This is a genomic window from Bradyrhizobium sp. (genome assembly GCF_030654605.1).
Classification (GTDB): domain Bacteria; phylum Pseudomonadota; class Alphaproteobacteria; order Rhizobiales; family Xanthobacteraceae; genus Bradyrhizobium.
Genome location: NZ_JAURXB010000072.1, coordinates 22,501 through 135,749 on the forward strand (window position 1 = coordinate 22,501; position 113,249 = coordinate 135,749).

The 113,249-nt window shown below is 64.2% G+C and carries 103 protein-coding genes, 3 tRNA genes, 2 rRNA genes, 2 pseudogenes and 1 riboswitch (2 of these 111 only partly in view); of the genes and pseudogenes, 49 read left to right on the top strand and 61 right to left on the bottom strand.

The genetic code is table 11. The annotated features are described in order from the left end of the window. The 4 genes from Q7U29_RS07020 to Q7U29_RS07035 form a co-directional block, all read right to left on the bottom strand. Positions 1–964, bottom strand: a 23S ribosomal RNA gene (locus Q7U29_RS07020); it reaches 1,888 nt to the left of the window's first position. A 398-nt stretch (positions 965–1,362) separates the two neighbouring features. After that, positions 1,363–1,438: transfer RNA gene (locus tag Q7U29_RS07025), tRNA-Ala, on the bottom strand. A gap of 65 nt (positions 1,439–1,503) precedes the next feature. Further along, positions 1,504–1,580, bottom strand: a tRNA-Ile gene (locus Q7U29_RS07030). A gap of 203 nt (positions 1,581–1,783) precedes the next feature. Next, a 16S ribosomal RNA gene (locus tag Q7U29_RS07035) occupies positions 1,784–3,274 on the bottom strand. The 16S and 23S rRNA genes sit together here with 2 tRNA genes alongside, the layout of an rRNA operon. An 848-nt stretch (positions 3,275–4,122) precedes the next feature. On the opposite strand from Q7U29_RS07035, the gene Q7U29_RS07040 reads away from it, so the two are divergent. After that, the gene (locus Q7U29_RS07040; protein ID WP_304739865.1) at positions 4,123–6,195 is read left to right on the top strand and encodes a M23 family metallopeptidase; all 2,073 of its coding nucleotides are present in this window, start codon (positions 4,123–4,125) and stop codon (positions 6,193–6,195) included. Between the two features lie 167 nt (positions 6,196–6,362). On the opposite strand, the gene clpB is transcribed toward Q7U29_RS07040, so the two are convergent. Then, complete coding sequence (gene clpB, locus Q7U29_RS07045) at positions 6,363–9,002, bottom strand: ATP-dependent chaperone ClpB (protein ID WP_304739866.1); 2,640 nt, start codon at positions 9,000–9,002, stop codon at positions 6,363–6,365. A 225-nt stretch (positions 9,003–9,227) separates the two neighbouring features. On the opposite strand from clpB, the gene Q7U29_RS07050 reads away from it, so the two are divergent. Beyond that, positions 9,228–10,013 (top strand): MOSC domain-containing protein, encoded by a 786-nt coding sequence (locus Q7U29_RS07050; protein ID WP_304739867.1) that lies wholly within the window; start codon positions 9,228–9,230, stop codon positions 10,011–10,013. A 110-nt stretch (positions 10,014–10,123) separates the two neighbouring features. Here Q7U29_RS07050 and Q7U29_RS07055 read toward each other — a convergent pair. Beyond that, positions 10,124–10,270: pseudogene (locus Q7U29_RS07055) on the bottom strand (TIGR02594 family protein); the annotation flags it as partial. Between the two features lie 167 nt (positions 10,271–10,437). Between Q7U29_RS07055 and Q7U29_RS07060 the strand changes: the two are divergent. After that, positions 10,438–11,298: an alpha/beta fold hydrolase gene (locus Q7U29_RS07060; RefSeq protein WP_304739868.1), complete on the top strand. Its 861-nt coding sequence runs from the start codon at positions 10,438–10,440 to the stop codon at positions 11,296–11,298. 94 nt (positions 11,299–11,392) lie between these two features. Here the strand turns inward: Q7U29_RS07060 and metW are convergent, their stop codons facing one another. Both metW and Q7U29_RS07070 read right to left on the bottom strand, forming a co-directional pair. Next, positions 11,393–12,061: a methionine biosynthesis protein MetW gene (metW, locus tag Q7U29_RS07065; RefSeq protein ID WP_304739869.1), complete on the bottom strand. Its 669-nt coding sequence runs from the start codon at positions 12,059–12,061 to the stop codon at positions 11,393–11,395. Beyond that, positions 12,058–13,260: a homoserine O-acetyltransferase gene (locus Q7U29_RS07070; RefSeq protein WP_304740055.1), complete on the bottom strand. Its 1,203-nt coding sequence runs from the start codon at positions 13,258–13,260 to the stop codon at positions 12,058–12,060. The genes metW and Q7U29_RS07070 overlap by 4 nt, the downstream gene beginning before the upstream one ends. Before the next feature lie 82 nt (positions 13,261–13,342). Continuing rightward, positions 13,343–13,422, bottom strand: a riboswitch (SAM riboswitch). A 216-nt stretch (positions 13,423–13,638) separates the two neighbouring features. Here Q7U29_RS07070 and Q7U29_RS07075 point away from each other — a divergent pair. The 3 genes from Q7U29_RS07075 to Q7U29_RS07085 are packed head-to-tail and all read left to right on the top strand — an operon-like array spanning position 13,639 to position 16,562. Next, positions 13,639–14,490, top strand: a complete 852-nt coding sequence (locus Q7U29_RS07075) for a chorismate mutase (RefSeq protein ID WP_304739870.1) — start codon at positions 13,639–13,641, stop codon at positions 14,488–14,490. 36 nt (positions 14,491–14,526) lie between these two features. Next, positions 14,527–15,624 carry a histidinol-phosphate transaminase gene (locus tag Q7U29_RS07080; protein WP_304739872.1) on the top strand — a complete coding sequence of 366 codons (1,098 nt, stop codon included), beginning with the start codon at positions 14,527–14,529 and terminating at the stop codon, positions 15,622–15,624. Further along, a complete protein-coding gene (locus Q7U29_RS07085; RefSeq protein WP_304739873.1) occupies positions 15,621–16,562 on the top strand; it encodes a prephenate/arogenate dehydrogenase family protein in 942 nt (313 codons plus the stop codon). Before Q7U29_RS07080 ends, Q7U29_RS07085 begins: the two co-directional genes overlap by 4 nt. A gap of 822 nt (positions 16,563–17,384) precedes the next feature. On the opposite strand, the gene Q7U29_RS07090 is transcribed toward Q7U29_RS07085, so the two are convergent. Beyond that, positions 17,385–18,581 (bottom strand): DUF2125 domain-containing protein, encoded by a 1,197-nt coding sequence (locus Q7U29_RS07090; RefSeq protein WP_304739874.1) that lies wholly within the window; start codon positions 18,579–18,581, stop codon positions 17,385–17,387. Between the two features lie 139 nt (positions 18,582–18,720). Here Q7U29_RS07090 and Q7U29_RS07095 point away from each other — a divergent pair, with 139 nt between their 5' ends. Then, complete coding sequence (locus Q7U29_RS07095) at positions 18,721–19,329, top strand: gamma-glutamylcyclotransferase (protein ID WP_304739876.1); 609 nt, start codon at positions 18,721–18,723, stop codon at positions 19,327–19,329. A gap of 83 nt (positions 19,330–19,412) precedes the next feature. Here Q7U29_RS07095 and Q7U29_RS07100 read toward each other — a convergent pair whose 3' ends face one another. The 4 genes from Q7U29_RS07100 to ftsE form a co-directional block, all read right to left on the bottom strand. After that, positions 19,413–20,186, bottom strand: a complete 774-nt coding sequence (locus Q7U29_RS07100; protein ID WP_304739878.1) for a 1-acyl-sn-glycerol-3-phosphate acyltransferase — start codon at positions 20,184–20,186, stop codon at positions 19,413–19,415. Between the two features lie 13 nt (positions 20,187–20,199). Then, positions 20,200–20,916 (bottom strand): YdcF family protein, encoded by a 717-nt coding sequence (locus tag Q7U29_RS07105; protein ID WP_304739880.1) that lies wholly within the window; start codon positions 20,914–20,916, stop codon positions 20,200–20,202. Positions 20,917–21,028: 112 nt separating this feature from the next. Beyond that, a complete protein-coding gene (locus tag Q7U29_RS07110) occupies positions 21,029–22,000 on the bottom strand; it encodes an ABC transporter permease (protein ID WP_304739882.1) in 972 nt (323 codons plus the stop codon). Then, a complete protein-coding gene (gene ftsE, locus Q7U29_RS07115; RefSeq protein ID WP_304739883.1) occupies positions 21,993–22,652 on the bottom strand; it encodes a cell division ATP-binding protein FtsE in 660 nt (219 codons plus the stop codon). The genes Q7U29_RS07110 and ftsE overlap by 8 nt, the downstream gene beginning before the upstream one ends. A 182-nt stretch (positions 22,653–22,834) precedes the next feature. Here ftsE and Q7U29_RS07120 point away from each other — a divergent pair, with 182 nt between their 5' ends. Then, positions 22,835–23,701: an MJ0042-type zinc finger domain-containing protein gene (locus Q7U29_RS07120; RefSeq protein WP_304739885.1), complete on the top strand. Its 867-nt coding sequence runs from the start codon at positions 22,835–22,837 to the stop codon at positions 23,699–23,701. A 31-nt stretch (positions 23,702–23,732) separates the two neighbouring features. Then, positions 23,733–24,110: a response regulator gene (locus Q7U29_RS07125; RefSeq protein WP_304739887.1), complete on the top strand. Its 378-nt coding sequence runs from the start codon at positions 23,733–23,735 to the stop codon at positions 24,108–24,110. Between the two features lie 168 nt (positions 24,111–24,278). Here the strand turns inward: Q7U29_RS07125 and Q7U29_RS07130 are convergent, their stop codons facing one another. Then, entirely contained in the window at positions 24,279–26,891 is a 2,613-nt protein-coding gene (locus Q7U29_RS07130) for a TIGR02302 family protein (RefSeq protein WP_304739889.1), read from the bottom strand. Positions 26,892–27,061: 170 nt separating this feature from the next. On the opposite strand from Q7U29_RS07130, the gene Q7U29_RS07135 reads away from it, so the two are divergent. Beyond that, positions 27,062–27,442, top strand: a complete 381-nt coding sequence (locus Q7U29_RS07135; RefSeq protein WP_304739891.1) for a carboxymuconolactone decarboxylase family protein — start codon at positions 27,062–27,064, stop codon at positions 27,440–27,442. A gap of 122 nt (positions 27,443–27,564) precedes the next feature. After that, the gene (locus Q7U29_RS07140) at positions 27,565–28,470 is read left to right on the top strand and encodes an NAD(P)-dependent oxidoreductase (RefSeq protein WP_304739892.1); all 906 of its coding nucleotides are present in this window, start codon (positions 27,565–27,567) and stop codon (positions 28,468–28,470) included. A 384-nt stretch (positions 28,471–28,854) separates the two neighbouring features. On the opposite strand, the gene lysA is transcribed toward Q7U29_RS07140, so the two are convergent. From lysA to argH, 3 genes are all read right to left on the bottom strand, one after another. Then, complete coding sequence (gene lysA, locus Q7U29_RS07145; RefSeq protein ID WP_304739894.1) at positions 28,855–30,120, bottom strand: diaminopimelate decarboxylase; 1,266 nt, start codon at positions 30,118–30,120, stop codon at positions 28,855–28,857. Positions 30,121–30,127: 7 nt separating this feature from the next. Further along, positions 30,128–30,409 carry a lipoprotein gene (locus Q7U29_RS07150; protein ID WP_304739896.1) on the bottom strand — a complete coding sequence of 94 codons (282 nt, stop codon included), beginning with the start codon at positions 30,407–30,409 and terminating at the stop codon, positions 30,128–30,130. A gap of 91 nt (positions 30,410–30,500) precedes the next feature. Beyond that, positions 30,501–31,898 (bottom strand): argininosuccinate lyase, encoded by a 1,398-nt coding sequence (gene argH, locus Q7U29_RS07155; protein ID WP_304739898.1) that lies wholly within the window; start codon positions 31,896–31,898, stop codon positions 30,501–30,503. A 133-nt stretch (positions 31,899–32,031) separates the two neighbouring features. On the opposite strand from argH, the gene Q7U29_RS07160 reads away from it, so the two are divergent. Next, positions 32,032–32,727 (top strand): TlpA disulfide reductase family protein, encoded by a 696-nt coding sequence (locus Q7U29_RS07160; protein WP_304739900.1) that lies wholly within the window; start codon positions 32,032–32,034, stop codon positions 32,725–32,727. A gap of 10 nt (positions 32,728–32,737) precedes the next feature. Here Q7U29_RS07160 and Q7U29_RS07165 read toward each other — a convergent pair whose 3' ends face one another. The 3 genes from Q7U29_RS07165 to Q7U29_RS07175 form a co-directional block, all read right to left on the bottom strand. Beyond that, positions 32,738–32,923, bottom strand: a complete 186-nt coding sequence (locus tag Q7U29_RS07165) for a hypothetical protein (protein WP_304739902.1) — start codon at positions 32,921–32,923, stop codon at positions 32,738–32,740. Between the two features lie 255 nt (positions 32,924–33,178). Next, positions 33,179–33,394 carry a helix-turn-helix transcriptional regulator gene (locus Q7U29_RS07170; protein ID WP_304739904.1) on the bottom strand — a complete coding sequence of 72 codons (216 nt, stop codon included), beginning with the start codon at positions 33,392–33,394 and terminating at the stop codon, positions 33,179–33,181. Positions 33,395–33,402: 8 nt separating this feature from the next. Next, positions 33,403–33,981: a DUF2975 domain-containing protein gene (locus Q7U29_RS07175; protein ID WP_304739906.1), complete on the bottom strand. Its 579-nt coding sequence runs from the start codon at positions 33,979–33,981 to the stop codon at positions 33,403–33,405. Positions 33,982–34,001: 20 nt separating this feature from the next. On the opposite strand from Q7U29_RS07175, the gene Q7U29_RS07180 reads away from it, so the two are divergent. Continuing rightward, positions 34,002–34,478, top strand: a complete 477-nt coding sequence (locus tag Q7U29_RS07180; protein WP_304739908.1) for a chlorophyllide reductase — start codon at positions 34,002–34,004, stop codon at positions 34,476–34,478. 21 nt (positions 34,479–34,499) lie between these two features. On the opposite strand, the gene Q7U29_RS07185 is transcribed toward Q7U29_RS07180, so the two are convergent. The 5 genes from Q7U29_RS07185 to Q7U29_RS07205 form a co-directional block, all read right to left on the bottom strand. Further along, a complete protein-coding gene (locus Q7U29_RS07185; protein WP_304739910.1) occupies positions 34,500–35,381 on the bottom strand; it encodes a 3-hydroxybutyryl-CoA dehydrogenase in 882 nt (293 codons plus the stop codon). A gap of 100 nt (positions 35,382–35,481) precedes the next feature. Beyond that, positions 35,482–36,432 carry an electron transfer flavoprotein subunit alpha/FixB family protein gene (locus tag Q7U29_RS07190; RefSeq protein ID WP_304739912.1) on the bottom strand — a complete coding sequence of 317 codons (951 nt, stop codon included), beginning with the start codon at positions 36,430–36,432 and terminating at the stop codon, positions 35,482–35,484. Continuing rightward, positions 36,432–37,181 carry an electron transfer flavoprotein subunit beta/FixA family protein gene (locus Q7U29_RS07195; protein ID WP_304739914.1) on the bottom strand — a complete coding sequence of 250 codons (750 nt, stop codon included), beginning with the start codon at positions 37,179–37,181 and terminating at the stop codon, positions 36,432–36,434. Before Q7U29_RS07195 ends, Q7U29_RS07190 begins: the two co-directional genes overlap by 1 nt. A gap of 158 nt (positions 37,182–37,339) precedes the next feature. After that, entirely contained in the window at positions 37,340–37,912 is a 573-nt protein-coding gene (locus Q7U29_RS07200; protein WP_304739915.1) for a cob(I)yrinic acid a,c-diamide adenosyltransferase, read from the bottom strand. A gap of 10 nt (positions 37,913–37,922) precedes the next feature. Next, positions 37,923–38,117: a twin transmembrane helix small protein gene (locus tag Q7U29_RS07205; protein ID WP_304739917.1), complete on the bottom strand. Its 195-nt coding sequence runs from the start codon at positions 38,115–38,117 to the stop codon at positions 37,923–37,925. A 361-nt stretch (positions 38,118–38,478) separates the two neighbouring features. On the opposite strand from Q7U29_RS07205, the gene Q7U29_RS07210 reads away from it, so the two are divergent. Then, positions 38,479–39,339, top strand: coding sequence for a YihY/virulence factor BrkB family protein (locus Q7U29_RS07210; RefSeq protein WP_370691711.1), 861 nt, complete (start codon positions 38,479–38,481; stop codon positions 39,337–39,339). Here the strand turns inward: Q7U29_RS07210 and Q7U29_RS07215 are convergent. Both Q7U29_RS07215 and gluQRS read right to left on the bottom strand, forming a co-directional pair. Next, complete coding sequence (locus Q7U29_RS07215; RefSeq protein ID WP_304739921.1) at positions 39,266–40,519, bottom strand: ATP-binding protein; 1,254 nt, start codon at positions 40,517–40,519, stop codon at positions 39,266–39,268. The genes Q7U29_RS07210 and Q7U29_RS07215 overlap by 74 nt on opposite strands. Positions 40,520–40,631: 112 nt before the next feature. After that, a complete protein-coding gene (gene gluQRS / locus Q7U29_RS07220; protein WP_304739923.1) occupies positions 40,632–41,504 on the bottom strand; it encodes a tRNA glutamyl-Q(34) synthetase GluQRS in 873 nt (290 codons plus the stop codon). Between the two features lie 153 nt (positions 41,505–41,657). On the opposite strand from gluQRS, the gene Q7U29_RS07225 reads away from it, so the two are divergent. Then, the gene (locus tag Q7U29_RS07225; RefSeq protein ID WP_304739925.1) at positions 41,658–42,305 is read left to right on the top strand and encodes a DNA-3-methyladenine glycosylase; all 648 of its coding nucleotides are present in this window, start codon (positions 41,658–41,660) and stop codon (positions 42,303–42,305) included. A gap of 39 nt (positions 42,306–42,344) precedes the next feature. Here Q7U29_RS07225 and Q7U29_RS07230 read toward each other — a convergent pair whose 3' ends face one another. Further along, entirely contained in the window at positions 42,345–43,232 is an 888-nt protein-coding gene (locus tag Q7U29_RS07230; RefSeq protein WP_304739927.1) for a LysR family transcriptional regulator, read from the bottom strand. Between the two features lie 198 nt (positions 43,233–43,430). Between Q7U29_RS07230 and Q7U29_RS07235 the strand changes: the two genes are divergently transcribed. The 5 genes from Q7U29_RS07235 (at position 43,431) to Q7U29_RS07255 (ending at position 50,453) form a co-directional block, all read left to right on the top strand. Continuing rightward, positions 43,431–44,405 (top strand): nitronate monooxygenase family protein, encoded by a 975-nt coding sequence (locus tag Q7U29_RS07235; RefSeq protein WP_304739929.1) that lies wholly within the window; start codon positions 43,431–43,433, stop codon positions 44,403–44,405. A 48-nt stretch (positions 44,406–44,453) separates the two neighbouring features. Next, positions 44,454–45,638, top strand: coding sequence for an ABC transporter substrate-binding protein (locus Q7U29_RS07240; protein WP_304739931.1), 1,185 nt, complete (start codon positions 44,454–44,456; stop codon positions 45,636–45,638). Between the two features lie 130 nt (positions 45,639–45,768). Then, positions 45,769–47,403 carry an acyl-CoA synthetase gene (locus Q7U29_RS07245; protein WP_304740057.1) on the top strand — a complete coding sequence of 545 codons (1,635 nt, stop codon included), beginning with the start codon at positions 45,769–45,771 and terminating at the stop codon, positions 47,401–47,403. A 100-nt stretch (positions 47,404–47,503) separates the two neighbouring features. Then, positions 47,504–48,595 (top strand): DUF2855 family protein, encoded by a 1,092-nt coding sequence (locus Q7U29_RS07250; protein ID WP_304739933.1) that lies wholly within the window; start codon positions 47,504–47,506, stop codon positions 48,593–48,595. 97 nt (positions 48,596–48,692) lie between these two features. Beyond that, a complete protein-coding gene (locus tag Q7U29_RS07255; protein ID WP_304739935.1) occupies positions 48,693–50,453 on the top strand; it encodes an NAD(P)/FAD-dependent oxidoreductase in 1,761 nt (586 codons plus the stop codon). 15 nt (positions 50,454–50,468) lie between these two features. Here Q7U29_RS07255 and Q7U29_RS07260 read toward each other — a convergent pair whose 3' ends face one another. Beyond that, positions 50,469–50,714 (bottom strand): DUF2380 domain-containing protein, encoded by a 246-nt coding sequence (locus Q7U29_RS07260; protein WP_304739937.1) that lies wholly within the window; start codon positions 50,712–50,714, stop codon positions 50,469–50,471. Beyond that, positions 50,698–50,988 carry a hypothetical protein gene (locus tag Q7U29_RS07265; protein WP_304739939.1) on the bottom strand — a complete coding sequence of 97 codons (291 nt, stop codon included), beginning with the start codon at positions 50,986–50,988 and terminating at the stop codon, positions 50,698–50,700. The genes Q7U29_RS07260 and Q7U29_RS07265 overlap by 17 nt, the downstream gene beginning before the upstream one ends. 228 nt (positions 50,989–51,216) lie before the next feature. Here Q7U29_RS07265 and Q7U29_RS07270 point away from each other — a divergent pair, with 228 nt between their 5' ends. After that, the gene (locus Q7U29_RS07270; RefSeq protein WP_304739941.1) at positions 51,217–52,191 is read left to right on the top strand and encodes a peptidyl-alpha-hydroxyglycine alpha-amidating lyase family protein; all 975 of its coding nucleotides are present in this window, start codon (positions 51,217–51,219) and stop codon (positions 52,189–52,191) included. 7 nt (positions 52,192–52,198) lie between these two features. Here the strand turns inward: Q7U29_RS07270 and Q7U29_RS07275 are convergent, their stop codons facing one another. Next, entirely contained in the window at positions 52,199–53,332 is a 1,134-nt protein-coding gene (locus tag Q7U29_RS07275; RefSeq protein WP_304739943.1) for a hypothetical protein, read from the bottom strand. 171 nt (positions 53,333–53,503) lie between these two features. Further along, positions 53,504–53,638 carry a hypothetical protein gene (locus tag Q7U29_RS07280; protein WP_304739945.1) on the bottom strand — a complete coding sequence of 45 codons (135 nt, stop codon included), beginning with the start codon at positions 53,636–53,638 and terminating at the stop codon, positions 53,504–53,506. A 342-nt stretch (positions 53,639–53,980) separates the two neighbouring features. On the opposite strand from Q7U29_RS07280, the gene Q7U29_RS07285 reads away from it, so the two are divergent. After that, positions 53,981–54,538, top strand: coding sequence for an HNH endonuclease (locus Q7U29_RS07285; protein ID WP_304739947.1), 558 nt, complete (start codon positions 53,981–53,983; stop codon positions 54,536–54,538). Between the two features lie 67 nt (positions 54,539–54,605). Here the strand turns inward: Q7U29_RS07285 and Q7U29_RS07290 are convergent, their stop codons facing one another. Beyond that, positions 54,606–54,920 (bottom strand): cytochrome c, encoded by a 315-nt coding sequence (locus tag Q7U29_RS07290; protein WP_370691712.1) that lies wholly within the window; start codon positions 54,918–54,920, stop codon positions 54,606–54,608. Positions 54,921–55,259: 339 nt separating this feature from the next. Here Q7U29_RS07290 and Q7U29_RS07295 point away from each other — a divergent pair, with 339 nt between their 5' ends. From Q7U29_RS07295 to Q7U29_RS07310, 4 genes are all read left to right on the top strand, one after another. After that, entirely contained in the window at positions 55,260–56,768 is a 1,509-nt protein-coding gene (locus Q7U29_RS07295; protein WP_304739949.1) for an AMP-binding protein, read from the top strand. 104 nt (positions 56,769–56,872) lie between these two features. Then, complete coding sequence (locus Q7U29_RS07300; protein WP_304739951.1) at positions 56,873–57,925, top strand: DUF2252 family protein; 1,053 nt, start codon at positions 56,873–56,875, stop codon at positions 57,923–57,925. Positions 57,926–58,115: 190 nt separating this feature from the next. Further along, entirely contained in the window at positions 58,116–59,087 is a 972-nt protein-coding gene (locus tag Q7U29_RS07305) for a S1C family serine protease (protein WP_304739952.1), read from the top strand. Between the two features lie 17 nt (positions 59,088–59,104). Beyond that, positions 59,105–60,175 carry a phospholipase gene (locus Q7U29_RS07310; protein ID WP_304739954.1) on the top strand — a complete coding sequence of 357 codons (1,071 nt, stop codon included), beginning with the start codon at positions 59,105–59,107 and terminating at the stop codon, positions 60,173–60,175. A gap of 51 nt (positions 60,176–60,226) precedes the next feature. Here Q7U29_RS07310 and Q7U29_RS07315 read toward each other — a convergent pair whose 3' ends face one another. Further along, the gene (locus Q7U29_RS07315; RefSeq protein WP_304739956.1) at positions 60,227–60,628 is read right to left on the bottom strand and encodes a hypothetical protein; all 402 of its coding nucleotides are present in this window, start codon (positions 60,626–60,628) and stop codon (positions 60,227–60,229) included. A 53-nt stretch (positions 60,629–60,681) separates the two neighbouring features. On the opposite strand from Q7U29_RS07315, the gene Q7U29_RS07320 reads away from it, so the two are divergent. Further along, positions 60,682–60,888: a hypothetical protein gene (locus Q7U29_RS07320; RefSeq protein WP_304739957.1), complete on the top strand. Its 207-nt coding sequence runs from the start codon at positions 60,682–60,684 to the stop codon at positions 60,886–60,888. An 80-nt stretch (positions 60,889–60,968) separates the two neighbouring features. On the opposite strand, the gene Q7U29_RS07325 is transcribed toward Q7U29_RS07320, so the two are convergent. The 4 genes from Q7U29_RS07325 to Q7U29_RS07340 all read right to left on the bottom strand — a co-directional run bounded on the left by Q7U29_RS07325 (position 60,969) and on the right by Q7U29_RS07340 (position 63,219). Then, complete coding sequence (locus Q7U29_RS07325) at positions 60,969–61,643, bottom strand: DsbA family protein (protein ID WP_304739959.1); 675 nt, start codon at positions 61,641–61,643, stop codon at positions 60,969–60,971. 50 nt (positions 61,644–61,693) lie between these two features. After that, positions 61,694–62,473, bottom strand: a complete 780-nt coding sequence (locus Q7U29_RS07330) for a sulfite exporter TauE/SafE family protein (protein ID WP_304739961.1) — start codon at positions 62,471–62,473, stop codon at positions 61,694–61,696. 87 nt (positions 62,474–62,560) lie between these two features. After that, positions 62,561–62,755, bottom strand: a complete 195-nt coding sequence (locus tag Q7U29_RS07335; RefSeq protein ID WP_304739963.1) for a hypothetical protein — start codon at positions 62,753–62,755, stop codon at positions 62,561–62,563. After that, a complete protein-coding gene (locus tag Q7U29_RS07340; RefSeq protein ID WP_304739965.1) occupies positions 62,731–63,219 on the bottom strand; it encodes a hypothetical protein in 489 nt (162 codons plus the stop codon). The genes Q7U29_RS07335 and Q7U29_RS07340 overlap by 25 nt, the downstream gene beginning before the upstream one ends. A 232-nt stretch (positions 63,220–63,451) precedes the next feature. Here Q7U29_RS07340 and Q7U29_RS07345 point away from each other — a divergent pair, with 232 nt between their 5' ends. Then, positions 63,452–64,516, top strand: a complete 1,065-nt coding sequence (locus Q7U29_RS07345) for an AbrB family transcriptional regulator (RefSeq protein WP_304740061.1) — start codon at positions 63,452–63,454, stop codon at positions 64,514–64,516. Positions 64,517–64,590: 74 nt separating this feature from the next. On the opposite strand, the gene xerD is transcribed toward Q7U29_RS07345, so the two are convergent. Together xerD and Q7U29_RS07355 are read right to left on the bottom strand one after the other, a co-directional pair. Continuing rightward, entirely contained in the window at positions 64,591–65,547 is a 957-nt protein-coding gene (gene xerD / locus Q7U29_RS07350) for a site-specific tyrosine recombinase XerD (protein ID WP_304739967.1), read from the bottom strand. Between the two features lie 16 nt (positions 65,548–65,563). Beyond that, the gene (locus Q7U29_RS07355) at positions 65,564–65,710 is read right to left on the bottom strand and encodes a histidine kinase (protein WP_304739969.1); all 147 of its coding nucleotides are present in this window, start codon (positions 65,708–65,710) and stop codon (positions 65,564–65,566) included. Positions 65,711–65,866: 156 nt separating this feature from the next. On the opposite strand from Q7U29_RS07355, the gene Q7U29_RS07360 reads away from it, so the two are divergent. From Q7U29_RS07360 to Q7U29_RS07370, 3 genes are read left to right on the top strand one after another with little or no spacing between them, the layout of a single operon-like run. Continuing rightward, positions 65,867–66,493: a shikimate kinase gene (locus tag Q7U29_RS07360; protein ID WP_304739971.1), complete on the top strand. Its 627-nt coding sequence runs from the start codon at positions 65,867–65,869 to the stop codon at positions 66,491–66,493. Further along, positions 66,490–67,638 (top strand): 3-dehydroquinate synthase, encoded by a 1,149-nt coding sequence (aroB, locus tag Q7U29_RS07365; RefSeq protein ID WP_304739973.1) that lies wholly within the window; start codon positions 66,490–66,492, stop codon positions 67,636–67,638. The genes Q7U29_RS07360 and aroB overlap by 4 nt, the downstream gene beginning before the upstream one ends. 56 nt (positions 67,639–67,694) lie before the next feature. Continuing rightward, a complete protein-coding gene (locus Q7U29_RS07370; RefSeq protein WP_304739975.1) occupies positions 67,695–69,047 on the top strand; it encodes an HlyC/CorC family transporter in 1,353 nt (450 codons plus the stop codon). Between the two features lie 20 nt (positions 69,048–69,067). Here Q7U29_RS07370 and Q7U29_RS07375 read toward each other — a convergent pair whose 3' ends face one another. Next, positions 69,068–69,343, bottom strand: coding sequence for a BolA family transcriptional regulator (locus tag Q7U29_RS07375; RefSeq protein ID WP_304739977.1), 276 nt, complete (start codon positions 69,341–69,343; stop codon positions 69,068–69,070). Between the two features lie 109 nt (positions 69,344–69,452). Between Q7U29_RS07375 and Q7U29_RS07380 the strand changes: the two genes are divergently transcribed. Next, a complete protein-coding gene (locus Q7U29_RS07380) occupies positions 69,453–70,109 on the top strand; it encodes a J domain-containing protein (protein WP_304739979.1) in 657 nt (218 codons plus the stop codon). A 211-nt stretch (positions 70,110–70,320) separates the two neighbouring features. Here Q7U29_RS07380 and Q7U29_RS07385 read toward each other — a convergent pair whose 3' ends face one another. Further along, positions 70,321–71,412: a citrate synthase/methylcitrate synthase gene (locus Q7U29_RS07385; RefSeq protein ID WP_304739981.1), complete on the bottom strand. Its 1,092-nt coding sequence runs from the start codon at positions 71,410–71,412 to the stop codon at positions 70,321–70,323. Positions 71,413–71,485: 73 nt separating this feature from the next. Here Q7U29_RS07385 and Q7U29_RS07390 point away from each other — a divergent pair, with 73 nt between their 5' ends. After that, the gene (locus tag Q7U29_RS07390; protein WP_304739983.1) at positions 71,486–72,709 is read left to right on the top strand and encodes a citrate synthase family protein; all 1,224 of its coding nucleotides are present in this window, start codon (positions 71,486–71,488) and stop codon (positions 72,707–72,709) included. Here Q7U29_RS07390 and Q7U29_RS07395 read toward each other — a convergent pair. Then, positions 72,704–73,351: a DedA family protein gene (locus tag Q7U29_RS07395; protein ID WP_304739985.1), complete on the bottom strand. Its 648-nt coding sequence runs from the start codon at positions 73,349–73,351 to the stop codon at positions 72,704–72,706. The two genes, Q7U29_RS07390 and Q7U29_RS07395, sit on opposite strands and share 6 nt — an antisense overlap. Before the next feature lie 298 nt (positions 73,352–73,649). Here Q7U29_RS07395 and cobS point away from each other — a divergent pair, with 298 nt between their 5' ends. The 3 genes from cobS (at position 73,650) to Q7U29_RS07410 (ending at position 77,912) form a co-directional block, all read left to right on the top strand. Then, positions 73,650–74,648 carry a cobaltochelatase subunit CobS gene (cobS, locus tag Q7U29_RS07400; protein WP_370691708.1) on the top strand — a complete coding sequence of 333 codons (999 nt, stop codon included), beginning with the start codon at positions 73,650–73,652 and terminating at the stop codon, positions 74,646–74,648. Positions 74,649–74,801: 153 nt separating this feature from the next. Then, a complete protein-coding gene (gene cobT, locus Q7U29_RS07405; RefSeq protein WP_304739987.1) occupies positions 74,802–76,700 on the top strand; it encodes a cobaltochelatase subunit CobT in 1,899 nt (632 codons plus the stop codon). 156 nt (positions 76,701–76,856) lie between these two features. After that, positions 76,857–77,912 (top strand): esterase-like activity of phytase family protein, encoded by a 1,056-nt coding sequence (locus Q7U29_RS07410; RefSeq protein WP_304739989.1) that lies wholly within the window; start codon positions 76,857–76,859, stop codon positions 77,910–77,912. Positions 77,913–78,618: 706 nt separating this feature from the next. Here the strand turns inward: Q7U29_RS07410 and Q7U29_RS07415 are convergent. Then, positions 78,619–79,155: a disulfide bond formation protein B gene (locus tag Q7U29_RS07415; RefSeq protein ID WP_304739991.1), complete on the bottom strand. Its 537-nt coding sequence runs from the start codon at positions 79,153–79,155 to the stop codon at positions 78,619–78,621. A gap of 226 nt (positions 79,156–79,381) precedes the next feature. On the opposite strand from Q7U29_RS07415, the gene Q7U29_RS07420 reads away from it, so the two are divergent. Both Q7U29_RS07420 and Q7U29_RS07425 read left to right on the top strand, forming a co-directional pair. Then, positions 79,382–79,466: transfer RNA gene (locus tag Q7U29_RS07420), tRNA-Leu, on the top strand. 573 nt (positions 79,467–80,039) lie between these two features. Continuing rightward, entirely contained in the window at positions 80,040–80,393 is a 354-nt protein-coding gene (locus Q7U29_RS07425; RefSeq protein ID WP_304739993.1) for a hypothetical protein, read from the top strand. Between the two features lie 84 nt (positions 80,394–80,477). On the opposite strand, the gene Q7U29_RS07430 is transcribed toward Q7U29_RS07425, so the two are convergent. Beyond that, the gene (locus Q7U29_RS07430; protein ID WP_304739995.1) at positions 80,478–81,215 is read right to left on the bottom strand and encodes a hypothetical protein; all 738 of its coding nucleotides are present in this window, start codon (positions 81,213–81,215) and stop codon (positions 80,478–80,480) included. 196 nt (positions 81,216–81,411) lie between these two features. Between Q7U29_RS07430 and Q7U29_RS07435 the strand changes: the two genes are divergently transcribed. The 3 genes from Q7U29_RS07435 to Q7U29_RS07445 all read left to right on the top strand — a co-directional run bounded on the left by Q7U29_RS07435 (position 81,412) and on the right by Q7U29_RS07445 (position 86,510). Further along, positions 81,412–83,331, top strand: coding sequence for a FecR family protein (locus Q7U29_RS07435; RefSeq protein WP_304739997.1), 1,920 nt, complete (start codon positions 81,412–81,414; stop codon positions 83,329–83,331). A 753-nt stretch (positions 83,332–84,084) separates the two neighbouring features. Further along, positions 84,085–84,321 carry a hypothetical protein gene (locus Q7U29_RS07440; RefSeq protein ID WP_304739999.1) on the top strand — a complete coding sequence of 79 codons (237 nt, stop codon included), beginning with the start codon at positions 84,085–84,087 and terminating at the stop codon, positions 84,319–84,321. A 299-nt stretch (positions 84,322–84,620) separates the two neighbouring features. After that, on the top strand, positions 84,621–86,510 hold the full coding sequence (locus tag Q7U29_RS07445; protein WP_304740001.1) for an adenylate/guanylate cyclase domain-containing protein: 1,890 nt from the start codon (positions 84,621–84,623) through the stop codon (positions 86,508–86,510). Between the two features lie 185 nt (positions 86,511–86,695). Here Q7U29_RS07445 and Q7U29_RS07450 read toward each other — a convergent pair whose 3' ends face one another. The 7 genes from Q7U29_RS07450 to Q7U29_RS07480 all read right to left on the bottom strand — a co-directional run bounded on the left by Q7U29_RS07450 (position 86,696) and on the right by Q7U29_RS07480 (position 92,601). Further along, entirely contained in the window at positions 86,696–87,139 is a 444-nt protein-coding gene (locus Q7U29_RS07450; RefSeq protein WP_304740003.1) for a DUF2892 domain-containing protein, read from the bottom strand. 62 nt (positions 87,140–87,201) lie between these two features. Beyond that, positions 87,202–88,083 carry a LysR family transcriptional regulator gene (locus tag Q7U29_RS07455; RefSeq protein WP_304740005.1) on the bottom strand — a complete coding sequence of 294 codons (882 nt, stop codon included), beginning with the start codon at positions 88,081–88,083 and terminating at the stop codon, positions 87,202–87,204. 1 nt (position 88,084) lies between these two features. Then, entirely contained in the window at positions 88,085–89,095 is a 1,011-nt protein-coding gene (locus tag Q7U29_RS07460; protein WP_304740007.1) for a phosphonate dehydrogenase, read from the bottom strand. Between the two features lie 10 nt (positions 89,096–89,105). Continuing rightward, positions 89,106–89,912, bottom strand: coding sequence for a phosphonate ABC transporter, permease protein PhnE (phnE, locus tag Q7U29_RS07465; protein ID WP_304740009.1), 807 nt, complete (start codon positions 89,910–89,912; stop codon positions 89,106–89,108). Between the two features lie 177 nt (positions 89,913–90,089). After that, positions 90,090–90,959, bottom strand: coding sequence for a phosphate/phosphite/phosphonate ABC transporter substrate-binding protein (gene phnD / locus Q7U29_RS07470; RefSeq protein ID WP_304740011.1), 870 nt, complete (start codon positions 90,957–90,959; stop codon positions 90,090–90,092). Between the two features lie 30 nt (positions 90,960–90,989). Further along, a complete protein-coding gene (gene phnC, locus Q7U29_RS07475) occupies positions 90,990–91,748 on the bottom strand; it encodes a phosphonate ABC transporter ATP-binding protein (protein WP_370691709.1) in 759 nt (252 codons plus the stop codon). A gap of 388 nt (positions 91,749–92,136) precedes the next feature. After that, positions 92,137–92,601 carry an Lrp/AsnC family transcriptional regulator gene (locus Q7U29_RS07480; RefSeq protein WP_304740013.1) on the bottom strand — a complete coding sequence of 155 codons (465 nt, stop codon included), beginning with the start codon at positions 92,599–92,601 and terminating at the stop codon, positions 92,137–92,139. Positions 92,602–92,763: 162 nt separating this feature from the next. On the opposite strand from Q7U29_RS07480, the gene Q7U29_RS07485 reads away from it, so the two are divergent. Next, positions 92,764–93,777 carry a 1-aminocyclopropane-1-carboxylate deaminase gene (locus Q7U29_RS07485; protein ID WP_304740015.1) on the top strand — a complete coding sequence of 338 codons (1,014 nt, stop codon included), beginning with the start codon at positions 92,764–92,766 and terminating at the stop codon, positions 93,775–93,777. An 85-nt stretch (positions 93,778–93,862) separates the two neighbouring features. On the opposite strand, the pseudogene Q7U29_RS07490 reads toward Q7U29_RS07485, so the two are convergent. Then, positions 93,863–94,006: pseudogene (locus tag Q7U29_RS07490) on the bottom strand (phosphonate ABC transporter ATP-binding protein); the annotation flags it as partial. A 260-nt stretch (positions 94,007–94,266) separates the two neighbouring features. On the opposite strand from Q7U29_RS07490, the gene Q7U29_RS07495 reads away from it, so the two are divergent. From Q7U29_RS07495 to murC, 4 genes are all read left to right on the top strand, one after another. Beyond that, complete coding sequence (locus tag Q7U29_RS07495) at positions 94,267–96,564, top strand: TonB-dependent siderophore receptor (RefSeq protein ID WP_304740017.1); 2,298 nt, start codon at positions 94,267–94,269, stop codon at positions 96,562–96,564. Positions 96,565–96,600: 36 nt separating this feature from the next. After that, entirely contained in the window at positions 96,601–97,893 is a 1,293-nt protein-coding gene (locus tag Q7U29_RS07500) for a PepSY domain-containing protein (protein ID WP_304740019.1), read from the top strand. A gap of 157 nt (positions 97,894–98,050) precedes the next feature. Next, positions 98,051–98,836, top strand: coding sequence for a 2-keto-4-pentenoate hydratase (locus tag Q7U29_RS07505; protein WP_304740021.1), 786 nt, complete (start codon positions 98,051–98,053; stop codon positions 98,834–98,836). Positions 98,837–98,884: 48 nt separating this feature from the next. After that, positions 98,885–100,300 carry a UDP-N-acetylmuramate--L-alanine ligase gene (gene murC / locus Q7U29_RS07510; RefSeq protein ID WP_304740023.1) on the top strand — a complete coding sequence of 472 codons (1,416 nt, stop codon included), beginning with the start codon at positions 98,885–98,887 and terminating at the stop codon, positions 100,298–100,300. 228 nt (positions 100,301–100,528) lie between these two features. Here murC and Q7U29_RS07515 read toward each other — a convergent pair whose 3' ends face one another. From Q7U29_RS07515 to Q7U29_RS07540, 6 genes are all read right to left on the bottom strand, one after another. After that, positions 100,529–102,559 (bottom strand): response regulator, encoded by a 2,031-nt coding sequence (locus Q7U29_RS07515; RefSeq protein WP_304740024.1) that lies wholly within the window; start codon positions 102,557–102,559, stop codon positions 100,529–100,531. Continuing rightward, positions 102,556–102,933, bottom strand: coding sequence for a response regulator (locus Q7U29_RS07520; protein ID WP_304740026.1), 378 nt, complete (start codon positions 102,931–102,933; stop codon positions 102,556–102,558). Before Q7U29_RS07520 ends, Q7U29_RS07515 begins: the two co-directional genes overlap by 4 nt. A 5-nt stretch (positions 102,934–102,938) precedes the next feature. Next, a complete protein-coding gene (locus tag Q7U29_RS07525; RefSeq protein ID WP_304740028.1) occupies positions 102,939–105,404 on the bottom strand; it encodes a PAS domain S-box protein in 2,466 nt (821 codons plus the stop codon). 251 nt (positions 105,405–105,655) lie between these two features. Next, complete coding sequence (locus Q7U29_RS07530) at positions 105,656–107,392, bottom strand: bifunctional protein-serine/threonine kinase/phosphatase (protein WP_304740029.1); 1,737 nt, start codon at positions 107,390–107,392, stop codon at positions 105,656–105,658. Positions 107,393–107,546: 154 nt separating this feature from the next. Next, positions 107,547–108,359 (bottom strand): formate/nitrite transporter family protein, encoded by an 813-nt coding sequence (locus tag Q7U29_RS07535; RefSeq protein WP_304740031.1) that lies wholly within the window; start codon positions 108,357–108,359, stop codon positions 107,547–107,549. Positions 108,360–108,743: 384 nt separating this feature from the next. After that, positions 108,744–109,340, bottom strand: a complete 597-nt coding sequence (locus Q7U29_RS07540; RefSeq protein WP_304740033.1) for a hypothetical protein — start codon at positions 109,338–109,340, stop codon at positions 108,744–108,746. Between the two features lie 190 nt (positions 109,341–109,530). On the opposite strand from Q7U29_RS07540, the gene Q7U29_RS07545 reads away from it, so the two are divergent. Together Q7U29_RS07545 and Q7U29_RS07550 are read left to right on the top strand one after the other, a co-directional pair. Then, positions 109,531–110,208 carry a response regulator gene (locus tag Q7U29_RS07545; protein WP_370691710.1) on the top strand — a complete coding sequence of 226 codons (678 nt, stop codon included), beginning with the start codon at positions 109,531–109,533 and terminating at the stop codon, positions 110,206–110,208. Beyond that, positions 110,205–112,148, top strand: coding sequence for an ATP-binding protein (locus Q7U29_RS07550; RefSeq protein WP_304740035.1), 1,944 nt, complete (start codon positions 110,205–110,207; stop codon positions 112,146–112,148). Before Q7U29_RS07545 ends, Q7U29_RS07550 begins: the two co-directional genes overlap by 4 nt. An 11-nt stretch (positions 112,149–112,159) precedes the next feature. Here Q7U29_RS07550 and Q7U29_RS07555 read toward each other — a convergent pair whose 3' ends face one another. After that, positions 112,160–112,459, bottom strand: a complete 300-nt coding sequence (locus Q7U29_RS07555) for a hypothetical protein (RefSeq protein ID WP_304740037.1) — start codon at positions 112,457–112,459, stop codon at positions 112,160–112,162. A gap of 283 nt (positions 112,460–112,742) precedes the next feature. On the opposite strand from Q7U29_RS07555, the gene Q7U29_RS07560 reads away from it, so the two are divergent. After that, positions 112,743–112,970 carry a cysteine rich repeat-containing protein gene (locus Q7U29_RS07560; RefSeq protein WP_304740039.1) on the top strand — a complete coding sequence of 76 codons (228 nt, stop codon included), beginning with the start codon at positions 112,743–112,745 and terminating at the stop codon, positions 112,968–112,970. 231 nt (positions 112,971–113,201) lie between these two features. Here Q7U29_RS07560 and Q7U29_RS07565 read toward each other — a convergent pair whose 3' ends face one another. Further along, positions 113,202–113,249, bottom strand: the end of a protein-coding gene (locus Q7U29_RS07565; RefSeq protein WP_304740041.1) for a hypothetical protein. It continues 618 nt past the right edge of the window; only the last 48 of its 666 coding nucleotides appear in the window; its start codon lies beyond the right edge, outside the window — the gene reads right to left on this strand; its stop codon occupies positions 113,202–113,204.

Genomic DNA, 113,249 nt, shown 5'->3' on the forward strand with positions numbered 1-113,249 from the left:
CCCCTAGCCCATCCAGTGCTCTACCCCCCGAAGTATTCACGCGAGGCGATACCTAAATATCTTTCGCGGAGAACCAGCTATTTCCCAGTTTGATTGGCCTTTCACCCCTAACCACAAGTCATCGGAGTCTTTTTCAACAGACACCCGTTCGGTCCTCCAGTGAGTGTTACCTCACCTTCAACCTGCTCATGGCTAGATCACTAGGTTTCGGGTCTAATACAACGAACTTGGCGCCCTATTCAGACTCGCTTTCGCTGCGCATACACCTATCGGCTTAAGCTTGCTCGTTAAATTAAGTCGCTGGCCCATAATACAAAAGGTACGATGTCACCCAGAACGTATCTTGGGCTCCATCTGTTTGTAGGTGTCCGGTTTCAGGTCTATTTCACTCCCCTCGTCGGGGTGCTTTTCACCTTTCCCTCACGGTACTGGTTCACTATCGGTCGCTGAGGAGTACTTAGGCTTGGAGGGTGGTCCCCCCACGTTCAGACAGAATTTCACGTGTTCCGCCTTACTCAAGGATACATCATTGCATTACCCGTACGGGGCTATCACCCTCTAAGGCCCTGCTTTCCTGACAGGTTCCGGTTGTCTTTGATGTACCACTGGCCTGGTCCGCGTTCGCTCGCCACTACTAACGGAGTCTCTGTTGATGTCCTTTCCTCCGGGTACTTAGATGTTTCAGTTCCCCGGGTTCGCTTAAAACCCCCTATGTATTCAGGAGTTTCATACCTTCACTTGATAACTGGAAATCCAAAACCTCGCGGCCTCGGTCTCACACATTGCTGTATGAACCCCAGGACACAAGGCCTTGGAGTTCCAGCTATCGAAGGTGGGTTTCCCCATTCGGAAATCCGTGGATCAAAGCTTCTTCGCAGCTCCCCACGGCTTATCGCAGCGTAGCACGTCCTTCATCGCCTCTCAGCGCCAAGGCATCCACCGAACACCCTTAAGGCACTTGATTGCTCTCATTATCAATGTCCACACACTCGGCAGAATGTAGGCCGCATACTTGCCAGCAGGTCGAAACCCGTTTGGCGCGCATCCTCGATGAATGCTGCATGCGGCTGGACATGATTAGAAAGACCAGCTTGCTTCGTAAGATCAACCCGATGATGAGGCGGTCAAGCTTCACCAAAAAGAACATTTACAACCCAATCATCTTGCGATGATCAGGCGCCGAAATGTTCTGGAGATCATGAATGGAATTCCCGCGAATTGCTTCGCCGGATCCAAACTCGGATCAATCTCCTCTATACGATGTCAGAAATCCCGCACGCGCATCCCGTAAGGGACGCAACGTGCGAAGTGATGTTTCGCGGACGGTATGAACGGGCACTCGTCGATCTCCGATCGACCATCTGGTGGAGCCAGACGGGATCGAACCGACGACCTCATGCTTGCAAAGCACGCGCTCTCCCAGCTGAGCTATGGCCCCGTACCAGAAGACGAATGCCGTTGCTGCCATTTGTCGGTTTAAGCGACGCCTACGCTCGATCAAGGTGGTGGGCCTGGGAAGACTTGAACTTCCGACCTCACGCTTATCAAGCGCGCGCTCTAACCAACTGAGCTACAAGCCCCTAACACGAGGAGCATGCTTGCGCGCACCGGTTTGCACCAGATGCGTCGCACAAGCGCAGCCCCTGGCGCGTGTTCGTCCGCGAAGAAAGAGAAACGAAGACGGCGAAATCCCGCCAATGCAGCTCAACAGTCCTGAAACTGCTGGCCACTGATGTTTCAAAAGAGGTTCGATAGAAGCAAGCTTCTGAAGAACCATCCTTAGAAAGGAGGTGATCCAGCCGCAGGTTCCCCTACGGCTACCTTGTTACGACTTCACCCCAGTCGCTGACCCTACCGTGGCCGGCTGCCTCCCTTGCGGGTTAGCGCACCGTCTTCAGGTAAAACCAACTCCCATGGTGTGACGGGCGGTGTGTACAAGGCCCGGGAACGTATTCACCGTGGCATGCTGATCCACGATTACTAGCGATTCCAACTTCATGGGCTCGAGTTGCAGAGCCCAATCCGAACTGAGACGGCTTTTTGAGATTTGCGAAGGGTTGCCCCTTAGCGTCCCATTGTCACCGCCATTGTAGCACGTGTGTAGCCCAGCCCGTAAGGGCCATGAGGACTTGACGTCATCCCCACCTTCCTCGCGGCTTATCACCGGCAGTCTCCTTAGAGTGCTCAACTAAATGGTAGCAACTAAGGACGGGGGTTGCGCTCGTTGCGGGACTTAACCCAACATCTCACGACACGAGCTGACGACAGCCATGCAGCACCTGTCTCCGGTCCAGCCGAACTGAAGGATTCCGTCTCTGGAATCCGCGACCGGGATGTCAAGGGCTGGTAAGGTTCTTCGCGTTGCGTCGAATTAAACCACATGCTCCACCGCTTGTGCGGGCCCCCGTCAATTCCTTTGAGTTTTAATCTTGCGACCGTACTCCCCAGGCGGAATGCTTAAAGCGTTAGCTGCGCCACTAGTGAGTAAACCCACTAACGGCTGGCATTCATCGTTTACGGCGTGGACTACCAGGGTATCTAATCCTGTTTGCTCCCCACGCTTTCGTGCCTCAGCGTCAGTTACGGGCCAGTGAGCCGCCTTCGCCACTGGTGTTCTTGCGAATATCTACGAATTTCACCTCTACACTCGCAGTTCCACTCACCTCTCCCGTACTCAAGATTCTCAGTATCAAAGGCAGTTCTGGAGTTGAGCTCCAGGATTTCACCTCTGACTTAAAAACCCGCCTACGCACCCTTTACGCCCAGTGATTCCGAGCAACGCTAGCCCCCTTCGTATTACCGCGGCTGCTGGCACGAAGTTAGCCGGGGCTTATTCTTGCGGTACCGTCATTATCTTCCCGCACAAAAGAGCTTTACAACCCTAGGGCCTTCATCACTCACGCGGCATGGCTGGATCAGGCTTTCGCCCATTGTCCAATATTCCCCACTGCTGCCTCCCGTAGGAGTTTGGGCCGTGTCTCAGTCCCAATGTGGCTGATCATCCTCTCAGACCAGCTACTGATCGTCGCCTTGGTGAGCCGTTACCTCACCAACTAGCTAATCAGACGCGGGCCAATCTTTCGGCGATAAATCTTTCCCCGTAAGGGCTTATCCGGTATTAGCACAAGTTTCCCTGTGTTGTTCCGAACCAAAAGGTATGTTCCCACGCGTTACTCACCCGTCTGCCGCTGACGTATTGCTACGCCCGCTCGACTTGCATGTGTTAAGCCTGCCGCCAGCGTTCGCTCTGAGCCAGGATCAAACTCTCAAGTTGGACTTGAAACTTTAAACCGGCTGATCACAACGTTTGACGAGGTCCCACCATATTTATCGCCTGCGATTCACATCGCGGACGACGATGGTGTAACCTATGTAAACGTGTTCCGCCGAAGTCTTTCGTCCAGCCTCAATACTCAAAAACCCAAGTCCTAAGACTTAAATTCTCAAGTAATCGAGACTCGCAAGGACTCCGCCGTCCACGTTTCTCTTTCTTCATCTTCACTTGTCAAACAGCCCGGGGTTCGAAAACCCCACTTCCATCTCTGGAAGGATCTCTTCGCTCTCACTCGACGACAAATAACAACCGATGACTATCGGCTGTTGATTCACTCATCTTAGTGAGGAGCATCACGGGCGCGGAAGGTTGCCGTGGCCAAGGGCCAAAGCACCGCCGCGCTCAGTGGTCGGGTTATAAGCCCCCCCGCTCGGGCTTGTCAACGCCCATTGTCAACAAATCGTCGCATCATGTGGAGAGAATCTCGCGCCGCGAAGAAGCCCCCTATTTTTAAGGACTTCACGCCGTACTTGAGCCACAATCCTGCGACGTTCTGACTATACGTATGCATTGAATCGCCTGAAGTCAGTGGGGGCTGCGGGCGATGATCTACTTGGGAACGGCGATCTTCCATGAACCCGTCGCCTTTCCCTTACGGCCGAGAAACATCGAGAGATTTACACACCATTGCCGTTCGTGATCCCGGCCAGCCTTTTGGCCTCTGAATCCCGAATATCCGTGGCGTGTGGCGCAACATGCTCCCGAATCCCCCCGCAGAGGGCGGAGCCGGGGGTGCTGGATGCGCCGAAGTCTTGTCGCATGTTAAGGGAATACGGGGGGATACCGGGTTGAACCACAGGACGTCACGCGGGGGCGGTTACGGACGCGAGACCGGGATCATTGATCTTGGTCACGAGCCGCCGCTTTCCGTTGATGGCTCCGAGGCCGCGGTGATCGATCGCCGGCGCGTCTCCGTGCAATGGTTTAGCGGCACTATTCTGACCGGTCTGTGCGGCGCGGCCCTCATCGGCGGCGCCGTTTTTGCGTCGCTCGACGGTGAAATGACCTTCGCCAAGGTGCCGGAACGGGTCGAGGGCGCCCTGCGCGGCGCGTTCGGCGCCAACGACAAGAATGCCAGCCTGCACAAGAGCGACCGCCTGCCGCCCCCCGGCGAAACCTCTGCCGCCCGTAATGTGGTGAGGGTTTCCACCGTTACCCGCGTCGGCAACCGCGACGTGATGCGGGTGCGGCCGTTCATCCGCATTTCCGGCAATCTGGCGATGGCGACCAGTGATCTTTCCGCCAAGATCCCGCCATTCAACGCCCAGCGCATGTTGACCGATGTCGGCGCCGCCGTTCCCGCGGCCGCCGAAGATCCGAACAATCCCGATGCGGTCGAGCCCGATGCCGAGGTCTCGTTCGTGACCAAGGATCTTGCGCCGATACTGCCGAAGGCGAAGCTCGCCGCGGTGGTCGCGCTCGACGAAGTCATTATGCGGGTGCGCGATGCCTCGAACTGGCGCGGCAACAGCGGGGTGCGTTACACCACGTTGGCCAGCGCCACCGCCGATGTCAGCGGCGCCAGGCCCGACATGAAGCTGGCTTATGCCACCGAGGGCAACGTCACCAACGATCCCTATGCCGGCTTTGAAACCCGGGTGGTCCCTGAAAACGTCACGCTGCTGCCGAAGACCAAGGATCATATCACCGGCGGCAATCCCACCGGCGAGCGCGTCCACGTGGTCAAGAAGGGCGATACCGTCACCTCGATCCTGCGCGACCAGGGTGCGACCCCCGAAGAGGCGAAATCCATCGCCGCCACGCTCGGCCCCCGCGGCCGCGACGGCGGGCTGAAGGAAGGCCAGAAGCTGCGCATCCTGATGGCGCCGGCCGGCCCCGCCCCGGGCCAGCGGCTGCAGCCCTACCGGGTGGTCGTCGCCAACGAATCCACCATCGAAGCCGTCGCAGCACTTTCCGATCTCGGCAAATACGTCGCCGTCGACGTCCAGAGCATGAACACCATCACCGCGGCCGCCGCAGCCGACGACGACGATGACGAGGATGACGGCACCGGCGTGCGGCTCTACCAGAGCATTTACGAGACCGCGCTGCGCAACAAGGTTCCGGCCACCGTCATCGAGGACATGGTCCGCATCTATTCCTACGACGTCGACTTCCAGCGCAAGGTGCAGCCCGGCGACTCGTTCGACGTGTTCTTCGCCGGCGAAGACGAAGGCGCCACCATTACCGAGAAGACCGAGGTGTTGTTCGCCTCCCTCACCGTCGGCGGCGAGACCAAGAAATACTACCGTTTCCAGACCCCGGACGACGCGGTGGTCGATTTCTACGACGAGACCGGCAAGAGCGCGAAGAAGTTCCTGGTGCGCAAGCCCGTCAACAACGCGATCATGCGCTCGGGCTTCGGCGGCCGCCGCCATCCCATCCTCGGCTACGTCAAGATGCACACCGGCGTCGACTGGTCGACGCCCTACGGCACGCCGATTTTCGCTTCCGGCAACGGCGTGGTCGAGCGGGTCGGCTGGGAAGGCGGCTACGGCAAATATGTCCGCCTGAAGCACAACAACGGTTACGAGACCGCCTACGGCCACATGTCGGCCTATGCCAAGGGCATGGAGCCCGGCAAGCGGGTGCGGCAGGGCCAGGTGATCGGCTTCGTCGGATCGACGGGCATGTCGACCGGCGCCCATGTTCACTACGAAATCCTGGTCAACGGCCGCTTCGTCGATCCGATGCGCATCAAGCTGCCGCGCGGTCGCTCGCTCGACGGGCCGCTGATGGCGAGTTTCGAGAAGGAACGCGACCGCCTCGATGCCCAGATGAGCAATCGCGGCAACCCGGCGCGTGTCTCCGATGCCGGTGCTCCCGCGTCGGCGCAGGTGCGGCAGGTCAGCAACCGCTGAACTCCCTGATTCAATTGCCGCAGGATTGAGCGGACGCGGCTGGGCGAGCCCCCTCGTCATCGCTTCGGAGTTTCGGCAGACGACGACAGGTCCGGGGCCTGCCGCGGGTCAACAAAAGCAAGCCCGGCGCAGCGGTCGGCTGCGTCCGGGCATACGATTTGGGCTTGTCAGTGCATCTTCCGCTTCGGCACCGGCGCATCGAACTGCGTGATCTCGGCGGTCTGCGGCGCCTTGCCGTTGAAGGTCAGCACGTTGCCCTCGGTTGAGATCGCGACGTGGTCGCCATCGACGATGTCGCCGGCCAGGATCATTTCCGCCAGCGGATCCTGCACATGACGCTGGATCACCCGCTTCAGGGGACGGGCGCCATAGGCGGGATCCCAGCCCTTGGCGGCGAGCCAGTCGCGCGCGGCGTCATCGAGCGTGAGCACCACCTTGCGCTCTTCCAGCAGCTTCGTGAGCCTGGAGAACTGGATCTCGACGATCCGGCCCATTTCGCTCTTCTGCAGCCGGTGGAACAGAATGATCTCGTCGACCCGGTTGAGGAACTCGGGGCGGAAGTGCGCGCGCACCATGCCCATTACCTGCTCGCGCACGGCTGAGGTGTCCTCGCCTTCCGGCTGGTTGACCAGGAACTCCGAACCGAGGTTCGAAGTCATGATGATCAGCGTGTTGCGGAAGTCGACGGTGCGGCCCTGACCGTCGGTCAGGCGGCCGTCGTCGAGCACCTGCAGCAGCACGTTGAAGACGTCGGGATGGGCTTTCTCGATCTCGTCGAACAGCACCACCTGATACGGCCGCCGCCGCACCGCTTCGGTCAGCGCGCCGCCCTCGTCATAGCCGACATAGCCTGGAGGCGCGCCGATCAGTCGCGAGACCGAGTGCTTTTCCATGTATTCGGACATGTCGAGACGGACCATCGCGGTCTCGTCGTTGAACAGATATTCGGCGAGCGCCTTGGTCAGTTCGGTCTTGCCGACGCCGGTGGGGCCCAGGAACATGAACGAGCCCATCGGGCGGTTCGGATCCTGCAGGCCCGCGCGCGAACGGCGCACCGCGGTCGCAACCGCATGCACCGCCTCGGCCTGGCCGACGACCCGGTTGCCCAGGCTGTCTTCCATCCGCAGCAGCTTGTCCTTTTCGCCTTCCAGCATCTTGTCGACGGGCACGCCGGTCCAGCGCGACACCACCTGCGCGATGTGGTTGGCGGTGACCGCCTCCTCCATCATCTCGCCGGCGTTTTCGTTGGCCTCAATCTCGGCGAGCTTCTTCTCCAGCTCGGGAATCCGGCCATAGGAAAGCTCGCCGGCGCGCTGGTACTCGCCGCGGCGCTTGGCCTCGTCGAGTTCGAGCCGCAATCCCTCGAGCTCGCTCTTCAGCTTTTGCGCATTCGACAGCTTGTTCTTCTCCGAACTCCAGCGCGAGGTCAGGTCGGCCGATTGCTTTTCGAGTTCGGCGAGTTCCGTTTCCAGCGTCTGCAGACGACTTTTCGAGCCGGCGTCGCTTTCCTTCTTCAGCGCTTCCTGCTCGATCTTGAGCCGGATGATTTCCCGGTCCATCGAATCCAGCTCTTCCGGCTTGGAATCGACCTGCATCTTCAGCCGCGCCGCGGCCTCGTCCATCAGGTCGATCGCCTTGTCCGGCAGGAAACGGTCGGTGATGTAGCGGTTCGACAGCGTGGTGGCCGCCACCAGCGCGGAATCGGTGATGCGCACGCCGTGATGCTGCTCGTATTTGTCCTTCAGGCCGCGCAGGATCGAGATGGTGTCCTCGACAGACGGTTCCGACACGAAGATCGGCTGGAACCGGCGCGCCAGCGCGGCGTCCTTTTCGACGTGTTTGCGGTATTCATCGAGCGTGGTGGCGCCGATGCAATGCAGTTCGCCGCGCGCCAGCGCGGGTTTCAACAGATTGGACGCGTCCATCGCGCCATCGGCCTTGCCGGCGCCGATCAGCGTGTGCATCTCGTCGATGAACAGGATGATGCTGCCCTCGGCTGACGTGACCTCGGCCAGCACGGCCTTCAGCCGCTCCTCGAACTCGCCGCGGTATTTGGCGCCCGCGATCAGCGAGCCCAGATCGAGCACCAGCAGCTTCTTGTCCTTGAGGCTTTCCGGCACGTCGCCATTGAGAATCCGCAGCGCCAGGCCTTCGACGATAGCGGTCTTGCCGACGCCGGGCTCACCGATCAGGACGGGATTGTTCTTGGTGCGGCGGGACAACACCTGGATGGTGCGTCGAATCTCCTCGTCACGACCGATCACGGGGTCGAGCTTGCCGTCACGCGCGGCCTGAGTGAGGTCGCGGGCATATTTTTTCAATGCGTCATAGGCGTTTTCCGCCGTGGCGGAGTCGGCGGTTCGGCCCTTGCGCAGGGATTCGATCGCGGCATTGAGGTTCTGCGGTGTGACGCCGCCCTTGCCGAGGATGCTTCCTGCCTCGCTGCCCTTTTCGAGCGTCAGGCCCAGCAGCAGCCGCTCGACTGTGACAAAACTGTCGCCGGCCTTTTCCGCGGCCTTTTCCGCGGCGTCAAACGCACGCGCCAGTTCGGGGGCAAGATAAACCTGCCCGGCGCCGCTTCCGGATACCTTTGGCAGCTTGTTGAGCGCATCTTCGGTCGCCTTGAGGATCGCGCGGGAGTTGCCCCCGGCGCGGTCGATCAGGCCGCCGGCAAGGCCCTCGCTGTCGTCCAGCAGCACTTTGAGCATATGCAGCGGCGAGAACTGCTGGTGGCCGTCGCGCATGGCGAGCGACTGGGCGGACTGGATAAAACCGCGCGCACGCTCGGTGTATTTCTCGATATTCATAAGATCATTCCCTCAGCCTGCCGCTCCGCCCCTTGAGGCACGGTCGCCGCATCTTCATTGGGTTTCCGCTGATCGTATTGACATTGCTCAACCGGCAGCGGCCGCGTCGCCGACGGCTTGCGCCGGCTTGAGGCAGATGTGGGAAGGGGTTTGCCGAAACGGAAGAGGCAGCTTCACAAATTCGTGTGCGGTGGCGTCCGGCCGGGGAATCCCTTAAGAAGCGGGATGTCACGCACCCCGCCCGCCCAGATCGCCAGCCTTTACCGCTATCCCGTCAAAGGCCTGTCTCCGGAACCGCTGCCAGACGTCGCGCTGGCCGTCGGCCAGACGCTCCCGGCCGACCGCCGCTATGCCATCGAAAACGGCCCCAGCGGCTTCGATCCCGCCGAGCCCAAATGGATGGTGAAGGCCTATTTCCTGATGCTGATGCGGGACGAATGGCTGGCGGCGCTGCACAGCCATTTCGACGATGCCACCAATGTGCTGACCATCCGCCGCGATGGCGCGATCGCCGCCCAGGGCAATCTGGAGAGGGCCGAGGGCCGCGCCGCCATCGAGCGGTTCTTCGCGGAGAGCTACGCCGGATCGATCAAGGGACCGCCCAAGATTCTCTCCAGCGAGGGCCACAGTTTCTCGGACGTCGCCAGGAAGGTCGTTTCCATCATCAATCTCGGCAGCCTGCAAGCGATCGAGAACATCGTCGGCCGGCCGGTGCACCCCTTGCGGTTCCGCGCCAATCTCTATGTCAGCGGCTGGCCGGCCTGGCACGAGTTCGACCTGCTCGACCAGACCCTTGCGATCGGCGAAACGCGCCTGAAGGTGGTGAAGCGGATCACCCGCTGCGCCGCCGTCAATGTCGATCCCGAAACCGCGGCACGCGACCTCAGCATCCCGCAGGCCCTGACGCAGCGGCTCGGCCACAACGAGTGCGGCGTCTATGCCGAAGTGATCGCCGGCGGCACGATAGCCGTCGGCGATACGATCGCGGTGGAAGAGCCGAAGCTGCTGTGAACCACCCGTCATTGCGAGGAGCGAAGCGACGAAGCAATCCATGCTTTCTTTACGCGGTGAGATGGATTGCTTCGCTGCGCTCGCAATGACGTGGAGAGAGACGAGCGCCCTCAATTCGGCATCACATAGGCATAGACCCGGCCGCGCGAGACCGGCGCTTCCCTGACCCGGTTGCCATTGTTGCCGGAGACCACGCTCGGATTGCCCTGGGCGTCGATGCCGCTGACCACGCCGACATGGCCGCCGCCGCGCCCCCTGTAATGCGAGGCGCGTATGGCGAGAGCAACACGCGATGCGGCGGCGCGGAAACGCTTTCGGGGTCATTCGACGATCGTTCCGTGACGAAAATGATCGGTTCCGCCGCATTGCGGACAACAGCATTAACTGCGATTTTCGCGTCCGGCCCAACGAGAGGAACAAGCAAATGCCCTATGCCGTCTCTGGCGATAATGTCCGGCTCTATTTCGAGGAAGCAGGCTCGGGAACGCCTGTTATCTTCCTGCACGAATTCGCCGCGGACCACACCAACTGGGAACCGCAGATGCGCTACTTCGCACGCGGCCACCGCTGCATCGCCTATTCCGCGCGCGGGTACACACCCTCGGACGTGCCCGCATCGAAGGAGGTCTACACCTACAAGCACTTCTATACCGACGCGCTGGCGGTGCTCGATCACCTCAAGATCGCCAAGGCGCATTTCGTCGGGCTGTCGATGGGCGCCTATTCGTCGCTGCAGATCGGCCTCAACGCACCGGAGCGCGCACTGTCGCTGACGCTGGCCGGCGTCGGCTCGGGCTCGAGCCTGGAAAACCTCGAGGCGTTCCGCAGCCAGTGCCAGGCCAATGGCGAGCAGTATGAGACGATCGGTTCGGTGGAAGTGGCCAAGGCGACCCGCGAGGCGCCGAGCCGGATTCCGTTCCTGGTGAAGGATCCACGCGGCCACGCCGACTTCTACGCGGCGCTGGCGCGACACGACGCCAAGGGCTCGGCCAACACCATGCGCAGCTTTCAGGGCGGCCGGCCCTCGATCTACACCCTGACGGACGCCATCCAGAAGGTGCCGACACTGACCCTGATCATCTGCGGCGACGAGGACGACAATTGCGTCGAGCCCAGCCTGTTCCTGAAGAAGCATTTGCCGGCGGCGGGGCTGACGTTTTTCCCGAAGAGCGGCCACGTGCTCAATCTGGAGGAGCCGGCGCTGTTCAACGAGATGGTCGAGCGCTTTATCGCGCTGGCCGAAGCCGGAAGATGGCCGGCGCGCGATCCGAGGTCGATCGGTTGACCGTCATTGCGAGCGCAGCGAAGCAATCCATACTTTCTTTGCGCGGCAACATGGATTGCTTCGTCGCAAGTGCTCCTCGCAATGACGGCTGAGCCTACTTCCCCTTCTCCGCGCGGCTCAGCAGGAACACGCCCTGCTCGCCGAACATGTTCCAGAACCACCAGGGCAGATTGACCCGCAGCGGCCGGCCGTACATGTCGAGCGCCACCGCGCGCTCCATCTTGACGTTGATCTCGTCGCACAGCTGCACGAAATCCTTGATGGTGCAGAAATGAATGTTGGGCGTGTCGTACCAGGTGGCCGGCAGATTCTCCGTGCGCGGCATGTGGCCGCCGACCAGCAGCTGAATCCGCATCTTCCAGAAGCCGAAATTCGGGAACGAGACGATGGCGCGGCGCCCGATCCGCAGCAGGTTTTCCAGCACCACGCGCGGCTGCCGTGTCGCCTGCAGCGTTTGGGACAGGATCACATAGTCGAAGGCGTCGTCGGGATAGTTGATCAGGTCGGTGTCGGCGTCGCCCTGCACCACCGCGAGGCCCTTGGCGACGCAGCGGTTGACGCCCTCGCGCGACAGCTCGATGCCGCGCCCGTCGATGCCGCGTGTTTCCAGCAGTTGCAGCAGGTCGCCCTCGCCGCAGCCGACGTCGAGCACTTTGGAGCCGCGCTCGACCATCTCGGCGACCAGCAGATGATCGCCGCGATAATGCCCGGTGTCCGGCGCCACGATGCCGGGCAGCGGCAGGACCTGTTGCTGCATGCTCATGCCGGCCTCCCGGTCAGCCCACGCGCCTTGCCGGCGGATTCCAGGAACGCGCGGGAAATGTCGAAGAATTCCGGCACGTCGAGCAGGAAGGCATCGTGGCCGCGGTCGGTCTCGATTTCCGCGAACGATACCCGCGCGCTGGAAGCGTTCAGCGCATGCACCCGCGCGCGCGATTCCGCCGTCGGGAACAGCCAGTCTGACGTGAACGACACCACGCAGAACCTTGTCTGGATGCCGCGAAACGCCTGCGCCAGCACGCCGTCATGGTCGGCGGCGATGTCGAAATAATCCATCGCCCGCGTCAGGTACAGATAGGAGTTGGCGTCGAACCGCTCGACGAAGGACGAGCCCTGGTAGCGCAGATAGCTTTCGACCTGGAAATCGGCGTCGAACGAGAAGGTCGGCAGATCGCGGTCCTGCATCCGCCGCCCGAACTTGCGGTGCAGCGCTGCGTCGGACAGATAGGTGATATGCGCGGCCATCCGCGCCACGCCGAGGCCGCGATGCGGGTGGGTGCCCTGTTCGAAATAGCGCCCATGGTGCCATTCCGGATCGGCCATCACGGCCTGGCGGCCGAGTTCGTGGAACGCGATGTTCTGCGCCGAATGCCGCGTGCTGCAGGCGATCGCCAGCGTCGAGAACACCCGTTTCGGATAGGCCGCCGTCCACTGCAGCGCCTGCATGCCCCCCATCGAGCCGCCGACCACGCAGAACAGCGTATCGATCCCGAGGCGATCGATCAGCATGGTCTGCGCACGCACCATGTCGGGAAGGGTGATGATCGGAAAGTCCAGTCCCCACACCTTGCCGGTGGCGGGATTGGTCGAGGCCGGGCCGGTCGAGCCCATGCAGCCGCCGATCACATTCGAGCAAATGATGAAGTACTTTTCGGTATCGAGCGGACGGCCGGGACCGACCATGGTCTCCCACCAGCCGGCCTTGCCCGTCATCGGATGCACATTGGCGACATGCTGGTCGCCGGTCAGCGCATGGCAGACCAGAATGGCGTTGGACTTGTCGGCATTGAGTTCGCCATAGGTCTGGTAGGCGATCTGGAACGGCGAAAGATCGATGCCGCAATCGAGCTTCAGCGGCTGATCCGCGCCGAAGGTCGCCAGCAGCGAAGTCGGATGATCCGCCTCGTGCGCACGCTCCTCGGTATGAACAGGCGGACTTGGTATCGACTGCAAGTTGACCATCATGACCCTCCCCGGATGGCTAGAGACCACCACGGAAATCAGGCCATAAAAAAACCCGGCCTGAACATAGGTTCGACCGGGATCACGCGTGTCCCCGGCCTGTTTAGCGAATTGTTTAACGTGGCTGCAAGCCGGCCGGCTCAAATGACCACGGAATGGGCCAAAGCTAGTCTCAAGCGGGTCTTTCGTCAAGACGGAGCCATGGTTAACGAGGCAAGAACCCTCATGGTGAGGAGGCGCCCTTGCGCCGTCTCGAACCATGGGGGAGAACAAGGTCCCATCCTTCGAGACGCGGCGCAGGCGCCGCTCCTCAGGATGAGGGCGTCGTTGTTGCAGCAGCGGCGAACCCGAAATTTCCACCTTCGCCAGGTTTTGAAGATGTCTAACCCGCCCCCCGCTCCGCCCTCGCTCGAGGTACTGCGCCAGGAGATCGACAGCATCGACGAGCAGGTCCACCGCCTGCTGATGGCGCGCGGCGACATCATCGACCGGCTGATCCAGGTCAAGCAGACCCAGGAGGTCGGCTCGGCGTTTCGTCCGGCGCGCGAGGCCGCGATGATGCGGCGTCTGGTCGAGCGTCACCGCGGCATCCTGCCGATCGACACCATCGAGAGCATCTGGCGCGTCATCATCTCGACCTTCACTTACGTGCAGGCGCCGTTTTCGGTGCATGCGGATGTTTCCATCGGCGAGTCCGCGATGCGGGATTCGGCGCGGTTTCATTTCGGGTTCGTGGTGCCCTACGTCTCGCACTTCAGCGCGCAGGCGGCGGTCGAGGCCACCGCCCGGTCGAAGGGCGATCTGGCGCTGGTGCCGGCCGCTTCCAGCCGCACGCCATGGTGGATCGCGCTGGAGGCCGAGGGTGCCCCGAAGATCATCGCACGGCTGCCGTTCCTCGAGCGCGCCGATCATCCGGCCGCACTGCCGGTGTTCGTGGTGTCGCGCGTCGCCGACAGCGCCATGGTGACCGAGGTCGAGACCTGGAGCGTGCGGGTCTCCGGCTGGAACGCGGAAACCGCCCGCGCGCTGTCGCCGCTGGCCGAAATCGTCGCGGTGCCGGACACCGCCTTCGACGGCGCGGCACTGCTGGTGTCGATTTCCGGCAAGGGCAGCCTGGAAAAGATCAGGACCGCCCTGATCGAGGCCGGCGCCTCGGTGCGCTCCCAGGCTCTCGTCGGCAGCCATGCAACGCGCTATACGGTGGCCCCGAACGGGGCGACCCGGCCCTAGAAGCCTTGAAAGCCGCCCGATAATCCGGAGTTGAAGATGTCCCGCCCCGTGCCGAATCCCGGCATTCTCGAAATTGCGCCCTACACGCCGGGCAAGAGCCCGGTGCCCGAGCCGGGCCGCAAGGTGTTCAAGCTGTCGGCCAACGAGACCCCGCTCGGGCCCTCGCCGAAGGCGATCGCGGCCTACAGGAACGCCGCCGATCATCTGGAGGATTATCCGGAAGGCACCTCGCGGGTGCTGCGCGAAGCGATCGGCCGCGCCTTCGGACTCGACCCCGACCGCATCATCTGCGGCGCCGGTTCCGACGAGATCCTCAATCTGCTGGCGAAGACCTATCTCGGCCATGGCGACGAGGCGATCTCCACCACGCACGGCTTCCTGGTGTATCCGATCGCGACCATGGCGTGCGGCGCCATCAACGTGGTCGCGCCGGAGAAGGATTTTACGGCCGACGTCGACGCGATCCTGGCGCGGGTCTCCCCGCGCACCAAGCTGGTGTGGCTCGCCAATCCGAACAACCCGACCGGAACCTATCTGCCGTTCGACGAGGTCAAGCGGCTGCGCGCCGGACTGCCTGATCACGTGCTGCTGGTGCTCGACGCCGCCTATTCCGATTACGTCTCGCGCAACGATTACGAGATCGGCATCGAGCTGGTGGCGACCACCGAGAACACGGTGATGACCCATACGTTCTCCAAGATTCACGGCCTCGCGGCCTTGCGGATCGGCTGGATGTTCGGCCCGGCCAATATCGTCGACGCGGTCAACCGCATCCGCGGACCGTTCAACGTCTCGGCGCCGGCGATGCTGGCGGCGGTGGCGGCGATCGAGGACACCGCGCATATCCAGATGTCGAAGGCGCATACCGAGAAGTGGCGCAACTGGCTGACGGATGAGGTGACGAAGCTCGGCTTCAAGGTGACGCCGAGCGTGGCGAATTTCATCCTGATCCATTTCCCGCAGGAGAAAGGCAAGACCGCCGCCGAGGCCGATGCGTTCCTCACCAGACGCGGCCTGGTGCTGCGCGGCCTGCCCAATTACGGCCTGCCGCACGCATTGCGCCTGACCATCGGCACCGAGGAGGCCAACCGGCTGGTGGTCGATGGCTTGCGCGACTTCGTGGCGGGCAAGTGAGCGCCGCGCCGTTGTTTGAGAAAATCGCGCTGATTGGCTTCGGGCTGATCGGCGGTTCGATCGCGCGCGCCGCGCGCGCGCAGGGACTGGCGGGCGAGATCGTCACCACCGCGCGCTCGGCCAAGACCCGCGCGCGGGTCGAGGAGCTCGGCATCGTCGACCGCGTCGTCGAGACAAACGTCGAAGCCGTCAAGGATGCCGATCTCGTCATCCTCTGCATTCCCGTTGGCGCCTGCGGTCCGGTCGCGCAGGAGATCGCCGCCTCTCTCAAGCCGGGCGCTGTTATCTCCGACGTCGGCTCGGTCAAGGGTGCGATCGTGCGCGACATGGCGCCGTATCTGCCGGATGGCGTTCACTTCGTGCCGGCTCATCCGGTCGCCGGCACCGAGCATTCCGGTCCCGATTCCGGTTTTGCCGAGCTGTTCATCAACCGCTGGTGCATCCTCACCCCGCCTGTTGGTGTCGATCCCGCGGCGGTCGAGCGGTTGCGTGCGTTCTGGGCGGCGCTCGGCGCCAGGGTCGAGATCATGACGCCGGATCATCATGACCTCGTGCTCGCGATCACCAGCCATCTGCCGCATCTGATCGCCTATACCATCGTCGGCACCGCGGATGAGCTGGCGCAGGTCACCTCCTCCGAAGTGATAAAATTCTCCGCCGGCGGCTTTCGCGATTTCACCCGCATCGCCGCCTCCGATCCGACGATGTGGCGCGACGTATTCCTCGCCAACAAGGATGCCGTGCTGGAAATGCTCGGCACCTTCAACGAGGACCTGTCGAAGCTGACCCGCGCCATCCGCCGCAATGACGGCGAGGCGCTGTTCGAGCATTTTTCACGCACCCGCGCCATCCGCCGCGGCATCGTCGAGATCGGCCAGGACTCGGCCGCACCGGATTTCGGCCGCCCGCTTGCGCAATTGGGCAAGAAGGCGGAGTAGCTCGTCGTCCCCGCGAACGCGGGGACCCATACGCCGTGCCGTCGATATGATGGGCGGTGTTAGCGGGCTTGTTGAACCATTCGTCATTACGTCAGGTGACCGGGGTTATGGGTCCCTGCGTTCGCAGGGACGACGCAAGAGAGGCACACTTTCGCGATCTCGCGGCTGGATCCGCCCGAGGTTTGCTGGAAATTTCCTTCACCCTCCGATCAGAGGGCGCAGGGAAAGCCGGGTGCGCGCTGCACCCGCGGTCTCGTGTGCAAAAGGGTAGAGGCAGGCGGCACACGAGCATACAGGTGAAGCGGAAGCATCCGGCTTTCCCTGCGCAGTGGTTTTAGGGCTTATACGTGCTCTCCTCGGTGAGCTCTGCACTTTTGCCACCGTCGCTCGCACGCCTGAGGCTTGCGAACTTGACACCAGCCTTAGGGTGCCGGAACCACACGATTTCGCCATCCGCTTCCGGTGCCCTGGTCAGGAGCTCCATCCGCGTCCACCGCATCCCCGCCCCGCATCGATGACCTTGCGCAACGCCCCTCTGAGTGGGGCGGGATGGCCATGCATATAGCTCGATTTCGACTTCTGTAAAACAGAAATATTTTTGTTTCGGGGGCTTGACACGAATTCTGACAATCAGAAGTGATTTGCCCGTCGGAGCGTCACAGAGCAATCGGCGCGAGGGTGCCGGGTGAACGTGCCCCGGACGCGGTGCAGCGCGCAGCGGTGCACCGCCGAGCCGGGGCCCAGTCTTTTCTTGCGCAGATGTGGGTCCCGGCTCTGCGGAGCAGCGTGAAGGACGCTGCACCGCGTCCGGGACACGGATACCTAAAACAGCGGCGGTACCTGCCCGACCTTCAGCGGGCCGAAAAACACCGCGCCGTCGACGAAGCGCAGCGGGAAGGCGCGGGCCTTCTTGCCTTCCAGCACGGCTTCCTTGCCCAACGCATTGATGCCGGCGGTGACGCCGACATTGGCGTTCTGTTTCACGACTCGGCCGAGCCCGGGAATGGCGCGGTCGAGCGCGCCGAGCAGATTGGTGACGTCCTGGCTTTTTACACCGGGCGCGACGCGGTCGAGCGTCGCCTGTGGCACGCCCTCTTCCAGCATCTTCTCGATACCGAGCGCCGGGATCACCTTCTCAATGCCGGCCACCGTCATCTGCAATTCGCCGTCGAGCCGGCCGCCGGCGCTGAGGCCGAGGGTGCCGGTGGCGAGCGCGATCAGGTCGCCCTGCGCAATTCGCGACTGCACGATTTCGACCCGGCCGCCGGCGGCCTGGAGTTCGCGAAACCGCTCGGGCCAGGGTTTTGGCGCAAAATCCTTCAAGCCGCTCAGCAGGGTGCGGACGTCGGCATCGAACGGCGCGGCCAGCAGCGGATGCAGCTCCTGCAGGCTGCCTTGCTCGATCTTCAGCACGGTCTCGATCACGGGGCGATCCTGCGTCGAGCCTTCGGCGAGCCGGCCGTGCAGCTCCGCCAGCCTGGCGCGCGCCAGCGGGGTCTGCACCGGACCGTTGACGCGGTCGATCGAGGGATCGTCGAACACGATGGTGGCGCGCTGCGGCACGGCCGGCAGCCCGACCACGCTGCTGCGCGCCTTGCTCCAGTTCACCATCATCGCGGGCGGCCCGCCGCGATCGGAAATCGTCGCCGGCGCGGTGAATTCCGCGATCAGCAATTTCGGATCCCAGATCTGCGCCACTACCAGAATCTCGCCGAGGCTGGCGGTAACAGGCGCCTGCGTCGCGGCCCGCTCGGCGGTCTGCGCGCGCAGCGACACGCTGGCGCCGCTGCAGCGGACTTCGAGGCGGAACGGGAAGCCGGCCACCGAGCGTTTTGCACAGTCATAGACCCGGCCGGATGCCGCCTCCTGGGCGCGCCAGGCGTCGACCTTGACCTCGACCTGCGAGGCGGCAAAGAACCAGAATCCGCTCCACGCCACCGCGGCGACCACGAGCAGAGCAGGCATGATGAAAAGGCGCCAAAGCGGGCGCCGGCGCGGCGCGAGGGTCATATCAGGCATGCGGGACCTTTGGCGGACGATTTTGTCAATTAAGCGGTGATGGTAGCCGCGGTTCAAGCCGTCGTTTAAGCCCCGTTGCCCGCCGCGATCAAGTTAACGCGTTTTCACCTCGGCCAAAACTCTGCTAGGCGTGCGCGCGATGCCAGCCAAAATCGTACCCGAAGCGGAATTGTCCAAAGGCGACCTCTGGGTGTTCGGCTATGGCTCGCTGATGTGGCGGCCGGGCTTCGACTTCATCGAGCAGGTTCCGGCCCGGCTGATCGGCGAGCACCGCGCGCTCTGCGTCTATTCGTTCGACCACCGCGGCACGCCGGAAAAGCCGGGCCTCGTGCTCGGGCTCGACCGCGGCGGCGCCTGCCGCGGCGTCGCGTTCCGGGTGGCGGCGAAGGCGCGCGGCGACGTGGTGGATTATCTGCGCAGCCGTGAGCAGACCACCCATGTCTATCGCGAGGTGATGCGTTCGGTCTGGCTCGAGAACGACGCCCGCGAGCGCGTCAGCGCGCTGGCCTATGTGGTCGATCGCGGCCACGTGCAATATGCCGGCCGGCTGTCGCTGACCGAACAGCTGCGCTTCGTGCAGCAGGGCCACGGCCGCTCCGGCAACAACCGCGACTACGTGCTGGCGACGGTGGAATCGATCGAGGCGCAGGGTTTTCGCGACGCGCAGCTGCATCAGCTGGCGGCGATGCTGCATGGGGATGCGCATTCACTTCACCCTCCCCTGGAGGGGGAGGGTCGACGCGACTGAAAGGAGCGGCGGGGTGGGGTGAAGGTCTCTCGTTTCGAACGGTGAGCGCGTTGAGGGACTTTCACCCCACCCCGCAAAAATCGCTACTTCTTTCCCGAGGGCGCGCTCGGCACCACCCCGAACAATTGCGCCTGCTCTTCGCGCGCGGCTTCGACCAGGCGATTGGTGGCGGCCTCGATCACGGTCGCGATGCGGACGATGAACTCCTTGCGGTTCAGGCCCGCCGGCAAGGGATCGAGGAATTCGACTACCAGCGTGCCGGGGTAGCGCATGAAGGTGCGGCGCGGCCAGAACAGGCCGGAATTCAGCGCGACCGGCAGGCAAGGCACGCCGCTGGAGGTGTAGATCTGGCCGACGCCGGTCATGTAATCCGGCGGCGCGCCGACCGGGGTGCGGGTGCCCTCGGGAAAGATGATCAGCTGGCGGCCGCTGCGAATTTCCTTCGGCGCGCGCCGCGCCATCTCCATCAGCGACCGCATGCCGCCGCCGCGGTCGACGCCGATCATTCCCGACTTCATCAGGTACCAGCCGAAGAACGGAATCCAGGCGAGCTCCCGCTTGTAGATGAACAGCGGCGCATCGAAGTACGGCATCAGCGCGAAGGTTTCCCACATCGACTGGTGTTTCGACGCGACGATCAGCGGTCCCACGGGGATTTTCTCCAGCCCGCGAACCTCCAGCCGGGTGTTGCAGACCACGCGCAGCAGCCAGACGCTGCTGCGCGCCCACATCTTGGCGACCGCCATGAAGGCGCGCCGCGGCATCAGGAAGGTGGGAATGGCAACGATGTTCCAGAACACCAGCAGCACATAGAACAGCACGTTGTAGACCAGCGAACGCAGGAAAATCGAAACCATGGAATACCCTGGATCAGTTGGCTTGAGCCGTCGCCGGTTTTCGTGGTGAGGGCGATCCGGCCGGCTGGTCTGCGAGATCGGGCAGATCGAGACCGAAATCGGCCAGGCGCACCCGCACCTCCGCGGCGACATATTTGACATACTCCGATAGCAGCAGCCGCAACGTCGCGCCACTCGTCCACCACGGCTCGTCCCGCCATTTTTCGCCGACCACCGCGAACGGAATCAGCTGGATATCGGGCATCGCGTGCGACAATTCGACGATGGCGCGCGGCATATGGTAATTCGATGTCACCACGATCAGCGACTTGAAGCCGCGGTCCTGCGCCCAGCGCCGCGTCTCCGCCGCATTGCTGCGGGTATTGACGGCAGAGCGGTCGAGATCGACGCAACAGCGCAGCAGCTGGTGATTGTCGGGCAGCGAACGCGAGATGTCGCTGGCGGCGTTGGTGGGATGCACGCCTGAAATCAGCAGCCGCTTGCCGTAGCCGCCGGCCAGCAATTCCATCGCATCGGAAACACGCGAGGAGCCGCCGGTGAGCACCACGATGCCGTCGGCGTTGCGTTCGGGCTTCACTTCGGCGCCGCGCAGCAGCGACAGGAAGGCGACGAAGCCGATCGCGGCGCCAACGAAGGCGATCGCCAGCGACGCCACGATGGTCGCGCGCAGCCATCCCCTCGGCGCGGCGGGCGGCGCATCGGGCGATTTATCGTCGGACTTCGAAGCCATGCGGTGCCGGTGTTTCTCTTTCACACGGGGAAGTCTAGCGCAATTTTTGGGTATAGCCTCCCCTCCTCCCACGCGCCCTTGCGCGTGGTGGGGAGGGGAGAAAAAAAGCACCTCATTCGATGTCGTCGAGCGTGGCAAACAGCGTCCGCCGCGATGCCCAGGCGGTGATCGCCGCGATCAGCACCGCCTGGGCCGCCAGCGCCAGATAGCCCGACGGGCGCAGCGAAAACGTCCCCAGCAAGGCCGCGAATTGATCCCCGACCGGGGTACCCGAAAACCAGCTGGCGATCGACTCGGAGAACCCGAACAGCAGCATGGCGACGCCGCCGCCGATCACGCCGCCCTGCAGGCCGAGCCTGAGAAAATGCCGCAGGAAGCGGTTGGCGATAAAGCGGTCCCCGGCGCCGACGAAATGCAGCACCTCGACGATCGGCCGGTTCGCCGCCATCGCGCCGCGCGTCGCGAACGATACCGAAATGATGGTGGCGACGATCACCAGCGCGAGGATGCCGATGCCGGCGAATACGGTGGCGCCGGTCATCGAGCGCATCCGCTCGATCCAGGCGCGGTGATCGTCGATGGTGGCGCTCGGCGCCAGTTGTGTCACCCGGCCGCGCAACGCCGCCAGATTGGGCACCGTTCCCGGCTGGACGCGCGCGACGATGACGCGCGGCACCGGCAGATCGTCGAACGACAATCCGGTGCCGAGCCACGGCTCCAGCAATCGGGCGGACTCCTCCCTGGTGAAGGGCTTGATCTCGACGATGCCGGGCTGCGCGCGCATCGCCTCGGCGACCGCCGCCACATCGCGCTCGATATCGCGCCCGGCGGCGGGGCGCACCTGGATGGTGATTTCGCTCGCGACTTCCGACTGCCACTCCGCCGCCGATGCGCTGACCAGCAGCACCGCGCCGGTCGTGATCGAGGCGAGGAAGGTCATGATGGCGACCACGGCGACCAGTGCACGGCCGGCGATCGAGGCGCGCGGCACGATCGGCGACAGGTTGCGCGCGCGTGCCGGGACCTGCGGACGCTCATGTCCGAGATCCACCAGGGGGCCGTGGTCGTCGCCGGTTCTACTCATAGATATGCAACCGTCCCTGATGCAGCACCAGCCGCCGCGCATCGTACTGGTCCATCAGCGCCATGTCGTGGGTCGCGATGATGACCGCGGTGCCGGACTTGTTCAGTTCGATGAACAGCCGCAGCAGCCGCCGCCCCAGCGTCGGATCGACGTTGCCGGTCGGCTCATCCGCCAGCAGCAGCTGCGGCCGCGAAATCACCGCGCGGGCGATGGCGGCGCGCTGCTTCTCGCCGCCGGACAAAATCGGCGGCAGCGCATCCATCCGCTCGCCGAGGCCGACCCATTTCAGGAGATCGATCACCTCCTTGCGGTAGCTGGATTCGTCGCGGCCCATCACCCGGAACGGCAGCGCCACGTTTTCGTAGGTCGTCATGTGATCGAGCAGGCGAAAGTCCTGCAGCACGATGCCGATCCGCTTGCGCAGGTCGGCGACCTGATCCTTGCTGAGCAGCGAGACGTCACGGCCGAACAGATTGACCAGGCCGCGCGTCGGCCGCAGCGACAGGAACAACAGCCGGAGCAGCGAGGTCTTGCCGGCGCCGGACGGGCCGGTCAGGAACTGGAAGGAATGGGCGGGGATCAGGAAACTGAGGTCGCGCAGAATCTCCGGGCCGAGCCCGTAACGCAATCCGACATTTTCGAACCGAACCAAGCTCAGCTCCGTTCGATGTGGGGCATGACCGGAAAGTCCGGCGACCCGTAAGGCTTGGCCCCGCGATTGGCTGGCCTCGTGGCTTGCGAACCGGGCAAAATGGTTGTGCTTCGGTTATGGTTTCCGATTCGTTAACGCTCGCGTTGTAGCATCCCGCCAGCGTCATTGTGGAGATCCGCTCCATGCATATCATTTGCCCCCATTGCACCACGTCCTACGCCATCAATCTGGCTACTTTGGGCGCGGCCGGCCGTACTGTGCGCTGTTCCCGCTGCAAGGAAGTCTGGCTGGCGAGGCCGGAGGATGCGAGGGAGCTGGCGGTGCCCGTGCCTGCCGTGGCGCAGGCTTCAGCCCAGGCCGGGGCCGACGATACCCTCGCGGAATGGGAAGCGATGGCGGCCGAAGACGACAGCGCGGGGACCCCCGTCGTCGACAGCCCCTCGATCTCAGCCGACTGGCCCAGCGAAGCCTCGCCCGACGACGCCAACTGGCCGTCGATCGCCGGCGACGACATCCCCGCGGAGGACGCGCGTCCGCAGCGGCGGTCCTGGTTCCGCAAGCTTTTCAGGCGGCGGGCGTCCCAGGCTCAGGCGTCGCGCAAGAAATCGTTCGTCAGCCCCGCCCTGGCTTGCGCCGGGATGGGCGCGCTGGTGGTGGCGCTGCTGATCTGGCGGGTCGAGGTGGTGCGGCTGCTGCCGCAAACCGCCGACTTCTACCGGATGGTCGGCCTCGAGGTGAACCTGCGCGGACTGATGTTCAAGGACGTCAAGATCACCTCCGAGACGGTGGACGGCAAGCCGGTGCTGGTGATCGAGGGCGTTATCACGGGCGAAGCCAAGCGGCCGGTGCAGCTGCCGCGGCTGCGCTTCAGCGTTCGCGATGCGCAGGGCGCGGAAATCTACGCCTGGAATGCGGTACTGGAGCAGCCCGTGCTGAAGCCGGGCGAGCGCGCCTGGTTCAAGTCGCGGCTGGCCTCGCCGCCGCCCGAGGGCCGCAATATCGATGTACGTTTCTTCCACAAGCGGGATATCGCCGGCGGCAACGTCTGAACGACAAGCCGCCGGGAAAGATGGATAGACGATGCCGCGCGTGCTGATCGCCGACGATGAAGAATCCATGCGCACGCTGGTGGCGCGGGCGATCGCCATGGATGGCCATGTCACCGTCACCGCGGAAGACGGCGCCGAAGCGCTCGACATCCTCACCCGCGAAGACGGCGCCTTCGACCTGCTGCTCACCGACATCAAGATGCCCGTGATGGACGGCATCGCGCTGGCGCTGGCCGTGGCGCGGGATTTTCCGGACCTGACCATCCTGCTGATGACCGGCTTTGCCGACCAGCGCGAACGCGCGCACGGCCTCAACGCCATCGTGCACGACGTGGTGACGAAACCGTTTTCGGTGGCCGATATCCGCACCGCGGTGGCCGATGCGCTGGCGGCGAAGAAGGGGGGTTAGTGGCTTAGAAGAAGTCGCGGGCACCGAAAGCGCAACACACTCAACTCGTCATCCCCGCGAAGGCGGGGATCCAGTACGCCGCGGCTTCTCGGCTCTATCGCTGACGTCTCTGGAATACTGGGTCACCCGCTTTCGCGGGTGACGACAAGCTCGGCGTGACGAGAGCGCTCAATAATCCTTCAGCAACCGCTCGATGTAATCGAGTTCGATCTGCGGGCGCAGCGAATCGCCGAGCCGGCGGCGAAGTTCCTCCAGAATCCGGCGCACCCGCTGCACGTCGATCTCGTCGGGAATCTTCACCGAGGGATCGTCGGGGAATTCGCGCCCGCGCAGCGGACGCCCCAGCGGATCGTTGTTGGCGGCGCCGCTCTGCTGCCGTCCCGGACGCTGGCCCGGACCGTCGCCCTGACCGTCGCCGTCGCCCTGCTGCATCGCCTCGGCGAGGCTCTGGGCGCCCTTGCGCAGCGCTTCCAGCGCCTTGCCTTGCGAGTCCACCGCGCCATCGGCGTTGCCGTCACCGAGCCTGCCGGTGGCGTCGCCCATCGCGGAATCGGCGTCGCCGAGGCCATCCTCGCCGTCGCCCTGATCGCCGTCGTCACCCTGGCCTTGCTGCCCCTTCTGTCCCTGTTGGCCCTTCTGGCCCTGCCCCATGCCGCGCTTGGCGAGTTCCTGCTGCAATTTCCTGAGCCGGTCGCGCAGGCCCTGCTGATCCTGCTGCAGTTCGCCCATGTTCTTGTCGCCCTGCTTGCCGCGCTGGCGATCGCGCCGCGAATCCTGGCCCTGCTTGAAGGTCTTGTCGCGCAACTGCTGCTGCTTGCGGATCATGTCGCCGAGTTCGTTCAGCGCCTCCTGCATGTCGCCGTCGCCGGACTGGCCGGGCTGCGCCATCTGCAGGTTTTCCAGCATCTGCTGCAATTGCTCGAGCAGCTGCTTGGCCGCATCCTTGTCGCCGGAGCGCGACAGGCGCTCCATGCGGTCGATCATGTTCTTGAGATCCTGCTGGCTCAGCATTTTGGTATTGGGATCGAGCGGCCGCGCCAGCTGCTGCGGATTGTTGCGCTGCTGTTCGGCGAGCTGGCGCATGAAATTGTCCAGCGCCGCGCGCAGATTTTCGGTGAGCTTCCTGATCTCCTCGTCGCTGGCGCCGCGCTCCAGCGCCTGCTTGAGCGCCTCCTGGGCGGCCCGCAGCGCCTTGTCGACGTCGGTGATATTGCCGTCCTCGATGGTGACCGCGAGCGCCCACAGCGCGGCGACGACCTCGCGCAGCGCAGAATCGGTGCGGGAAGCCTCCAGCTGCCGTGACACGCTGTAGAGACCGAGATACTGGCCGGTTTCGGGCGTGAACAGATGCGGCGCGATCATCAGCGCGTCGAGCGCGGCATAGACCTGCCCGATCTGATTGGCGTCGAGCGCCAGAATGCGGCGCTGCTCGATCAGCGCTCGCGCCAGCGGCTTGGTGAACAGCCGCTCCGGAAGCCGCATGTTGAACGGCTCGCTGGTGCCCTCGTTGCCGGCCTCGTCCTTCGCCGTCAGGGTCAAAGTGACGTCGGCGCCGGCATAGGGGTCTTCAGAGAGGTCCTTGACGGTCTGCCCGACCCCGTTGCGGGTCCGGGCGTTCGGCAGCGCCAGCGTAAACTGCGGCGCGTCGAACAGCGGTCGCGGCGCCGCGCCGCCCTTTGCAGGGTCCTTGGCAGAGTCCTTGGCCGGGTCGCCGGGGCGGGCCGCGAAACGCGCCTGCGCTTCAGTGACGCCGTAATCGTCCTCGATCTTGTAGGACATCTGCAGCGAGCCGCGGGCCTGGCGTTCCGGATCCTTGGCGAGCGCAATGGTCGGCGCGCGATCGGCGGTGGCGCTGAACTTCCATTGCGGCTGCCCGGAAGGCGAGCGGACCTGCGCCGTGCCGTCGCCGGCGATGGTGAATTGCTTCTCGTTGGTGCCCTTGGGCGCCTGTTCGACCGCGACGGCCTCGGTCACCGCGCCGCCGACCACGACATCGAGCGTGCCGCCGCTCGAGCGCACGATCAGCGTCGAGCCCGCGGGAACCGGCAAGGGGCCCAAGGGTCCAGACAAGGGTGCAGACAGTCCCGCGGCAGGCGCCGCGGCGTCCTTGTTCGCGGCCGATAGAATAATCGGGGGCTTGCCGGTGTACAAAGGCGGCGTCACCCAGGCGTCGACCCTGATATTGGCGGGCGCCAGCACGCCGTTCCAGTCGAACGCCGCGCCGATCCGCATGCCGCGCTCGTCGCCCGCGGCGACATAGGTCGCCACCAGCAACACGGCGACCAGCGCGCGCAGCGCCCGCGGATCGTGGATCGCCAGCCGCGGCGACGGCAGGCCGGCGCGGATGCGCTTGAGCGAAGCCAGGGTGCGCTCGCGCTGCGCCTGCCACAACGCCAGCGCCACCGGATCCTGGGTCGCCAGCGTATCGGTCAGCGCGGTGGCCGGGCGATGGCGGATGCCGGTGCCGCGGTCGAGCCGGCTGAGGGCGGCTTCGCGGCTCGGCCAGCGGAATTTTACCAGCGGCCAAAGCGCCCAAAGCGCCGCCAGCACGAACAGGCCGATACCGATGGCGCGCGCGATAAACGGCAGCGTCAGCCACAATCCGGCCCACGATACCACCAGAAACAATCCGATCAGGCTCAGCAACCGCGCCAGATGCGGCCAGGTCTGCTCCCACGCGATCGCGTATTTCGCCCGTTGCAAGGCCTGACCGAGCTGCAGCCTGGCGGCGGCATCGGGGTCGCGCGCAGGTTCTGACGGGTCGGGAATGGCGCCGCTCAATCAACTCTCCGGGTTGGCCCGAACAGAATCCTAGCACAACGGCGGCAGTGAGGCACCTGTCCCTGATGAAACCCACACCCGGAAATACGCATAACACGAAGGCGTGACTGCACAGCGCCGACCCCGTAACGTCCGCCGCGAACCAACAAGGTAACCCTCGAGGAAACGTCATGGACCAGAAAACGCACGACAAGGGACTGGAAATTCGCAAGGCGGTGCTGGGCGAGGCCTATGTCGCCAACGCCCTGAAGAATTCAGACGGTTTCAACAAGCCGTTCCAGGAACTGGTCACCGAATATTGCTGGGGCGCGGTGTGGGGCCGCGAGGAACTGCCGCGCAAGACCCGCAGCATGCTCAATCTGGCGATGATCTCGATCCTGAACCGGCCGCACGAATTGAAGGTCCACATCAAGGGCGCGCTGACCAACGGCGTGACCCGGGACGAGATCCGCGAGATCTTCATGCAGGTATCGATCTATGCCGGCGTGCCCGCGGGCGTCGACAGCTTCCGGATCGCGCGCGAAGTGTTCGCGGAAATCGACAAGGGCTGAAGGCAACACAGCCGTCATTGCGCGCGCAGCGAAGCAATCCAGCTTTGCCGCGCCAAGAAAGATGGATTGCTTCGTCGCTGCGCTCCTCGCAATGACGCTTTTAGACTTCAAGGACACATCACATGGAAATCGGATTCATCGGCCTGGGCAAGATGGGCTATCCCATGGCACGCCGCCTGATCGAGGCCGGGCATCAGCTCACCGTGTTCGACCAGCGCAAGGAGGCGGTCGACCAACTGGTGGCACTCGGCGCCGGGGCCGCGTCATCGCCGAAAGACGTCGCCGACCGCGCCGAGACCGTGCTGGCGAGCCTGCCATCGCTGCAGGCCTCGCTCGAGGTCGCGACCGGCGCCGGCGGCGTGATCGAAGGCAAACTGGTCAAGCGCTTCATCGACCTGTCCACCGTCGGATCGCACATGGCGGTGCGGATTCACGACCTGCTGGCGAAGAAGAATATCGTGCAGCTCGACAGCCCCGTCAGCGGCGGCGTCGGCGGCGCCGAGAAGGGCACGCTTGCGGTAATGGTGTCGGGTCCGAAAGCCGACTTTGAAATCGTGAAATCCGCGCTCGGCGTCATCGGCAAGGTGTTCTTCATCGGCGAGAAACCCGGCTCGGCGCAGACCATGAAGCTCGCCAACAATTTCCTGTCGGCCACCGCCGTGGTGGCGACCTCGGAGGCGGTGGTGATGGGCGTCAAGTCCGGGCTCGATCCCGCCGTGATGATCGACGTCATCAATGCCGGCTCGGGGCTCAACACCGCGAGCCGCGACAAGTTTCCGCGCGCGATCCTGCCGCGCACCTTCGATTTCGGCTTCGCCACCGGGTTGATGGTGAAGGACGTGCGGCTCTGCCTCGAGGAGATGAAGGCGCTGGGGCTGTCGATGGAAGTCGCCGAAGCGGTCGGCCGGCTCTGGGAAGTGGTGATCCGCGAAATGGGCCCGGAGTCGGATTTCACCTCCGCGATCAAGCCGATCGAACAGGCGGCGGGGGTCATCGTCGGCGGAAAGGGCGGTCACGCGGCGAAGTGAGGCCGCAAGACGCGGGCCATTGAACTTGGCCGGGCACGTTTGATATTCTTGTTCGCGTGACCAGAATTACAAAATCATCCCCGGCGCGCCGCCGTGCTGGACATCCGAAATCCACGCAGCGCGGTCTCACCGGCTCGTCGCTGGTTGCGGTCATGCAGGCCTCGCCGCATCGTGAGATCGATATCGAGCCAGAACGCGCGCCAATGCCGGTGCGGTGCAGTGACTTGCCGCCGGATCCCGGCGTGCCGTAGGACCCGTTCCCCGGACGCTGCGCAGCGTGCAGCGCTGCGCTGCTGATCCGGGGTCCATCCTTGCTTAAACGAAGTTGGGTCCCGGCTCTGCGGAGCAGCGCGAAAGGCGCTGCTCCGCGTCCGGGACACGATTTCACAGCCAGGGCGCCGCCCGATCCATCGCGATCAGTTCTTCCACTTCGACCCTTGGCCGCACCACCGCGTACTGATCGTCCTTGACCAGCACTTCCGGCACCAGCGCGCGGGTGTTGTAGGTGCCGGATTGCACCGCGCCGTAGGCGCCGGCGGTCATGATCGCCAGGAGGTCGCCGGGTTTTGGTTCCGGCAGATTGCGGTCGAGCGCGAGATAATCGCCGCTTTCGCAGACCGGCCCGACCACGTCGGCCAGGATCATGGGGGCGCCCGCCGCGGCCTCGCGGACCGGCAGGATGTCGTGATGCGCCTCGTACAGCGTGGGGCGGATCAGATCGTTCATCGCGGCGTCGAGAATGACGAAATTCCTGGCGTCGCCATGCTTCACATAGATCACCCGCGCGACCAGGATGCCGGCATTGCCGACGATCATCCGCCCCGGCTCGAACATCAGGGTGCAGCCGAGATTGTGCGTCACCCGCTTGACCATCGCGGCATAGGCCGACGGCAGCGGCGGGGCTTCGCGGTCCATGTGATAGGGAATGCCGAGACCGCCGCCGAAATCGACATGCGAAATGGTGTGGCCGTCGGCGCGCAGCACCTGCACGAATTCGGCCAGCAGCCGGAAGGCGGTTTCCAGCGGCCCCAGATCCGTAACCTGGCTGCCGATATGCATGTCGACGCCGGTGACCTCGATGCCCGGCAGCCCGGCCGCGCGGGCATAGACCGCGCGGGCGCGGGCCAGCGGAATACCGAACTTGTTCTCGGACTTGCCGGTCGAGATTTTGGCGTGCGAGCCGGAATCGACGTCGGGATTGACCCGCACCGAGATCCGCGCGGTCCGGCCGGTCTCGCTGGCGAGCCGCGACAGCAGTTCGAGCTCCGGCTCGGATTCGACGTTGATGCACAGAATATCCTGGGCCAGCGCCGCACGCAGTTCGGCTTCGGTCTTGCCGACGCCGGAGAACAGGATCTTGTGCGGCGGAATGCCGGCGGCCAGCGCGCGCTTCAGCTCGCCACCGGATACCACGTCGGCGCCGGCGCCGAGTTTTGCCAATGTGCGCAGCACCGACTGGTTGGAGTTCGCCTTCATGGCGTAACACACCAGCGCCTTCTCGCCGGCGAAGGCCTCGCTGAACACCCGGTAATGGCGTTCCAGGGTGGCGGTCGAATAGCAGTAGAACGGCGTGCCGACCGCTTCCGCCAGCTCGATGAGATTAACCGCCTCGGCGTGCAGCACGCCGTTGCGATAGTCGAAGTGGTTCATGGCAGGCTCAGTCGAGGAGCGGATCGAGGACGAAGGCTTTCTTGCGGCCTCTCGGCGCGGTGGCCGACGGATCGGTGGTTCCGGAGGACGGATTAAACGTGCCTCGCGCGGCCCGTTCGGCTTCGATATCGACATCGGTCGGCGCCAGCGCCGCGGACGACGCCTGCGACGAGGCGTTCGGCGGCAGATCGAGCCCGCCCTTGCGGCCGCAGCCGCCAAGCGCCAGCACGGCTACGCCCAGAACGATGATCGCCCATCCCGAAGATGTCGGGCTCAACTTACGATTCACGACAAAATCCCCAATGCGGCGGCACCATACAAAGATTGCCCGGTTCTGGCGAGAGCCGGACGACCACGAAATTGCAGCCAAATTTGCAGGCTCAGCCCAACTTTCGCTGCTTTTCCAGCCGCTTCAGCCACGCTTTGGCCTGCGCTGCCACGTTTTTCGGGGCGGTTCCACCATAGCTGACGCGGCTTTTCACCGACGCTTCCACCGAAAGCACGCTCAGCGCCTCCCTGGTAATCTTCGGTTCGATCGCCTGCATGTCCTTCAACGGGAGTTCGTGCAGCGGCACGCCCTGGCCCGACGCCGCGCCGACGATTCGCCCGGTGACATGATGGGCGTCGCGGAACGGCATTTTCAGCGTCCGCACCAGCCAGTCGGCGAGATCGGTAGCGGTGGCGTAGCCTTCGCCGGCAGCGGCTTTCATTTTGGCCTCGTCCGGCACGATGTCCAGAACCATGCCGGTCATCGCCCGGACCGCCAGCGACAGCGCGCCGAACGCCTCCATCGCGCCCTGCTTGTCCTCCTGCATGTCCTTTTGATAGGCCAGCGGCAGTCCCTTCATCACGATCAGCAAACCGGTGAGCGCGCCGATCACCCGGCCGGTCTTGGCGCGCACCAGCTCGGCGGCATCAGGGTTGCGCTTCTGCGGCATGATCGAGGAGCCGGAGGTGAACTTGTCGGAGAGACGCACCAGGCCGACCAGCGGCGAGGTCCAGATCACGATTTCCTCGGCGAAGCGCGACAGATGTACCGAGGCGATCGTCGCCGCCGCCAGGGTTTCCAGCACGAAGTCACGGTCCGACACCGCATCGAGCGAATTGGCCATCGGCCTGATGAAGCCGAGCGCTTTGGCGGTGGCGTTGCGATCGATCGGGAACGAGGTGCCGGCCAGGGCTGCTGCACCCAGCGGCGATTCATTGAGCCGCTTGCGCGCATCGGCAAAACGGCCGCGGTCGCGCGCCGCCATCTCGACATAGGCCAGCAAATGATGCCCGAACGTCACCGGCTGGGCGGTCTGCAAATGGGTGAAACCGGGCATCACCGTGCCGGCATGTTCCAGCGCCCGCGTCACCAGCGCGTGCTGAAACGCCGCCAGCGACGCATCGATCTCATCGATGGTGTCGCGGACGTAGAGCCTGAAATCGGTCGCCACCTGGTCGTTGCGCGAGCGCGCGGTGTGCAGCCGTCCCGAGGCCGGCCCGATCAGCTCGCCGAGCCGGCTCTCGACATTCATGTGAATGTCCTCGAGCGCGCGCTTGAAATCGAACGATCCCTTGTCGATTTCTGACAAAATCGTGTCTAGACCCCTGGCGATATTTTTCGCATCACTCGCGGTAATGATGCCTTGCGCTGACAGCATCGCGGCGTGGGCCTTGGACGCGGCGATGTCCTGGGCATACAGGTGACGATCGACGTCGATGGAGACGTTGATTTCCTCCATGATCGCGTCGGGGCCCTCACCGAACCGGCCGCCCCACATCTTGTTGCTCATGACTTGTTACTCATGACCTATTACTCATGCCTGCCATTGACCGTCACGGCCGCGAACGGACACGCCGCACTAATGCGAACTGTCCGCAATCCCGGCTCTGCATAGCCGTATCTGATACAGGATGACAAACGATATGCCTGAATTGCCCTCGCCTCCCCCGGACGCCACGCGGCCCCCGGACGCTGCGCGGCCCCGGGCTGCCACGCGCCGGATTCCGCTTGCGATCGGCGCAGCGCTGATCGGGGTGGCGATCGGATCGGCCGTCCTCTACGGGACCGGGGCCCTGAACCGGCCGACCGGCGATGCCGCCTGCCGCCCGGCGGTAGAGCTGGCGCGCAAGATCGCCCCCTTGGCGCATGGCGAGGTGGCCGCGCTGACCATGGCCACCGCCCCGCTGCGACTGCCGGACCTCGCCTTCGATGACGCCGGCGGGCAACCCAAAAAACTGTCGGACTGGCGCGGGCGGATGGTTCTGGTCAACCTGTGGGCCACCTGGTGCGTGCCCTGCCGCAAGGAAATGCCCGCGCTCGACGAGCTGCAGGCCAAGCTCGGAGGGGCTGATTTCGAGGTGGTGGCGATCAATATCGACACCCGCGATCCGGAAAAGCCGAAGAATTTCCTGAAAGACGCCAATCTGACCCGGCTCGGCTATTTCAGCGACCACAAAGCCAAGGTTTTTCAGGATCTTAAAGCTGTAGGGCGGGCATTGGGGATGCCCACTTCGGTGCTGGTCGACCGCCAGGGCTGCGAAATCGCCACCATCGCCGGACCCGCGGAATGGGCCAGCGAAGACGCCGTCAAGCTGATCAAGGCTGCGATGAAGCCGTAACGGCCGGGTTTTAGGCTGAAACGTCGAGATTGCCGCCGACGCCGGCGCCGAGGTTGGCGGAGTTCTGACCCAACAGGGTCATGACAGCGGATTTCTCCGCATCGGCGTTCTGCTTGATGAACGAAGCGGCTATCTGCCCCTGGGTGCCCGCCGCCTTCATCGCGAGCATGCTGCTCACCATTGCCATCATATCCATACGCAATACTCCCAACGGGGCACCGTACCCAGCGCTGGTTAACGATGCGTAACTGGAGGCGGTAACCGCCGCGAAACCGGGCCAATTTACCGGATCGGCAGCGGCCGTTTTCCACAGCCATCGCCAGGTTCGGAAAGCCCGCGCCAAGCCCCTCCAAACACGACACGAATCGAATTATTCTCCCCATGTTCTCCCGGGACTTATCAACAGCCTCGTTGCGTGGCGTCAGCAGCCGCGCGTAGCGGGAGCGCCGGTTCAGGCGGATTCATCGCGCTCATAGCGCAGCAGATCGCCCGGCTGGCAGTTCAGATATTCGCAGATCCGCGCCAGCGTATCGAACCGCACACCCTTCACCTTGCCCTGCTTCAGTAGCGAGAGATTGGCTTCGGTGATGCCGACATGTTCGGCCAGATCCTTCGATTTCACATTGCGTTCGGCCAGCATCACATTGAGCCGGACTCGGATGGACATGTTCTGCCTCAGATGAATTGCGCGTTTTCGTCGGCGATCGCCATGGCTTCCGCGATCAGCCAGGCAATCACCACGATCAGGCCGGCGAACAACAGCGCCAGCAGCGCATCGGACCCGAGCGCCACGACCAGAGCCTTGCCCGTCGCGTAGGTTCGCCAGCTCAGCAGGATCGACAGCGCGGCGCCGACAACGGGCTTCAGCAAGGTCGCGGCAAACACCGCGACCGCCAGGTCGCGCAATCTGTGGACGTTCTCGAGGGTGAAGAAGCGGCCTTCGGCGAAGGCTTCGAAACAGCGGCGGACCCGCAGCAGTCCCCAGATCAGGCAGGCGAGCGGCAGCGCTGATATCGCCATGCTCGCCAACCGGATGTCCCAGCCGATCGGATGGATCGCGATCCCGCGCAACCGGGCGTCGAGATGGATGGTTTCATCCGTGCTGACGATCCAATAGGCCGCAAGCCCCGCCGCCAGAATGACCGAAATGCCCACGCACAGATACGCCAGCATGCGGCTGAGAAACCGAATCCGTCGAGAGCGCTCGAGGGAAGCCGCAGCCAGGGGAAGATCGGACGAAGTCGACGAGATCATTGGCGGCCTCCGAAATACTGTTGACGAATTATTATTGTTTTACGATAATAAATTATCGCAAGTCAACGTCAAACTGTATGGAGTATCCGATGTTACGATCTCGCGCGCGGCGTTTCTGCTCTGGTTCGGCGGCCATTTTCGTCGGTCTGGCGATCGGAACGACTGTGCTGTCTGCCGAACCCTCCACCTCGCGCGGGCAGATATCCGTCGCCCAGGCCATGATGATACTGGATCAGGCCGCGACAAACCCGGCGGCGCGGCAGACGCTGACCGCCTATCTCGCCGGGACCGGTGAAACCGCGGGTTGGCTGCTGGATGTCGCGACCGATCAGGGATTGTTACGACATCCCTGTACGCGGCGTCTCAGCCTGGATGACAAGAGCGCACGGCAGGCGCTGGGGAGCACCGCGCCCGGCCGCGCAGCCGAAACCGCCGCGACTCCGCTGATCGTTGCTGACATGTTGAAGCGTGCCGGATGTCGCCTGACCGATCGATGAGGCGAATGCGCGGCTTACGTCTCAGCGCGTCGGAACCGGCTTGTCGCCGCGATAATCGTAGAAGCCGCGCTGGGTCTTGCGGCCGAGCCAGCCGGCCTCGACGTATTTCACCAGCAGCGGGCACGGCCGGTACTTGGAATCGGCGAGGCCCTCATGCAGCACCTGCATGATCGACAGGCAGGTATCCAGCCCGATGAAATCGGCCAGTTCCAGCGGTCCCATCGGATGGTGGGCGCCGAGCTTCATCGCGGCATCGATCGCCTCGACGTTTCCGACCCCCTCATACAGCGTATAGATCGCCTCGTTGATCATCGGCAGCAGGATGCGGTTGACGATGAAGGCCGGAAAATCCTCGGACACCGCGATTTGCTTGCCGAGCCTGGCGACGAATTCCTTTGAGGCGTCGAAGGTCGAATCGTCGGTCGCGATGCCGCGAATCAACTCGACCAGCTCCATCAGCGGCACCGGATTCATGAAATGAATGCCGATGAACTTCTCGGGGCGGTCGGTGGAGGCGGCCAGCCGCGTGATCGAAATCGAAGACGTGTTGGAGGCGACGATGGCTTCCGGCTTCAGCACCGCGCACAGATCGTGGAAAATCTTGCGCTTGACCTCTTCCTTCTCGACCGCGCTTTCGATCACCAGGTCGCAGTCGGCGAGACCGTCCATGGTTTCTGCGGTCACGATCCGGTCCAGCGCCCCCTTGCGGGCATCCTCCGTGATGATCTTCTTGACCACCTGGCGCGACAGATTGCCGTTGATGGTCGCCATGGCGGACTTCAAACGATCTTCGGAGATATCGTTCAGCACCACGTTCAGCCCGGCCAGCGCCGCCACATGTGCGATGCCGTTGCCCATCTGGCCCGAGCCGATCACGCCGACCTTCTTGATCATCACCGCCATTTTATCATCTCACCGGGGAAGACGCGGCTCGCGCGTCCACCCTCTCTTGCATAAACACCGGCCGGAGTCCGATCCATCCGGCCGGAACCTGGAATCGTCGTTACTTTCCGAGCTTGCCGAGCGCCTCGGTCAGTTCGGGAACCGCCTGGTAGAGGTCCGCGACCAGGCCGTAATCGGCAACCTGGAAGATCGGCGCGTCCTCATCCTTGTTGATCGCGACGATCACCTTGGAATCCTTCATGCCGGCGAGATGCTGAATGGCGCCTGAAATGCCGATGGCGACATAAAGCTCCGGCGCCACCACCTTGCCGGTCTGGCCGACCTGCCAGTCGTTCGGCGCATATCCGGCATCGACCGCGGCGCGCGAGGCGCCGACGCCGGCGCCGAGCTTGTCGGCCAGCGGCTCGATATACTTTGCAAAGTTCTCGCGGCTCTGCATGGCGCGGCCGCCGGAAACGATGATTTTTGCCGAGGTCAGTTCGGGCCTATCGCTCTTGGCCACTTCCTCGCCGACAAAGCTGGAGAGGCCGGGATCGGCCGCGGATGCGGCATTTTCGATTCCCGCGCTGCCGCCGTCGCCGGCCGCGGCGAAGGTCGAGGTCCGCACCGTGATCACCTTCTTGGCGTCCCTGGATTTCACCGTCTGGATCGCATTGCCGGCATAGATCGGCCGCTCGAAGGTATCCGGCGACACCACCTTGATGATTTCCGACACCTGCATCACGTCGAGCAGGGCGGCGACGCGCGGCATCACGTTCTTGAAGCGCGAGGTGGCGGGCGCGACGAAGGCGTCATAGGCCGGGGCCAGCGCCACGATCAGGGCGGCGAGCGGCTCCGCCAGATCGTGGGCATAGGCATCGCCTTCGGCGACCAGCACCTTGGTGACGCCGGCAAGCTTGGCGGCAGCCTCGGCCGCGGCCTTGGTGCCCTCGCCGCCACCGGCGACCAGCACGTGGACCTCGGCGCCCAATTGGGTGGCGGCGGTCAGCGCCTTGTTGGTGGAGTCCTTCAGGGTGGCGTGTTCGTGTTCGGCAATCAACAGCGTGGTCATCAGAGAACCCCGGCTTCGTTCTTGAGTTTCGACACCAGCTCGGCGACGTCCTTGACCTTGACGCCTCCCTTGCGGCCCGGCGGTTCGGTGGTCTTGAGGATCTCGAGATGGGCGGTCAGATCGACGCCGTAGTCGGTCGCGCTCTTGTCGGCGATCGGCTTCTTCTTCGCCTTCATGATGTTGGGCAGGCTGGCGTAGCGCGGCTCATTCAGCCGCAAGTCGGTCGTGACGATCGCCGGCCCCTTCAGTTTGAGGGTCTGCAGGCCGCCGTCGACCTCGCGCGTCACCTTGAAATCGGAACCTTCGACTTCGAGCTTGGAGGCGAAGGTCGCCTGCGACCAGCCGAGCAGCGCGGCCAGCATCTGGCCGGTCTGGTTGGAATCGTCGTCGATCGCCTGCTTGCCGAGAATGACGAGGCCGGGCTTCTCTTCGTCGACGATGGCCTTCAGAATCTTCGCCACCGCCAGCGGTTCGACGTTACCCTCGGCCTTGACCAGAATACCGCGGTCGGCGCCCATGGCGAGACCGGTGCGGATGGTCTCGGACGCCTGGGCGGGGCCGATCGACACCACCACGACCTCGGTTGCCTTGCCGGCCTCTCGCAGGCGCAGGGCTTCCTCGACGGCGATTTCGTCGAACGGATTCATCGACATCTTGACGTTGGACAGTTCGACGCCCGATCCGTCGCTCTTGACCCGGACCTTGACGTTGTAATCGACCACCCGCTTTACCGGCACCAGAACCTTCATCGACCCTCTTTCGCTTGGATTTTTGGTATCAATCAGCTTGGGCGCGGAACCTAAAGGTCCCGCTATCGGCGGTCAACGCGCGAAAGCCAAAAATCGCCCCAAGAACCATCCAAGAACCATCCAAGAACCACCCGAGGATCGCCCCGGGCATGGCTGCTTCAACGATTTTGGCCGGGCACCCACAGCACGTCGCCGGCGCCGTCATTATTGACCGAACGGCTGGCGACGAACAGGAAATCCGACAGCCGGTTCATGTACTGGATTCCGGCGTCGCTGACCGGCTCGTCGGGCTTGGCCGCGAGTTCCACCATGATCCGTTCCGCCCGGCGGCATATGGTGCGCGCCAGATGCAGATGCGCCGCCGCCGGCGTGCCTCCGGGCAGCACAAACGAGGTCAATGGCGTCAGGCGGGCATTCAAGGTGTCGATATCGCGCTCCAGCCGTTCGACCTGACTTCCGAGCATCCGCAGGCGCTCCACCTTGCCCTGGCGCTCCGGCACCGCGAGGTCGGCGCCGAGATCGAACAGATCGTTCTGGATCAGGCCGAGCATCGCGTCGATCTCGCGCGCCTCCGCCAGATGCAGCCGGACCATGCCGATCGCGGCGTTGGTCTCGTCGACGGTTCCATAGGCGGCGATGCGCAGGTCGTATTTCGGGCGGCGTTCGCCGCTGCCGAGCGCCGTGGTGCCGTCGTCGCCGGTCCTTGTGTAGATGCGATTGAGGACGACCATCGTTCTCCCCTTAGCGGCTCATCGCCCAGACCGCGAGCATGGTGATGACGATCGCGACAAATTGCAGCAACACCCGCAACCGCATCAGCTTCTGCGAGCGATTCGGCGATCCGCCCCGCACCATGTTGAGCAGACCGAGCAGCAGGACGATCGCAACTGCGGCGACCGCGACGGGAAGGAGGATCGAACTCAGGAAGGATGCCATCGGCGCTACATAACACCGTGCCGGGCAGTCCGCCATCCGTTAAGGCCGGCCCCGCCCCCGGGCGCAACGATCTGGCTTTTTGTCCAATAATATCAGAAGCTAGCGGCTGCTGACGGTGGCGATGCGAGTCGCTTGCGGCCCATGCTTCGAGACGCTCGCGCCGCTCGCTCCTCCCGAGTGAACGCGAAGCGTTCATCCGAGCATGAGGTCGTTGTGTTTCAGCAAGTTAACCTCATCCTGAGGAGGCCGCGAAGCGGCCGTCTCGAAGGATGGGCAGCACTACCGGTTTGTCGCCGGTTGAACGAATCGTCCGCCGTCAGGGTGAAATGTGAGGCAGATCCGCTACGTCTATCTGGTCGTGATGGATGCGTTCTATACGTTTCTCGCCGATGACGGCTGGGCGATTGCCAGTCATATCGCGCTGTCGGCGTTGATGGCGCTGTTTCCGTTTCTGATCGTGCTGACCTCGCTGGCCGGATTTTTCGGCTCCAAGGAACTGGCCGATCAGGCGGTGGCGCTATTGCTGCAGGTCTGGCCGCAACAGGTCGCGGACTCGCTGTCGAGCGAAATCCACGACGTGCTGACGACGACACGCGGCGATGCGTTGACCATCGGCCTCGTGCTGGCGGTGTACTTCGCCTCGAACGGCATCGAAAGCCTGCGGGTCGGACTGAACCGCGCCTATTCGGTGATCGAGCCGCGAAGCTGGTACTGGCTGCGGCTGGAATCGATCGGCTACACGCTGATCGCCGCCTTTACCGCGCTGGCGATGGCATTCCTGATCGTGCTCGGCCCGCTGATGCTGGAGGCGGCGCGGCGTTACATACCGCTGATCGTGGAAACCAACGAGCATTTTCTCAACGTCGCGCGCTACGGCATTACCATCGCGGCGCTGGTGATCGCCCTGTTCCTGCTGCACGCATGGCTGCCGGCGGGCCGCCGCAGTTTCCTGCAGATCCTGCCCGGCATCATCTTCACCTTCGTGGCGTCGCTGCTGTCGGGCATCGTGTTCGGACAGTATCTCGCCCGCTTCGCCAACAACTACGTCACGATGTATGCAGGCCTCGCCTCGGTGATCATCGCGCTGGTGTTTCTGTATTTCATCGCCGCGATCTTCGTCTATGGCGGCGAACTGAACGCGGCGATCATCAAGTCGCGGCTGCCGCACGGCGTGTCGCTTCAAGCAGCGCAGTCGCTAGAGCCCTTGGACTCACAGGCTTGACCAGAAAGGCGTTGGCGCCGGCGGCGCGCGATGCCGCCTCGTCGTCGCCGCGGCCCGATACCCCGATGATGGCGATGCGGCCGAATGGCGCCCGCAGCTTGCGAATTTGCCTGATCGCCTCGATGCCGTTGATACCCGGCAACACCATGTCCATCAGCACCGCGTCGAACGCTCCTTCCGCGATCCGCTCGGCCGCGATCTCGCCGCGCCCGATGAATTCCGCCTGGTGGCCGAGTTCGGTGAGGATCGCATTGAGCACGACCCGGCCGAACGGATTGTCCTCGACGCTGAGTACGCGCAGGCTGCGCACCTGATCCATCGGCGAACCGGCGTCCGCGCCGGAGTTCGCCGCTTTCGGCGCCCTGGCGCGGGTCAGCGTCACGCTCAGGGTGAAGGTGGCGCCGCCGCCCGGCCGCTGCGCCACGATGATGTCGCCGCCCATTGCCCGCGCCAGCGCCTTGACCGACGACAGTCCGAGCCCGGCACCGCCGAAGCGCGACGCGATCGAGACATTGGCCTGCGAGAACGGCCGGAACAGGCGCTTGATCTCACCCAGCGTGAGACCGATGCCGCTGTCGGAAACCGCAAAGGCGATGCTGACCTTGCCCTTCGGCCCGCGCATCGGCTTGACCGAGAGCGCGACGCCGCCGGCTTCGGTGAACTTGGCCGCATTGTCGATCAGGTTTTCCAGCGCCGCGCGCAGCCGCACGGGATCGCCGATCACGAACGCCGGCAGTTTTTCGGAAATCTCGATCCGGGATTGCAGCCCCTTGGCGGTCGCCCGGCCGGCCAGCGAATCCCCGACGCTGCGGGCGAGCGCGCGCAGATCGAAGAAGTCCTGCCGCACCCCCAGCCCGGGGCCGCGGCTCCTCGCGGCATCGACGAACAAGGTGGCGAGGCTGGCGAGGTGCTCGGCGCCGGCCTTGATGGTATCGACCCAGCGCCGCTCGCGCTCGTCGAGGTCGGAGGTCGCCAGGAGATCGCTGATGGCGAGAATTCCGGTCAGCGGTGTGCGGACCTCATGGGCGAACGCCGCGAGCGCCGTCTCGACCATGCCGGGAACGCCAGTCACGGCCGCGCGCTTGCGCGCCTTGCCCGCAGCGCGGGCCGGAACGCGTTGTTTCGACATCCGTTTTTTCGGTATCCGCGTAGGGCGCTTTGCGCGCGACTTGACCGCCATGATTCCCCCGACCCTGGCCGGTCTCACCATGCCATGGAGCACCGCGAGGAGTCACGAAGGCGTTCGGCATGGTCCCCGTCGCCCATCGGGCGGGTCAGGGCAAGCCGACTTATCAAGGCAAGCCGACTTGGCGGCGGATGTCAGCCGGCGTCGCACCCTGCGCCCGGAGCTCGCGCAGTGCGGTCGCCGCAGTTGACTTCGACAGCTTCCGCCCTTCGCGGTCGAGCACGAGGCGATGGTGGTGGTAGGCCGGCTGGGGCAGACCGAGCAGATGCTGCAGCAGCCGGTGCACGCTGGTCGACCAGAACAGGTCCGCGCCCCGCACCACCTCGGTGACACCCTGCAAGGCGTCGTCGATCGCAACCGACAGATGATAGCTGGTCGGCGTCTCCTTGCGCGCGACAATGACGTCGCCCCAGGCTTCGGGCCGGGCGACGACCGCGCCGGTCTCGCCATCGGGACCCTCGCCGTGCTCGGTCCAGCCGAGATCGGGGACCAGCGCGCGGGCCGCCGCCATGTCCAGCCGCAGCGCATAGGGCACGCCCGAATCGCGCAGGTACGCCCGCTGATCCGGCGACAGTGACTTCGCCACCCCCGGATAGAGCGGCGCGCCGTCGGGATCGCGCGGCCAGGGCGCCTGCGCCTCGCGCTGCGCCAACAGTCTTGCAATCTCGGCGCGGCTTTCGAACGCGGGATAGATCAGGCCCATCGCCGTGAGCTCCTCCAGCGCGGCGCGATAGTCCGAGAGGTGCTCCGACTGCCGCCGCACCGGCGTTTCCCACGATATGCCGAGCCAGGCGAGATCCTGGTAGACCGCGGCCTCGAATTCCGGCCGGCAGCGCGCCGGATCGATATCCTCGATGCGCAGCAGCAAGCGGCCGCCGCTGCGGCGGGCGGCGTCGAAATTCAGCAGCGCCGAACAAGCGTGACCGAGATGCAGATAGCCGTTCGGGCTCGGCGCAAAGCGGAAAACGGGTGCTGACATTCACACAGGTCTCGTCATGGCCGGGCTTCGTCCCGGCCATCCACGTCTTGCAACACGACGTGACATTGGCAACAACGATACCGTCCGACGCGACATCGTAGGAAGACGTCGATGGCCGGGACAAGCCCGGCCATGACGAAGTAGGGTCTCCCCATGCCCCTTCACCTCGAAACCCAGTCCGACCTCGAAGACGCCATCCATGCGCTGATAGAACTCGATCCGCGGCTGAAACCGGTCTTCGAACTGACCGGGATGCCGGCGCTGCGGCGGCGCGAGCCCGGCTTTGCAGGTCTTGCCCACATCGTCTGCGGCCAGCAGGTCTCCACCGCCAGCGCCGCGGCGATCTGGGGCCGCGTCAGCGCCGCGTTCGACCCGTTTCATCATGACGCCTTGCGTAAGGCGCGCGCCGACCGGCTCGGCCGGCTCGGCCTGTCCGGCGCCAAGATCAAGACCTTGAAGAACCTGGCGCGCGAGATCGCCGCCGAGCGGCTCAATCTCGACGTGCTGGCCAACGAGGACGCCGACGCCGCGCACAACACGCTGACCGCGCTGCACGGCATCGGCCCGTGGACCGCCGACGTCTATCTGCTGTTCTGCCTCGGCCATGGCGACGCCTGGCCCGCCGGCGATATCGCCATCCAGGAAGCCATCAAGGTCGGATTGGGCTTGGCAACGCGCCCGACCCCGAAACAGATGGCCCCGCTGGCGGAGCCGTGGCGGCCGTTGCGGGGGGCGGCGGCGCATCTGTGGTGGAGCTATTACCGGGTGCTGAAGAAGCGCGAGGGCGTGATCGGGAAATAGGTCTCGTGTCCCGGACGCGGTGCAGCGCACGGAGAACTTCTACCCCCGCAGCCGGACCCGGTCCTCGCGCGCGCAGGCGGTGACGAAACCGATCACCGCGCGGACCGCGGGCAGTTCGACGAGGTCGGGATGCGCCAGCAGCCAGAGATCCGACAGGCTGCCGAGTTTCTGCGGGGCGACGCGGACCAGATCGGGATAGGCCTCGGCGACCAGGCAGGACAGCGCCGATATCCCGAGCCCGGCCCTTGTGGCGGCGAGCATGTCGCCCTGCGACGAGCAGCGCATCACGACGGTGCCGTGCCGTGTGACCAGATCGCTCCAGCGCGCCAGATGCGCATTCGACTCGCGGTCGGCGAAGCCGATCACGCTGTGGCCCTTCCATTCGTCGCGCCGCTCCGGCAAGCCCTGCCGCGCCGCGTAGTCGCGCGAGGCATAGAAGCCGGTGCCGAGGCGGCCGATCTTGCGACCGATCAGGTTTTCCTCGCCGCTGTCGACCGGCCGCAGCACGACGTCGGCCTCGCGGCGCCGCACGCTGGCCGGAAACGGATGGGTGATGATCTCGAGCTGCAGATGGCCGTGCTCGCGCAGGAACGTCCCCATCCGCGGCATCAGCCAGTGCGCGGCAAGCGTGGCCCCGATCGACAGTTTTACGATCCCGCGGGCCTGCGCGCCGGTCGCCGACACCGCGGCTTCGGCGCGCAGCGCGGCCGATGCCATCGCCTCGACATGCTCGCGAAACTTGCGGCCCTGCGCGGTCAGCGACAGGCCTTCATTGGACCGCGCGAACAGTTTGGTGCCGAGCTGGTCCTCCAGCGCGGCGACGTTGCGGCCCACCGTGGGATGGCTGGAGCGCAACCGGCGCGCCGCCGCCGCCAGGCTGTGGGTTTCGGCGACGGCGACGAAGGTCTTGCAAAGGTCCCAGTCCATCGCCGTCCCCGCGCCCCGCGAATGCGTTCAATTCTGGCAGATCATCCGTTCAATATTGAACAGCCACCCCACCCGCGTCCAGTCCTATAATGCGCGCGTCAGGTCCGCCGAGACGGATCAGCACCACAAGCAACAAGCCAGACCGGATCCAGGGCTCAACCGCCATTCCCGGGCTCGCGCTTCGAAGGGATGAATGGAATGCCGTTACCCGCTTCGCTCGTCGACACGCTCGAACTCCCCGTGGTGGGCTCGCCGCTGTTCATCGTGTCGGGTCCCGAGTTGGTCATTGCCCAGTGCAAGGCCGGCGTGGTCGGCTCGTTCCCGGCGCTCAACGCGCGCCCGGTCGAAAAGCTCGGGGAATGGTTGACCCGGATCGAGAACGAGCTCGGCGAATACAAGGCGCTGCACCCGGAGAAGAAGGTCGCGCCCTACGCGGTCAACCAGATCTGTCACGCATCCAACGACCGGCTGATGCGGGACATGGAAACCTGCGTCAAACACAAGGTGCCTGTTATCATCACCTCGCTGCGTCCGCCGCAGGAGATCGTCGAGGCCGCGCATTCCTATGGCGGCGTCGTGTTCCACGACGTCATCAACGTCAAGCACGCGCGCAAGGCCGCCGAGCAGGGCGTCGACGGCCTGATCCTGGTCTGCGCCGGCGCCGGGGGCCACGCCGGCACGTTGTCGCCGTTCGCGCTGCTGCGCGAGGTGAAGCAATGGTTCAAGGGCACCATCCTGCTGTCGGGCGCGATCTCCGACGGCGCCAGCATCGCCTCGGCGCTCGCGCTCGGCGCCGACCTCGCCTATATCGGCACGCGCTTCATCGCCACCGAGGAAGCCAATGCCGATCTCGCCTACAAGAAGGCGCTGACCGAGCACGCCGCGCACGACATCGTCTATTCCAACCTGTTCACCGGCGTGCACGGCAATTATCTCGGACCCTCGATCGTGGCCGCGGGCCTCGATCCGGACAATCTGCCGGTCGCCGACAAGTCGAAGATGAATTTCGGCTCCGGCGGCAACATGAAGGTCAAGGCGTGGCGCGACATCTGGGGCTCGGGCCAGGGCATCGGCCAGATCGCCGACGCGCCGCCGGTCGCCGAACTGGTGGAGCGCCTGAAGGCCGAGTTCGACGAAGCCAGCGTCGACTTTCTCAGGCGGGCGCGCGCCTGAGGCGCGCTTTCCGATCTCAAGAACAGATAAAACAGCGGGAGTGAGACCATGAGACTATCGCGACGCGCATTGGCAATCGCATTGGCTTTGGCCGGCATCCTGCCGGCCGCCGCCGACGACAAGAGCGAGATCCGAATCGGCCAGACCCTGCCCTACAGCGGTCCGGTCTCCGGCTTCGGCATCATCGGACGGTCCCAGGAAGCCTACTTCGCCAAGGTCAACGCCGAGGGCGGCATCAATGGCCGCAAGCTGAAGTTCATCAGTCTCGACGATGCATATTCGCCGCCGAAGACCGTCGAACAGACCCGCAAGCTGGTGGAACAGGAAGAAGTCCTGATGATGTTCGGTTCGCTCGGAACCGCCACCAACAACGCCGTGCATCGCTACCTCAACGGCAAGAAGGTGCCGCAGTTGTTCGTGCTGAGCGGCGCGACCAAATGGGCCGACCCGAAGAACTTTCCGTGGACCATGCCGGGAATGGCGACCTACGAATCCGAGGGCGTGATTTACGCCAAGCACATCCTGCAGACCAAGCCGGACGCCAAGATCGCCATCCTGGCGCAGAATGACGATTTCGGCCGCGACTATGTCGCCGGCTTCAAGCGCGCGCTGGGATCCAAGGCCGCGACCATGATCGTTTCGGAGGCGAGCTATGAGACCAGCGCGCCGACCATCAGCTCGCAGCTGGCGACGCTGAAAGCGTCCGGCGCCAATGTGATGTTCGGCGTGGTGCTCGGCAAGTTCACCTCGCAGATGATCAAGGGTGTCGCCGAACTCAACTGGAAGCCCGATTTGTTCTTCGTGCCGACCTCGGCGTCATCGATCTCGTTCCTGGAGCCCGCCGGGCTGGACAACGCCGTCGGCCTGATCGCGTCCAGCAACCAGAAGGACCCGCTCGACGCGCAATGGGCCGGCGACGCCGGCGTGAAGGAATACCTCGCCTTCATGAAGCAATACCTGCCCAATGCCGACCTCAATAACTCCAACTACGCCGCCGGTTATCATTATGCCAACCTTCTGGTGCAGGTGCTGAAGGCCTGCAAGGACGACTTCAGCCGCGAGAACATCCTGAAACAGGCCACCTCGCTTCGCGAGCTTGCGCTGCCGATGCTGCTGCCGGGCATTACCGTTACCACCGGTCCCGACGACTATCTGCCGTTCCAGCAATTGCGGCTGCGCCGCTTCAACGGCAAGAGCTGGGTCGGGTTCGGCGAAATACTGGATGATAAGTAAAACGGATTGAATTTTACACGAGCGGGCGCGTTTCTTCTCCCCTCCCCCCGCGCAGCGGCGGGGAGGGGTCGGGGGTGGGGGGTGCTTCCGCAAATTCGCTGTTGGAGAATGCGCGTACGACTCTCAGCGAATTTGCCGAGACACCCCCCACCCCCGACCTCGAGAGCGAGCTTCGCTCGCCTCGGACCCCGCCACGCGCAAGGGCGCGTGGAGGGAGGGGAGAAAAAGGAACACGACCATGATCATCAGCGGCGAGCGCAGCATCGGCTATCCCGAGATTCACGCCCGCATCAGCAGGGCGGCCACGGGGTTGCGGACGCTTGGCCTGCAGGGCGGAACGCCGGTCGCCATGATGCTGCGCAATGATTTCGCGCTGTTCGAAGTCGCCGGCGCCGCGGCGGCATTGGGCAGTCCGGTGGTGCCGATCAACTGGCATCTGAAGGCCGAGGAGGTCGCCTATATCCTGGCCGACAGCGGCGCGAAAATTCTGATCTGCCACGCCGACCTGCTGCCGCAGATCGAAAGCGGCCTGCCCGGCGATATCAGCCTGCTGGTGGTTGAGACGCCGCCGGAGATCGCCGCGGCGTTCAACGTCGCAGCCACGCAGGCGCAGGTCCCCGAAGGCGCGACCGATTGGGACAGTTGGCGCGACAGCCACGCCCCGGCGCTGGAGCCTTCGGTCGGCGGCTCGCCGATGTTTTATACCTCGGGCACAACCGGCCTGCCCAAGGGCGTACGCCGCAAACCGATGCGGCCCGAACAGGTCGCGGCCTCGGCGCGCGTCGGCGGCATCGCCTATGGCATCAAGCCGGGCGAGGATCAGGTCATCCTGATGAACGGCCCGATGTATCATTCGGCGCCCAATTCCTACGGCATGCTGGCGTTCCGCAACGATTGCCGGATCGTGCTCGAACCGCGCTTCGACCCCGAAGACATGCTGCAACTGATCGCGCGCCACCGCATCACCCATATGCATATGGTGCCGACCATGTTCGTGCGGCTGCTGCGGCTGCCGGAGGAGTTGAAGAGCCGTTACGACCTCTCCTCGCTGCGCTTCGTCGTCCATGGCGCCGCCCCCTGCCCGCCGCAGGTCAAGCGCGCGATGATCGACTGGTGGGGACCGGTGGTGCACGAATATTTCGGCTCGACCGAAACCGGCATCCCGGTGTGGCACTCCGCCGAGGAAGCGCTGCGAAAGCCCGGCACCGTCGGCCGCGCAATCGAGGGCGGCATCGTAAAAATCTTTCGCGCCGACGGCGAAGAATGCGGCGTCGACGAACCCGGCGAAATCTTCATGCGGCAGACCTCGGTGCCCGACTTCGACTATCACGGCAAGGCCGAGGCGCGTACCGAAGCCGGCCGCAACGGCCTGGTCAGCGTCGGCGACGTCGGTTACCTCGACGCCGACGGCTATCTGTTCCTGTGCGACCGCAAGCGCGACATGGTGATCTCGGGCGGCGTCAACATTTACCCGGCGGAAATCGAGAACGCGCTGATCGGCATGGCCGGCGTGCGCGACTGCGCGGTGTTCGGCATTCCCGACGACGAATTCGGCGAGCGGCTGTTTGCCTGCATCGAAAAGGAATCGAATGCTGCGCTGTCATCGAGCGCGGTTCAGGAATTCTTGCGCGGCAAGCTCGCCAACTTCAAGGTGCCCAAGGACATCCAGTTCCTCGACACGCTGCCGCGCGAGGCCAGCGGCAAGATCTTTAAAGGCAAACTTCGCGATCTCTACCGGGAAGGCGGACTGCGCGCAGCCACGTAACCGAAGAAAACCGAACTCCGTTTTAAACATCATGGCTGTTGCAATACGGTCATCGACGGGGACAATGATCGCGGACGGGAAAACAACCGGGATCGAAGTGATGAAATCCACCGACTTCATCGTTGCACGCGATGACCTGCAGCAATGCAAGGTGATCGAGACGGAATTGCCTGACGCCACGTCGCTGCCCGATGACGCGCTGCTGGTGAAAGTCGCGCGCTTTGCTTTCACCGCCAACAACGTCACCTATGCCGTGATGGGCGATCAACTGAAATACTGGTCGCTGTTTCCGGCGCCGGATGGCTTTGGCAATATTCCGGTGTGGGGATTTGGCGAAGTGATCGCCTCAAAACACCCCGGTATCCCGGTTGGCGAAATCCTGTTCGGCTATTTTCCGATGGCGACGCATCTGGTGATCGAGGCCGCCGACGTCGGCAAGCGCGGCCTGCGCGACGCGGCGGCGCATCGGCAGGGAGTAGCTCCGGTCTACAACGCCTATGCCCGCGTCGGCGGCGATCCCGCCTTCGCCGGGCGGCAGGGCGATTATCAGGCACTGCTGCGGCCGCTGTTCATGCTGTCGTTTCTGGTCGACGATTATCTCGCCGAGAATGCATTCTTCGGCGCGCGCAGCGTGCTGCTCTCCAGCGCCTCCAGCAAGACCGCATTCGGGCTGGCGCATCTGCTGCATACGCTGCGCAAGGACATCAAGGTGATCGGACTCACTTCGGCCTCGAATGTGGAATTCGTCAAATCGCTCGGCTGCTACGACGAGGTCGTGACCTATGACCGCGTCACCTCGCTGCCGCCGGATTTAGCCGTGGCCTATGTCGACATGGCCGGCAACAGTGAATTGCGCGCCACACTGCATGGGCATTTCGGCGACCAGATGAAATATTCAGGGCGCATCGGGCTCACCCATCGGGCAACGTCGCCGGACGAGCCGGCCTTGCCGGGCGCCAGGCCGGCCTGGTTCTTCGCGCCCGACCAGATCCGCAAGCGCGCCAAGGAGTGGGGACCGGGCGGCATCGACGTCAGGTTCGGCGCGGCGTGGTCGGGTTTTGCCCCGATGCTGGACCAGTGGCTCACCGTGACCGAAGGCCGCGGACCTGCGGATGTGAAACAGGTCTATCTCGACACGCTGAACGGCCGCGTCCCGCCGAAACAGGGCCATATCCTGTCGCTGACGGAATAGCCGGCATCTCTTCGCGCCCTTTCTGCGCGATCCCAAATGGGTATAGGCTCCAGTCCGGGAAACCGCCGCTTTAGACGGCCGGTGCAGAGAAACGCGCATGCTCGATAAAACGGACGATCTTTCGGTAACCGTGGAAAGCTGGCTGGCGCAGTTCGAAGACGCGCTGGCGAAGCCTGACGATGGTTTGCTGAAAGGCCTGTTTCACCCCGACAGCTATTGGCGCGACGTGCTGGCGCTGAGCTGGACGCTGCAGACCATCAACGGCCGCGACGCCATCTTGAAGACGCTGAGATCGCAGGCGACCGAAGCCATGCCGTCCGGCTTCGCCATCGATCCCGACCGTGCCGCACCGCGCCAGGTGACCCGCGCCGGCACCAGTTCGATCGAGGCGATCTTCAAGTTCGAAACCGCACTCGGCCGTGGCGACGGAATCCTGCGTCTGATCCCGGACGCCGACGACGGCAACCGCCTGAAAGCGTGGACGCTGCTGACCGCGCTCCAGGAATTAAAGGGTTTCGAGGAACAACTCGGCGTCGCGCGCCCCCGTGGCAGTGCCTATTCGCGCGATTTTCGCGGGCCCAACTGGCTCGATCTGCGCAAGGCCTCGGTCGACTATGCCGACCGCGACCCGACCGTGCTGGTGATCGGCGGCGGCCAGTCCGGGCTCTGTATTGCGGCAAGGCTGAAGCAGTTGCAGGTCGACACCCTGATCGTCGACCGCGAGGAACGTATCGGCGACAACTGGCGCAAGCGCTACCACGCGCTGACGCTGCATAATCAGGTGCAGGTCAACCACCTGCCCTACATGCTGTTTCCACCGAACTGGCCGACCTACATTCCGAAGGACAAGCTCGCCAACTGGTTCGAGGCCTATGTCGAAAGCATGGAGCTGAACTTCTGGACCGGCACGGAATTCGAGGGCGGCAGCTACGACGAGAGGGAAGGCCGCTGGACCGTGACGCTGCGCCGGGCCGATGGCAGCCAGCGCATGATGCATCCGCGCCACGTCGTGCTGGCCACCGGCGTCAGCGGCATTCCAAGCCTGCCCGATATCCCCGGCCTGAAGAATTTTTCCGGCACCGTGATCCATTCCAGCCAGTACACCGACGGCGAGGAATGGAAAGGCAGGAAGGCCATCGTGATCGGCAGCGGCAACAGCGGCCACGACATCGCGCAGGACCTGCATTCCAGCGGATGCAAGGTGACGATGGTGCAGCGCTCCTCGACGCTGGTGGTCTCGATCGAACCGTCGGCGCAGCTGGTCTATACGCCCTACAATGAGGGCACGCTGGAGGACAACGACCTCATCGCGACCTCGATGCCGCTCAAACTGGCGCGCAAGAGCCATGCGCTGACCTGCGACAAATCCAGAGCGCTCGACAAGGAATTGCTGGCGGGACTGGAGCGCGTCGGCTTCAAGCTGGATTTCGGCGAGGACAACACCGGCTGGCAATTCAAATACCTGACCCGCGGTGGTGGCTATTATTTCAACGTGGGCTGCTCCGACCTTCTGATCAAGGGCGAGATCGGGTTGAAGCAGTTCGCCGATATCGACAGCTTCGTCGCCGAAGGCGCGGTCATGAAGGATGGCAAGACCATCGCGGCCGACCTGATCGTACTGGCGACCGGCTACCAGCGCCAGGAAGAGCTGGTGCGAAAGCTGTTCGGCGAGGCCGTCGAGAAGCGCGTCGGCACCATCTGGGGTTTTGGCGAAGAGCAGGAACTGCGCAACATGTATGTGCGCACCGGCCAGCCCGGCCTCTGGTTGATCGCCGGCGGCCTCGCGCAATGCCGGATCGGCTCCAAGCAGCTGGCGCTGCAGATCAAGGCGATCGAGGAAGGGCTGCTGCCGCGCTGACGGCAGCCTTGCCGCTCACCATTCGCGGGGATCGAGGATTTGCCGGGCAAGGAAGGATTCCGCCCGGCGCCAGGCCGCGTCATTGTCACCGCGGAAGGTGATGTAGCGATAGAACGCCATCTTCCGCGCCTTGACGTCGATGACGTCGAATTTCGCCTGCTGCACCAGCGTGCTCATCTTGTGAAAGCGGCCGATCAGGAGATGGGTGGCGCCGGCCTGTTCTGCCTTGCCCAGCAGTTGGCGGTCATCGATGTCGCCCACCGCACAGGCGTTCGGTCGGACACTCGAGCGCCGCGTTCGCCAACTTTCCGCTCGCTGCCAGATCGCTGCGCAGCGCGGCTTCGAACTCGCGCAGCCGCCGGCGATGGCCGGCGCTTTGATCGATCACCTCACCCGAGGTGTCGACATAGTGGATTTCGGCCACCGCGAGCACGGGCGTCGTCCCTTGCGCCCGACCTTGCCGGACAGCACCGGCGCAGAAAATGGCGACAGCGACCAGAGCGAGAGCCGCTGACGGCAGCTTCATCTTTCCCATGGATCAGCTCCAGAGTTGCCAAACCCGCCCCCCGGGCATCTTGCAAAAATCAGCGTCCGCTCCGCAACCACCGGCTTCAGATCGAATTCAGCGAAAGCCACAGCTGTTGGTTCAGGAATCGCACTCGCTGCTCCACAATAGGTCATGGCAGCCCCGCGCCGTGGCCCTCGCGCGCAAGGGCGGCCTCTGCAACAATGGTCCCAACAAGACGATTGCGGGGAGAAACACATGTCGACCATTCTCGGCTCGGGCGAGCATCGCTACCGCGTGGTGGAGAACTGGGCGAAGCTGCCGGACGGCTGGAGCCTGACCGACGTCGCCTCCGTCGCGGTCGACAGCAAGGACCGTGTCTACGTCTTCAACCGTGGCGTCCATCCGATGGTGGTGCTCGACCGCGCAGGCAACTTTATCAAGAGCTGGGGCGAAGGCCTGTTCAACCGCGCCCACGGGCTGCATATCGACGCCGACGACAATCTCTATTGCACCGATGACGGCGACCATACCGTTCGAAAGTGCTCCACCGACGGCAAAGTGCTCCTGACCATCGGCATTCCCAACAAGCCGGCGCCGTTCATGAGCGGCGAGCCGTTCCACCGCTGCACCCACACCGCGCTGTCGCCGAAGGGCGAGATCTACGTCTCCGACGGCTACGGCAATGCCTGCGTGCACAAATACACGCCGGACGGCAAGCTGCTGAAGACCTGGGGCGAGCCGGGCACCGATCCCGGCCAGTTCAACATCGTCCACAACATCGTCACCGATGCCGACGGCTGGGTCTATGTCGCCGACCGCGAGAACCACCGCGTCCAGGTGTTCGACGGCGACGGCAAATACGAGACGCAGTGGAACAATCTGCACCGGCCCTGCGCGCTGTGCGCGTGCGGCGGCGGCAAATCCCCCAACTTCATCGTCGGCGAGCTCGGCCCCGGCATGCCGGTCAACCGCAAGGTGCCCAATCTCGGCCCGCGCCTCTCCATCGTGGATTCGACGGGCAAGCGCATCGCCCGGCTCGGCGGCGAGAATGGTCCCGGCATCGAGGCCGGCAAGTTTCTCGCGCCACACGGCATCGCGCTGGATTCCAGGGGCGACATCTATCTCGGCGAAGTCGGCGTCACCGACTGGAAGACCAGCTTTCCGGATACGCCGATGCCGCCGGAAGTCGGCGTGGTGCGCTGCCTGCAGAAGCTGGAGAAGGTCGCCTGAGCCGACCTCAGAGCTGGGACAACAGGCTGGTCGCCGAATTCGATCCGGTCGCTCCCTGCAGCGATGTCAGCGTCCGGTAATTTTGTGCGATGCGGCCGACGAAGGCATCGGTGTATCCCATCACTGCCTTCTCTTCGTCGCTCATGGCGGCAATTTGCTTCAGCAGCGCAAGGCTGCTGCTGCGCGTATCGCTTCCGGATTTTTGCGATCCGTTCAGGGCTTCGAGAATGCTGGCGCGGTTGCGCTGGTCCAGCTCGGCCTTGGCCGAGCGGGTTTCCTGGGCCGAAAACTCGCCGTTTTGATTGAGCGCAATGCTTGCCAGGGAGCGATTGTCGAGATCGGTATAATCGACCTGCTGGCCAGAGCTGCGCGAGCGATCGAACGTGAGTTCCGTCCCGTTGTCGCGTGCCGCGTTGGCCTGCGCGTCGAGCAGCGACCGTGCCTGCGATGCGAGGCCGGCGCTGTCGGTCGCTGCCGATGGCGATCCGCCGGACGACGTCCGGCCGAGCAGCGCGCGGACGGGGTCGTTGGGATTTCCGGTATCGGGCGCCTTGCCGAACGCGCTTTTCGCGGCCGCCAGGCCGTCGAGGACCGCCTGGTATTCATTTTTCCAGGCCGGTGTCGCCTGCTCGTCGGCGCCGGCCTTGTTGAGATAATTGATCGCCGCGTCATAGGGCGCGGCATAGTCGCCGGTGTGGCGGGCGATCACGACATAGGGCGAGACCGCGTCATCGAACCGGACCTGCATCGTCTTGGCGGCGGCGTCGATCTCGTCCTGGCTGAACTGGCCCGGCGTGCTCGAGGCAATCACGGACAACGTGGCGCGGTCCTGGCCGGTCAGGTCGACCGCGATCTCGCCGTCCAGCACCGCCGAGGAAATGCCGAGCGTGGCGTATTGCTGGTCGAACCATTGGCGCGCATTGGCGGCCCGGGTCGCCGACGACGTCACGGCGGTGCCGCTGGCCGCGAGATAGGCTTTTGCCTCCTCCGACAGCGTCACCGATGTCGCGTTCGAATCCCGTGGCGTGGTATCGGCGTTGGCGGTCTTCGTGGCGTTGGACGCCGCGCCGCCCGAAGCCGCGCCATAGGCGCCGCTGGCGTAACTGTATGAATTCGCGGTGTTGAGTCCTACGACCGTCACGCCGCTCTCCGTGTCCGTTAAGAATCCGTTAGGGAACCGTAGGCGGCGTATGGTTAACGAATGCTTACTCGACGTCTGCGACGCAGCAATCCAGCCATGCGCATTTCACGAAAGCCGGCTTGCTCGCGATGACGTTGAGAGAATGGCGCGCCGGCAAGTAGCAGCGCGCCTTCAGTCCACCTTGATATTAGACCCCTCGATGATCGACGCCTTGATGATCGCCCACCAGCGATCGCCCGGCGCGCGAAGGCCGCCGGCGACGCCTCGCACAATCTCGATCACCGGCTGACTGAGAATCGGTCGCATCTGCTCCGCCAGAAAGCGCGCCAGCGTGTGGGTAAGCCGTCGGCCGGGAACTGCACGATCATGCTGGTCGGGCGCGTCGGATCGTCCCGGGTGGCGGCGATGCCGGTCGGCGCCGGACCGAGCAGGATCGCGGCCAAAATCGTCGGCAATCTACCCCGTACAGCCCCCCGGTGCGCTCTCGGGACGTCCGGATGCCGCCACATTCTTTGCGCGGCCAAGCCGGGTCCGCGCAAGTTCGTGCCCCGCTGGAAAACCTCCCAACGCTCTTCACAATCCCGTCACGCTGCCTGTAGTATGTCAACTCATGCTGCTTCGCAGTATCATGGGGGTCAGGAGCGTTACTTGAACGCACATGTCTCGCAAGGCGGTTGGCCGGTGCTGGTGCTGAACGCGGATTTCCGCCCGCTCAGCTATTACCCGCTCTCGCTCTGGTCGTGGCAGGACGCGATCAAGGCGGTGTTCCTCGACCGCGTCAATATCGTCGAGCATTACGACCGCGCGGTGCACAGCCCCTCGTTCGAGATCCAGCTGCCGAGCGTGGTGTCGCTGAAATCCTTCGTCAAGCCGACCACGCATCCGGCCTTCACCCGGTTCAACGTGTTCCTGCGCGACCGCTTCGCCTGCCAGTATTGTTCGGCGCATGACGATCTCACCTTCGATCATATCATCCCGCGTTCCAAGGGCGGACAGACCACCTGGGAAAACGTCGTCGCCGCCTGCTCGCCCTGCAACCTGCGCAAGGGCAATCTGACGCCGCAGCAGGCGCGGATGTTCCCGCGCCAACCGCCATTCGCCCCGACGGTGCACCAGCTGCACCGCAACGGCCGGCTGTTCCCGCCGAACTATCTGCACGACAGCTGGCTGGACTATCTTTATTGGGATACCGAGCTCGATCCGTAGGGGCGAAGCTCGCGGGTTTTGCGATCTGGCCCGCGCAGTTGCTGCTGAATGAGGGCGGGCGGGCCCTTTATTTTCGAAACGTGGCGATAAAGGCGGCAATATCGCCGGCTTCGCTTCGGCTCAGCGGGAAATTCGGCATCTTCGGATGCGGATCCAGCAGAAAGAACGCGAGCTTCTCCGCACTGAAATCCGGTTTGTTGGCTATCGCTGCGAAGGACGGAACGTCCGCACTCGCCTGTTTTTGTCCGCTGTCGACGACGTGACAGGAAGCGCACCAGCGCTTTGCGAGTTCTGCACCGCGATCTGCATCGGCTGCCATCGCCGGTGAGAGGAACAGAGCGAGCATGCCGGCAACAACAAGCGCATATTGACCCGAACTCATTCGCCTGGGGTGGATCTCGTGGATCTTTCCGGTCTGGATCGATGCATGACGCAGTCCCCTCATTCGAACACCTTTCTTGGCGAGCCAGCAGCATTGGGCTTGTCAATAGCAACATCAGTGGAGTCGGTACATATGGTTCGGCATCTCGTCCGCCCCTTCTATATCGTCCCAGGCAGGGTATGGCGACGGCCATCAGCACCGACCAGCACTATCTTGACTCACTGGAGCTCCTGTTGGTGAAGTGCCTGTCAGGGCGCACACCGCCTCTCCCCCGGCGCCGGACAGTGCAGGAGCGCTGCCGGGAGCGCGCGGCATCAGGCCCTGTAACGGAAACGCACCATGCTGATTCCCATCGCCGACGTGCCGCGCTGGTATGCCGAGCGCAAGCCGACGGACACGGTTGCGGTCCAGCATGGCACGGACACGCTGACATGGGCGCAGCTCGAACGCGGCGCCAACGCCCGCGCCCGTGCGTTCATGGCAAAGGGCGTCAAGCCGGGCGATTTCGTCGCCATCGGGCTTCCCAATGGCAATACCTTCTTCGAAACCACCTTCGCGGTGTGGAAATGCGGCGCGACCCCGACGTCGCTGTCATGGCGGCTGCCGCGCGGCGAGGCCGCCGCGGTGCTGGAGATTTTGAAGCCGGCGCTGGTGGTCGGCGGCGAAGCCGACTGGAATGCGCCAAACTCGCTGCCGTCCGATTTCGTGCCCGAGGGCATGTCCGACGAACCGCTCGACAGTCCGGTGGCGCGCTACTGGAAGGCGATGACCTCAGGCGGCTCGACCGGACGGCCCAAGGTGATCCTCGATCATCAGCCGGCGGTGGTCGACACGGCGGCAGAACCGATCCTCGGAATCCCCTGGGGCGTGTCGCTGCTCAATCCCGGCCCGCTCTATCACAACGCGCCGTTCATCGCGTCGCATCTGGCGCTGTTCGCCGGCGGACGCGTCAGCGGAATGGTGAAATTCGACGCCGAGGAGGCGCTGCGCCTGATCGCGGCCCACCGGGTGCAGTGGGTCAATTTCGTGCCGACCATGATGCACCGGATCTGGGCGCTGCCGGAGGCGGTGCGCAACGGCTACGACCTGTCGAGCCTGCAGGTGGTGTTTCACATGGCGGCGCCGATGCCGCCATGGCTGAAGGAGAAGTGGATCGAGTGGCTCGGCCCGGAGCGGATTTTCGAACTTTATGGCGGCACCGAGCGGCAGGGAGCCACGGTGATTTCCGGCGTCGAATGGCTGGCGCACAGGGGCTCGGTCGGCAAGATCGGCGATACCTCGCGCTTGCGCATCATCGGCGAGGACGGCAACGACGTCGCACCGGGCGAGACCGGGGAAATCTATTTCCTGCCCAATGACGGTCCCGGCAGCACCTATCACTATCTCGGCGCCGAACCGAAGCGCCGTGCGGACGGCTGGGAATCGCTCGGCGACATCGGCCGGCTCGATGCCGAGGGCTACCTCTTTCTCGGCGACCGGCTCGCCGACATGATCCTGCGGGGCGGCGCCAACATCTATCCGGCCGAAGTGGAGGCCGCGGTGACGGCGCATCCCGACGTGCGCTCCTGCATCGTCGTCGGCTTGCCCGATCCCGAACTCGGACAACGGATTCATGCCATCCTCGAACTGGTCGAGACCGCCGACGCCAGCAAGGTCATCGACGGCATGGGCGGTCTGCTGGCCGACCGGCTCAGCCGCACCAAGCATCCGGAAAGCTATGAAATCGTCAGCGTCGGCCCGCGCGACGATTCGGGAAAAGTCCGCCGCACCCTGTTGCGCGACGAGCGTGCAAGCTGGCTGAAAGAAGGCCGCGACTTCCGGATCGTGCCGCCGCGCGCACCGCGTTGAACCGACCAACTTCGATCCGAGGCGAGGTTCCAAATCGAAACATCCCGAGGTAGGATGGCCATCGACAACTTGAAGCATCACGCGATGCTTGGGCGAGGTCATTGATGTCTTTTCGCAAGGACAATGACGCCTACGATGCCTGGCTGGCGACGCAATGCGACGTCGTGAAGAAGGACATCGCCACCAAGCACCACCGGATGAAGAAGAACGCCTTCATCTTCCTGCGCGCGACCTATTTTCGCTGGGCCAGGACGATCCCGGCGCTGTGTCCTGATCTGATGGATGCCCCGCAGGTGCTTGGCGTCGGCGATATGCACCTGGAAAATTTCGGTACCTGGCGCGACGCCGACGGCCGGCTGGTCTGGGGCGTCAACGATTTCGATGAAGCCGCCGTCATGCCGTATCCGCTCGATCTGGTCCGCCTCGCCGCCAGCATCCGGCTGGCGCCAAAGCTTCATGTCAGCAATGCGGCGGCGGCCGAAGCGCTGCTCAAGGGCTACCGTGAGGGCCTCGACCAGCCGCAGCCGGCGCTGTTGCACGAAGGCGAGACCTGGCTGCGCCCCTACGCCGAACGCCCCGACGACAGGCCGGAGAAATTCTGGAAGGAAGTCGCTGAATATCCGAAGGTCAAGCCGCCGCCGCATATTGCCCGCCGGTTGATCGCGAGCCTGCCGAAGGACGTCGAAGGCGTTCGATTCTGCTCGCGCGTGGCGGGCGGCGGCAGCCTCGGACGGCCGCGCTATGTCGCGGTCGCATTCTGGCGCGGCGGACATATCCTGCGCGAAGCCAAGGCGCTGGTGCCGTCGGCCTGGAGCTGGGCTCATGGTGACAAACCTCGCACTTCACATTTTCTTGAAATCGCCAACGGCCGTTACCGGGCGCCGGATCCGTTTCTCGATGTCCACCGCAAGTTCATCTTCCGGCGCCTTGCCGCCGACTCCCGAAAAATCGAGCTTGGCGCCGACGCCGGCTCGAAGCTGAAGGCCGAGCTGTTCCGGGCGATGGGATTCGACCTCGCATCGATCCATGCCGCGGGATCGAACGGCGCCGCGGCCTTGCGGGCCGACCTGAAAAAGCGCCCAGGCGGCTGGCTCAACGCCGCCGCGAAGGCCACGGTGGCGGCGGTCAAACGCGACTACGAGGAATGGCGTGGTTGACCGGAGCGATCAGCCGCAGCCGTCGCGCGTGTCCAGATATTAACGGGTAACGGCCATGCGTCATGCGCGATCCTGAAGCCGGCTGCATTCGCAATCCGCAGACAATCCCGTCACGACTCTTTCAACAGCGGCGTTTGCGACATAAGATCGTCACCGGTTACGTGCGCGGAAAGTTGGCCAGGAGAACTCCATGCCCTCATTGACAGAATGGAAAGTGCCGCCAGCGAACCAGCCGCGCCCCGGCGACTACAGCTTCGATCTCGATCGCGCGCTTGCGGCGGTGGTCGGCCTGCATTCGATCATCCCGACCGACGCCTTCAGCGCGGACACCCTGGGCACCGAGCGCGCCGGCAATGGCGTGTTGATCGACGACGGACTGGTGCTGACCATCGGCTATCTGATCACCGAGGCCGAAACAGTGTGGCTGCATCTGGGCGACGGTCGCGTGGTGGAGGGCCATGCGCTCGGCTTCGATTTCGAAACCGGCTTTGGCCTGGTGCAGGCGCTCGGCCGCATCGACCTCGATCCGCTGCCGCTCGGCTCCTCGGCGGCCGCAGCGGTCGGCGACCGCGTCGTGGTCGGCGGCGCCGGCGGACGCACGCGATCGGTCGCCAGCCACATCGTGGCCAAGCAGGAGTTTGCCGGATACTGGGAATATCTGCTGGACGAAGCCATCTTCAGCTACCCCGCGCATCCCAACTGGGGCGGCACCGCGCTGATCTCGACCCGCGGCGAGCTGATCGGCATCGGCTCGCTGCAGCTCGAGCGCGAACGCGACGGCCGGGCCGAGCATGTCAACATGATCGTGCCGATCGATCTGCTCAAGCCGGTGCTCGACGACATCAGGAAATTCGGCCGCGTCAACAAGCCGTCGCGGCCCTGGCTCGGGATGTACACCCACGAGATCGAAAACAGGGTCGTGGTGGTCGGCATCGCCGGAAGAGGACCAGCGGCGCGCGCCGAGCTCAAGGCCGGCGACGTCATCCTCGCGGTCAGGGGCGAAAAGATCACGAGTCAGATCGGTTTCTACCGGAAGCTCTGGTCGCTCGGCGCCGCCGGCGTCGACGTGCCGCTGACCGTCTACCATGAGGGCGTCACCTTCGACGTGGTGCTGACCTCGACCGATCGCGCCAAACTCCTGAAGGCGCCGCGGCTGCACTGAAACGCAAGGACGGCGCGATGAGCGAGGCGGTGGTGGACGACATCGTGGCCGTGCTGCCGCCATTGCTGCAATCGCTCGAGGCGCTCTCCTTCATCGCGCGTCACCTCAACCCGGCGGATTTCGGCAGCGTGATGCAAGCCGCGGGCACCCCGGATCAGGCCTTGCAGGCGGTCCTTGCGCGACTTGCGGAGTGGCCGGAGGAATTCGCGCATTTGCGCGCGCCGCTGCAGACCGCGAGCGCCGCGGCGCTGGCGGCGTTCGAGGGATTGCGCGCCGTGCAACGTGGCGACGGCGACCTGATGGTGGTGTTTCGCGCGCTGCGCCACGCCCCCCGCGCGCAGGAGGCACTGTATCCGCTGGCCGCGAGACTGCCGCCGGTTTCCAGTTTCTTCCTCGAGCCCGCCCTGCGCGACGACGCCGGCCTGCTGGCGCGGCTGGCGCAGCCGGCACCGGAAAACGCCGGCATCCTTCACGACCACAACGAGCCCGGCAGCCGCGGCGGCTACTCGCTCTACGTTCCCGAATATTACACGCCCGACCGTGCCTGGCCGCTGGTCATGGCGCTGCATGGCGGCAGCGGCAATGGCCGCGGCTTTTTGTGGAGCTGGCTGCGCGATGCGCGCAGCCATGGCGCGATCCTGGTCGCGCCGACCGCGACCGGGACCACCTGGGCCCTGATGGGCGACGACACCGACTCGCCCAACCTCGCCCGCATCCTCGCATCCGTGCAGGCCCGCTGGAACATCGACCCCACAAAACTGCTGCTGACCGGGATGAGCGACGGCGGCACCTTCTGCTACGTCAGCGGGCTCGAGAGCGCCTCGCCCTTCACCCACCTCGCCCCGGTTTCCGCCACCTTCCATCCGCTGATGGCGGAGCTGGCCGACGCCGAACGATTGCGCGGCCTGCCGGTCTATCTCGTGCACGGCAAGCTCGACTGGATGTTTCCGGTGCAGGTGGCGCGGCAGACCCGAGACTTGCTGTCGGCGGCAGGCGCCGATGTCACCTACCGCGAACTCGACGACCTCAGCCATACCTATCCGCGCGAGAGCAATGCGGAGATATTGAAGTGGCTGGCACTCAAATAAGGTCGGGTTTGTCGCTACGCTGAGCAATCGTTGTCGTTCCAGATGGTGAACTCAAAGAAACGCTCTTCGCGGAGCCTTGTCCGTAATCGCGGCCCCCATCGCAAACGCCAACCGCCCGCGCCAAAACTCCCACGAGCGGTCATTGATCCAGCCCGGCTCCGCATGCAACATGATTTCCACCAAACGCGGCCGGCCGACCGTCTGTTCCAGCAGAAGGATATCGTCGTATGTTCCAAGATTCATCGTTTGAGCGATAATCCGATCTTCGGAATGCGGCTGATCTCCGACCGGCTCCCACCACAGGTATTTGCGGCCGAATTCCGCGATCGTTTCCCTTGAAATATCATTTGTTGTCATGGGGCGATAATTGCCGATCCGGCGTTCGTTTTCCACAGCTGCCCGTGCCCCATCGCGCACGAGCCCGTCTACCCCTCCCGGTTTGGAGGCGGGCAAGGGGGAACCTTCCCGGTCCGGTAACGTTGTTCGTTGTCATTGGAGGATTAGCCATGCGCGTGTTTCTGGGAATGATTTTGGGGGCGCTGCTGCTGACCGCCGGAATCTACGTTTACGATTCGTCGTCGACCTCAACGGTCGCGAACGGCCAGGCGGCATCGGCCAATCGAACCATCGTCAACTGGGACGTCGCAGCGACCGAGTGGAACGGGCTGAAGAATCGTGCACAGGACGGCTGGGTCAAGCTGTCGTCGAAATAATCCCGGCAGTCTTCGACCAAGCAGTCTTCTACCGATTCGATGCGCCCTCGTCCCGGACGAGGGCGTTTTGTCGTCTACCGCTATTTTTTCGCCGCCTTGCGCGCGTCGGCGATGGCCTGGTCGAACTGCGCCATGGTCAGGATACCCGGCACCCGGAATTTGCCGACGATGAAGGACGGGGTGCCCTTGAACCCGAAGGCCACCGCCTGATCGCCGTTGCGCTTGATGATGGCGTCGATCGCCTTGGCATTGGCGGCGAGGTCACGGTCGGCGCGATCCAGGTCGATTCCGGCGCCCGCGAGCAGTTCGCGGACGCGCGGCGCGGTCAGCTTCGAGGCGACGCCGATCAGCACGTCATGCGCCTGGATGTATTTGTCCTGGTATTTGCTGGCCAGCACCATCCTGGCTGACATCACCGACACTTCGCCGAGTATCGGCCAGTCCTTGTGCACCAGGCGAACCTTGCCATCGTCCTGCACCACTTGCCGGAGCTCGGGGGCAATCTTGCGGCAATACGGGCAATTGTAATCGAAATACTCCACGATCGTGACGTCGCCATCGGGATTTCCGACCACCGGGATCTCAGGATCGCGCAACACCAGGGCTTCCGTCAGCACCTTTTCGTCGCCCTGCGCCAAAGCCGATACCAACCCCACGTCCGTGCCGAGCATGATCGCGCCAGCCCCGAGCACGCCAAGCGCCTGACGCCGGGTCGGCGCCTGCCAGGGACGGGCTCGTTCGATCGATTGGTTCATGTGAGGTCTCCCGGCCGCATCCCGATGTATTCCGACTTGGCTATCTACGCTCAAGATAGGGATAAGTTACGCGCCAGCATATAGAGCGCCACCGCAATAATGACAGCGGCAAACACGATGTTGAGCGCGCCGCGCCGCTCCGACAGCAGCCGCGCCGAGCGGGTGCCGATCAATCCGCCGGCAATGCCGCCCGCCACGAACAATCCGGCGAGCTCCCACGAGATCAGGCCGGACCAGGCGTAACTGGCAGCGGTCGTCAGGCCGAACGCCGTCACCGCGACCAGCGACGAGGAGATCGCGTTCATGATCGGCATTCCCGTCGCCAGCATCAGCGCCGGCACGATCAGGAAACCGCCACCGATGCCGAAGAAGCCGGACAGCGTTCCGGTCGCGAGACCGAGGCCGAGAATGGCGGGTGTGTTGGCCAGCGTCATCTGCACATCGGGCAGGCCGATTCGCGACCGCGTCTTCAGCATCAATACGGCAATCACCAGCATCAGCAGCGCGAACAGCGCCAGCAGCTTCTGGCCGTCCACCATCTTGCCAAGGATCGAGCCCGCAAAAGCGCCGGCGATCCCCGCTGCCGCGAACGGCAGCGCGCAGGACCATACCACCGTGCCGCCTCGCGCGTGGTTCGACAGGTTGACCGCGGCATTGGCGGCCACCGCGATGGCGCTGGTGCCGATCGCCACATGGGCGTCGGGCACGCCCACCACATAGACCATCAAGGGCACCGCGAGGATCGATCCGCCGCCGCCGACCAGCCCCAGCGAAAACCCGACCAGCGCGCCCGACGCCAGTCCCAGCACGCCCTGCGTTATGGAGATCATTAAGCTGGCAACCTCGCCGCCGTGCGGGAATCCTGGAAGGAATTTCTCCAAATCCCTACGCCGGCAGCATAGTAACTGCAATGGCGATCAGTTGGCCTCCCGCCCCTGCAGCGCCTCCAGCGTGCCGGTCATGGTCGCGATCAGCTGCCCGCGCAAGCGCGCGCAGCTGATCGCCCAATCGGCAGAAAAGCTGCTCGACGATTCCGCCTGAACGCGGCCGGCCGAAATACCGGCCGGCCGCAAGGTGCTCGACAGGCTCAGGCCTTCAGCTTCTTGTTGCATTCGCTCCAGTAGCCGCCGCCCTTCTGGATCCATCGCAGGCCGCCGGTGGTGTTGGCGGTCTTGTTGACCTTCCATTGGTCGGCGCAGGTGTGCATCCGCGCCTTGCCGGCGGTTTCCTTGGAATATTTCGGATCGACGGCGGAGGGAAACACCGCCGGGCCGGCGGGAGCGGCCGGCGCCGCGGCGGTTTCGCCGCCCTTCTTCGACTTCGGCTTGGCGGCCGCCTCCGTCGGCGACGCCGGTGCGGCGGCAGTCGTGGCAGCCGGCGCGGCCGTGGCGTCCGCACCGCATTGGGCCTTGCGGAAATCGTTCCACTTCTGGTCGCCTAGGGTACCGGCGGTCTTGGCAGCCTGGTATTTCGCGCTGCATTCCTGCGGAGTCAGCGCCTGCGCCGGCGATGTCACCGCGAACGCCGCGAAGGCCGACACGGCAACCGCGCACAATAACTTTGCTCGAAAGGTCATCCTTGATTTCTCCCCTGGGGACATGACGATGTGAGGCCCTCATCCTAACGCAACCGAAGCGTGTGACAATGTGCGGGTCGAGGGTTCGCTCAGGGTTTTGCGAGCACGGTACGTGCAGAAATCTTGCAGACGAAATTGCACAGGACAAAGCGCATTGCTGCGGTCGCGCGAGCGCATTTGTCCCCGAGGTCCGGATTTGCCATAAGGCGGCGTGAGCCTGATCCCCCCATCGATGGCAGCGGCGTTTGCCCGCCGCGGCAAAATCCTCAACGTGATTGAGACGCTCGCGATCGGCATCGCCGGCGGCGCGCTGTTTCTGTTTGCCCATCTGCCGGGCGGGCTGATTTCCGGCGCCATGATCGCGGTCGGAATCGCCGCGATCGCAGGACGGCAGCTCAGCATGCCCCCGATCCTGACCCAGTCGGTGCTGCTGCTGCTCGGAATCTCGCTGGGCTCGCTGGTGTCGCAGCAGATGCTGCACAATATGGGCGCCTATCCCCTCACCATCGCGCTCCTGGCGCTCGCGACGTTCTGCTCGACCTTTGGCAGCGGTTTCTACCTGCAGCGTTATCATGGCTGGGACCGGACCTCGGCGCTGCTGGCGGGCAGCCCCGGCGCGCTGTCGCAGATCACCATGCTGGCTGCCGAGAAGGGCGCCGACGTCGCGGCGATCGCCGTGGTCCAAACCATGCGCGTCATCATCCTCACCGCCGCGCTGCCGCTGCTGCTGGCGCTGACCGGGATAGCCTCGTCTTCGCCGCCTTCCGTGGCGGCCGCTGTCGCCTCGCCGCTCGAACTCGCCGGCCTGATCGCCGCCTCGGTCGCGGCGGCGCTGCTGCTGCGACTGTTGAAATTTCCGGCGAGCTGGATGTTCGGCGCGATGATCGGATCGAGCCTGCTGCATGGCACCGGGATGATCGAGGGCGCCTTGCCGGATTGGCTGCGCAATGTGGCGCTGGTCGGCATCGGCGCCGTGATCGGCACCCGCTTTGCGCGGATGAAGACAAAGACCCTGCTCAGCCACGTCCATGCCGCGCTCGGATCCTTCGCCATCGCCATCATCATCTCCGCCGTCTTCGTCGCGGTGATCGCGCTTACGACCAACGTGCGGATAGCCGACATCATCGTGGCCTTCGCGCCGGGCGCGATGGACGCCATGCTGGCGCTGGCGCTGACCTTGCACATCGACCCGATCTTCGTCGGCGCGCACCATCTGTCGCGGTTTGTGTTCGTCTCGATCACGACGCCGGGGATCGTGCATTTGTTCGGACGCCCGCAGGAAGATGTCGACGATTAGAAGGTAAGCGGGGTACTTCACCCTCCCCCAAGAGCGAGGATAGGCGATCGCGCGCTGCTCGGGACGATGTTGCCCTACTTCTCCGCCAGCGGATGCAGGTCGCGCACCAGGCTCTTCAGCCGCTCCTCCACCACATGGGTGTAGATCTGCGTGGTCGAGATGTCGGTATGACCGAGCAGCGTCTGCACAATGCGCAAGTCCGCGCCATTGTGCAGCAGATGGCTCGCAAACGCATGACGCAGCACATGCGGCGAGACCAGCCGCGGCGCCAGCCCGGCTGCCGCCGCGAGTTCTTTCAGATCGCGGGCGAAATGCTGCCGGGTCAGATGCCCGCTCTCGCCGAATGAGGGGAACAGCCATTTCGAGTTGGCGGCGTTTTTCTTCTTCTCGGTCTTCAGCGCATCCGTCGCGGCGAGATAATCAGCCATCGCCTGCCGCGACGCCTCGTTCAGCGGCACCAGCCGCTCCTTGTCGCCCTTGCCGCGCACCACGATCATGCGGGCATCGCGCTGCGCCGCCGAGCGCGGCAGCGCCACCAGTTCCGACACCCGCAGGCCGGTGGCGTACAGCACCTCCAGCAGGCAATATAATCGCAGCGCGCGAAGCCGCTGCGGCGCGGAGGCTTCCGGCGCCAGCGTGAGTTCCCTGGCGCGCGCCAGCATCCGGTCGACGTCTGATATCGAAAGCACCTTGGGCAGGCCGCGGCCGCGCTTCGGGCCGGACAGGATGGCGGCGGGATCGTCGCTGCGGATCCGCTCGTTGAGCAGGAAACGAAACAGATGCCGCAGCGCCGAGAGCCGTCGCGCCACGGTGGCGGATTTGAAGCCGCGGGCGTCAAGGTCGGCGAGGTAGTGGCGCAGCGCCTCGGTTTCGACGTCGGCAAAGCCCTTGCCACTGCCTGCGAGGAATCCCTGGAAATCCGCGAGGTCCCCCCGGTAGGCCTCGAGCGTATTGTCGCCGGCGCCCTGTTCCGCGGCGAGCATGTCGAGGAACAGGTTGGTCAGCTTGGCATCTGAGGTTTTTGAGCGCATCCGCGCATCCTAGCGCCTATTTCTTGAGGAACCTGTCCTGGGGGATGGTGACGGTCATCTCCCGCGGTTTCGGATTGACGAAATTCGCCAGCGCGAAAACCACGCCATAGACGATTCCGCCGATGATGGCGACGACCGTCAGAAAGCGGAACAGGCTGGGCATCCGGGAGCCTCAGGCGGCGAATTAACCATTGAAATCATCGGCGGCTCGACTACCAACATGTTCGCCCCTCCGTTGCAAGTCTCTCTGGCAACGGTATCGGCGGGGGTAGTATAGGTGGCGCGGAACGCCGCCATCCGCGGCAAAATGAGCAATTCGATGCCCGAGACAGCCACACCGTCCGGCGCCGGCACCACCCAGGAGGCCGAAATCATTTCGGCGCTGGGAACGCGTTCGATTGTGCTGGTCGGCATGATGGGGGCCGGCAAATCCACCATCGGACGGCGGCTGTCGGCGCGGCTGCATCTGCCGTTCCTCGACGCCGATGTCGAGATCGAGGCCGCCGCAGGGATGTCGATCCCCGATATTTTCGAAACCCATGGCGAACCGCATTTCCGCGATGGCGAGGCGAGGGTGATCGCGCGGCTGCTCGACGGCGGTCCCGCCGTGATCGCCACCGGCGGCGGCGCCTTCATGCGCGAGGAAACCCGCAACCGGATCCGCGACAAGGCGGTCTCGCTCTGGCTCAAGGCCGATGCCGATATCATCATGAAGCGCGTCAAGCGCCGCGCCGATCGCCCGCTGCTGCAGACCGCCGATCCGGCAGCGACCGTCGGGCGCCTGATCGAGGAACGCGAACCGGTGTACCGGCGCGCCGATCTGACGATCTGGTCGCGCGACGTTCCGCACGAACGTATCGTCGACGAGTGTCTCGATGCCTTGCATGCCTGGTTGTGCGGCGGCGGGTCCAGGCAGACCTCCAACGCATTGAGTGCCACACCATGACCGCGCCGCTGAAGCATTCCGATTCGGTCATCGTCGACGTCGCGCTCGGCGACCGCACCTATGACATCGTCATCGGCCGCGATGTGCTGCAATCGCTGGGCCGGCGCGTCGCCGCGTTGCGGCCTGGCGCGCGCACCGCCATCGTGACGGATCGCACGGTCGCAAAACACTGGCTGGCGCAAACCGAGGCCTCGCTGTCGGAGGCCGGCGTCGCCTCGTCGCGGATCGTGGTGGACGAGGGCGAAGGCTCCAAAACCTATGCCGGTCTCGCCCAGGTCTCGGAGGCGCTGATCGCGGCCAGGATCGAGCGCAACGACCTGGTGATCGCGCTCGGCGGCGGCGTGGTCGGCGATCTCGCCGGCTTCGCGGCGGCGATCCTGCGCCGCGGCGTCGATTTCGTGCAGGTGCCGACCTCGCTTCTGGCGCAGGTCGATTCTTCCGTCGGCGGCAAAACCGGAATCAATTCGCCGCAGGGCAAGAATCTGCTCGGCGCGTTTCACCAGCCGGTGCTGGTGGTCGCCGACACCGCGGTGCTCGATACGCTGTCGCCGCGCCAGTTCCGCTCCGGCTACGCCGAGGTCGCCAAATACGGCGTGCTCGGCGACGAGGCGTTCTTCGCCTGGCTGGAGGCCAATCACACCGATATTTTCAAGGGCGGCACGGCGCGGGAACATGCCATCGCCACGTCCTGCCGCGCCAAGGCCGCGATCGTGGCGCGGGACGAACGCGAGAACGGCGAACGCGCGCTGCTCAATCTCGGCCATACTTTCGGGCATGCGCTGGAGGCTGCGACCGGTTTCTCCGATAGATTGTTCCATGGCGAAGGCGTTGCCGTTGGCATGGTGCTGGCGGCGGAATTTTCGGCCCGGTTCGGCATGATGCCGGAATCTTCGGCGGCGCGCGTCGAGCATCACCTTGCCGAAGTGGGGCTGCCGACCCATTTGCAGGACATCGCCGGATTTGCCCAGGAGGGCCTCGCCGATGCCGACGCGCTGATGGCGCTGATGGCACAGGACAAGAAGGTCAAGCGCGGCCGCCTCACCTTCATCCTGCTCGAGGCGGTCGGCCGCGCCGTGATTGCCAACGACGTCGAGCCCTCGCGGGTTCGCGAATTTCTGGCCGAAAGACTCGCGCGCAAATCTTGATTCTGAACATCTTCTGCCGACCGTATCGGGCCTGACACCGGCCTCACAGGACCGCAATGACCGAGACGATCGTCAATCTGCTGCTTGCCTTCTTCCTGCTCGCCGCCAACGCGTTCTACGTGGCCGCGGAGTTCGCGCTGGTGAAGAGCCGCGGCTTTCGCATCAACGCGATGGTGGAGCAGAACCGCTTCGCCGCGCGCCTGCTGCAGCAAATGCTGGGGAATATCGAAGCCTATCTGGCGTGTTGCCAGCTCGGCATCACGATGGCTTCGCTCGGCCTCGGCTGGGTCGGCGAACCGACGGTGTCGGCGCTGCTCGAGCCGGTGCTGGCTCCGCTCGGAATGTCCGACTCGGCGCGCCATTTCACGTCGTTTCTGGTCGGCTTCCTGGTGTTTTCCTCGCTGCATATCGTGATCGGGGAACAAGTCCCGAAGACCCTGGCCATTCGCGAACCGGTGCCGGTGTCACAATGGATCGCCTATCCGCTCTATGTCTCCTTCCTGGTGTTCTACCCCCTGAACTGGCTGCTCAATGCGGCCTCCCGCGCGATCCTGCAGATGCTGGGCGTCAAGGAGAACTCGAACCAGGAAATCCTGACCGACGTCGAGATCAGGGGGCTGGTGGAGATGTCGGCCGAGCATGGCGAGATGGAACAGGGCGAGGCGGAATACATCCAGAACGTCTTCCGCTTCGGCGAGTTGCAGGTTTCCGACGTGATGGTTCATCGCACCGAGATGGTGATGCTGAACGCCGACCTTCCGGCCGAGGAGCTGGTGCGCGACGTACTGGCTACCGAATACACTCGGATTCCGCTGTGGCGCGACAAGCCGGAAAACATCATCGGCGTGCTGCACGCCAAGGACCTGCTGCGGGCGATCCGGGCCGCCGACGGCGATACGAGCAAAATCGATGTCGCGGCCATCGCGCTGCCGCCATGGTTCGTGCCGGAGATGCGCCCGGTCGCCGATCAGCTGAAAGCTTTCCGCCGCCGCAAGACCCACTTCGCGCTGGTGGTCGACGAATATGGCGAAGTCGAAGGCATGGTGACGCTGGAGGACATCCTGGAGGAAATCGTCGGCGACATTTCCGACGAGCACGATGTGGTGGTGGCCGGAGTCCGCGCCCAGCCCGATGGCTCGGTGGTGGTCGACGGCTCGGTTCCGATCCGCGATCTCAACCGCGCCATGAACTGGCATCTGCCGGACGAAGAGGCGACCACCGTCGCCGGCCTCGTGATTCACGAGGCGCGCTCGATCCCGGAGCGCGGCCAGAGTTTCACCTTCCATGGCTTCCGATTCCGCGTGCTGCGCCGCGAGCGCAACCGCATCACCGCGCTTCGCATCGTCCCGGTGCCGCGCGAAGCCGAAATCGAGGAAAAGAAGCCGAAGCGGGCGGGCACGTCGTTTTAGCGGGGCCGGAACGCGGCCGTTCAGCTCCCGGCTTCGCCCGGGGCATGCGCCTTGATCGCCAGGGCATGGACGGAGCCTGCGAGTTCCGCCGCCAGGGCCGCATTAATCATGCGGTGCCGCTCGATCCGGCTCTTCCCTTCGAACGCCGGCGACACAATATAGACCCTGAAATGCGTCTCGCCGCCCGGCCTGTGGCCGGCGTGGCCCTCATGCAGATGTGATTCGTCCGTGACGTCGAGGCTTTCCGGCGCGAAAGCTTCGCTCAACTTGTTTGTGATATTGTCTCTGGCGCTCATGGCGGGGCAATACGTCCGTAGCGGTGTTTCGTCAATGGCGCGTCAAGAGAGCGAGGTATTCGCAATGTCAAGACTTGAAGCTTTTCGCATTGCGTTGTCATAGTCAGCCATGCCGATTGATTCATCCAAATTCTTCGACAGCATTCGCATCAAGCCCAACAAGCTGAGCGCGAAGCAGCAGGCGGCCGCGCGCGAGGCGTCGGCCCTTTGCGAGTGGCCGGACTGCAAGAACAAGGGGCCGCACCGCGCCCCCAAGGGCCGCGAGAACTCGAAGGAGTACTGGCACTTCTGTCTCAACCATGTCCGCGAATACAACCAGGGCTACAACTTCTTCCAGGGCATGAACGCCGATGCCGTCGCGCGCTACCAGAAGGATGCGCTGACCGGCCATCGTCCGACCTGGAAGATGGGCGCCAATGGCGGCAAGAAGGGCAAGGCCGGCGCCGAGGCTGAAATCGACGCCGCGTCGGACCCGTTCAGCATGTTCTCCGAGCTCAACGGCCGCGGCCGCTGGCGGCCGGGCCCGGGCGGCGCTGCCGGCGAAACCAAGGTCGAGACCAGGAAGATCTTCAACGCCGAGCGCAAGGCGCTGCAGGTGATGGGGCTCGGCGCTGACGCGACGCTGGAGACCGTCAAGGCGAAGTACAAGGCGCTGGTCAAGCAGCACCATCCCGACGCCAATGGTGGCGACCGCTCCACCGAGGATCGCCTGATCGAAATCATCAAGGCGTATAATTATCTCAAGACGGTGGTCCGCGGCGTTTGAGATGATCGGGCTCCTCATCCTGAGGAGCCGCGCGCGCTTCGCGCGGCGTCTCGAAGGATGGCCGCGAGTCCAACCGTCGCAGCATGCCAGATGGTTCGAGACGCACGCCGGCAGCGCAAAGCGCTGCCAACCTGCTCCTCACCATGAGGGAGCTGAACTTGCCGCTCCAGACAGCACCGCTCCCACTTGAGGAGCAAGGCTAACCCCATCATCACTCCGGCATTGGGCCGATATAGGCCGAACTCGGCCGGATCAGCCGGCCGCCGCGCTGCTGTTCGCGGGCGTGCGCGGTCCAGCCGGCGGCACGGGCTACCGCGAATACAGGCGTAAAGGCCTGGCGCGGGATTTTCAGCGCGTCGAGCAGGATCGCGGTGAAGAACTCCACATTGGTGTCGAGCGGCCGGTCCGGGTTCTTCCGCCGCAGCGCCGCGCGGATATAGGCCTCGACCTCGCCCGCGAATGGCAGGTCGGTGCCGCCGCCGGCGAGCCGCTCGATCGCGCCCTTCAGCACGTCGGCGCGAGGATCGCGCACCCGGTAGATACGATGGCCAAAACCCATCAGCCGTTCGCCGCGCGCCAGCGCGGCGTCGACCCATGGCTTGATGCGCTCGCTCGAGCCGATCGCATCCAGCATTTCCAGCACCGGCTCCGGGGCGCCACCATGCAGCGGTCCGGTCAGCGCGCAATATCCCGCGGTGACGGCCGCGAACAGATCGGCCTGGGTCGAGGCCACCACCCGCGTGGTGAAGGTCGATGCATTCATGCCGTGATCGCACACCGTGACGAAATAGGCGTCGAGTGCGGCCACCTCGCGCGCATCGGGTTTGCGGCCCAGCATCATCGACAACGTATCGGCGGCGTGGCTGACATCGGGATCGGGTGCGATGGGGTCGCCGCCTTGGCTCTGCTGCACCAGCGCGCCGGCGATCACCGGCAACGCGCCGACGATGGTGGCCTCATGCGGAAGCCCGTTTTCCGCGCGCAATCCGGCGATGGCGGCGCGGACACCATCGACGATCGACAGGCCGCGGGTAATGCCGAGCAGGTCCGGCAGCCTGGCGAAGGCGCGTTGCCGGGCCGCGCCCAGGCTGGCGCGCACGGTGGCCTCGGCAACCGGCTGGCCGGTTCCGCCGCTCCACAGCCGCGCGGTCACCCCCTCGAATCCGGTTTGGCGCACGAGGTCGCCGACGCGTTCGCCGGCGATGATCAGTTCGCCGCGCTCGCCATCGACATGACTGAGCACGGTTTCGGCGGCGGGAATGCCATCCAGCCCGATCGGGCTCCTGGATATCTGCAGGTTCATGGGTCGGTCTCCTTTGAAGTCTCAAAGGTCGGCTCTCTCGACAGATTGATCAATCTTGATTATGTAAATCAATATGAAAAAATCCGCTGCCCTGTATTTGTCTGCCCGCGAGGCCTCGGCCGAGCTCGCGATCTCGCCCGCCACGCTCTACGCCTATGTCAGCCGCGGCTTGATCCGCTCGGAGCCGTCGTCGGATTCGCGCAGCCACCGCTACCGGGCGGAGGACGTCCGCGGGCTGAAGGAACGGCGGGCGCCGTCGCCGGAGCCGCGCGGCATGAAAAGTTTCGACGCCGATTTGCCGGTGATGGATTCGTCGATTTCGACCATCACCGAGGACGGTCCGATCTATCGCGGCGTCAACTGCATCGATCTCGCCGAAACCGACACGCTCGAACATGCCGCGACGCTGCTGTGGGACGTCACCGGCGTCGATCCGTTTGCCTCCGATAATTGTCCGCACGTGTCGGATGAAATGCGCGCCGTCGCCGACGCCGCGCGTCATGCCGCACCGATCGATCGTACCATTGCCGTGCTGGCGCTGGCCGCCAGCGCCGATCCGCGGGCCTATACCCGCGCCGCCGACGGCCGCGCCATGGTGGGCGGCCGCATCCTTCGGCTGGTGATCGCGACGATGCTGAACCGCCCGTCGTCGGCGGCGCCGCTTCATCTCAAGATCGCCAAGGCATGGGCGCCGGACAACAAGCACGCCGCCGACCTGATCCGCCGGGCGCTGGTGCTGCTGGCGGACCACGAACTGAACGCCTCGGCCTTTACCGTGCGCTGCGCGGCATCGACCGGGCTCAATCTCTACGATGCCATGATTGCCGGCCTGGTGGCGCTCAAAGGCCCGAGACATGGCGGCGCCGGGGTGCTGGCGGCGCAGCTCGTCAAGACGCTGGTCGACGGCGATGTGGCCCCTGTCATCCGCGAGCGCGTGGCGCTGGGCGAGCGCTTTGCGGGTTTCGGCCACGGCGTCTACAAGCACGGCGATCCGCGCGCGCATGCCTTGCTGGAAGCGCTGACGCGCGCGGGAGCGGCGCCAAAACTCACAAAAGAAATTCCGGAGCGAATCGCCGAAGCCACCGGCGAATTCGTCAATATCGACTATGCGCTGGCGGTGCTGGTGCATACGCTGGGCCTGCCACCCGGCAACGAGCTGGTGCTGTTTGCGATGGCGCGCACCGTCGGCTGGATCGCGCATGCCAGCGAACAATTACGCCATGGCGGGCTGATCCGCCCCCGCGCGCGCTATATCGGCCCGGCACCGGGCCGCAGCCCGGCCGCCGGCAGGTCATGATGGATGGCTTCGCCGGCGGCGAATGATCCAGGCGGCCATTGAGACCACCAGCGCGCCGCCGATCACCGTCAATATCCAGTAATGCTTGCCGATCCCGGTGTGATGCGGAATGCCGGCATATTCGTGCAGCGCGGAGACCGCCAGCACCCCCGGCAGCACATGCGCGGCCGCCCATAGCAGGATCGCCGGGATGTTGACGGCGAAGAAGCGCAGCGGCGGCATGCCGAGTGCGCCCGCCGTGACCGGCACGACGGCGCGGATCGGCGGCACGAAGCGCGCGAACAACACTGCCGGCGTGCCCCAGCGATGAAAGAACGCCTCGCTCCGGGCGATCAGGCCAGGATAACCAGGATAATTCGACAGCGGCCAGGCGCTCAGGATGTTGCGCTGGGCGCGATGGCCGATCCAGAACGCCATTCCGTCGCCCAGCATCGCGCCTGATATCGCGGCCGCCAGCACCGGCCCAAGCCGCAACTCGCCGCCGGGCACCAGCGCGCTCAGCGCCAGAATGATGGTGGAGCCCGGAATCACCGCGCCCAGGACGGGAACGGCCTCCAGCAAGGCGGCCAGGAACAGGGTGAGATAGGCAAGCCAGGGATGCGCCGCGATCAACGCAATCCATGGATCGAGGAAGGAAGTCATGAAATCCCGGGCGTGTGCTGCAGTCGGTTTGGCCGCAGGCGCAGTATAAACGATGGAAAGGCCGAAAAAGCCGCCGTTTCCCGGCCACGCGCGGATTCGACGGTTGAAAGTACGGCGTGATTCGCAGAGCAGCCTTCCAAAAACCGGGGCCAGCACCTATCTTGATGATAACGCAGCGGAACTTTGATTGAGTGGCGGGCTTCTGCCAGCCGTTGCTCTCTGATAGGTTCTTCAAAGCACCCATCCGCAGCCATTCGACAAATCTGGTTTCGGGAGCGTCCGAGACCTCGGAGGATTGATGACGACCGCCGCCATGACCAAAGTGCAAGCGCCCGCAGGTATGCCCGACATGAAGGTGTCGGTCCGTCAGGTATTCGGCATCGACAGCGACCTCGAGGTGCCGGCCTATTCCGAAGTCGACCCGCATGTGCCGGATGTCGATTCGGATTACCGCTTCGACCGCGCCACCACGCTCGCCATTCTCGCCGGCTTCGCCAAGAACCGCCGCGTCATGGTCACGGGCTATCACGGCACCGGCAAGTCGACCCATATCGAGCAGGTCGCGGCCCGGCTGAACTGGCCCTGCGTGCGCGTCAATCTCGACAGCCACATCAGCCGCATCGATCTGGTCGGCAAGGATTCGATCGTGGTGCGCGACGGCAAGCAGGTCACCGAATTCCGCGACGGCATTCTGCCCTGGGCGCTGCAGCACAACATCGCGCTGGTGTTCGACGAATACGACGCCGGCCGTCCCGACGTGATGTTCGTGATCCAGCGCGTGCTGGAAGTCTCCGGCCGCCTGACGCTGCTCGACCAGAACAAGGTGATCAAGCCGCATCCGGCGTTCCGCCTGTTCTCGACCGCCAACACGGTCGGCCTCGGCGATACCTCCGGCCTCTATCACGGCACCCAGCAGATCAACCAGGGCCAGATGGACCGCTGGTCGATCGTCACCACGCTGAACTATCTGGCGCATGACGAGGAAGTCGAGATCGTGCTCGCCAAGGCGCGGCACTACCGCAACCCGGAAGGCCGCGACATCGTCAACAAGATGGTGCGGCTGGCCGACCTCACCCGCAACGCCTTCGCCAACGGCGACCTGTCGACGGTGATGAGCCCGCGCACGGTGATCACCTGGGCCGAGAACGCCGAGATCTTCGGCGACATCGGCTTCTCGTTCCGCGTTACCTTCCTCAACAAGTGCGACGAACTGGAGCGACCCTTGGTCGCCGAATTCTATCAGCGCTGCTTCAATGCGGAGCTGGCGGAATCCGCGGTGAACGTGGCGCTTTCGTAGTTGTCGTCCCGGCGCACGCCGGGACCCATACGCCGCGGCTTTTCGGAAGAGTGATGGTGTCGGATTTCGCGGGAACAATGATCGCCGGTGGTTATGGGTCCCCGCGTTCGCAGGGACGACGGCGGTGAGGATGCGACGGGCGATGGGACTCCAATGACAACGTCCAACAGCAAATTCCGAACCGGATCGAAGGAAGCGCCGACCGAGCCGTTCAAGCGCGCGGTGACGTCGTGTTTGCGCGCGATCGCCAAGGCGCCGGAGCTGGAGGTGACGTTCGCGGCCGAACGTCCCGGCCTCGCGCCGGGCAAGGCGCGGCTGCCGGAGCCGGCGCGTAAAATGACGAAACGCGATGCCGCGATCGTGCGCGGCCACGCCGATTCGATCGCGCTGAAACTCGCCTGCCACGATCCGAAAGTGCATCGCAAGCTGATGCCGGGCAATCCGCAGGCGCGCGGCGTGTTCGAGGCGGTCGAGCAGGCGCGGGTCGAGGCGATCGGCGCGCGGCGGATGGCCGGCGTCGCCAAAAATCTCACCGCGATGCTCGACGATCATTTCCATCGCGGCAAGTTCGACGAAATCACCGACCGCGCCGATGCGCCGCTGTCGGACGCACTCGCCATGCTGGTGCGCGAACGCCTGACCGGGCTGGCGCCGCCTCAGGCGGCCCGCAAGATGGTCGACCTCTGGCGTCCGGTGCTGGAGGACAAGATCGGCGCGCGGCTCGATCAGCTCAGCCGCGTCACCGAGGACCAGGCCAAGTTCGGCGACGTCGTGCACGATCTGTTGTCGGCGCTCGAGCTCGGCGACGACCGCAACGCCGATTCCGACGACGACGAAAACCAGGACGAGAATCGCGACGGCGAGAACGACCAGTCCGGCGCCGAGGGCTCGCCGGATTCCGACGCCGCGCAGGAAATGAGCGCCGATCAGGCCCAGGCCTCCACCGACGAGATGTCGGAAAGCGCGATGGAAAGCGCGCAGGCTTCGACCTCCGACACCTTCGACGACGGCGAACTCGGCGATGACGAGACGCCGGGCGAGGCGACGCGACCGAATTCGCGCAGCGCCAACGAGCCGCGCGGCCCGGAATATCACGCCTTCGCCCCGAAATTCGACGAGGTGATCGCGGCGGAAGATCTCTGCGACCATGACGAGCTGGAGCGCCTGCGCAGCTATCTCGACAAGCAGCTGGCGCATCTGCAGGGCATCGTGGCGCGGCTGGCCAACCGGCTGCAGCGCCGCCTGATGGCGCAGCAAAACCGCGCCTGGGACTTCGATCTCGAGGAGGGCGTGCTCGATCCGGCGCGGCTGTCGCGCGTGGTGACCGATCCCTATCATCCGCTGTCGTTCATGAGCGAAAAGGAAGCCACCTTCCGCGACACCGTGGTGACGCTGCTGCTGGACAATTCCGGCTCGATGCGCGGCCGTCCCATCACGGTGGCGGCGACCTGCGCCGACATCCTGGCGCGCACGCTGGAGCGCTGCGGCGTCAAGGTGGAAATTCTGGGTTTCACCACGCGGGCCTGGAAGGGCGGGCAGTCGCGCGAGGCGTGGCTGGCGGCGGGCAAGCCGGCCAATCCCGGCCGCCTCAACGATCTCAGGCACATCATCTACAAATCCGCCGACGCGCCGTGGCGGCGCGCGCGCAAGAATCTGGGCCTGATGATGCGCGAGGGGCTGCTGAAGGAAAACATCGACGGCGAGGCGCTGGACTGGGCGCACAAGCGGCTGCTCGGCCGCTCCGAGCAGCGCAAGATCCTGATGATGATTTCCGACGGCGCACCGGTCGACGACTCCACGCTGTCGGTCAATCCCGGCAACTACCTCGAGCGCCATCTGCGCCACATCATCGAGGAAATCGAGACCCGCTCCCCGGTGGAGCTGATCGCGATCGGCATCGGCCACGACGTCACGCGCTATTATCGCCGCGCCGTCACTATCGTCGACGCCGAGGAACTCGGCGGCGCCATCACCGAAAAGCTCGCCGAGCTGTTCAGCGAGACCAATGGGGCGGCGCCCACGTCCGGTCGCCGGCGCCGATTGCATTCGTAAAGCAACGAGATGATCCGTCGTGGACACTGAGGACCTCATCCCCGGACGAGCTTACTTGCGCTCGCTCGGGAGGAGCGGCGGCTTCGCAGCGTCTCGAAGGATGGGCGGCATCGGGGCCTTCATGGTTCGAGACGGCGCAAGTTGCGCCTCCTCACCATGAGGAATGAGCATTTCAGCCGCCGCCGCTTCCTGAAGTTGACGGCGGCGGGGCTTTCGGGCGCGGCGATCCCCGGGGTTGCCCATGCGCGGGAGCCGATCGCGGCGGATGAATTCACCGTCGCGACCCCGGTTGCGATCGAGGTCAACGCAAGGCCGATTCCTTCCTTCGACAGCAGCGACAAGACGCGCGTCCGCTTCGGCGCGCTGGAATATCGCAGCGGACTGATCCTGACATCGCGATTCCGCGGCTTCGGCGGGCTGTCGGGATTCCGGCTCGATCCGAAGGGCGAACGCTTCATCGCGGTCAGCGACCGCGGCGGCTGGTTCACCGGCCGCATCGTCTATAAGGGCCGCGAGATGACCGGGCTCGACGACGTCGAGGCGGCGCCCCTGCTCGGGCCCGACGGCCGGCCGATCACCGCGCGCGGCTGGTACGATTCCGAGTCGCTCGCGCTCGATGGAACATTTGTCTATGTCGGCATCGAGCGGGTGCACCGGATCCTGCGCTACGATTTCGCCAGGGGATTCACGCGGTCGCGGGCTGAGGAAATTCCGCTGTCGCCGGCCTGGCGCAAGCAGCTGCCCAGCAACAAGGGGCTGGAAGCCCTGATGGTGGTGCCGAAGGGGCTGCCGCTGGCGGGCACGCTGATTGCACTCTCCGAGCGCGGGCTCGATGCCGACGGCAACATCATCGCGTTCCTGATCGGCGGCAAGACGCCGGGCCAGTTCAGCCTGCGCCGCACCGATAAATTCGAGGTCAGCGACGGGGTGCTGCTGCCTTCCGGCGACCTGCTGGTACTGGAGCGCAAATTCTCCTGGCTCTCCGGCATCGGCATCCGGATCCGTCGCATCCCGCTCAAATCGGTAGGCCCGGGCGCATTGGTCGACGGCCCCGCGATCTTCGAGGCGGATCTCGGCCAGGAGGTCGACAACATGGAAGCCATCGACGCCCACGTCACACCTGAAGGCGACACCGTGCTGACGCTGGTCTCCGACGATAATTTCTCGATGGTCCAGCGCAATCTGATCCTGCAGTTCACGCTGAGGGAGTGAGGTCCCTCATCCTCTCACTCTCCAGACATGCCTGAACATCCCGCGGCGCGAGGCGCCCGGGGTTTGCGTCGGTTTCACCCTTCCCGAGAAAGAAGGGCGCAGGGAAAGCCGGGCGCCGATTGCACCCGCGGTCGTGCGCACAAAGAGCGCACGAGTAGACCACAGGTGAACCGGATCATCCGGCTTTCCCTGCACGACGGTTTACGGCTTATACGTGATCTCCCCGGTGAGCCCTGCACTTTGCCACCGTCGCCGTGCGGATTGACGATGCATCTCGAGCCCGGTTGAGCCGGATGCATCTCCACACGACTTGACGCCAGCCTTGGGGCGTCGGGACCACACGATTTCGCCGTCCGCGCCCGTCTCGCCAAAGCTCTCGCCGGACCTCGCGCCTGTCCGGCCAGTTTCGTCGAAGACAGTTTTCAGCGCCGTCCGTCTGCGCGCCGCATGCCGCTCACGAGGTTCATCTCGCCCTGCGACTGCACCTGCGCGCCCGACGTTGTCGCGTCCATCGCATCCCGTTCCGACGTCCGTGCGTCCGCGAAACGCCCCTCCTGCTGGGACGGGACGGCGGGGAATATAGACTGATTTTCAATTTCCGAAAATCAGAATATTTTTGTGCGGAGGGCTTGACACGGCTTCTGCTAAACCGAAGTGATTTGCCCGCCGGCGCTCTGCGAGCTATGGCGGGGCAGGCCCGCGGGCGTCAGCGGCGCTGCAGCCGGAAAATGCCCCAGCCTGCGATCGCGGCCATCGCCAGCGAGATCAGGACGTTGTAGCCGGCCAGCGACAGGCCGAGGAAGCGCCATTGCACCTCGTCGCAGCGGATCACTTTTACGGTGTCGAGGCGCTCCAGCAGATTGCCGGCGCTGCCGAGATTGACCACCGGGCCGGAGCAATCGGTCGGCCCCTGCCACCACTTCCATTCGACGCCGGCGTGATAGGCCCCGAGCCAGGCATTGCCGAGCGCGGCAGCCGCGAGAATGGCGAGCCCCGCCAGCAGCACCGAGCGCGGCGTGTCCCTGGCGGCGGCGAACGCCACCAGCGCGCCGAGCGGGATCGCGAGGTAATAGGCATAGCGCTGCTCGAGGCAGAGCGGACAGGGCCGGATGTCCAGCACCAGCTGAAAGAACCACGCCCCCGCCAGCGTCGCCGCTGCGATGGCCGTGATCGCCAGCGCGGCCGACAATGCGGGATTGGCCCGAGGCGCATAGGACTGGCTTGCGATGGCATTCAGCGTCACGGTCATCTCCTGTGCCAAAGCGTCGTATCCCGCAGCCAAGGCGCTGTCGAGACAGGGCGCGATCACAGGGGAGTGTTTTGGGGCGGGGGAGACGACTTTGACATGCCGTTCCGGACCACGAAGACGGCTCGAAAGCCGCTTCCAAACCAACGGGTTGACCCGCCCTCCCCGGCCGCTATATTCCGCCGGCTTCGCGACCCCACGCCTTCCGGCCGGCGTCGCGAATGCCCCTGTGGCGGAATTGGTAGACGCGCTCGACTCAAAATCGAGTTCCGCAAGGAGTGCTGGTTCGATTCCGGCCAGGGGCACCAAGGGCTTATTTTCCTATAACTATTTCATTCTAATCAGATTGACTCCGCTTATTGAAAAGAGCGAGTTGCTGCCATCCTGCGTGCATGCGGGCCGATCTCGCTGATGGATCATCCGCGTCGTTCCCGGCTACTTCCGGTCTACCCCCTATCAACGGATACTCTCAGGCATGTCTCAAGTGTGCCAAGAGGCGTGCCGAGACTGTTCGGGCCTTAAATGGTTCGATATCGATCGCAACAGCGGCTTGCGTGCCGTCCGCAGGTGAGCCCGGCGTTTGGCTTCGATGGCCCGTGGATCGCGGCTGCGCAATGCCGCGAGGGGACCAGCGGAGTTTCATTCGAAGGCGGTCGGCGCGGTGGCCATCAATTGCTCGGAGCCTGGGATTTAGCGGGGGCTGCTGTAGCGCGGTGGCTCCGCCTTACGCAGCCGCATTGCAATCCGCAGAAAATACAGCCCGGACGCGGATGATGCGCATTTGATCAAGGACAAGAGATCAGATCGACATTTTGGTAAAAAGCAGATTGATCTGAGCGATTGTTCCCGGGGTTGCCCAGAAGTGTGTCTTGGAGGCTATCATGACGCGACTTGTCGCCACGACCGCCGCAGTTTTCATGCTTATGTTAGGCTGCGCTCACACTGCCTCCTTTCTTTCGGAACAGCAGGCGCGCGCCAAAGCAATCAATATTTTGCAGGGCGATCCATATGGAAGAACGCCTGATGAGGTTTCAAAGAACATCAAGCAAGTTCAATTCGCGCAAGACGGAAACACCAAGGCGTGTGGGGCCAAGAAGACTCCAGCATGGGAGTTTCACGTCGTTGTCGTGACGGCAGACAAAGATCAATACAATAAAGGGACCATCGATGGGTTCCTCGCAGTTGATGCTCGAACCGGCAAGATATTGTGTGCTAATTTGCCGTTGTTGGACTAGGCGGCATCAGAGCGGCTCTCAGTATGATGTGAGTTCCGGGTCGATTTTTCTGCAAGAGTCGATTGAGACGAGCCTCGCCCGCGCCTATCCAGGGCGATCGATCGCCGAGGGCGTTACCCGGGAGCCGTTTGAAAAATTCGACTCGGGGCGAATCCGCGCCAGGATATCGGCCCCTATGCTGCAACCATCCGGAATCGGCGCGTAGGCCGTGGCGTATTGCCGGCCGGTTCGTGCGATCCACGAATAGGTGAAGGCAAGACGGTTCGGTTTCTCGTCGTCGATGACTTGAACCGCGTCGAGTCGCGCCCCCGCATAGCCCCAGACGTGGAGCACGCCGTTCACCAACATGCCACGCCGCCCGACGATCACGTCGCCGGTTCGGAACGTCAAGTGGTCGGCCATGGCGCAACGCCCGAGCAGCCAGCCGAGGCAGCCGACCGCGGCAATGCCAAGACCGATCCAGAGGAAGATCGTTGCATCGCCCGGATTGATCGCGGCGAGCACGCTGCAAATCACCACGTCGAAGGCGAGAATGGCGACGAGGATCGCGCGGTGATCGGCACGGGTCGCCTCGCCGGCATGTTCGGCGAAAGCGGGCCAGTCCTCGGGGTCGACGGTCCAGCGCGCCACCACGTCGCTGCCCGCGACGAGATCGTTCCGCACCCGCACGAACCGGCGAAACAGCATCGCCACGATGACCGCCGATATGGCGAGGAAGAGCGCAATGAAGGTGATCGCGAAAGCGGCGCTTCCCAACCGGTCGTGCAGCGCGTCCCCGTCGAGCGCGAAAAGGCCGAGCCAGGCGACCGCGATCGCGGCCACGCTCAACGATACCCAATAGCCCGTGCGCGGATCGCTTCTCACGGTCTTTCCTCACAGCCGACCGTTGATATGATCAGTGATGGGTGGTGGCTTTGCTTTGATCTATCTCATGTTGTGTGCAAGCAGGCCGTGGCAACCTTTCATGACGTTGTGCAGACGAACCGTCTCGTTCAGCTTTGCACGGAATTTCAGGTTCATGATGCGCCCCATGTGGTATCGTGCTTTCTTGCTCGCCGGCCTGATCGCGGCCGTGCCACTGCCGGCCGCCGCTTCCGGGGCCTGGGTTCTGACCGAGGTGACGACCGACAAGCCCCCGATCTCCGAGTCTCCCTGTTATCCGGGAAAGACCATCGATCTGTCCGACGGCTCCGCCCGGTTCTCGCAGGGCTATGCGGATTGCTCCGGCCAAGGGAGGGTCAAGGGCGGAGAGCGGGCGAACACCACGATCCGGTGGCAATTCTCCCAGCCCGTTCAACTCCTCCAGCCGGACACGCCGCTCGTCGTCCGCGTTTCGATCACTCGGGATTCCAATCCCGTGCCCTATCACGGGGGTGGCGCCGCCTATTTCTATTTCCGCTCGCAGAGCGCGGTCGGCGGAGTCGAACTGAAGGGCTTCCTCGACAATCCGAACTTTGCGCGCTCCATTGATCGCGAGATCAGGCTCGACCGCGTTCCCGCCGGCCGGGATGGCGACAAGCTGACAATGTGGATGAACGTCAGCGGCGAAAGCGGGGGCGGAGACGTGTTCTACAAGTACGAGTTCCGCCAACAGGCCGCGGCCGCCCCGCCGTCCCCGCCGCCGGCCAAGGATCCAGCCGATATCAAATGCGGCCAATACGCGCTGGCGGCAAAGAAGCAGGCGTCGGAAAACGTCGCCAGGGGATGCGGCTACACCGGCGACCGCTGGCAGGCGGACTACCAGCCCCACTTCCTCTGGTGCGAGGCTGCCGCGACGACTGACGAGGAGTTGGCGCGCGAAACCGGCGCGCGATCCGCCGCCCTCGCCCAATGCCGCCCGACCGTCACTCCACCGACACCCGCTCCGCCACCACCCGCTCCGCCGGCTGCGAGGGATAGCGGCGCCCGATTCAGCTCCCTCTCGGGCGAAATCGAGGTTCGCCACGATGGAGAGAAGGAGTGGCGCTTCGCGAAGCTCGGCACCGTGCTCCGTGTCGGCGATCATGTCCGAACCTCCGAAGACAGCACCGCGATCATCGGGTTTGCCGATCTGTCGACGTTCCTGATGAAGCCGGAGTCGGAGATCGTCATCACGACGCCGCCTGAGCGCGATTCGATGGTCCGGCTGGTCGCCGGCAACATCCTGAAGAACGTCAGGAAGATGTTGAAGGATGGCACCATGGAGGTGGAGATGTCGCAGGCGATCGCGGGGGCCAGGGGTACGATCTTCGCGGTCGGCACCTCACCCGGGGCCGGCGACACCGCCGCCGTCCTGCAAGGCGCCATCGAGGTCCGTTCGAAGGCGACGGGCCGGACGATCCTGCTGAATCAGGGCCAAAGGGTCGCGATCACCGCACGCGGATTCTCGCCGGTCGAAAGCTTCGACATCGACGCGGAACTCGCGCGCTGGGGCGAGAGGTTTCCCGGTGCGGAGATGGCAGACATTCGGCAAAGGGTTGACGAGTCTCGCGCGCGCCACGCCCCGTCCCGGGACGGGCCGAGCCGAGGTCCGGCCGCCGACGCGGGCGACGGCCCCTATGGGTACTGGGCCGTGAGCGAAGGCGCAGACGGCGTGAAGATGGGTCTGATCTTCCCCGATTACTCCACGACCGAATACGTCGGCGCCCTCTTCTTCTGCGTTCCGCAAGGCGGCGTGCGGGTCTCGGTGGATAGTCCGGGCCGGCTCGTGGCCGGCAGCAAGGCCAAAGTGACGATCACCGCCGATGCGGCGACGGTCGATTATCGCGGCACCGTGCAGGACAAGATGACTGACGACGGTAGCATCGTCGTGTTCGACACGACATTCAACGATCCTATCTTTGAGGATCTCGCCCAAGCGACAACGATCGGCATTGGCATCGACGGACGGAAAGTGCCGTTGCCGATGCGGAACAGCCGGAAAACGTTCAAGCAATTTTTCGAACGCTGTCACCGATGAGACGAGCATTCATCATCCTGGTCGGTGGCATTGCACCACGATGCTTCACGCCCGCGAACATTTTTCGCTCTTCTCCGACCAGCAGACCTGACCTCCGCAGCGCGCCTAAATCGCACAGGAGCCCAAAGCGCCACATTGAGCACCGCAGCCTCACATCAGGACTGTGAGTAGACCTGTGAGTAAGTGATATTTATGATTTAGGAAATGGTGTAAAAACAAAGCGTTATGCTGTCAGTTCGATTCCGGTCAGGGGCACCAAGGAATTTATTCCTAGCCGTATTTCTTGGCCGAAGCCGTTTCTCCGCTGCCTACATGAGCGCATCTTATCTGGCGGCGATTGGTCCAATTGCACGATCCAGTTAGTTGCACCGATCGAGGACGCTCTTCGCATCCAGCAGATCTGATGCATCAAAGCCCTCATCGAACGATGTGAAGATGGGCTCAAGAGCGGCGCGCGCCTTGGCCGACTCTCCTTGATCCAGGTAAAGCCGCGCCAAGTCTGAAGCTGCGCGAAGTTGAAACAGGCGCGCGCCTTGGACTTTTGCAAGCTCTTGGGATTGACGAAAAAACGTCTCGGCCAGGTCTATTGCACCCTCGTGCTGATTGGATGCCGCGCAACCTGAGCAACTCCGACTTGGTCGTCGGCCCTCCTTCGACCCGCCGCAATAAACTATCGAGGAGAGAGGCTGCTTCGGATCGGCGTCCTAGTTCAAGCAGGACCTCTGCTTTCATAGAGACGCGCACGGAGAGTTCGTGCGCCCGCGCAAAGGCTGCTCCGACGGCCTCAGCACCAAAACCGTGAACTGCCATCAGGGCCGATCCGAACCCTATTCGCAAGTCCAGCTCGATCGCATCGCGCTCCGTCGCGCCTTCCACGCGAGTTACGAGTTCGATGGCACGCCGGAACAGCGCGACAGCTTCCTCCGCCGCCGACCGCCGCGCGGCGCGATGCGCCGCGCTCCGCCATGCCTGGATTGCCTCAGGCCATGATCCGGCTTCCGTCAGGTGCCGAGCGTAGAACTCGGGCTCCAGCTCCAGCAATGTCGCAACCAAGTGGCGGCCGCCGGCTAGAGCTGCCAGGTACTTGCTCCCGGTCAACGCCGATGATGCCTGAGACAAGGCCAAAGTGCTCCTGCATCGTGCGAAGAAACACGCCAACGTCGAGGAGAAATCCGTGGTAATAATATCATTCACGAGGCGTTGTGGATCGCGGTTGCTGGATATGCCACTATCGGGATGGCGCTGGCTTTCGAATGGTTGCGACAGAGCGCACGCACGAGAGGAGACGGATGAAATCCGCGCCGACGCGAATGACCGATCCCGCACCCAAACGCATCGTGTCCGGGGAACTGAAACCAGGCAACCTGGCACTTATGCCGACGCTGATGCTGAGCATAGGACTGCTGGTACTGCTGTCGGCCGGCTTGATTGTAGCGGTGAACTGGGTCACCGGCCGCGCCATCGTGCAGGAGTTTGCCACCCGCCTCATCGCGCGAGGGCTTTCCATACAGGAGATAGCGCTGCGGCGGCACCTTGATGCGGCCGTCGATCAGGCCACTTTCATTGCAGATGCAATCGGCGACGGTCGCTATAAACTCTTCGAACCTGCACTTGACGATTTTATCAGCGGCACCATGGCGGCGGCTCCTCAGATCGGGGGACTTATCCTCGCCGATCCCAGCGGCAAGGCATTGCGCGTCGTGCGCGGCGCGTCCAACACGACGCTACAACTGGACCATCCGGACATCACAGGAGACCGCCAGCTTGCGGAGATTGCCGATGAAATCCGGCTCCGCAAAGACGCCTATTGGGGACCGCCGGTCTATCGCGAGAGGGCACAGACGACTTCTCTGAACTATCGCGTCCCGATTCGAAAAGGAGACGTGTACCTGGGGTTCGTAACTCTCGCGGTCTCGACCCGGGCACTTTCGATCCTTGTAAAGGAACTGAGCGAGCCACCGCGATCCGCCGCCTTCATGCTGTACGGGCGAGACCGCATTCTTGCACATCGGGCGATGCTCGATGGAAACCGGAAGGCGTCCGAAGACGTTCCGCTACACACTCTCCGAACGTTTGGGGATCGGGTAATCGAAAATTATTCGAGCGCGCAGCCGCTCGACACGGCCGGCATAACGCCGCCGCCCGGAGCCGTGGCGCGTCAGCAGGCGGTCGATGGTGAACTCTATTTCATCTTTGCCCAGGAAATTTCCGGTTACGGCGACCTGCCGATCTCGACGGGTGCCTACGTTCTGGCGCGGGCCGTCGATGCGCCTCTTCGGCTGTTCTACTGGGCATCGGTCATTGCGCTTTTCATGCTCGGGGCATCCCTGATCGCGGCCGCGCTGATGGCCGGGACAATCTCAGGTCCGATCCGCCGGGCAGCGAGAAGCGCTGCCGCCATAGGCACTCTGGACTTCGACAAGGTAGCTCCCCTGGAGTACAGCCGCTTTCGCGAAATCAACGACCTGGCGCATTCGTTCAACGCGATGCTCGACGGACTGCGGGCTTTCGGCCGCTACGTTCCGCGAACGTTGGTAACGCGCCTCGTCAAGGAAGGCCGGGTCGGCGCGGGTACGGAGGAGCGCGAACTCGCCATCATGTTTACCGACATCGTGGGTTTCACCGCAGCATGTGAGAAACTGACCGCTCGCGAGGTCGCCGAGTATATCAATCATCACCTCGCCCTCGTCGCCGCCTGCGTCGAACAGGAAGGCGGCACCATAGACAAATTTATCGGGGATGCCGTCATGGCCTTCTGGGGTGCCCCAGGGCGGGTAGAGAACCCGGCAGCGTCGGCTTGCCGAGCAGCCCTTGCCATACAGCTCGAGATAGCCGCGGAAAACCGACGACGGACCGCTGCGGGACTCGAGCCGGTTCGCATTCGGATCGGCATCCACATGGGAACAGTAGTGGTCGGCGACATCGGCGCGCCCAACCGGATTAATTACACGATCGTCGGCGACGCCGTGAACGCAACCCAACGTTTAGAGAGCCTTGGCAAGTCGGTTGATCCTGACGCCGAGTCGATCACCCTGGTCAGCCGGGAGGTTTTTGAAATCCTGCCCGACGGCTTCCATCTCGTCAGCCGGGGATCGCATCGCGTCAAGGGCAAGCTCGATTGCCTTGATGTTTATCAGCTCGTCGCCAAGCCGAAGGGTGGCTCGGGCGATACGATTTGACCTTGCTTCGCGGTTGGCGAGGAGGACCGGCGTCAGCCCGATGAATGTGTAGAATGTCCGCCTAGGGTCAAACTGAGAAGTCAGGATACTCAATCGGGAGGTCAGCATTCCCCTCACAACCGGGACATCATCTCGTCATAGCAGCGCATGGTTTGTCATTGGCGAGCACAAAGCTGTAAGGAGGGTCACAGGCCCGCCGCCGCCAACGCTGCACCAGGCTTGTCCTGCTGGGTCGTTACCGCATTGAAATCTCCGCGCAGCGCTTTCAGCGCCATGCGTTCCTGCTCGATCTCGTGAGCCGTTCGAAATCCCATGCGGCGCAGGACTGGCACCGGAGGACACCAACCCTGGATCGCGTGTTGAAACAGAAACGCGGTTACCAGTGCAGGAAGCGCAAGCCACCTGCTGTCTCGGGTAACGCCAAGTATAACGCCGGTGAAGGCAAGAGCGGATGCATTCGCCTCGATGGCCCGCTCGATATCCCATTCCTCACGGAGCTCTCGGAGCCGACGCGGAATGGCTTCGGGATGCATTGCGAGCTGGTGCACGCGTTCCCGAATATCGTTCCGGATTTGTTGATTTATTTCTTCGCTCGTATGAGCCGGGACGCGATCGAACGTGCTGGACATAAATGCTCTCCTTCACGGTAAAAAGAGCAAATTCTCTCAAAGCCTGTAAGTTCCGTTCCGGATTACGGTGGCGGTGCGCTAATTGCCCAGTTCCGCGACGCCTCGAACATCGCCATCGCCGGCGCGGTCGGCGGCAACGCGTCGGGAACGATCAGTTGAATCTCCTTGGTGAGGTCGACCCCTTCGACACGCAGCGCCACCAGCCGCCGCGCCGCGACTTCGTCGGCGACCGAGGATTGCATCACGATCGACGCGCCGCCACCGGCGCGGACCGCGCGCTTGACGGCCTCGGTGCTGCCGAAGCCATCGACGATCATCAGGGAGTTCGCGGATGGTCCGAACTGGCTGCGCAGCACATGCCCGGTGCCGGTGCCGGATTCGCCACCCAGCAATGGCTCGCCTTGCAGCTCGGCCACGGACACGGAGCCGAGCCCGGCCCAGCGATGATCGGGCGCGACGATGACGACCAGCGGCTCGCGCGCAAAGGTGCGCGCGACAAAACCTTCCCTGCCGTCCCACCATTCCATGGCGGCGAGATCGGCTTCGCCGCGTTCCAGCCGGGCGATGACATCGCCGTTCGATCCGATCCATTGCTCGACCGGAATGCCGGCGCCGCGCCGGAAGGCAGCCAGATGAGGCTGCAGCAGATAGGTGCCGACATTGCTCGATGCGGCGACGCGCAGCGTCGGAAGCTGGACCAGGCCGCGCACGCGGCCGGCTGTCTCCACCAGCGAACGCGCCAGCGGCAGGAAACGCGCGCCTTGGTCGGTCAGCATCGCGCCGCCGCGCCGGCGCAGCACCAGGGGTGCTGCCACAACCTCTTCGAGCTGACGGATGTGATCCACGATGGTCGACGGCGCCAGATCGAGCTGGCGCGCGGCGGCGCGAACGCCGCGGGCGGCGATCACGGTGAGGAAGGTGCGGGCGTGGGTCAGGTTCAGCATTTTATGCGGTCAATGCGGCGGTCTCTGTTTTCTCGATATTGAGGAGCCCGGCGGGCGGCTGGCCTGCCAGGGCTTGCAGGATGCTCGACGCAGCGGACAGTTCGATTTCGCGCCGCGCCGACGTCACGGCCGATCCGATATGCGGCGTCAACACGGTCCGCGCCCCCGGCGCGGTCAGTCTCGCATCGATCGACATCGGCCGCTGCGGTCGCGCCCAGTCCTCGCATTCGAACACGTCGGCGGCATAGCCGCCGAGATGACCGCTCTCGAGCGCATCGGCCACCGCGGCTTCATCGACCAGCGAGCCGCGCGCGGGGTTGACCAGCAACGCCCCGGGCTTCATCCGGCCGATGGCCCGCGCATCGATCAATCCGGTGGTGGTTTCCGTCAGCGGCAGGCCCAGCACCACGAAATCGGACAGCTTCAAGACGTCATCCAATGGCGCCCGGTCGATGCCGGATATTGCGCCGAAGGGCCGGCTGTCGAATGCGACGATGCGGCAGCCGAATCCCAGGAGCCGGCGCGCGATGGCCTGGCCGACCAGACCGAACCCGACGATCCCGACCGTCGAGTTGCCGATGCCCGTGCCATACAATTGAGGCCGCCAGCCGGCGAAGCCCTGACGACGAATGCCGGCATCGCCGAGCGGAATGTGCCGCCCGAGCGCGATCATCAATCCGATCGCCAGTTCCGCGGTCGGCTCGGTCAAAAGGTCCGGCACGATGGTGACCAGGATACCGCGTTCGCGCGCGGCATCGACGTCGATATTGTCATAGCCCTTCAGCGCGGCACCGATGACTTTCAGTTCGGGACATCGTTCCAGAAATTCCCGGTCGATGCGGTCGGTCATGAAGGCCATCAGCCCAGTCGCCTCCCGGCACCGTTCGATCACTTCATCCTGGCTCCACGGTTCGGAACCCTCATTGGCGTCGATCCGGGCGACGCGTTCGAGCGCGGCGCGCGTTTCCGGGAAAACCCGGCTGGTCAGGACAACGAGGGGCGATTTCGTCATCGATGCACACTTACTTGAGTGACTTGCGCAAATATGCGCCGACACTGTCGACCATCACGACACAGGCGAGGATCGAAAGCAGGATGGCCGATACCTGGTCGTAATTCAAAAGCCGCAGCGCCGCGATCAGTTCGAAACCGATTCCGCCGGCACCGACGATGCCGAGCACGGCGGAGGCGCGGAAATGATATTCCCAGCGGTAGATGGTGACATCGGTCAGCTGCGGCAGCACCTGCGGCAACACCGCGTGCATGATGACCTGCATCGGCGTCGCGCCGGCGGCGCGCGCCGCTTCCAGCGGCTTGGGATCGACGTGCTCGATCGCCTCCGCATAGAACTTGCCGACCATGCCGACCGAATGCAGCGCCAGCGCGAGAACGCCCGGCAGCGCGCCGAAGCCGACCGCGGCGACAAACAGCACGCCGAGGATGATTTCCGGCACCGAACGCAGAAAGGCGAGCAAGGTCCGCACCGCCAGATAGACCGCCGGATGCGGGCTGGTATTGGGCGCGGCGAGCAGCGCCAGCGGCAGGGAGAACACCACCGCGAGCGCGGTGCCCGCGATCGACATCGCCAGCGTATCCAGCAGCGGCCGCAACCACGTCCGCCAGCGGCTGAAATCGGGCGGCACCATTTCCGAGGCCAGCGTGGAGATCGCGGGCCCGCTTTCGATGAAGCGCTGCGCATCGAAAAAGCCGGTTGCCGCCAGCGCGGCGATACAGGCGGCGACGATCAGCGCGACCAGTCCCGCCCCGCGCAGGGCGGAGCGTCTCTGGTCGGCGAGAATGGCGTCAAAGGTCTGCGAAGCGGATTTCATCACGTACCTGGAATCATGAGTCAGTATTGAAGCCCATCCTTCGAGACGCATCGCTTTGCGATGCTCCCCAGGATGAGGGTAACCTGTTGAAGCATAAGAACCTCATGCTGAGGAGCGAGCAACGCGAGCGTCTCGAAGCATCGGCAGTAGCGAGTCACCCATCTGACATCGTCGGTACTATAGCTTGGCGATGTCGAGTTGCAGCACCTTCGCCATGTCGCGCAGCACGTCGTAATCCTTGTCGGTGGCCGCCGCGATGGCTTCGACGCGGAACAGCTTCAGGATGGCCGGATCCTTCAGTTCCAGGAACGCCTTCCTGATGGCGTCCTTGAGTTCGGGCTTCAGGTAGCCCTGCATCGTCAGCGGATAGTTCGGAATCGGATCGGACAGCGCGATCTGCCTGAGTTTTGCGGGATCGACTTTTTTGGTCTCGACCAGAACCCGATAGATCGCTTCGGACAGCGCCCCGGCCGGCACCTGCCCGGCGGCGACGGCGCGCGCGACCGCATCGTGCTGGCCGAGATGGACGACCTTGTAATCGGCATCGCCGATCAGACCCTTCTTGGCGAGCAGCGCGCGCGGCGCCAGATGGCTCGAGGTCGAGGCACGGTCGCCGAACGCGAACGGCTTGCCCTTGATGTCGGCGATTTCCTTCACCGGACCGTCCGCGGTGGCGATCAGGATCGACTGGTAATTGGGCTTGCCTTTTTCGACGCCCACTCCGAACGGCTCGATTTCCGTCGCCTTCGACTTGGCGAGCACGTAGGAGAACGGGCCGAAATATCCGACTTCGATCCGCCCGAAACGCATCGCCTCGATCATCGAGGAGTAATCGGTGGTGACGATGATCTCGACCGGCTTCTTGAGCACGCCCTCCAGATACGCCTTGAGCGGCTGCGCGTTCTGAATGATCGTCGCGGCATTCTCGTCGGGCAGCAGCGCGATGCGCAGCTTGTCGGGGTTGGCCTTGTCGGCGAATGCGGGGCCGGCGAGCGCGCAGAGGCCGGTCGCGACCGAAGCCAACAGGAAATCACGGCGTTGAATCATGTACTTTCTCCATCCTGTTAAAGGGTGCGATCAGGCGGCGTGCGCCAGGCTCCGGCGTTCCGTCGCGTAGATATGATCGAGCGTGTGGGACCCGAGCTGATCGGGCGGGCCGTCGAAAACGATGCGCCCCTGGGCGAGGCCGATAATGTGATCGGCGAACTGGCGGGCCAGATCGACCTGATGCAGGCTGACGATCGCGGTGATGCCGTCCTCGCGGCTGATCCGGTGCAGGTCTTCCAGCACCCGGACCGAGGTGGCGGGATCGAGGCTGGCGACCGGCTCGTCGGCGAGCATGATCTCCGGCTTCTGGGCCATGGCGCGCGCGATTCCGACGCGCTGCTGTTGCCCGCCGGAAAGCTGGTCGGCGCGGTTCAGCGCGCGGTCGGCCAGGCCGACCCGGTCGAGCGCCTCCAGCGCCAGCAGGCGGTCGGCGCGCGGCAAGGGAAACATCGAGCGCAGCGCGCCATGCGCGGCCAGCCGTCCGGTCAGCACATTGTCGAGCGCCGACAGGCGGCCGATCAGATGATGCTGCTGGAACACCATGCCGGTGCGCCGCCGATGCGCCCGCAACCCGGCCCGGCTGGCGAAGATCGATCCGCGGCCTTCGACGCGAACCTCGCCGGAGGTCGGTCGCACCAGCCCGTTCAGGCTGCGCAGCAATGTCGATTTGCCCGCCCCCGAGGTGCCGAGAAGGACGATGAATTTCCCGCGCTGGAACACCGCTGACGTCGGCCGCAGCGCCACCACGCCGTTGGGATATGTAACGGCCACATTCAAGAGCGATAACATGTCGAACCCCGGAGAACAGAAGCTGATGTTCGGCTGTTCCGAACAAAACGGTCCACCGTTCACTCAGTCCGACTATCAAGTGCCCGTGACGGGGGAATGACAGCGTGGGTAGACGGGCCAAGCAAATCGAGTTCCGCAAGGAGTGCTCGTTCGATTCCGGCCAGGGCACCAGTCTTGCTTGCGCTGTTCGAGCACGAACGCCGATTGGCATCGCCGAGCCGCGCGCACCCGACGCGAAGCTCCGGCCGTCAATGTTAGGTTCCACCAGCCGCAAGAGTATAGCAGCTCGAATTGCGTCTATCTTGCCGCCACTCGGAATGAAGCCGCGCGTCATGCGGCACGCCCAGGCGTGAACCTTTGCCTCCTTCGCGACCCGATCGCTGCCGGATCAAAATTCCAGCGGAGCGTTGTCGACGACTTCCTTCATGACGAAGAACGTCCGGGTCTGCCGAACGCCGGGTAGTGCGATCAACTGATCGCCATGAATCCGGTTGAAGTCCGCCATGTCCTTGACCCTGATCTTCAGGAAATAATCGAAATCGCCGGCGACGAGGTGACAATCGAGGACGAATTTCAGTTTCGCGACGGCCTTCTCGAACGCCGCGAAACTCTCCGGTGTCGAGCGATCGAGAACGACGCCGACCATGACCAGCGCGCCCCTGTCGACCTTTTGCGGCACGATCATCGCGCGAACGTTCTTGATGCAGCCTTGCTCGAACAGCGACTGGGTGCGGCGGTGACATGTTGCCGGACTGACGTCGACCCGTTGCGCCAGTTCGGCGTTGGAGAGCCGGCCATTGCCCTGAAGCAGACGCAGCATCTTGAGGTCGATCCGGTCGAGCTTTCTGTGCACGGAATATTCTTCCATTATTCAATGATAAATTCGAAGTATTTCTTCCTTTCTATACCAAAACCATTGGAGTAGAGCAATATTCCGGATGACTTCGGGAGCACCTCTCTCGCCGACAATGTTAGTTTCCGGCGCACCGGAACAACAGGCAGAAGGGCACCTTGCATGCTGGAGAAGTTCGAACGCTATCCCCTCACTTTCGGACCTACCCATATCGAGAAGCTGGAGCGCCTCGGCGCCCATCTGGGCGGCAAGGTCGAGCTCTACGCGAAACGCGAGGACTGCAATTCGGGACTGGCTTTCGGCGGCAACAAGCTGCGCAAGCTCGAATACATCATCCCCGATGCGATTGCCTCCAACGCCGACACACTGGTCTCGATCGGCGGAGTGCAGTCGAACCACACGCGCATGGTTGCCGCCGTCGCGGCGAAGATCGGCATGAAATGCCGGCTGGTTCAGGAAAGCTGGGTGCCACACGAGGATGCCGTCTACGATCGGGTCGGCAATATCCTGCTGAGCCGGATCATGGGCGCCGATGTCGAAATGGTCGACGAAGGGTTCGACATCGGCATCCGGGAAAGCTGGGAAGCGGCGATCGCGGACGTGAAGGCCAAGGGCGGCAAGCCCTATGCGATTCCGGCGGGTGCCTCGGTGCACAAGTATGGCGGCCTCGGCTATGTCGGCTTTGCCGAAGAAGTGCGCGCGCAGGAGAAGGAACTCGGTTTTGCCTTCGACTACATCGTCGTCTGCACCGTCACCGGTTCGACCCATGCCGGCATGCTGGTCGGCTTCGCCAAAGACGGCCGCGCGCGCAAGGTGATCGGCATCGACGCGTCTTTCACTCCGGCGCAGACCAGGGCGCAGGTACTCGAGATCGCGCGGAACACCGCCGACCTCGTCGAACTCGGCCTGGAAATCGTCGAACAGGATGTCGTTCTGATCGAGGATTATGCCTACCCCGCCTATGGTGTTCCGTCGCAGGAAACGAAGGAGGCTATCCGCCTGTGCGCCCGCCTCGAAGGCATGATCACCGATCCCGTCTATGAAGGTAAATCCATGCAGGGCATGATCGATCTCGTGAAGAAGGGCTATTTTCCCGAGGGATCGAAGGTCCTCTACGCCCATCTTGGTGGCGCACCGGCGATCAACGGTTACGCCTATAGCTTCCGCAACGGTTGAGCGGCCGGCGCATGCCGGGGAGATTGGGAGAGAAGACAGGTTTTCCGCGCCAATTCCGGTATCGTCCACCCCAAGTGAACGCCAGGATTTGCTGCGGCTGCCCGCCGGAAAGCTGATCGGCGCGGTGCAGCGCGCGATCCGCAAGACCGACGCGGTCGAGCACCGACAGGCGGCCGATCAGATGATGCTGCTGGAACACCATGCCGGCGTGCCGGCGGTGCTCCCGCAACCGGGCCCCGATCTCGCGCCGCGACGCGGTCCAAGACGCGGTCCAAGGCCGATCGGATAGAAGCCTTCTAAACTCAATCGGGTGGAGCCGACAAACAAAATTGCAGAAAAGTGCTGTCGCAACCAGGGCAGCCACGGCGGTGCTGAATCCACATTGATCTCGAACTATTCTAGCCGCCGCTCGCTGTGCGGGCCGGAACACCTCATGTAAGTCCCGATGCGAACGTCGCCGCGGGCGACGATGTGGGGGCGTGTTGCGTCGTGAAGAACTTGAAGCAGGCAGTGTGCCTTGGTGCCGTCAGCTACCTCGCGCTGTCGCTCAATTCCATCCAGGGGGTGCAGGCACAGTCCTCGCTCCCGGCGATCACGGTGGACCCACCGAACAGGATTGTACGCGCGGCAACGACGCGGCGCGCTGCGACGACGTCCCCGCGCGCGACCGCGCGACGCGCCGCGCCGGCCGTGCCGCAAGTCCCCGTCGCCGACCGGCCCGGCGGCTTCAACTCGACCGCGCAGCTCGGCGCGCCGCCGCCGTCCTATGCCGGCGGCCAGGTCGCTACCGGCGGCCGCGTCGGCCTGCTCGGCAATCGCAGCGTGTTCGACACGCCGTTCAGCGTCACCAACATCACCTCGCAGCACATCAAGAACACGCAGGCGGCGTCGCTCAGCGACATCATCGCGGCCGATCCGTCGGTCAGAAGCCACTCGGCACGCGGCAGCTACTACGACCAGTATGTCATCCGCGGCTTTCATATCCTGAATGCCGAAGTGCTCTATGACGGGCTCTACGGCATCATTCCCGACAACACCTTCCCGGCCGAATTCGCCGAACGCGTCGAGATATTCAAGGGACCGAACGCGTTCCTGAACGGCGTCTCGCTGTCCGGCAATATCGCCGGCGCGATCAATGTGGTGCCGAAGCGCGCCGCCGAGTTCCCGATCACCAGCATCACCGGCTCGTACGCGACCAACTCGACGGGCGGAACGCATATCGACTACAGCCGGCGTTACGGGCCGGAAAAGGAATTCGGTGTCCGCGTCAACGGCGTCTACAGGGGCGGCGACAGCGTCGTGAAGGACAACGGCCACACCATCGGCGCGTTCGCGGTCTCAACGGATTATCGCAGCGACCGTTTCCGCGCGACCGCCGATTTCGGCCGCCAGAACCAGCGCGACACCCGCACGGCCAGCTTCGTCATGGTGGCGCCGGCAAGCCCGGTGCCAGCGGCGCCGAAGGCCGATACCAACATCGCCCCGCCCTGGACCTATGTGGACAATATCAACACCTACGGTCTCGGACGCGCCGAATACGACCTCGCGCCCAACCTCACGATCTTCGGCGCGGTCGGCGGAGCCGACAACAAGTTCGACGGCCTGACGTTTACACCGACGGTGCAGAATGCATCCGGAGCCTATAACGCGACGACGTCCTATTACCTGGTCAACAGCCATACGATCTCCACCGAAGCCGGCGTCCGCGCCAAATTCGCGACCGGACCGATCACCCACAAGGTCGTCGTGGCCGGAACCTATCTCGACCAGAAATCGCAGATACCGACCCTGCTCTCGCCCGCCGGATTCACCGGAAATATCTACCGGACCAACAATCCGGCAAGGCCGGCGCTTACGGGCCCCAACACCGGCAGCTCTTCGGCGCTGCAGCTGAGCGGCATTGCGCTCACGGACACGATGTACGCGCTCAACGACCGCGTTCAGCTGACCGTGGGTGCCCGGCACCAGGAGATCGCCGGCCAGGGCTTCTCGCTTGCGGGCGTCCAGACCGCCGCTTACGACAAATCGAAAGTGACGCCTTCGGCCGGCATCGTGGTCAAGCCGCTGGAGAAACTGTCGCTGTACGCCAATTACATCGAGGCCTTCACGCGTGGCCCGGTAGCTCCGGTCGGCAGCAGCAATGTCGGCCAGATCTTTGCGCCGATCATGTCGGTCAGCAAGGAAGTCGGCGCGAAATACGATTTCGGATCGATCGGCATGACGCTGGCCTTCTTCGACATCACGCAACCAACGGGGATCACCGATCCGACGACGCGGCGCTTCGATATCGCCGGCGAGCAACGCAACCGGGGCATCGAATACACCATCTTCGGCGAATTGAAGCCGGGCCTGCGCGCGCTCGGCGGCGTCACATTGCTCGACGGCAAACTGGAAAAGACGGCCGGCGGGATCAACGACCGCAAGACCGCGTTCGGTGCGCCGGACGTCTCGCTGACCTTCGGCCTCGACGCCGATGTGCCCTACGTGCCCGGCTTTGCGTTGAACGGACGGGTCATCTACACGTCGTCGCAGTTCGTGACGGCCGACAACACCAAGCAGATTCCGGAATGGACCCGCCTCGACCTCGGTGCGCGCTACGCTTTCATGTTCGATCGCACGCCGATGGTCGCGCGATTCAACATCGAGAACGTGATGGGCGACGACTACTGGGCGTCTTCGGCGCGCGGCTTCCTGAGCCGTGGCGCACCGCGCACCTTCCTGTTCTCGCTCACGGCGGACCTCAACCCCGCGCTCGATGCGGCTCGCCCGGCGATCTACACCAAATAAAGCGACCCGCCGACGCCGCAACGACAGGAGCCAGCGATGCGAACGATTTCGACGATCCTCCATCGCTGGTTCGGACTCGTCACGGCGGCGTTCCTGTTCTTCTCCGGCATCACCGGGGCCATCATCTCATGGGACCACGAAATCGACGACTGGCTCAACAGGCAGTTCCTCGATGTCGCCACCGAGGGGCAGGTGCGCCCGTCGGTGGAGCTGGCGAAACTGATCGAGCAGCGGGATCCGCGCGCACAGGTCACTTATCTGGTGATGGCGCCCAAGCCGCAGGAAAGCCTGTCGTTCTTCGTCGCGCCGCGCGTCGATCCGGCAACCGGCAAACGCTTCGCGCTCGACTACAACCAGATCTTTCTCGATCCGCATACCGGAGAGGAAATGGGGCGGCGCCATGTCGGCGTGGCATGGCCCGTCACCAGGGCCAATCTTGTCTCGTTTCTGTACCGGCTGCATTACACCATGCACATCCCGGAATTCTGGGGCAGCAACCGCTGGGGCATCCGCCTGCTCGGCATCATCGCGGTGATCTGGACGATTGATTGCTTTATCGGTTTCTATCTGACCCTGCCGCCCCGACGGCGTGCCAGCGCCGCGCGCCCCGCTGCCGTCGCGCGTGAACTCGATCGCGGCTTCATGGCGCGCTGGATGCCCGCTTGGAAGATCAAGACATCAGGCAGCGCCTATCGCATCAACTTCGACATTCATCGCGCTTTCGGCCTGTGGACCTGGGCGCTGCTGTTCATCATCGCTTTCACGGCGTTCTCGCTGAACTTGTATTTCGAGGTGTTCTCGCCGATCATGCGCAGCGTCTCGAACTACACGCCGAGCCCGTTCGAGCAGCGCGTCGCGGCGCCGCTCGACCGGCCGATCGTGCCGAAATTGTCCTACGCCGATATCATCGAACGCGCCGAGGCCGAAGCACGACGGCGGGGCTGGACCACTCCGATCGGCGCGGTCGCCTATTCGACCCAATACGGCATCTACAGTCCGCGCTTCTTCAACCCGGACGACGACCATGGCGTCGGCGGCGTCGGGCCATCGCGGCTGTACTATGACGGGCTTGATGGACGCCTGCTCGGCGAGCGGCTGCCATGGGTCGGAACGGCGGCGGACATCTTCGTACAGGCCCAGTTCCCCGTGCATTCCGGCCGCATTCTCGGATTGCCCGGCCGCATCCTGATCTCGCTGATGGGATTGGTGGTCGCGGCGCTGTCGGTCACCGGCGTGGTTATCTGGTCACGCAAGCGCCGCGCCCGCGAACTGGCGAAAGCCAGAGCCGCGCCATCCCGTGTTGGCACACATTCGGTGCCTGCCGAATAGGCCGCCGCATCTCGACGGCAACTGCACCGTGAACCTTGCGTGAAGCAGATCTCCCCGCGCATGCCGGGGAGATTGGGAGAGAAGACGGGTTTTCCGCGCCAATTTCCGGTATCATCCCGCTCAAGTGAACGCCAAGATTTGCTGGGGGAGATAACCGATGGACGAACTCGCCGCCCGGCGCGCAGCCGAAACGCTGCTCGCAGCACACAAAGCCAATGTGCAGTTCAAGTCACTTGATCCACCGGACCGGCCCGCCAGCGTCGCGGACGCCTATGATATTCAGCAGAGGTTCGTCATGCTGCTGCGGGGGCAGCACGGCGATCCCGTCGGCTACAAAGTCGGGCTGACGTCAGCGGCGATGCAGACATTCTGCGGGATCGACCATCCGATCGCGGGCGTCGTGCTGGCCAAACGCGTCATGCAGTCGGGAGCGAGCGTCCGGCGCGCGGATTACGGGCGGCTCGGCCTCGAATTCGAAGTCGCGGTTCGGCTCAAATCGGACGTGCCCGCCACGGGCACACCGTTCACCGCCAAGACGATCGCGCCGCATATCGGCGACGTCTGCGCCGCGATCGAAATCGTCGACGATCGCAGCGCCGACTATGCCGGCCTCGACGTCAAGTCGCTGGTGGCGGACAATTCCTGGAACGCCGGCATCGTGCTGTCGGAATTTTCGGCCACATGGCCCGATCTGGCCGATGTGCCCGGCCGCGCCAGCAGGGACAGGGTCGCGATCGGCGAAGGCCACGGCCGCGACATCCTCGGCCATCCCTTCAATTCGGTGGCGTGGCTCGCCACGCAACTGGCGGCGCGGGGCGCGGGGCTGAAAGCCGGCGAGGTGGTGATGACCGGCGCGGTCATGAAAACCGTGTTTCCGGACGCCGCCGCGCGCTATCGGTTCGAGCTCGAGGGGCTGGGCTCCGTCGAGGTGCAGGTGGCGTAACGCGGCAGGGCGCCGGCATCGCAGGGCGGGCTCGCATCTGGGGGATCGATGAATTTTTCGAAAGCGCATTTCATTGGCATCGCCGGGAAAGGCATGAGCGCGACGGCGCTGCTGCTCAGGCAGATGGGCGTGCGGATTACCGGGTCCGACGAGGGATTCTATCCGCCGGTCAGCGATTACCTGAAGAGCGAGAAGATCCCGTTCGCCGAAGGGTACCACAAAGAGAATATTCCCGATGACGCCGAAATCATCGTGATCGGCAAGAACGCAAAATTGACCCCCGAGAACAATGAAGAAGTCCGCGCCGCGATGGATTCGGGCAAGCCGGTCCGGTCGTTTGCGGATCTGCTGCACGACATGACCGCCAATTCAGCGACCATCGTTGCGGCGGGCAGCTACGGCAAGTCGACCTGCACCGCCCTGCTGGCGTGGTGCCTGCGGGTCGCGGACAGGGACCCCAGCTACTTCATCGGCGAGATCACCAACGGGTTCGATACCCACGCCCATCGCGGCCAGGGCGAGACATTCGTGCTCGAAGGCGACGAGTATCCGGCGTCGAACTGGGACAACCGTTCGAAATTCCTGCTCTACAACGCAAGGAACGTCCTGCTCACCTCGGCAACCCACGACCACATCAATGTCTTCCCGACGCATGCGGACTATCTCGCCCCGTTTCGCACCCTGCTCGGCTCCTTGCCGGCCGACGGGCTTCTGGTCGTCAACAGCGGGGAGACGCACGCATGCAGCCTCGCCGCGGGTCTCGCCTGCCCCATCGTGTTCTACGGACTGGACGACAGGGCGCATTGGCATGCCGAACACATCGAACGCGGCGCGGAAACGGGTTTCGACCTGATGCGGGGCTTCGAGCGGATCGTCCGCCTGACGACCACCATGCTCGGCGACCACAACATCGAGAACATCGTCGGCGTCAGCGCGATGCTGCTGGAGAAGAAGCTCGTTTTCCCGAAGGAGTTGAATGCCGGCATCAGCACATTCCAGGGCGTGAAGCGCCGCATGGAACTGCTCTCGCCCTCATCGAGCGTGCCCGTCTACGAAGGCTTCGGATCGTCATATGAAAAAGCCAGGAGCGCCATCGTCGCCACCAAACTGCATTTTCCCGACCGGCGCCTCATCGTGGTTTTCGAGCCGCATACATTCACCTGGCGAAACAGGTCGGCGATATCAGCCTATGATGACGTATTCGAAGGCGCGTCCAGGATCTTCATCTTCGAACCGGCCTCCCAGGGCGCCGGCTCCCATGCCCAATTGAGCCATGACGAAATCGTCGCCCGCACCAGGGCGGCGGGCTACGATGCCGAGGCGATCACCGACCCGGAACAGGCATTGCAGACATTGAGCGATGTCCTGCGCCCGGATGATGTCGTTCTGCTGCTGACATCCGGCGAGCTTGGCGGACTGATCCGGAAAATTCCGGAGCTGGTCGAGATGAAATACCCTCGCTAGAACACTTTCCAGCTCATCCGAGCCAGCGCACTTTCTTCTCCCCTCCTCCCGCGAAGCGGTGGGGTCCGAGGCGAGCGAAGCTCGCTCTCGGGGTCGGGGGTGGGGGGCGCCTCCGCAAATTCGCTGCCAGTCGAATGCGCCGACCCCCCCACCCCCGACCCCTCCCCGCCACGCGCAAGGGCGCGTGGAGGGAGGTCGCCCAAGCGATCTCACCGTGCTGCGCTGCCGCTACGCCAGCGCCTCCCTGACCTTCTTTGCGAGGTCGCTCCTGCGGTACGGCTTGTTCAGCAGATGGACACCCTGATCGAGGGGGCCCTGATGGGGGACGGCGGGGTCCGCGTAGCCCGACGAAAGGATCACGCGCAGGCCGGGGCTGAGCTTGCGGGCCTCGTCGGCGAGCTGGCGGCCGTTCAATCCACCGGGCATGACGACGTCGGTGAACAGCAGATCGAACCCGCCCTCGCGCTCGAGCAGGTCGAGCGCCTGCGAGCCGTTGACCGCGCTGGCGACGCGGTACCCCAGATTCTGCAGCTGCATCACCACCATTTCCCGCACCATCGCATCGTCATCGACCAGCAGGATCTTCTCGCTGCCGCGCGGCAGCGATCCGTCGCGGATTTCACGCGTCGCCAGCGCAATGCCTTCGGCCGCCCTTGGAAGATAAATCCTGACGCTGGTTCCCTGACCGGGCGCGGAATGGATCCGGACGTGGCCGCGCGACTGCGCGACGAAGCCGTAGACCATGCTGAGGCCGAGACCGCTGCCCTTGCCGACCTCCTTGGTGGTGAAGAACGGCTCGAAGGCGCGGGCCAGCGTATCCTTGTCCATTCCGGTGCCGGTATCGGATACCGTGACCAGCAAGTAATCTCCCGGCGCAAGGCCACGGTCCGCGACGGCGGCCTCATCCATGCGGATGTTGCTGGTCTCGATCGTGAGGCGGCCGCCATCCGGCATCGCATCGCGGGCGTTGATCGCAAGGTTGAGCAGCGCATTTTCGAGCTGCGCCGGGTCGACGAAGACATGCCACAGATTGGCCGGCAGCACGGTCCTGATCTCGAGCTGTCCGCCGATGGCGCGCCGGATCAGCCCGTCCATCTTCGTGATCAGCAGGTTGATATCGGTCGCCTTCGGATCCAGCGGCTGCTGGCGGGAAAAGGCGAGCAGCCTGCCGGTCAGCTCGGCGCCGCGCTCGGCCGCCTTGCGCGCCACTTCGGCCAGCGCCCGCAGCGACGGGTCGCTGCTTTCCTCGATCAGTTCGGCGTTGCCGATGATGATGGTGAGAAGATTGTTGAAGTCGTGCGCGATGCCGCCCGTCATCTGGCCCACGGCTTCCAGCCGCAACGACTGCCGCAACTGGGCTTCGACCTTTCGCTGCTGGGTCACGTCCGTCAGCATCGAGCAAACGGCCAGATGATCGTCCCACTGAATGGCGAACGCCCGGTTCTCGAGGTCGATGAGGGTGCCGTCCTTTCTCTTGCCCTTGAGGTCATAGAAGGCGGGGACATCGCCGCCTTCCAGGCGCTCCCTGTTGCAGGCCTCGATCCGCTGCCATTCGCCGTCGGCGACGAGCAGCTTGCAGTCGGGCATATTCTGGATTTCGTCCTTGCTGGCGTAGCCGAAAATCCGCGCCATCTCGCCATTGGCCAGGATCGGCTTGAAGTTTCGATGCACCAGGATGCCGATATTGGCCTGTTCGATCAGGGTCTCGAGCCGCATGTCGGCCAGCTTGCGATCCGCGATCTCCTGCTGCAGCGCACGGTTCGCGGTTTCGAGCTGGATGGTCTTGTCCTCGAGTTTCCGCACCAGCGCCGCGCTGTATTGCTTGACGATGTCCTGATCGCTGGCTTCAGGCATATGCACCGATCTGGCGCCGGCGCCGGTTACCCTGGAAAGCACATGGCCAATCGCCGCCATGAATTCGTCGGGCTCCTTCGGCTTGACGATGAAGGCGTCCGCGCCGAGATTGACGGCCAGCGTTTCATCCTCGGGCGAAGTGTATGTCGCGGTGTAGACGACGAACGGAACATCCTTGAGATTGTCGTCCTGTCGCCAGTGCCGCAGCAGGGTGTAGCCGTCCATCACCGGCATCAACAGGTCGGAGATGACCAGGCCCGGCGGCGAATGACGGGCTTTTTCCAGGGCTTCCGCGCCATGCACCGCGGACTCCACTTCGTAGCCGTACGCGCCAAGCAGCGTCCGCAAATAATACAGATTGTCCTCGCTATCATCGACAATCAGCACCCGCGGCATGCCCGTCATGACGGCCCCCGCCGGAAGAACTTCTCGATCTCGCTGACGAACGTCTCGGGATCGATCGGCTTTTCAATGTAACCGTCGCAGCCCGCGGCCATCGCCTTTTCACGGTCTCCCGCCATCGCGTAGGATGTCACCGCGATGATCGGCACGTCGTTCAGGGAGGCGTTGCGCCGAAGCGCTCGCGCCACTTCATAGCCATCGAGCCCGGGCAGCTGGATATCCAGGAGAATGCCCTTCGGCTGGAAGCTCGACCCGAGCTCAATGCCGGCCGCGCCATCGGATGCGGGCACGACCGAATACCCGTTCTTCTCCAGCAGGAACGTGGCGAGGTAACGGTTCTGCTCGTTATCCTCTATCAGGAGGATCTTGTTGTTCATTGCGGTCAAACGCCCCCCTTGAAAGGCAGAACGAGCGTAAAGACGCTACCGCGTCCGAATTCGCTCTCCACCTGAATGCCTCCGCCGAGGCGCTCGGCCAGCCGGCGCGAGATCGCCAGCCCGAGGCCAGTGCCCTCGTGCTGCCGGGAAATCCCGGTATCGATCTGCCGGAAGGCCTGAAATAACTTCGGAAGATGTTCGGCCTGAATTCCGATGCCGGTGTCCGCGACCCGGACAAGCAAGGCCGGGCCATCCTGGCCGGCCATCCCGGAAGCGATCGTGGCGGACAGTTTCACGCTTCCCTGTTCGGTAAATTTGACCGCATTGCTCAGGAGATTCAGCAGCATCTGCTCGACGCGCCGCTGATCGCTGATGAATTCCCGGGGCAGACCCCTGAGGTCGGCCGACAGCGCCAGCCCCTTCTTCTCCGCCATCGGCATGATCGATGCAACCATGCGTTCGATCGAAGCCGCGATATCGAACGCCTTGAAACTGACCTCCAGTTCCCCCGCCTCGATCTTTGAGATATCCAGAACATCATTGATCAGGGCGAGCAGATGACGGGCGCTGCCGCGCACCATGCCAATCTGCTTTTTCTGTTCGGGGTTCAACTCTCCGGCCAGCCCCTGCAGCACGATCCCCGAAAAGCCGATGATGGAATTGAGCGGGGTCCGCAATTCATGCGACATCGTCGCCAAAAAGGCCGACTTGGTCTGATCCGCCGCCCTGGCCCTCGCCAGCGCGGTTTGCAGATCGACGGTCCGCTCGGTGACTTTTCGTTCGAGGCCTTCGTTCAGTTCGCGCAAGGCCTCTTCCGCCCGCCTGCGCTCGGAAATATCGATGCCGACGCCGACCAGGCAGGTCCTGCCGCCGAAGACGATGCGGCGGCCGGTCAGAAAATACGGCGTCGTGGTGCCGTCCTTTGCCCGCAACGGCGCCTCGACAGACGATTCCCCCTTCTCGAAAACTTCCTCGATCTTTACCGTCAGGAGCGGCCTGTCGCGTTCGGAAAAGAATTCAGCGGGCCGCATATGCACGATTTCGTGGGCAGCATAGCCGGTAACCTTCTCGAAGTCGCGATTCCACCGCAGGAACTGGCCGTGCTCGTCGTACAGATAGAGCACGCCGGCCATGCTCTCGATGATCGTGTCGGAGAACGCGCGCTCGGCCATGGCGACGACCTCGGCCTGGCGGCGCTCTTCCTCGCGTGCGGCACTGTCCAGTCCGAACGAGATATCGCTCGCGGCCTGCCCGAGCAGCGCCATTTCCGCGTCCTGAAAGAAATCCTTCTCGTCCGCATTGACCGCCAGCACGCCGGAGACCTTGCCCGCCAGCCGGATCGGAAGCGCGGCCGCCGACCGAAATCCGCGCCGCGTGGCCTCGGCCAGCCACGGCCGCATATCCGGATCGGCTGCAAAATCCTCACTGACATGCGGTTTGCCATCGCGAAAGGCTTTTCCCGACGGGCCGCGGCCCTCCGCGTGGTGATCCGCCCCATAGATTTGAATGGACTGAACATAGCCGCTGTGATCGCCGGCCACGGCCACCGGAACCAGCCTGGCGGTCTGCGGATCGAACCAGGAGACCCACGCCACGGAAAAAGCGCCTCTGTCGACCAGCGCTTCGCAGACCCGGGTGAACAGTACTTCGCGGCTCGGCGTCAATACGATGGCCTGGTTGATCTCGCTGAGCGAAGCATAGAGCCGGGAGATTCGTTCGACATCCCGCGTCCGCTTGGTGAGCGCCGTCATGTCGCGGACGATTTTCGATGCGCCGGCGATTCGCCCGCGTGCGTCCCGGATCGGAGAGACGGCGATCGAAACATCGACGAGCCTGCCTTGCTTCGTCCGGCGAACCGTTTCGAGATGATCGACGCGTTCACCGCGCCGCAGCTTGTCCAGGATGATGTCCTCGTCGCCCATCCTGTCGTCCGGGGTCAGCCGGTCAATCGGCGTTCCCACGATCTCGTCGGCGCGAAAACCGAAGATATTCTCCGCCCCGTCATTCCAGCTGGTCACGATCCCGTCCAGGTCGTTGCCGATAATCGCGTCGGAGGATGAGTCGACGATGGCAGCGAGAAGCTCGCGGGACGTCTGGACCCGGCCGATCTCGCCGAAGATGCTCAACCTGGCGCCATCGGCCAAGCCGATCGACGTGACATCCACGGCGAACACCGAACCGTCCTTGCGGCGAAACCGTTGCTCCTGGCAATGCGTGGCGCTGCCGGTCGCGGTCAGCGCGGGCGCAATGTCCCGCGCCGCGGCCTGCACCACGATATCCGAAAGATCCAGCCCGCTCAGCTCATCGCGGGAATAGCCGAGCATCCGGCAGGCCGCCGGATTGGCATCGATAAAGTGGACCCCGGAACCGGCCAGCAGGACGCCAACATCCGCCTGCTCAAAGAGATTGAGGAAACCGGCGTCGCTCGCGCGCGCCTGCACATGCAAATCCAGCTCTTTGAAGTCAGGCATTCGAAATGGCCGGGGGTTCAGCGGCGCAGCCGCGAGCATAGTCCGGTCGAACGCCGGATGGAAGCGGGATCGCCAACGCCGATATCCGTCAATGCACGCCGTCGTGCCCAGGCAACTCGCGGTCGCCAATTGACGGGGTGGATGCCCTGCTACTCTTTCTTAACCACGCTGAGCAGCTCGGAGAAGAGCGCGGCGATTCGCCCTCCTCGGAGAATAGCGCTACGGCGGTGACACCCGCGAGCCCTTCGCAGCTACCCCCCGCCGTGCAGCATCGCCAGCAGGGCCACCACGACCAGCAGCAGCACCGCCGACAGCCCCTTCCAGAACAACAGCGGATTGCGCTCGATCAGGGGCGCCGTCGCGGCATTGACGAACTCCGCATTGGGATAACGCAGGTCATGGAGGAATTCGGACAGCGCCTCGTAGCGCTTGTAAGGGTCGGGATGCACCGCCTTCTTCAGCACGCCGTCGATCCACGCCGGAATCTCGCTGTTGTCGTCGAGCGCCGAACGGTATTTCAGTTTGCGCTGCTGCGATTTGGTCCGGGTCCGCGCCATCTTCGCGCCATAGGGCAGCCGGCCCGTCAGCATCTGGTAGGTGATGACGCCGAGCGAGAAGATGTCGGAGCGCGACGAGACGTTCTCGCCGATGAAATATTCCGGCGCGGTGTACTGGAAGGTACCGAGAATATCGTCGCGGCCGGCCGGCGGCGACGCCTCGACCACGCCGGTGACCCGGGTTGAGCCGAAATCGATGATCTTCACCGTGCCGGTCCGGTCGATCATGACATTGTCCGGCCGCAGATCCTGATGCAGCATTTCCTTGCGGTGGAAGGCGCGCAGTCCTTTTGCGATCTGCTCGACGATGCCGCGGATGGTTTCCAGATCCGGCTTCGGATGGTCGATCATCCATTGCGCCAGCGTCTGGCCGTCGATGAACTCGGTGACGACGTAGAGGTAATTGCGCTTGCGCGACTGCAGGCAGGGCTTCAGCACATGGGCGCTGTTGATGCGGCGGGCGACCCACTCCTCCATCATGAAGCGCTTCAGGTAGGCGGGGTCGCCGCGCAAATCGATCGACGGAATTTTCAGCGCGACCAGTTCGTCGTTATCGGCATCGACCGCGAGATAGATGTGGCTGCGGCTCGAGGCATGCAATTCCCTGACGATGCGGTAGCCGTCGAACGCCATCCGCGCTTCCAATAGCGGCGGCAGCGGCAGTTCGGAGGGTTGGCCGAACACCTCGCTGGCCTCGCCGGCGGGCGAGACATCGATCCGGACGATCTGGACGGTGAGATTGTCCGGACTGCCTTGCTCCCAGGCCTGTTCGACGATGGCCTTGGCCGCCTGGTCGAGGTCATCGGCGCCGTCCCTGATCGCCCTCGCGATGAAGCGGGCGGGGACATGCTCGTAGACGCCGTCGGTGGCGAGCACGAACACATCGCCTTTCTCGACCTGGTGCGACTGGTAGTCGATTTCGATCTGGGGATTCACGCCGAGCGCGCGGCCGAGGTAACTCTGCTGCGATGATATGATGACCCGGTGATCGTTGGTCAGCTGTTCCAGCGCGTTGCCGGAAACCCGATAGATCCTGGAGTCGCCTATGTGAAAGATATGCGCGGTGGTCGACTTGATGACCATGGCGCTCAGCGTGCAGACGTAGCCCTTGTCCATGTCGTAGGCGTGCTGGCTGCGCCTCGTCTGCGCGTGCAGCCAGGAGTTGGTGGCCGCCAGCACGCGTTGCGCCGAGGTCTTCACCGACCAGGCTTCCGAGGTGCAGTAATAGTCGGTGAGGAACCCCTTGACCGCCGACTCGGCCGCGATCCGGCTGACCGGGCTCGAAGAGATGCCGTCGGCCAGCACGATGGCGATGCCCTTCAGGCCCAGCAGCGGCTCTTCCGGAACGAGGACGCCATGGAAATCCTGATTGGTCTCCTTGCGACCCTTATCGGAATGCTGCCCGACCGATATTTTCAGTTCACGCGACATTTTTGACGCCAACTCCGTTGTCATCGCCCGGCGTGGACCGGGCGACCCAGTATTCCAGAGACGCCAGCCATCATGCCGGGAAGCCTCGGCGTACTGGATCGCCCGGTCAAGCCGGGCGACGACAGTCTTGTCGTAGCAAGCGTCTCAATCGCGATCAGGCGATCCCGCGCTTCGGCGCGGTCTTGATGTGGGTGGCGTACAGCGTCAGTCCGGTGAAGGAGAGGCCGCCGACCAGGTTGCCGATCACGGTCGGGATCTCGTTCCAGATCAGGTAATCCATGATCGAGAATTTGGCGCCCAGCAGCAGGCCCGAGGGGAACAGGAACATGTTCACGATGGAATGCTCGAAGGTCATGAAGAAGAACAGCATGATCGGCATCCACATCGCGATCACCTTGCCGCTGACCGTGGTCGAAATCATCGCACCGACGACGCCGGCCGAGACCATCCAGTTGCAGAGCATGCCGCGGATGAACAGCGTCAGCATGCCGCCCGCACCATGCGCGGCATAGCCGACGGTGCGGCCTTCGCCGATGGTGCCGATGACCTGGCCGACCTTGTCGGGCGGCGAAGTGAAGCCGAAGGTGAAGACGATCGCCATCATCACGGCCACGGTGAAGGCGCCGGCGAAATTGCCGATGAACACCAGGCCCCAGTTGCGCAGCACCCCGCCGATGGTGACACCGGGGCGCTTGTCGATCAGCGCCAGCGGACACAGCACGAATACGCCGGTCAGAAGATCGAAGCCGAACAGATAGAGCATGCAGAAGCCGACCGGAAACAGCGCCGCACCGACGATCGGTACGCCGGTCGAGACGTTGACGGTCACCGCGAAGGCGGCGGCCAAAGCCAGGATCGCGCCGGCCATATAGGCCCGGATGATGGTGTCGCGGGTGGACATGAAGATCTTGGCTTCGCCGGCGTCCACCATCTTGGTGACGAATTCCGAAGGCGCGAGATAGGCCATTAGGTTTTTTCCTGTTGTGACTGAAGCGGATGAGCGCGTGGGACCGCGTCCGATCGGAAACAGGGATGCACGCGCCATCCCTTGCGGGTGACGTCGCGACGACTGCGCCAAGCTGCCTCTTGAAAGGTCGCTTCGAGCTGCCCCTGCACTTCAGCCTGCGTCGGCTTCAGCAAATCCGGTGGACGGCAGTCGTCATTGACCTGAGAAAGACAGAGCAATCGACATGCCAACCTCGGGATTGGCAGATGGTGCTGAAACCATGGAGGGATTTGGCTTGATAATTCGCGGCTTCCGGCAATTGCGCTGCCGTATATTTGGGCAACTGCTCAGATGTCGCGCAAGCTTGCAACTCGAGCAGGCAGGCGGAATGCCGGGATGGTCAACTCAATCCAGATCGAACAAACGAATCCGCGGCATCTCGGTGCGCAGCGGTTCGGAGGCAAATACCGGCCTGGTTTCGGTCTCTTCCCGCACCTTGGCCTCGACGTCGCGCAACTCTTGATCCGGGTCCTCCCGCCGCTGATAGCGCCGTTTCTCGGACCATTGCTGACGGCGCTCGGTGCGGCGTTTCTCGGTCGCGGCGCGCTTGATATCGACGTCTTTGGCCTTGGCCAACGCATCCTCGGACGGCGTGGCGGCGGGCTTCCGTGCGGCCGGCGGTGATGCTGGAGTTTGGGTAACGGGAACGGCGGGCTGTGTCGCCGCCATGGTATCAGATGGCGTAGCAGCCGGCGCGATTTTGGCTTCGGTCTGCGCCGGAGGCGGTGCGGAAGCCGTAGAGGCCGCGGCCGGCGCGGGTTCCGATGGTTCGGCTTTCACCTGTATCGGTTGCGACGACATCCGCTGTTCCAGCCGGGTCATCTCCTGCCTGGGAGCTTTCGGGCTGACCATGTCCGCAAACAGCAGTCCGCCGCCGATACCGCCGACGATCGCGACGATCACGGTTCCGGCTCCTGCAAAATAGGCCGTCGAAGCGCGCATGGCGAAACTCCTTCGGCTGAAAACGCGCCTGTCGTACCGAATGTTCCGGCGGCGCGGTGCTGAACCCCGCCTGAACGGCGGGCATTCAAAGAAGCCTCCATGGCCGTTGCCCCCATGAACATGGCTGTCGCCAAACCGGTTCCCGAGGCTAAACTGTCTCTGCCACGGGAAGGCAGCCGGGACAGAATGGATGAGTGTGTTGAGCGATCAGGGCGCTGCGCAGCCGATCTCGATCTTGCTGGTCGAGGACGACGCCCCGACCTTGTGGCGGCTGCAGGACGCGCTGGCCAAGGCCGGATTCCACGTCACCTCGGCAGCAACCCTGGCCGAGGCCCGCGCCAGCCTGGCGCAATCCGGACCAAAGGTGCTGTTGACTGATCTGCAGCTGCCGGACGGCCACGGCAATGAGCTGATCCGCGAGACCAGGCAGCGCTATCCCGACACCGAAATCATGGTGATCTCGATTCTCGGCGACGAGGAGAGCGTGATCTCCGCCATCACCGTCGGCGCCACCGGCTATCTCCTGAAGGATGCGTTTCCGACCGACATCGCCGCCACCGTCCGCGAACTGGTGGCCGGACATTCGCCGATCTCGGCGTCGATCGCACGCTTCATCGTGCGCCGAACCCAGAGCACCGCCGAACCGCCGCCCGGCCCGCCGCTCAACACGGCAAAGCTGACGCCGCGCGAGATCGATATCCTCTGGGGCATCGCCAAGGGTTTCAGCTATGCCGAGATCGCCGGCCATCTCGGGCTGTCGCGCCAGACCGTTCCCGGCCACATCAAGAACATCTACCGCAAGCTGGAAGTTCATACCCGGGGCGAGGCGGTGTTCGAGGCGCTGCAGCAGGGCCTGATCCGGTTGTGAGCGACGCGGCGCCGACGACCGCCTCTTCCGGCCGCCGCCGCTGGCCGAAGCGGGCCACGCTGCTGGTGCAGTATCTGTTGCTCCAGCCGTTCATCATCGTGCTGTGTCTGGTGGTGCTGCGTATCCCGCCGCCGGAGCCCTCCCCGCGCTATCTCGTCACCGATTTCAGCCTGCGCGAGAACGGCGTCGAACAATCGGTGACGCTGCCGCACTTCACCGCTTCGCGCTATACGATGAACGATCCGCCGCTCTACAACGGCCGCTTCACACGGCCCGGCAGCGAACCGCAAGGCGCGTGGTCGGTCATGTTGCCGCGCTTCACCAACGGCGTCGAAGTGGCGGTCAACGGCGTCGTGATCCTGGACAGCCGGCGCAACCCCGCCGCCAACCGTCCCGATCGCAATACGCCTGAAATCGCGGTGATCCCGGCGTCGCTGTTGCGCGACGGCGCCAACGATCTTTCGATCCGGCTGTTCGTATGGGGACCGATCACGGGCTTTCTCGACCGCCTCTTTGTCGGTCCGGACGAGATGCTGCGGCCGAGCTATAACGCGCGGACGCTGCTGTTCGTCACCTTGCCGGTGGTATTTTCGGCGTGGCAGGCGATCCTCGCGGTGATCCTCGGCATCATGTGGGCGATGCGCCGGCACGAGCCGGCCTATGGCGTGCTGGCCGCGGCGATGGCGATCGGCGTGACCCAGGCGTTTTTCCAGACGCCGCTGCAGGACTCGGCATATTCCAGGTTGAACTCGATGCTGATCTCTGCCGCGCCCCTGGAAAGCGCGTTCGTGCTGACCTTCGCATTGTTGTTCTTCGGCTGGAAGTGGCCGCGTTACGGGTGGGTGATCTTCGTGCCCGGCCTGGTGGTAGCGGCCGCGACAATGGTCGGCGATGCGACGCTGAGCCGCAAAGCCTTTCTGCTGGTCGGCGCGCCGGCGGTAGGCTTGTGTCTGATCGCGCTGGCGGTGGTGGCCGGCCACTCGGTGTGGCGGCGGCAGGATGCGGCCAGCGTCATGCTGGGCTGCGCGCTGACGATCGTGCTGACCTGTTGGGCGCTCGACCTGCTCTCGGTGTTTCAACTCGTGCCCAACCGGCGCATCCTGCTCGCGCGGCTGTCCTATTCGGCCATGCTGGTGGCGATCGGCGCCGCGCTGACCTGGCGCTTCGCCCGCGCGCTCAACCAGGTCGACGGTTTTGCCGCCAGCATGGTCACTCTGGTGCGCGAGGCCGAGGAAAAGCTGAAGGCCAGTTTCGTCAGAGAGGAAGAACGCGCCCGCGCGGCGGCGCTGGCTCGCGAGCGAACCCGGCTGATGCGCGACCTGCATGACGGCCTCGGCGGTCAGCTCGTCAGCATCGTCGCGCTCAGCGAGCGCGGCAATGCCGGTGCCGGCATCGGCGACGCGGCCCGGGCGGCGCTGAAGGATCTTCGTCTCGTCATCGATTCCATGGACGATATCGGCGGCGACCTGATGCTGGCGCTGGGCTCGTGGCGCGAGCGGGTCACCGCGCAGCTGCGGCCGCATGACATCGCGCTGGTTTGGCGGGCGGTCGGCCCGCAGGGTCTGCCGGTCCATCCCGAACTCAGGCCCTGGCACGTCATCCAGATCGTGCGGCTGCTCGACGAGGCCGTGACCAACGCCGTCAAGCACGCCGGGGCGCGGCGCATCACCGTGAGCATCGAGACATCAAGTGATGCCCAGGGAGTCGATGAAGGCATCGCGCGTGGCCGCATCACCATCGAGGACGACGGCAAGGGTTTCGAACCTGGTCCAAATGGCGAAGCCGCCGCCGGGCAACATGCGGCGCGCGGCTTGCGCAACATGCGAAGCCGCGCCGCACGCTGCGGCGCGGAGCTGGAGCTGACCTCGGACGCCGGCGGCACCCGCGTCAGGCTGACATTGCCCCGCCGCTTTCCCGACAGCGATGCCGCTGCCGGTTGAGCGCTGGTGGTTCAGCGGCGGCCGACGCGGTTGACCGGGCCGCCGCGATTCATCGGTGTGCCGGCGCGGACGCCGACACCCGGCGCGCCAACCCCCGGCGTCGCCACCGCGGCGGCAGCCACGGGCGCCGCGACCACCGGCGCTGCAACCACCGCAGCGGTCGGCCGAACCACGCAGCCCTTCGGCACGCCGACGGTCTTGCAATAGACCACCGCGGCTTCAGCGGTGGCGGCACCCAGTGAAATCGACGTCAGTGTCGCAAGCGCCGTCAAGGTCAAACCGGCGCCCAGCCATCCTGCCTTCTTCAACATCTCATCTCTCCCGATTGGTCGTGCAGCCCAGGCGAACGACCGGACGGTCATCGCCGCTGACGTGGGATGTTGGTGAACCATCGCCGCGCGCGAAAACATCCCATGAAGATGGGGTGATGGCCGGCGCGACCATTCAGCCCCTATTCATCGCGCCAGCCCTTCGCCAAAGACGACATCAGGCGGATCGCCTGATGCCATGAACATGGCATGGACCGCGGTCAACGCGGCGGGGATGTTCCCGCCACTTGCAAATCCAACCCGTCAAATTGTCCAGAGGTGATCCATGAACAAGTCGGTGTTTGTCTCACTCGTCCTGCTGATGGCCGGCGGCGCATCCGCGGGCGCGCAATCCGGACCGAGCCCGCAGGAGCAGATGGCCTGCCGTTCCGATGCGGGAAAATTCTGCGCCGAGCATATCGGCAAGCCGCCGCAGATGAACGCCTGCCTGAAGGAGAACAAGACCAGGCTGTCGGATTCCTGCCGCAAGGTGGTGGAATCGCGCGGCGGTTGAGGGACGCATCCGTCACTTCGCGCGGAGGAAGAGATTGAACTCCGCTGTCATCGCCCGGCCTTGACCGGGCGACCCAGTACGCCGCGGCTTATCGGCTTATCGCTGGCGTCTCTGGAATACTGGGTCACCCGCTGGAGCCTGTCATCGGGCGGCGCGAAAGCGCCGACCCGGTGGCGGGTGACGACAGCTTGTGCTGTTTGGCAAACCGCCAGATTGCGGGCGAACGCCGCCTCAAATCATCGAGGCGACTTTTTCCAGACCGATGATGCGGGCGAGCGT

Excerpts from the sequence above, each read along its gene's own strand:
- Q7U29_RS07225 (WP_304739925.1), top strand. The coding sequence starts at position 41,658 with ATGCCCCTTCACCTCGAAACCCAGTCCGACCTCGAAGACGCCATCCAT.
- murC (WP_304740023.1), top strand. The coding sequence starts at position 98,885 with ATGAATTTTTCGAAAGCGCATTTCATTGGCATCGCCGGGAAAGGCATG.
- Q7U29_RS07410 (WP_304739989.1), top strand. The coding sequence starts at position 76,857 with ATGAGGAATGAGCATTTCAGCCGCCGCCGCTTCCTGAAGTTGACGGCG.
- Q7U29_RS07265 (WP_304739939.1), bottom strand. The coding sequence starts at position 50,988 with ATGGGAAAGATGAAGCTGCCGTCAGCGGCTCTCGCTCTGGTCGCTGTC.
- Q7U29_RS07140 (WP_304739892.1), top strand. The coding sequence starts at position 27,565 with ATGGAAATCGGATTCATCGGCCTGGGCAAGATGGGCTATCCCATGGCA.
- Q7U29_RS07355 (WP_304739969.1), bottom strand. The coding sequence starts at position 65,710 with ATGCCCAGCCTGTTCCGCTTTCTGACGGTCGTCGCCATCATCGGCGGA.
- Q7U29_RS07215 (WP_304739921.1), bottom strand. The coding sequence starts at position 40,519 with ATGGCGGTCAAGTCGCGCGCAAAGCGCCCTACGCGGATACCGAAAAAA.
- Q7U29_RS07270 (WP_304739941.1), top strand. The coding sequence starts at position 51,217 with ATGTCGACCATTCTCGGCTCGGGCGAGCATCGCTACCGCGTGGTGGAG.
- Q7U29_RS07525 (WP_304740028.1), bottom strand. The coding sequence starts at position 105,404 with ATGCCTGACTTCAAAGAGCTGGATTTGCATGTGCAGGCGCGCGCGAGC.
- Q7U29_RS07075 (WP_304739870.1), top strand. The coding sequence starts at position 13,639 with ATGTCTAACCCGCCCCCCGCTCCGCCCTCGCTCGAGGTACTGCGCCAG.
- Q7U29_RS07505 (WP_304740021.1), top strand. The coding sequence starts at position 98,051 with ATGGACGAACTCGCCGCCCGGCGCGCAGCCGAAACGCTGCTCGCAGCA.
- Q7U29_RS07520 (WP_304740026.1), bottom strand. The coding sequence starts at position 102,933 with ATGAACAACAAGATCCTCCTGATAGAGGATAACGAGCAGAACCGTTAC.
- lysA (WP_304739894.1), bottom strand. The coding sequence starts at position 30,120 with ATGAACCACTTCGACTATCGCAACGGCGTGCTGCACGCCGAGGCGGTT.
- Q7U29_RS07395 (WP_304739985.1), bottom strand. The coding sequence starts at position 73,351 with ATGACTTCCTTCCTCGATCCATGGATTGCGTTGATCGCGGCGCATCCC.
- Q7U29_RS07305 (WP_304739952.1), top strand. The coding sequence starts at position 58,116 with ATGCCCTCATTGACAGAATGGAAAGTGCCGCCAGCGAACCAGCCGCGC.
- Q7U29_RS07455 (WP_304740005.1), bottom strand. The coding sequence starts at position 88,083 with ATGCTGAACCTGACCCACGCCCGCACCTTCCTCACCGTGATCGCCGCC.
- Q7U29_RS07110 (WP_304739882.1), bottom strand. The coding sequence starts at position 22,000 with ATGAGTAGAACCGGCGACGACCACGGCCCCCTGGTGGATCTCGGACAT.
- Q7U29_RS07360 (WP_304739971.1), top strand. The coding sequence starts at position 65,867 with ATGCCCGAGACAGCCACACCGTCCGGCGCCGGCACCACCCAGGAGGCC.
- cobT (WP_304739987.1), top strand. The coding sequence starts at position 74,802 with ATGACAACGTCCAACAGCAAATTCCGAACCGGATCGAAGGAAGCGCCG.
- Q7U29_RS07170 (WP_304739904.1), bottom strand. The coding sequence starts at position 33,394 with ATGTCCATCCGAGTCCGGCTCAATGTGATGCTGGCCGAACGCAATGTG.
- aroB (WP_304739973.1), top strand. The coding sequence starts at position 66,490 with ATGACCGCGCCGCTGAAGCATTCCGATTCGGTCATCGTCGACGTCGCG.
- Q7U29_RS07210 (WP_370691711.1), top strand. The coding sequence starts at position 38,479 with ATGGATGCGTTCTATACGTTTCTCGCCGATGACGGCTGGGCGATTGCC.
- gluQRS (WP_304739923.1), bottom strand. The coding sequence starts at position 41,504 with ATGTCAGCACCCGTTTTCCGCTTTGCGCCGAGCCCGAACGGCTATCTG.
- Q7U29_RS07120 (WP_304739885.1), top strand. The coding sequence starts at position 22,835 with ATGCATATCATTTGCCCCCATTGCACCACGTCCTACGCCATCAATCTG.
- Q7U29_RS07280 (WP_304739945.1), bottom strand. The coding sequence starts at position 53,638 with ATGCGACCGATTCTCAGTCAGCCGGTGATCGAGATTGTGCGAGGCGTC.
- Q7U29_RS07240 (WP_304739931.1), top strand. The coding sequence starts at position 44,454 with ATGAGACTATCGCGACGCGCATTGGCAATCGCATTGGCTTTGGCCGGC.
- Q7U29_RS07390 (WP_304739983.1), top strand. The coding sequence starts at position 71,486 with ATGAAAAAATCCGCTGCCCTGTATTTGTCTGCCCGCGAGGCCTCGGCC.
- xerD (WP_304739967.1), bottom strand. The coding sequence starts at position 65,547 with ATGCGCTCAAAAACCTCAGATGCCAAGCTGACCAACCTGTTCCTCGAC.
- Q7U29_RS07370 (WP_304739975.1), top strand. The coding sequence starts at position 67,695 with ATGACCGAGACGATCGTCAATCTGCTGCTTGCCTTCTTCCTGCTCGCC.
- Q7U29_RS07375 (WP_304739977.1), bottom strand. The coding sequence starts at position 69,343 with ATGAGCGCCAGAGACAATATCACAAACAAGTTGAGCGAAGCTTTCGCG.
- Q7U29_RS07100 (WP_304739878.1), bottom strand. The coding sequence starts at position 20,186 with ATGGTTTCGATTTTCCTGCGTTCGCTGGTCTACAACGTGCTGTTCTAT.
- Q7U29_RS07125 (WP_304739887.1), top strand. The coding sequence starts at position 23,733 with ATGCCGCGCGTGCTGATCGCCGACGATGAAGAATCCATGCGCACGCTG.
- Q7U29_RS07515 (WP_304740024.1), bottom strand. The coding sequence starts at position 102,559 with ATGACGGGCATGCCGCGGGTGCTGATTGTCGATGATAGCGAGGACAAT.
- Q7U29_RS07325 (WP_304739959.1), bottom strand. The coding sequence starts at position 61,643 with ATGAACCAATCGATCGAACGAGCCCGTCCCTGGCAGGCGCCGACCCGG.
- Q7U29_RS07295 (WP_304739949.1), top strand. The coding sequence starts at position 55,260 with ATGCTGATTCCCATCGCCGACGTGCCGCGCTGGTATGCCGAGCGCAAG.
- Q7U29_RS07435 (WP_304739997.1), top strand. The coding sequence starts at position 81,412 with ATGATGCGCCCCATGTGGTATCGTGCTTTCTTGCTCGCCGGCCTGATC.
- Q7U29_RS07185 (WP_304739910.1), bottom strand. The coding sequence starts at position 35,381 with ATGGCGGTGATGATCAAGAAGGTCGGCGTGATCGGCTCGGGCCAGATG.
- Q7U29_RS07095 (WP_304739876.1), top strand. The coding sequence starts at position 18,721 with ATGCCAGCCAAAATCGTACCCGAAGCGGAATTGTCCAAAGGCGACCTC.
- Q7U29_RS07230 (WP_304739927.1), bottom strand. The coding sequence starts at position 43,232 with ATGGACTGGGACCTTTGCAAGACCTTCGTCGCCGTCGCCGAAACCCAC.
- Q7U29_RS07460 (WP_304740007.1), bottom strand. The coding sequence starts at position 89,095 with ATGACGAAATCGCCCCTCGTTGTCCTGACCAGCCGGGTTTTCCCGGAA.
- Q7U29_RS07205 (WP_304739917.1), bottom strand. The coding sequence starts at position 38,117 with ATGGCATCCTTCCTGAGTTCGATCCTCCTTCCCGTCGCGGTCGCCGCA.
- Q7U29_RS07080 (WP_304739872.1), top strand. The coding sequence starts at position 14,527 with ATGTCCCGCCCCGTGCCGAATCCCGGCATTCTCGAAATTGCGCCCTAC.
- Q7U29_RS07290 (WP_370691712.1), bottom strand. The coding sequence starts at position 54,920 with ATGAGTTCGGGTCAATATGCGCTTGTTGTTGCCGGCATGCTCGCTCTG.
- Q7U29_RS07340 (WP_304739965.1), bottom strand. The coding sequence starts at position 63,219 with ATGACCTTTCGAGCAAAGTTATTGTGCGCGGTTGCCGTGTCGGCCTTC.
- Q7U29_RS07535 (WP_304740031.1), bottom strand. The coding sequence starts at position 108,359 with ATGGCCTATCTCGCGCCTTCGGAATTCGTCACCAAGATGGTGGACGCC.
- Q7U29_RS07165 (WP_304739902.1), bottom strand. The coding sequence starts at position 32,923 with ATGGATATGATGGCAATGGTGAGCAGCATGCTCGCGATGAAGGCGGCG.
- Q7U29_RS07485 (WP_304740015.1), top strand. The coding sequence starts at position 92,764 with ATGCTGGAGAAGTTCGAACGCTATCCCCTCACTTTCGGACCTACCCAT.
- Q7U29_RS07160 (WP_304739900.1), top strand. The coding sequence starts at position 32,032 with ATGCCTGAATTGCCCTCGCCTCCCCCGGACGCCACGCGGCCCCCGGAC.
- clpB (WP_304739866.1), bottom strand. The coding sequence starts at position 9,002 with ATGAATATCGAGAAATACACCGAGCGTGCGCGCGGTTTTATCCAGTCC.
- Q7U29_RS07545 (WP_370691710.1), top strand. The coding sequence starts at position 109,531 with ATGAGTGTGTTGAGCGATCAGGGCGCTGCGCAGCCGATCTCGATCTTG.
- Q7U29_RS07060 (WP_304739868.1), top strand. The coding sequence starts at position 10,438 with ATGCCCTATGCCGTCTCTGGCGATAATGTCCGGCTCTATTTCGAGGAA.
- Q7U29_RS07530 (WP_304740029.1), bottom strand. The coding sequence starts at position 107,392 with ATGTCGCGTGAACTGAAAATATCGGTCGGGCAGCATTCCGATAAGGGT.
- Q7U29_RS07540 (WP_304740033.1), bottom strand. The coding sequence starts at position 109,340 with ATGCGCGCTTCGACGGCCTATTTTGCAGGAGCCGGAACCGTGATCGTC.
- Q7U29_RS07380 (WP_304739979.1), top strand. The coding sequence starts at position 69,453 with ATGCCGATTGATTCATCCAAATTCTTCGACAGCATTCGCATCAAGCCC.
- argH (WP_304739898.1), bottom strand. The coding sequence starts at position 31,898 with ATGAGCAACAAGATGTGGGGCGGCCGGTTCGGTGAGGGCCCCGACGCG.
- Q7U29_RS07300 (WP_304739951.1), top strand. The coding sequence starts at position 56,873 with ATGTCTTTTCGCAAGGACAATGACGCCTACGATGCCTGGCTGGCGACG.
- Q7U29_RS07175 (WP_304739906.1), bottom strand. The coding sequence starts at position 33,981 with ATGATCTCGTCGACTTCGTCCGATCTTCCCCTGGCTGCGGCTTCCCTC.
- Q7U29_RS07070 (WP_304740055.1), bottom strand. The coding sequence starts at position 13,260 with ATGGTCAACTTGCAGTCGATACCAAGTCCGCCTGTTCATACCGAGGAG.
- Q7U29_RS07320 (WP_304739957.1), top strand. The coding sequence starts at position 60,682 with ATGCGCGTGTTTCTGGGAATGATTTTGGGGGCGCTGCTGCTGACCGCC.
- Q7U29_RS07560 (WP_304740039.1), top strand. The coding sequence starts at position 112,743 with ATGAACAAGTCGGTGTTTGTCTCACTCGTCCTGCTGATGGCCGGCGGC.
- Q7U29_RS07090 (WP_304739874.1), bottom strand. The coding sequence starts at position 18,581 with ATGCCTGATATGACCCTCGCGCCGCGCCGGCGCCCGCTTTGGCGCCTT.
- Q7U29_RS07450 (WP_304740003.1), bottom strand. The coding sequence starts at position 87,139 with ATGTCCAGCACGTTCGATCGCGTCCCGGCTCATACGAGCGAAGAAATA.
- phnE (WP_304740009.1), bottom strand. The coding sequence starts at position 89,912 with ATGAAATCCGCTTCGCAGACCTTTGACGCCATTCTCGCCGACCAGAGA.
- Q7U29_RS07195 (WP_304739914.1), bottom strand. The coding sequence starts at position 37,181 with ATGAAGGTTCTGGTGCCGGTAAAGCGGGTGGTCGATTACAACGTCAAG.
- Q7U29_RS07235 (WP_304739929.1), top strand. The coding sequence starts at position 43,431 with ATGCCGTTACCCGCTTCGCTCGTCGACACGCTCGAACTCCCCGTGGTG.
- metW (WP_304739869.1), bottom strand. The coding sequence starts at position 12,061 with ATGAGCATGCAGCAACAGGTCCTGCCGCTGCCCGGCATCGTGGCGCCG.
- Q7U29_RS07135 (WP_304739891.1), top strand. The coding sequence starts at position 27,062 with ATGGACCAGAAAACGCACGACAAGGGACTGGAAATTCGCAAGGCGGTG.
- phnD (WP_304740011.1), bottom strand. The coding sequence starts at position 90,959 with ATGATTCAACGCCGTGATTTCCTGTTGGCTTCGGTCGCGACCGGCCTC.
- phnC (WP_370691709.1), bottom strand. The coding sequence starts at position 91,748 with ATGTTATCGCTCTTGAATGTGGCCGTTACATATCCCAACGGCGTGGTG.
- Q7U29_RS07105 (WP_304739880.1), bottom strand. The coding sequence starts at position 20,916 with ATGGCTTCGAAGTCCGACGATAAATCGCCCGATGCGCCGCCCGCCGCG.
- Q7U29_RS07500 (WP_304740019.1), top strand. The coding sequence starts at position 96,601 with ATGCGAACGATTTCGACGATCCTCCATCGCTGGTTCGGACTCGTCACG.
- Q7U29_RS07310 (WP_304739954.1), top strand. The coding sequence starts at position 59,105 with ATGAGCGAGGCGGTGGTGGACGACATCGTGGCCGTGCTGCCGCCATTG.
- Q7U29_RS07345 (WP_304740061.1), top strand. The coding sequence starts at position 63,452 with ATGGCAGCGGCGTTTGCCCGCCGCGGCAAAATCCTCAACGTGATTGAG.
- cobS (WP_370691708.1), top strand. The coding sequence starts at position 73,650 with ATGACGACCGCCGCCATGACCAAAGTGCAAGCGCCCGCAGGTATGCCC.
- Q7U29_RS07445 (WP_304740001.1), top strand. The coding sequence starts at position 84,621 with ATGAAATCCGCGCCGACGCGAATGACCGATCCCGCACCCAAACGCATC.
- Q7U29_RS07335 (WP_304739963.1), bottom strand. The coding sequence starts at position 62,755 with ATGCAACAAGAAGCTGAAGGCCTGAGCCTGTCGAGCACCTTGCGGCCG.
- Q7U29_RS07385 (WP_304739981.1), bottom strand. The coding sequence starts at position 71,412 with ATGAACCTGCAGATATCCAGGAGCCCGATCGGGCTGGATGGCATTCCC.
- Q7U29_RS07330 (WP_304739961.1), bottom strand. The coding sequence starts at position 62,473 with ATGATCTCCATAACGCAGGGCGTGCTGGGACTGGCGTCGGGCGCGCTG.
- Q7U29_RS07255 (WP_304739935.1), top strand. The coding sequence starts at position 48,693 with ATGCTCGATAAAACGGACGATCTTTCGGTAACCGTGGAAAGCTGGCTG.
- Q7U29_RS07200 (WP_304739915.1), bottom strand. The coding sequence starts at position 37,912 with ATGGTCGTCCTCAATCGCATCTACACAAGGACCGGCGACGACGGCACC.
- Q7U29_RS07555 (WP_304740037.1), bottom strand. The coding sequence starts at position 112,459 with ATGTTGAAGAAGGCAGGATGGCTGGGCGCCGGTTTGACCTTGACGGCG.
- Q7U29_RS07190 (WP_304739912.1), bottom strand. The coding sequence starts at position 36,432 with ATGACCACGCTGTTGATTGCCGAACACGAACACGCCACCCTGAAGGAC.
- Q7U29_RS07250 (WP_304739933.1), top strand. The coding sequence starts at position 47,504 with ATGAAATCCACCGACTTCATCGTTGCACGCGATGACCTGCAGCAATGC.
- Q7U29_RS07050 (WP_304739867.1), top strand. The coding sequence starts at position 9,228 with ATGTCACGCACCCCGCCCGCCCAGATCGCCAGCCTTTACCGCTATCCC.
- Q7U29_RS07425 (WP_304739993.1), top strand. The coding sequence starts at position 80,040 with ATGACGCGACTTGTCGCCACGACCGCCGCAGTTTTCATGCTTATGTTA.